The sequence below is a fragment of the Rhodopseudomonas rhenobacensis genome (genome assembly GCF_014203125.1).
Taxonomy (GTDB): Bacteria; Pseudomonadota; Alphaproteobacteria; order Rhizobiales; family Xanthobacteraceae; genus Rhodopseudomonas_A; species Rhodopseudomonas_A rhenobacensis.
Genome location: NZ_JACHIH010000017.1, coordinates 1 through 109,174, shown reverse-complemented (window position 1 = coordinate 109,174; position 109,174 = coordinate 1). Strand labels below are relative to the sequence as shown.

Genomic DNA, 109,174 nt, shown 5'->3' with positions numbered 1-109,174 from the left:
AGCGACATCGCCGCGCCGTTGGATTCCTTCACCGCGGCGAGGTACGCGAAGTAAGTCCACTGGATCGCCTCGCGGGCGGTCAGCGCCGGCTTCGACAGATCAAAGCCGTAGCTCTTCGCCATCGTCACCAGTTCCTTCAGCGCGCGGATCTGTTCGGCGATCTCCTCGCGCAGGCGCAGCACGGCATCGTCGAGCGCGTCGATGTCGAGGCTTGCGGCCTGCTCCTTCTTGTCGGCGATCAGCCGGGCGACGCCATACAGCGCGACGCGACGATAATCGCCGATGATGCGGCCGCGGCCATAGGCGTCGGGCAGCCCGGTGATGATGCCGGATTTGCGGCACTTCACCGCGTCCGGCGAGTAGACGTCGAATACCGCGTCGTTATGGGTCTTGCGGATGCCGGGGAAGATCTTCTCGAAGCTCGCATCGGGCTTCAGGCCGTAGGCCTCGAGGCCGTTCTTGACCATGCGCCAGCCGCCGAACGGCATGATCGCGCGCTTCAACGGCGCATCGGTCTGCAGCCCGACGATCTGTTCGAGCTCGCGGTCGATGTAGCCCGAGCCGTGCGCCACGATCGAGGCGAAGGTCGTGGCGTCGACCTCGAGCACGCCGCCATGGTCACGCTCCTGCTGCAACAGATCCTTCAGCTTGGTCCACAGCGCCTGGGTGCGCGCCGTCGCCGGCACCAGGAACGCCGCATCGCCGATCCACGGCGTCACGTTCTTCTGGATGAAATCACGAACGTCGATCTCGCGGGTCCAGTTGCCGGGCGTGAAGTCCCGCCATGGATCGCTGGGAATCGCGGCGGCCGCATCGATGTCGATGGTGTTCGGCAGTTGAATATTCATGAGGCCACCTCGTGAGCGATAATTTCGGAAGCAATGGTTTGCGGAGCGCCGTGCGATGATGCCCCGCAGTCGTTACACAGCACGCCCGAATCGACGCTAGTCCGACCACATCGCAAAAGCGGAGCCGCCGCCGCATCGCCGATCCCGTCGCGAGCAGCGACCGCCGCTGCAATCGGACGGACGTCGGCGGCCGCCTCGATCGCGGACCGCGCAGGGCAACCAAGACAACGCCGCGCCCAGATTACTAGTAACAGGCCGCGCACAGACCAAGCATTTCGGCCGTCGGAGATCCGTTGTGGCGGAATGCCGCAAGGCCGTGACACCATAACCGCCGTGACACTGTAACCGCGTGACACTGTAACCGATATCGTGGATCGGAAAGATGACCACTCCGCGGGCGACCGCGGCTCGTTTTGATCCCGGATCGCTGCGTATTGGTCAACCCGGTTCCACCGCCTTCGCAGATGCGAGCGTGAGGCACTCGCTCCGGGTTGTCAAGAAACATGCGCGTGCAGCGACGTTTCTACGCGCCACGGGGGCGGACCGAAGCGCAACCGGGAGAAGCCGGCCACGCTTGCGCGCGGTGAGCAAATGGTTAAGCAGCCGTTGCGGGGCAACGATCGGTGGCTCCGCGAAGCGCTCGACGTCGCGGCGAGGCGCGGGCGGTCTAGTCTTTGTCGAGCAGGGGCATGATCGAGCCCGACCCCGGCCGGGCCAGACTGCTATTGGCCCATTTCACCGCGTCGGTCTTCATCGGATCGACGTTGTCGCATTTCAGGCAAGCCAGCGTGATGCGGCCGGTGCGGTCGGTCATCGCCATCAGGCGCTTCTTGCATTTCAGGCAGCGCGAGACGTCCATCGGCAACCTCTGCACTCGCTCGGGCCTGCGTGACGTCCCGGAGCCGACGATCGGCAGCGCAGGTCACTGGGCAGGCGGCGAATTCATGCTAACCTAATCCACCGAATGCGACGGCGACGTATCATTTGATCTGCCAACGGAATTGTTTGGAGGATGATTTGGCGCGAGCCCATCAGGTTCTTATCCGCAAGCTGAGGGAGCATTCCCGCCTCGCCGCCGACGATCTCGCCACACTCAATGCGATCAGTCATTCGGTTCGGCAACTCGACGCCGATGAAGAGCTGATCAGGCAGGGCGACAGGCCGGAGGTCTCCGCCGTCGTCCTTGCCGGGATGGTCGCCCGCTATCATCTGCTGTCGAACGGCCGCAGGCAGTATCTGTCGTTTCACATGGCCGGCGACATGCCGGACTCGCAGGCGCTGTTCGTCGACAAGATGGATCATTCGGTGTGCGCGATCGGGCCGGCGTTGATCGCATCGATCCCGCACAAGGAGCTGCTCGCCGCGTTCCAACACCGGCCGACCATCGGCTTTGCGATCTGGCGGGAAACCCTGATCGACGCCGCGATCTTCCGCGAGGCGATCACCAACAACAGCGCCCGAACCATGCCGGCCCGGATGGCCCACCTGTTCTGCGAGCTGTTCTATCGCGCGCGGGCTTCCGGCTTGAACGTGGAGAGCCGGTTTGCAGCGCCGATCACTCTGGTGCAACTCGGCGAAACGCTGGGGATGTCGATCGCCACCGTCAATCGCACTCTGCAGGAGATTCGCGATTCGAAATCCGCGGACTTCGTTCGTGGCGAACTGCACGTCGAGGATTGGAAGCGGCTCGCTGAGATCGGACAATTCAGCCCGGACTATTTGCACCTGAAGCGGCCGCCGCCTCACTGAAGCGCTGCGGTCGCGTGACAGCGCGCCGTCGGCTGAATTCGTCGACGGCCTGCGACAGACTGCGCGCGCGCCAGATTTTGCGCCCGGCTGGTCTCCGAGCGATATGAGGCCGGACAACATCGGGATGATGCGCTTGTTCCTAATCGCGGCGATCCGCTGGCCCGTCGTCAGGCTCGCGCATCGCGCACCGGACGGAATGCCGCAGGCGCGGATCATCGCGTCCGCAGCCTCCGCGCGGTCGGCGCGCCGAATCGTCCTCGTGGAGGCGTGACGACGCGCCGCGGGAACGACAGGTCCAGCAAGCCTGGCCTGCCGGCGGTGCAAGAAGCGAAATTCTATTCCTCGGATCGCCGCAACAACGCCAATTTCCACCCTGGATAGCAGTTTAGGCTTACGGAAAACGCCATCCGATTGCGCGATGCCGCTGCTACTGTTTCGCCAAGGCAGAAATGTGATGTGGAATGGACAGCACGATGCAGACGATCGGTTTGATTGGCGGAATGAGTTGGGAAAGCACTGCAGTGTATTATCGCCGATTGAACGAGCAGATCCGCACCCGGCTTGGCGGATTGCACTCGGCGGACATTCTGATGCGGTCGATCGATTTCGACGCCATCGTCAGCCTGCAGAAGCAGGGCCATTGGGACGAGGCCTGCCAGATCCTGGCCGACATCGCCCGCGTGCTCGAACAGGGCGGCGCCAGCTGTCTGCTGATCTGCACCAACACCATGCACAAGCTCGCCGACGAGGTGCAGCAGGCGGTCTCGATCCCGCTGTTGCATATCGCCGACGTCACCGCCGAGGCGGTGAAGGCCGAGGGGTTGCGCCGCCCGCTGTTGCTGGCCACCCGCTACACCATGGAACAGGACTTTTACGTGGAGCGACTGCGCGAGCGTTTCGGTCTCGATCCGGTGATTCCGGACGCCGACGGCCGGACGGTGATCCACGACATCATCTTCGACGAATTGTGTCAGGGCATTGTTAGCGACGCGTCGCGGAACCTGTATCTCGGCGTGATCGGGCAGGGTAAAGCCGAGGGCGCCGACTGTGTGATCCTGGGCTGCACCGAAATCGGCCTGCTGATCGGTCCCGAGCACATCGATCTGCCGGTGTTCGATTCGACATTGCTGCATGCCGACGCCGCGATCGAATTCTCGATGGCCAAGCTGGCGCCGCGGCCCCGCGCCGCATGACCCGGCGGCCGTCATCAGCAAGTCGTGAAGCCAATCGTCTTGCCAATCTCCCGTGAACGAAGCTAAGGCAGAAAAAGTATGAGCGATACGGTTGCCGCCCTCGATCAGATCCGACCCGTTCTCGATCACGTCGTCATCAATGTGATGGGGGAACTGGACGCGGCGGCAGCGCAGTACACCAGGCTCGGCTTCCAGCTCACCGAACGCGGCCACCACACGCTGGGCTCCAGCAACAATCTGGCGATCTTCGGCCACGATTATCTGGAACTGCTCGGCTATCTGCCGGGCCGCGAGACCCAGCGCGCCGATCTGTGGGCGCATCCCGCGGGGCTGACCGGGCTGGTGTTCAAATCGGTCGATGCCGATCTCGTCTATTCCACGCTGAAGGCTCGCGACGTGCCGGTGCAGCCGCCGATGAGCTTCGCCCGCCCGGTTGCATTGCCCGACGGCACGCATGACGCGCGATTCAAGGTCATTCGTGTCAGCGGCGAGCAAGTCGAGAACGGACGCACTTTCTTCTGCCATCACGATACGCCCGAACTGGTGTGGCGGCCGGAATGGCAACGCCATCGCAACGGCGTCACCGGGATCGCCGAATTCGTCATCGCTGCGCAAAATCCGGCGCGGACGGCCGCGCTTTACGAGCAGATGTTTGGGCCGGGCCTGTTGGCGCAGATCACGGGCGGGGTGTCGTTTCGCGCCGGCGCGGCTACCGTGCTGGTGTTGCAGCCCGACGCGGTCGCGGCGCGTTATGCGGGGGCGGCGCTGCAAAGCGGCGACGGTTCCGACCGCATGGTCGCGCTGGTGTTCAAGGTGGCCTCGCTGGATGCGCCGCGCGCGGTGTTCGATGCGGCGTCGATCGCATACCAGAGCTATGCCGGTGGCATCATCGTGTCGCACCAAGACGCCGCCAACGTCGCGCTCGGATTCACCGTATGAGCCCGGTCATGACGCCCGATTTCACCCAGAGCTTCGCGCTGGATTACAACGGCGCGCGCCGCAAGTTCGTCGCCGCCGCCGAGGCGCTCGGTTGCGCGCTGTCGCAATATCGGCATCCCAGCAAGACCGGCCCGGACGGCGAAGCGCTCGCGATCGACGTGGCGCGGCTCGGCGACCCGAAGGCGCCGTCGCAGCTCGTGATCATCAGCGGCACCCATGGTCTGGAAGGCCTCAGCGGCTCGGCCGCGCAGATCGGCTGGATGCAGAGCGAGTTTGCCCGGGCGCTGCCGCGCGGCGTGTCCGTGCTGTTCGTGCACGCGCTCAATCCGTATGGGTTCGCCTGGGGAACGCGGACCACCGAGAACAACGTCGATCTGAACCGCAATTTCATCGACCACGACGCGCCGTATCCCGCCAATCCGGGCTATGCCACGCTCTATACGCATCAGGTTCCGAACGAGTGGACCCCGGCCGCGCTCGCGCCTTACACCGAAGCCGTCTCGGCGTTCCAGGCGACCCACGGCGCCGATGCGCTGTTCGATGCGCAGGCGAGGGGCCAATACGAATTTCCGCAGGGCACCAATTATGGCGGCAACCAGCGCGAATGGTCGAACCTCGCGCTGCAGAGCATCGTCGCCGATCATCTCGGCGCGGCTGAGCGCGTCGGCTTCATCGATTGGCACACCGGAATCGGCGACTGGGCGAAATCCTTCTTTCTTTGCTTCAACGACGAGGGCGGCGCGTTGCATGCCGAAGCCGTGCGTTGGTGGGGCAAGGACCGTATCGTCGGGCAGCGGCCGCACAATGTGGCGCGGCCGAACTATCAGGGGCTGGTGTTTCACGGCCTGACCCAATTTCTCGGCGGCCGGCCGATGGTCGGCGCGGTGATCGAATTCGGCACCCGCGGTCCGCACGTCCGCCACGCGCTGCGGCTCGATCAATGGCTGAAATTCAAGGCCGAAGCCGACAGCGAACGGGTTCGCATGCTGCGCGCCGACCTGCACGACTGCTTCGTGCCGGTGTCGTCGCATTGGCGCGGCGAAACCACCCAACAAGCGATCTCGATTACCCAACAGGCCATCGAGGGACTGACGACCTGGTCCCTCGCAGCCACAACAGCAGCCTAAAAGCGGAGAGAAACAGCACATGCGAGCGGTAGTCCTTCACGAACACGGCGACAACGACAAACTGCAATTCGTCGCGGATTATCCGACGCCGAAAGCCGGCGAGGGCGACGTCGTCGTCAAGGTGAAGGCTTCTTCGATCAATTATCACGACGTCTTCACCCGTCGCGGCATGCCGGGCATCAAGGTGCCGCTGCCGGTGATCATCGGGCTCGACGTGGTCGGCGAGATCAGCGAACTCGGCGCCGGCGTCGACGGCTGGAAGATCGGCGACCGGGTGCTGATCGATCCGGTCAACCGCGTCGAGGGCGGCCTGATGGGCGAGACCCAGGACGGCGGGCTCGCGGAATATTGCCGCGCCAAGGCGCATCAATTGGTGAAGATTCCCGACGCGGTGACCTTCGAGCAGGCCGCGGCCTTGCCGGTGGCCTATGGCACCGCGATCCGGATGATGAACACCATCGGCAAAATCAAGGCCGGCGAGAAGGTGCTGATCCTCGGCGCCAGCGGCGGCGTCGGCGTGTGCTGCGTGCAGCTCGCCAAGCTCGCCGGCGCCTATGTCATAGCCTGCGCCGGCAGCGAAGAGAAGGGCCGCCGGCTGACTGAACTCGGTGCCGACGAGATCATCCTGTACACCCAAGCCGATTTCATGAAGACGGTGTTCGAGCGCCACGGCAAGCCGCATCGTCGGCGTTTCGTCGAAAGCGGCGGCGTCGACGTGGTGGTGAATTTCACCGGCGGCGACACCTGGGTGAAGTCGATGCGCGTGCTCAAGGTTGGCGGCCGCCTGCTGACCTGCGGTGCCACCGCAGGCTATTCGCCGCAGGAAGACCTGCGCTTCATCTGGACCTTCGAATTGCAGATTCTCGGCTCCAACGGCTGGGAACGCGACGATCTGCCGAAACTGTTCGATCTGGTCGAGAGCGGCAAGCTCAAGGTGCTGATCGACAAATCCTATCCGCTGGAGGAGGCGAAGGAGGCGGTGCGGGTGATCGAAGACCGCGCGGTGTTCGGCAAAGTCGTGGTGACGCCATGAGCAAGCCCGAGCCGCTGACCGCGGCGCAAATCCAGGCGCTGCTCGATGCCTCGCCGTTCAACACGTTTCTCGGATTGACCGTGGTGTCGGCCGATCCGGAGAAGCAGGAGGTGACGATTCGTTCGCCGATGCGCGCCGAATTCGAGCGCCGTCCGGGCTCCAAGCAATGGCATGGCGGCGTGATCGCGTCGCTGATCGACACCGTCGGCGATTTCGCCGTCGGCATGATGGTCGGCCGCGGCCTGCCGACCGTCAATTTCCGGGTCGATTACCTGAAGCCGGCGGTCGACACCGCGCTGGTGGCGGTGTCGCGGGTGCGCCGCGCCGGCAAGAGCGTCGGCGTCGCCGATGTCGACGTGTTCGACGAAAAGGGCGCGCTGCTGGCGATCGGACGCGGCACCTATTCGACGCTGGAGTCGAAATGACACCGTAAGCCCCGCAACGCAGTACCCGAGCCAGGTTCGACGCACTCGCAACGTAAGGAATACAGATGAGCAGGTTTTCGAGACGTGACTTTCTGCTGACAACTGCGGGTGTGGTGTTGGCGAGCCGGCTCGGCAGTTCCGCCGCGCTGGCCGCGACGCCGAAGCGCGGCGGCACGCTGATCGGCACCTGGGGCGGGTTCGAACCGCAGTCGCTGTTCGTGCCCGCCGGCGGCGGTTCGAGCCCGTATTTCACCTCGACCAAGGTGGTCGAGCGGCTGTTGCGGCTCACCGTCGATCTGAAATTCGAGCCGGTGCTGGCGCTCTCGGTCACGCCGGCGCCCGACTTCCGCAGCTACACCATCAAGCTGCGCGACAAGGTGACCTGGCACGACGGCAAGCCGTTCAGCGCCGACGACGTCGTGTTCAACGCGATGGAATATTGGAAGCCGATCTCGGCGGGCGTGTCGCTGGTGACGCTCGAAGCCGCGGAAGCCGTCGATCCGTTGACCGTGGTGCTGAAGTTCAAGGCGCCGGTGCCGGAGTTCTTCCTCAAATCGGTGCTATCCGGCAAAGCCGGCCTGGTGATCCCCAAGCACATCTACGCCGGCAGCAACATCATCACCAATCCGATCAACAACACGCCGATCGGCACCGGCCCGTTCAAGGTCAAGGAATGGGTGCGCGGCAGCCACGTCGAATACGCCCGCAACGAGAGCTATTGGAACCCGGGGCTGCCCTATCTCGACAAGCTGGTGATCCGCTGGTGGCGCGATCCGGCGTCGCGGTCGGCCGCGTTCGAGGCCGGCCAGCTCGATATCGGCACCTTCAACCCGATTCCCTATCCGGAGATCGCGCGGCTCACCGCCGGCGGCAAGTTCATCGCCGAGACCAAGGGCTATGCGAACTCGGCCTGGATCGCGACCGTGGAATTCAACCAGCGCCGCGAGATCTTCAAGAAGCGCGAAGTCCGCCAGGCGCTGATGATGGCGATCGATCGCGAATTCATCTCCGAGACGATCTTCTTCGGCCGCGCCAAGCCGTCGGTCGGCGTGGTGCACAATTCCAACTCGATCTTCTTCACCAAGGACGTTCAGGCCTATCCGTTCGACGTCAAGAAAGCGGCGTCGATGCTGGATGCCGCGGGCTATCCGGTGAAGGGCGGTTCGCGCTTCAAGCTCAGCCTGGTGTCGGCCGGCTGGTTCGAAGAAAACGTCAAGATGGGACAATACGTCAAACAGGCGTTCGAGGACCTCGATATCACTGTCGACCTCGCGGTGCCGGATCGCGCCACCTCGCTGAAGCGGATCTACACCGATTACGATTACGACGTGGCGATCTCGAACAATACCGGGGGGGTCGAGTTGGTCCCCACCACCACGCAATATTACACCACCGACGGCATCGTGAAGGGCGCGGCGTTCCGCAATGCCACCGGCTATTCCAATCCGGAGCTCGACAAGATCGTCGCCAGCATGACGGTGGAGACCGACGAGCCGAAGCGCATCGCGCTCGCCAAGGAGTTCGATCGCCTGGCCACCAGCGAGGCGCCGATCCTGCCGATGGTCGATCTCGAGCCGGTGACGATCGTGCGCTCCGACGTGCGGGATCATTCGAAGACCGCGGACTTCATGGGTGAGAGCTGGGCTGAACTCTGGCTCGATCGCTGACAAGGGAGGCAACGTGCGTCGCATCATCATTCGCCGCCTTCTTCAGATCATCCCGCTGATCCTCGGGGTGATCGTGCTCAACTTCATGCTGATCCATCTGGCGCCAGGCAGCCTGTTCGACGTCATGACCTCGGAGCAGCAGGTCACCGACCCGGCGATGCTCGATCAGCTGCGCCACACTTACGGCGTCGATCAGCCGACCTCGGTGCAGCTCGCCAAATACATCTGGTCGGTGATGCGGCTCGATCTGGGCTTTTCCTACCGGCAGAACGCGCCGGTGCTCGACGTCATCCTCGAGCAGTTGCCGTCCACGGTGATTTTGATGCTGTCGGCCACCGGGATCGCGCTGCTGGTCGGTATCACCGCAGGCGTGCTGGCATCGGTCAAGGTCAACACCATTTGGGACAACCTGATCTCGCTCGGCGCGGTGTTCTTCTTCGCGGCGCCGAGCTTCTGGCTCGGCATCATGATGACCGTGCTGTTCGCGGTGAAGCTCGGGTGGTTTCCGGTCGGCGGGATGCGTACCATCGGTTCGGACCAGGGCACATTCGGCGATGCGCTCGACGTGATGCACCATCTGGTGCTGCCGGCGACCGCGCTCGGGCTGTTCTACGCCGCGACCTATGCGAGGGTGATGCGGGCCTCGATGCTCGAGGTGTTCCGGCTGGATTTCGTCCGCACCGCGCGCGCCAAGGGGCTGTCCCGCAGCCGCGTGGTGATCTCGCATGTGATGCGCAACGCGCTGTTGCCGATCGTGACGCTGCTCGGCCTGCAGCTCGGCACCATCCTGGGCGGCAGCGTGGTGATCGAGGCGGTGTTCAGCTGGCCCGGCATCGGCAGCCTGTTGTTCGACAGCGTGATGAGCCGGAACTTTCCGATGGTGCTCGGCGTGCTGGTGCTGGGCTCGCTGCTGGTCGCGGTGTCCAACGCCGCGGTCGATCTGATCTATCTGCGGCTCGATCCGCGCATTCGGGCGAGGTAACGCATGCTGAGCTTGACCATCGATTTCGCCCGCCGTTTCGCCCGCAACCGCGCGGCGCTGGTCGGCTTCGCGCTGGTGATCCTGGTGATCGGCGTGGCGCTCGCGGCGCCCTGGCTGTTTCCGCGCAATCCGTTGCGGATCGTCGGCAAGCCGGAGATCTGGCCGTTCGTGTCATCGCGCTATCCGCTCGGCACCGACTCGCTCGGCCGCGACATCGCCGCGATGATCGCCTATGGCGCGCGCACCACCTTGCTGATCGGGGTTTGCGCCAGCCTGACCGCGACCATCATCGGGATCAGCGTCGGCGCCACCGCGGCGTATTTCGGCGGCTGGGTCGACGAGCTGTTGATGCGGTTCACCGAATTATTCCAGACCATCCCCAACCTGATCTTCGTGCTGACCATCGTTGCGATCCTGGGCCAGAAGATCGAATACGTCACCATCGCGGTCGGCATCGTCACTTGGACGCCGATCGCCCGACTGACGCGGGCGGAATTCATGTCGCTGCGCGACCGCGAATTCGTCCAGGCCTGTCGGGCGATGGGGATGGGCAATCTGCGCATCATGTTCGGCGAGATACTGCCGAACGCGCTGCCGCCGGTGATCGTGCTGTCGTCGCTGGTGATCGCCGGCGCGGTGCTGTTCGAATCCGCGGTGTCGTTCCTCGGGCTCGGCGATCCCAACGTCTCGAGCTGGGGCCGGCTGATCGGCGACGGCCGCACCTTGATCCGCAGCTCCTGGTACATCTGCGCGGTGCCGGGCTTGGCGATCATGCTCACCGTGCTGGCGCTCAATCTGGTCGGCGACGGCCTCAACGATGCGCTCAACCCGAAGCTGAGGGACCGCTGATGGCCGCCATTGCGCTCGCACCATCCGCGCCGCTGCTGGAAATCGACAAACTCGAAGTGTCGCTATTCACCCGGCGCGGCGTGCTGCCGGCGATCGACGGGCTGTCGTTGACGGTGTCGGCCGGCGAGACGCTGGCGATCGTCGGTGAATCCGGCTGCGGCAAATCGCTCGCCGCGCTGTCGGTGATGCGGCTGTTGCCGGAGCCGCCCGCCAAGATCGTCGGCGGTGCGATCCGCTTCATGGGCCGCGACCTCGCGGGCCTTTCCGATCGCGAGATGCAGCGGGTCCGCGGCAAGGACATTTCGATGATCTTCCAGGATCCGATGACCTCGCTGAACCCGGTGATCACCATCGGCGATCAGCTGATCGAGGCGATCCGCTGCCACGCCGACGTCTCGCGCAAGGAGGCGTCGAATCGCGCGGTGGAGATGCTGCGGCGGGTGCGGATCCCGGACGCCGAGCGCCGGCTCAACGATTATCCGCATCAGATGTCCGGCGGCATGAGCCAGCGGGTGATGATCGCGATGGCGATCGCCTGCGGCCCGAAGCTGTTGATCGCCGATGAGCCGACCACCGCGCTCGATGTCACCATCCAGGCGCAGATCCTCGATTTGATGAAAGACGTGCAGACCGATACCGGCATGGGGCTGATCATCATCACCCACGATCTCGGCGTGGTCGCGGAAACCGCGGACCGCGTGGTGGTGATGTATGCCGGCCGCAAGGTCGAGGAGGCGCCGGTCGAGGGCCTGTTCGAACGGCCACTGCATCGCTACACCCGCGGCCTGCTCGGCGCCACGCCGTCGGCACAGCGCCAAGGCGACCGACTGGTCGAGATCACCGGCAGCGTGCCGGCACTGGAAAACCTGCCGACCGGCTGCGCATTCCAGAATCGTTGCCCGGACGCCTTCGACCGCTGCCGCGCCGAGCGCCCGGTGCTGAAGCCGCTGCTGCCCCACCGCACCGCCGCCTGTTTCGCGGCCGAAGAGGAGTTGTCGCGCGATGTCGCTGCTATCGGTTCTTAGCCTTTGCGTGCAGTACCAGACCACGCAGGGCACCGTGCGCGCGGTCGACGATGTCAGTTTCGAACTCAACGCCGGCGAGACCGTCGGCCTGGTCGGCGAATCCGGCTGTGGCAAGTCGACGCTCGGCAAGGCGGTGATGCGGCTGGTGCCGACCTGCGACGGCCTGGTGATCCTCGACGGCCAGGACATCAGCCATATGCAGAGCCGCGCGTTGAAGGACGCGCGGAAGACCATGCAGATGATCTTTCAGGATCCCTACGGCTCGCTCAATCCGCGGCACAACGTCGGCACCATCGTCGGCCAGCCGCTCAGCGTCGCCGGCTGGTCGCGCCGTGACATTCGCGATCGGGTTACTGAGCTGTTGGAGAAGGTCGGGCTGCCGAAGGAGGCGGTGAAGCGCTATCCGCACGAGTTTTCCGGCGGGCAGCGGCAGCGGCTCGGCATTGCCCGCGCCTTGGCCTTGAGCCCGAAAGTGATCATCTGCGACGAGCCGGTGTCGGCGCTCGACGTCTCGGTGCGCGCGCAGGTGATCAATCTGTTGGAAGACCTGCAGCAGTCGACCGGCGTGGCCTATCTGTTCATCTCGCACGATCTGTCGGTGGTCGAGCATATCTCCGACCGCTTGATCGTGATGTATCTCGGCCGCGTCGTCGAGAGCGGCCGCAGCGAGGACGTCTGGCGTCAACCGGCGCATCCCTACACCCAGGCCTTATTGGCAGCGGCGCCGGTGGCCGATCCGCGGCTGGCGCGGCGTCGCGTCAAGAGCATCCTGCAGGGCGAATTGCCGAGCCCGCTCAATCCGCCTCCGGGGTGCAGCTTCAATACCCGCTGCCCCTACGCGCAGGAGCGCTGCCGGCAGGAGCGCCCGATGCTGCGCCCGGTGAACGACGGGCGGAAGGTCGCCTGCCATTACGATCTGCTGGAGCACCCGGCGTTGCCGTTGGTGGACGCCGCCCAGTGACACGTCAGAGCTTTTTGGAGAACCCGATGCGTTGGCATAATCTCGGAGACCTGGTCGACCGCGAGCGCGACCTCGATCGCGAGGCGATCATCGATCTGGTCGATCGCGATCATCCGAAGCGCTACAGCCATCGCGAGATCGATCGGCTGGCTAACGGCGTGGCGAACTATCTCACCGAGCAGGGTTATGCCCGCGGCAGCCATATCGCCATCGCGTCGTTCAATCGCGCCGAATACATCGTCTGCTATTTCGGCATCATGCGTGCCGGCTGCATCGCGGTTCCGGTCAACATCAAGCTGCCGCGCGACACCATCGATTACGTGATGGACGACGCCAGGATCGAGCTCGCCTTCGTCGATGCGGCGCATCGGCCGCTGGTGCGCGCCGGCATCCAGGTGATCGATTTTGACGATGTCGATGATGGTGGTTTCGCCGCGCTGATCAAGCCCGGCGAGTTCGAGAGCGTCAAGGCTGCGCCCGACGAAATCGGCCAGATGCTCTACACCTCAGGCTCCACCGGCCGCCCCAAGGGCGTGCCGCTGACGCACTCCGGCCAGCTCTGGGCAATCGCGACGCGCACCGGCGGCGCGCTCAGCGACGACGAACGCTACGTCATCGCCCAACCGCTGTTTCACATGAACGGGCTGTTTGCGATCAAGACGATCTTTGCCAGGAACGCCTCGGTGGTGCTGCTGCCGTCGTTCGAGGTTCGCAGCTACATCGAGGCGATCGCGACCTATCAGGTGAGCGCGGCCAACGCGGTGCCGACGATGTGGGCGCGCGTCGTCAAGGAGCACGAGCTGCTGGCGACCCACGACATCACGTCGATCCGGCGCTTGATGCTGGGATCGGCACCGATGACCATGGCGCTGTGGGACAAGATCCAGCAGGCGCTTCCCAACGTCACCATCACGCTCGGTTACGGCACCACCGAAGCCGGGCCGGCGGTGTTCGGTCCGCACCCGCAGGGCATCCCGACGCCGCCGATGGCGCTCGGCTATCCGATCGATCCGGACAGCGTGCAACTGGTGAACGGCAGCGACAGCGAGGGCGTGTTGCTGATGCGCAATCCGGCGCTGATGCCGCGCTATCATAACCTTCCGGAGCAGACCGCGAAGGCGATCTCCGACGGCTGGTACTACAGCGGCGACGTGATGCGCCGCGACGCCGACGGCTTCTATTACTTCGTCGGCCGCGCCGACGACATGTTCGTGTGCTCCGGCGAAAACATCTACCCGGGCGAGGTCGAGAAGCTGCTGGAGCGGCACCCGCAGGTGCAGCAGGCCGTGGTGGTGCCGCTGCCCGACGAGGAGCGCAGCCAGGTTCCGGTCGCCTTCATCGTCAGCCGTGCCAAGGCGCCGCCGAGCTTCGACGAGATCCGGCAATTCGCCATCGCCAACGGCCCCGCCTATCAGCATCCGCGCCGGATCGAATTCGTCCATGAACTGCCATGGGCCGGCACCAACAAGATCGACCGCAAGAGCCTGATCGATCGCGCCCGCACGCTCGAAGCCAATCGCGGGTGGTCGGCATGACGCGCGCCTTGTCGGGCAAGATCGCGCTGGTGACCGGCGCGAGCCGCGGCATCGGCCGGGCGATTGCAATGCGCTTGGCTGGCGAGGGAGCGACCGTCGCGGTGCACTACCATTCCGCCGAGGATGCAGCGAAGCAGACCGTCGACGACATCGTCTCCGCGGGCGGCGCGGGCTTTGCGCTGCAGGCCGATCTGTCGGCGACGGGCGGCGCGGCGACGCTGGCGGAACGACTGTCGGCCGAGTTAGTCGCGCGGTTTCGTAGTCCGCAATTCGATATTCTGGTCAACAATGCCGGCCTCAGCAAACGCGCCACCATCGAGGACGTCACCGAGGAGGATTTCGATCGGCTGCTGCAGACCAATCTGAAATCGCCGTTCTTTCTCATCAAGGCGCTGCTGCCGCATCTGCGCAACGGCGGCCGCATCGTCAATGTCTCCTCGATGGGAACGCGCTCGGCCTATCCGCTGATGGCGGCCTATGCGCCGGCGAAGGCGGGCCTCGAGGCGTTGAGCCGGCTGCTCGCGCAGCATCTAGGTCCCCGGCAAATCACGGTGAATTCGGTGCTGCCGGGCGCCACCGCGACCGACATGAACGTGACGGCGCGCGATCCGGTGGCGAGCCGCGCGGTCGCCGGGACCATTGCGCTTGGCCGCGTCGGTCAGCCCGACGACATCGCCAAGGTGGTGGCGTTCCTCGCCTCCGACGCCGGCGGCTGGGTCACCGGCCAGCAGATCGACGCCAGCGGCGGCCAGCGCCTGTAACGCGGCCTTTGCCGCCAAAGGAAACTTGATGAGCTTCGTCGACCCTTCAGCCTTCACCACGCGCCCGGAAATCGTCGGCACCTTCGGCGTGGTGACCTCGACGCATTGGATCGCCACCGCGGTCGGCATGTCGATCCTGGAGAAGGGCGGCAACGCGTTCGACGCGGGCTGCGCGGTGGCGTTCGTGTTGCAGGTGGTGGAGCCGCATCTCAACGGCCCCGGTGGCGACGTGCCGGTGATCCTGCACGACGCCAGGCGCGACCGCACCGAGGTGATCTGCGGGCAGGGCACTGCGCCCGCCGGCCTCAGCATCGCGCATTGCCGCGGGCTCGGGCTGGATCTGGTGCCCGGCACTGGATTGCTCGCGGCCTGCATCCCCGGCACATTCGACAGCTGGATGCTGCTGCTGCGCGATTACGGCACCATGGATCTGGTCGAGGTGCTGGCGCCGGCGATTTCCTATGCGCGCAACGGCCATCCGCTGGTCGAGCGCGCCAGCGCCACCATCGCCACCGTCAAGCAGCTGTTTCTCGAGCACTGGCCGACCTCGGCCGCGGTGTTTCTGCCGAACGGCGAGGTGCCGGCGCCGGGCATGCTGTTCAAGAACCCCAAGTTGGCCGACACCTATCAGCGGATCCTGCAGGAGGCGCTCGCCACCGGCGGCAGTCGCGTGGTGCAGATTGAGGCTGCGCGAAAAACCTGGTCGGAGGGGTTTGTCGCCGAGGCGATCGACAAATTCTGCAAGAGCCCGGTGATGGACGTCACCGGCCGCCGCCACGCCGGCGTGCTGACCGGCCAGGACATGGCGAATTGGCAGGCCAGCATCGAACAGCCGATCGGCTATGACTACGGCCGTTACCGCATGCTGAAGGCCGGGCCATGGACGCAAGGGCTGGTCGCGCTGCAGCAACTGGCGATCCTGAAGGGTTTTGATCTCGACAAGCTCAGCCCGGTCGATCCGGAATTCATCCATCTGGTGGTCGAAGCCTCGAAGCTGGCGTTTGCCGATCGCGAGGCGTTCTACGGCGATCCGAAATTCGCCGACGTGCCGGTCGAGATTCTGTTGTCGGATGCCTACAACGCGGTGCGCCGCGCGCAGATCGGTGAGATGGCGTCGATGGAGCTGCGCCCCGGCAGCATCGACGGCTTCTCCGGCAAGGTCGACGCGCGGGTGTCGAGCGGCGCGCGAGTTGCCGTCGGGGCCTCCGGCGCCGGTGAGCCGACGGTTGGTCGGATGGGCAATGTGCGCGGCGACACCGTGCATTTCGACATCGTCGACAAGGACGGCAACATGATTGCCGCGACGCCTTCCGGAGGCTGGCTGCAGAGTTCGCCGATCATTCCCGAACTCGGCTTCGCGCTCGGCACCAGGGCGCAGATGTTTTGGCTCGACGAAAGCCATCCGGCTGCGCTCGCGCCCGGCAAGCGGCCGCGCTCGACGCTGTCGCCGACCATGGCGCTGCGCGACGGCAAGCCGTATCTGGCCTGGGGCTCGCCCGGCGGCGATCAGCAGGACCAGTGGATTCCGCAATTCTTCCTGCGCCACGTCCACGCCGGGATGAATCTGCAGGAGGCGATCGACGCGCCGGCCTGGCACAGCGAGCATTTCCCGGCATCGTTCTGGCCGCGGCAATCGCGACCCGGCGTGCTGGTGGTGGAAAGTCGGCTGTCGCCGGAAACCATCGCGGAGTTGCGCCGGCGCGGCCATGTCGTCGAAGTCGGCGAGGACTGGTCGGAAGGCCGCCTGGTCGCAGCTGCGCTGGATGGCGGCTATCGTCGCGCTGCCGCCAATCCGCGCGGCATGCAGGCCTACGCCGCCGGCCGATAGCGTATTCTTGGTTTGGATCGAACGCCCAACCCAAATGCCGTCGTCATTCCGGATTGCGAGTTCGTCAGAACGAGCAAGTCCGGAATCCATATCCCCTGCGGTGGTTATGGATTCCGGGCTCGCTCGCAGCTGACGCTGCTCGCGCCCCGGAATGACGGTCAGGGAATCTTGAAGCGCGTCTAGGGCGCGCTCAAGCCAAACGTGCCCGCCGTGAGTTCGGCAGGCGATCGCTCGCGTTGCCAGTAGCGCCGCGCTGGCGCCATGGGCGTCATCATGACATCAAATGAAGCGCCGGCTTGCTGTGACATTGCGCAGGCTGGCGAATGTTTATGCTCGCGGATGCGATTGGCTCGCAATATCCTTGCACAGTTGCAGCATTGGGTGACATGATTATGCTCCCGCTGCGCTGAATTGGAGGCCAATATGCTCGACGAGCTTGACCGCAAAATCCTCGCAACCTTGCAGGTGGACAGCAGCCTGTCGATGCAGGAGGTGGCCGAGCGGGTCGGGCTGAGTTCGACGCCCTGCTGGCGGCGGATTCAGAAGCTGGAAAACTCCGGCTACATCAAGCGCCGCGTTGCCTTGCTGGATGCCGAGAAGCTCAACCTCGGCGTCAGCGTGTTCATCGCGGTGCGCACCAACCAGCACAGCGCCGAATGGGTGCAGCGGTTCCGCAAGATCGTCGTCAGCTTTCCCGAGGTGGTCGATTTCTATCGGCTGAGCGGCGACGTCGACTATCTGATCCGCGCGGTGGTCTCGGATATTCGCGCCTATGACGATCTCTACCAGCGGCTGATCGCCAAGATCGATCTGCAGGACGTCTCCTCGATGTTCACCATGGAGCAGATCAAGTCGACCACCGAACTGCCGTTGTTCAATGCGCCGGCCAAGCGCGGCCGCAACGACGCCCCGGCAGAGCGAAGTCTTGCCCTCGCGCCATGACGCGACGCGGGCGCGAAGCCCGCGGTCCCGCTGTGTCTCCTGCTGAATCACGATAGCGATGCGAGCCGCGCTGTGCGCGCGGCCCGCTCGCTCCGCCTTCATCCCAAGTGATGCACTTGTTGCAGCCCATAGACCGGGGTCGGAATGCCTTCCATCCGGGCCTTCAACTGCAGCGACAGGAATTGCGAGTAGTGCCGCGACTGATGCAGGTTGCCGCCGTGAAACCATAGCCCCGGCTGCTGCGTCGGCTTCCACATGTTGCGCTGCTCGCCCTCCCAGGGGCCGGGGTCTTTCCTGGTGTTGGAGCCGAGGCCCCAACACTTGCCGACCTTGTCGGCGACCTCCTTGGAAATCAGCTCCGCCGCCCAGCCGTTCATCGAGCCGTAGCCGGTGGCATAGACCACGAGATCCGCAGGCAACTGGGTGCCGTCGGTCAGGATCACCGCATGTTCGGTGAGCCGCTGCACGTCGACGCCGCTCTTCAACTTGATGCTGCCATTGGCGACCAGTTCGGAGGCGCCGACGTCGATGTAATAGCCGGAGCCGCGGCGCAGATACTTCATGAACAGGCCTGAATCGTCATCGCCGAAGTCGAGCATGAAGCCGGCGGCTTCCAGACGCTTGTAGAAATCCGCGTCGCGTTCGCGGATCGCGTTGTAGATCGGGATCTGAAATTCGTGCAGGATCTTGTAGGGCAATGACGCGAAGATCAGGTCGGCCTTTTCGGTGGTCATGCCGCTCCGCACCGCTTGTTCGGAATATAACGGGCCAAGCCCGATCTCCATCAGCGAATCCGACTTCACGATGTGCGTTGACGAGCGTTGCACCATGGTGACGTCGGCGCCGGCTTCCCACAGCGCCGCGCATATATCGTGGGCGGAATTGTTGGAGCCGATCACCACCGCCTTCTTGCCCTTGTAGGCGTCGGGGCCGGGATGCTGCGAAGAGTGGTGCTGGTCGCCCTTGAACAGCTCCATGCCTTCGAATTTCGGCATGTTGGGTTTGGCCGACATCCCGGTCGCCAGCACCAGTTGCTTCGGCTTCAGCACGATTTCCTGGCCATCGCGCTCGACCACCACGGTCCATTCGCCGGCCGTTTCGTCGTAAGTTGCTTTCTTGCAGGTGGTCTTTCTCCAGTAGTTGAGCTCCATCACCTTGGTGTACATTTCCAGCCAATCACCGATCTTGTCCTTCGGCGAGAAAACCGGCCAGTTCGCCGGGAACGGCAGATAGGGCAGGTGATCGTACCACACCGGATCGTGCAGGCAGAGCGACTTGTAGCGCTTGCGCCAGCTGTCGCCGGGGCGCTCGTTCTTTTCGATGACGATGGTCGGCACGCTGAGCTGGCGCAGCCGCGCCGCCAGTGCAATGCCGCCCTGGCCGCCGCCGATGATCAGGCAATAAGGCTGCTTCGTGATGCCGAGCTCGGCGGCCTCCTGCTCGCGCTCTTCCTTCCAGGTCTTGCGATTGCGGTCGGCGCCGTGCTTGGCGCCCATCGGCCGGTCGAAGCCCTGCGGCTCCTCAAAGCCCTTCAGCTCGACCATGGTGGTGAGCAGCGTCCAGATCCGGCCGTCCTTCAGCCGTAGATGACCGAAGCCGCGGGCGACCGCGGTCTCGAACTGGATCCAGCTCTCGGTGATGCCGTCGGCCTCGGTGGAATCTTCGCCGTCGGCGATCTTCCAGTTGGTGGGCCTGGTCTCGGCGAGCCTCGCCTCGAGCATCGCGCGGACCTGATCCTTGCCCTCCATGGTCTTGATATTCCAGGTGAAGGCGACGAGGTCGCGCCAATAGCAATCGGTCTGAAACAGATCGAGCGCGCGCTCGACGTCGCCGGCGGACAACGCCTGATCCAATGTCGCGAGCAGTTCGGAGACTCTGCCGTTGGGCGCCTTGTCGAGCATGCTGCTGTCCTCCCGTTTGTGGTGATTTTTTCAACGCGACGATGCGTTGTTGGGGAACCATCCTAACATCGTATTTCGTCGTGGCGAGCCTGAAGCGGGACGGTTTTGAAGTTGTGATAACAACTCCGCACTGCACAATTTCCGTCACGCGGATTGTGCGCTGCGAATGGAAGGCCGTGGGCACAGGAAAGTTGCTACACGCGACGCTGCCCGACGCCAGCAAGGCAGTCTGTCGCAGACAGCACGCCGCGGCGGAGTTGTTCGATCCCCGCGGTGTCAATCATGAGCTGTCGTCGTCGCGCATGTTGCTCCGCCACATGACGGTCGTGGCTCCAGGCAATGCGCAACTAACAGAAAGTGAGTCGATGACGCGGCCCAGAGCGGTAATTAGTGCGGAATTAGTTACGCCAATGTCGCCGATCGAACAGAGCCTCGGCGGTATGGTTGTAGGAGTTTTCTGAAACTTGTTAGTTTGTGTTGAAATATTGCGAGGCATTTTGTCGCGGTTTGATTTGAATCAAAGGCGCGAAACCTGTCGCTATGAAACCGTGAGGTACTTAGATGGGTTCTAGTTCTGCGTGTTAGCAATCAAATTGTGCTTGTTAGCAATAAGTGTCCGGCAATGATCAGCCCGGTCGGCTGATCCAAAAATCACGACAATCATAACATTTGTACGCGCCGAGCGCGTATCTGTGGGGGTAACGATGGGGGGCTCTTTGCGAGCTGCGCCACTTTATTGTGGCGCCGCAGCGGTGGATCGTGCGCCGGTGAAACACGCCGGTGGTCCGGCGATCGGTGGACAGGGCGGGGCGTCCCTGGCCGTGTCGATCGTCTCAGCCCGGGACTCAGCGCGGGCTTTCCTATCAGCCATGATGATTGCGGCGCTGGCAACGTGGGGGCTCGCCCCGGCGAGCGCCGATGAGGTTGCCGAAGGGGCGGCGCGGTTCGACCGCGCGTCGACGCTGTCGAGCACGCTCGACCCCGACGTCGCAGCGCTGGCTGACTATGCCGCGCAGAATCTGACCGGCCCGGGCGCCAAGCCGAACTTCTCGCCGGCGCAGCCCGACTATGCGGCGGTCGCGGCGCATGCCGGCCTCGGCCACGGCTCGGGTTTGCCAGCGGCGCATGGCGCGTCGCCGCACGGGCAGGGCGGCCACGGCGGATCACGACGCTTCACCACGCTGCTCGATGCGGACGCCGACCGCGGTCCCCCGGTGCTCGCTTTGCCGGCCGATCCGGCAATCAAGATCATTGCCGAATATGCCCGGCTACAGGCCGCGATGAAACTCGCGAGCGCGGCCGAGCAACGGATCTTGCGCGGCCACGAGCAGCGCCGTCTGCGGGCACAGCGTCCAGCGCGCGAGCCTGACTACGTCGCGCTGATGCCGGCGCGCGAAGAGGTGGTGAAGACCTGGGTGGCGCTGGAAAACTTCGAGGACGCGCTGCTAGAGGACACGCCGAGTGCGACGCCGCAACTCGACTTCGTCCAGATCCTGGCCGGCAAGACCGACAGCTGGAAACCGATCCTGATCGCGGTGCAGAAGCTGACGCCGGCCGCCGCGGGTGCCGGGGCGCGGGCCCCGATGGTGGCGCCGGCGCCGGGCGATCCCGAGGGCCGTTATTTCGTCGGCTCGAAGCCGTGCGAGACCTGCCACGCCGGGCTGTTCGACGAATTCCAGCAGACCGTGATGGGCCGCAACATCAAGTCGGGCAAAGTCACGCCGCAGGGCAAGATGGAATGCGAGACCTGCCACGGCCCGGGCTCCGCCCACGTCAACGGCGGCGGCGGGCGCGAAAAGGGCGGCATCCGCTCGTTCCGGCTCACCGACAGCCGCGGCGTCGACGTCGCCGATTTCAACGGCGTCTGTCTGAGTTGCCACGAGAAGGGCGACCAGACCTATTGGCAGAGTTCGGCGCATGAGAGCCGTGGCCTCGCCTGCGTCAACTGCCACACCGTGATGCGCAAGGTCTCGCCGCGCAATCAGCTGAAGACCGAGCTGGTGATGGACACCTGCTTCCAATGCCACAAGGATCGCAAGGCGCAGGCGCAGCGTACCTCGCATATGCCGGTGCGCGAGAACAAGATCACCTGCGTCAATTGCCACAACCCGCACGGCAGCGCCACCGAGAAGCTCTTACGCGAAGCAACCGTCAACGACACCTGCTTCCAGTGTCATGCCGACAAGCGGGGGCCGTTCCTGTTCGAGCACCCGCCGGTGCGCGAAAACTGCCTGAATTGCCACGAACCGCACGGCTCCAACCACGAGTCCTTGCTGATCGTCGCGCGGCAGCGGTTGTGCCAGCAATGCCACACCAACCCGCACAACCAGCCGGGGCTTCCCGCGGCGGCACGATGGGCGGTCGGCAACGCCTGCCAGAATTGCCACACCAACATTCACGGATCGAACGCGCCATCCGGATCGCGATGGCATCGCTAACAAGGCGGAGAGGGCGCAACCGCGGCCCTCATCACGATACTCGGCAAGTTGAGATCAGAGGGGGGAATGATGATCAAGCACGGATTGCTGCCGATGTCCGCCGCAATGGCGTTAGCGACTGTTGCGCCGTTGAATGCCAACGCCGCGGATCCTCCGGCGGCCGTGTCGGACTTCGAAGCTGCGCATGGGGGCTATGAGTTCTCCGGCGAGTTCGACGTCGGCGGGCGAGTGTTCGTGAAGCGCCCACCGAAATCGTCCGCGCATTACGTGACGCCGTCGAGCCCCAACGCGCCGGCCAATCCTGATCCCAACAATCGCTCAAAATTCGAGGAGTACGGCGCCATCCCGCCGGGGCTGTTTGCCGAGTACCTGCGGATGACGCTGCAGACCAAGGACGGCCTCTACTTCGGCGAACTGCGCGCCGACAACATCGGCAACAACAATCAACGCTACATCGTCGACGCCTCGAAGGCCGGCGAACACTACCTCACCGTGGTCTGGGATGAGATCCCGCATCTCTACAACACCAGCGCGCTGAGCATCTGGAACGGCGTCGGCAGCAACAATCTGACGACGTCGGTTGCGATTCCCGGGACCACAGTCAACGCTGCCACCCCCGCCAGCCGCGCTCTGGTGAGCGCTGCGCTGGCCGGCAAGGTGAACACCATCGACGTCGGCATCAAGCGCGACAAGGCAGCGGTGGCCTATCGCTGGACGCCCGATCAGAACTGGGACGTCAAGGCGAGCTACTCCAACGAAAAGCGCGAAGGAATTCAGACCTCAGGCGTCGCGATCGGTGGCCTCGGCTCACTTCAGCAGTTTCAGGCGCCGCGACCGATCGATGACACCACCCAGATCGGCAAGGTGAGCGGGCAGTATTTTGGCGCGACGCCATGGGGCGGTCATTTCAACGTCCAGGTCGGCGGCGGCCTGTCATTGTTCGAGAACAATTTCAATTCCTTCACCGTGCAGAACCCGTTCTACGACGCGAGCAATCCCCGGGTGTTTTCGCCCGCGGCGCGGATCAGCCTGATGCCCAGCAACCAGGCCTACAACTCCACGGTGACGAGCGGCGTCGACCTGCCGTTCAAGACCCGATGGAACAGCACGATCCAGTACACCACGATGCGGCAGAACGACGAGTTCATGCCGTTCACCGTCAACCCCGCCATCGCGACCTTCGTGCTGCCGGCATCGAGCCTGAACGGTGAGGTCGACACTCTTCTCTACAATACCAATGCGACCACGCAGTGGACGCCGGAATGGCGCACGACGTTCCGCTACAGATACTATGACAACGACAACCAGACGCCCGAACTGTTGATTCCGAACTACGTCGTGGAAGACTCCTCGGCGACGGGCATTGCCGCGGGCGTGCCGCGACGGGCGCTGGCGATGTCCTATACCAAGCAGAACGCCAGCGAGGAATTCCAGTGGCGTCCCGCCAAATGGGTCACGCTCGGCAGCAGCTTCGGCTGGGAACAGTGGGATCGCACCCGCCGCGACGCCAACGTCACCAACGAATTCATCGGCCGCGGCACCGCGGACTTCAAGATCTACGACGTCGCGACGCTGCGGACCAGCGCGCAGTATTCGGAGCGGCGCTACGACAATTACGATGGCCGCGCAATGTCGCTGGAGACTTACTACGCCGCGTCCAATACCGGCACGAACTTCCTGATCCGCAAATTCGACATGGCCAATCGCAATCAGACCAAGGCCAACGTGTTTCTCGACATCTCGGGTCCGAGCGGCAGCATCTTCAGGGACTTCGTGATCTCGCCGACCGCCGGGCTGCGCTTCGAAGACTATCCGGACGATCCGGCGTTCTTCGGGCTGCGCAAGAGCAACAGCTGGAATGGCGGCGTCGATGCCACCTACGTGTTCAAGCCGGGGAACTCGATCCAGGCGTCCTATCTGTACGAAACGTTTGATCGGTTCCAGGTCGGGAGCGGCACGATCACCAATCCGGTGACCAACGCCTCGTTCCCGGCGGTTGCCGACGCCTTCTCGAGCAACACCCACGAAAAGGTCCACACCATCCTGGTCGCGGCCAATGCCGAACTGATTCCCGGGGCTCTCGACTTCAAACTGGGATATTCGCTGTCGCTGGGCAAGGAAGACTGGGATTACGGCACGTTCGCCAATTATCCGCTGCAGGGTAACGGCGTCGGCTACTCGCCATTCCCCACGGTTCGCACCTATGTGCAGCGACTCGATGCGGCGCTGAAGCACACCGTCGATCCGTCGATCGTCACCCAGCTCGGCTGGACCGGCGAGGTCTACCTGAAGGCGCGCTACATCTGGGAACGCAGCAGCGTCGACAACTGGCAGCAGGACCTGATGTCGCCATACCTCTACCTGGTCGACCAGACGCTGGCGCGGCTGATCGACATGGGGGCCACCAATCCGAACTACAACGCGCAGTACTTCCAGTTGTCGCTCAACGCCAAGTGGTGAACTGCGTCAGCCGTGCCGCGCGATCCCCCGCGGCACGGCTACTCGACAAGCCGGCGGGCCGAGGCAATTTCGGCACCGGCGCTTGTTTCGACGGCGGCAACAACAGAAGTGCCGTCGAAGGTCTGCAACCAAGTCAATTGAAGTGGAGGAAGCTCGATGAACGACAAGACAAAGAACAGCGATGCGCTGTCGCGGCGTCGCCTGCTGAGGACCGGGGCCTACGCCGTCGGGGCGGCTGCGATGATCGGCGTTGCGGCGACTGCGGCCGACGCGCAGGTCGCCAAGAAGGCCTCGCACGCCAGTGCGGGTTATCAGGAGACGCCCAATGCCGGCAAGAGCTGCGGCAGCTGCCGCCAGTTCCAGCCGCCGAGTTCGTGCCTCACGGTCGAAAGTCCGATCAGCGGCAACGGCTGGTGTCGGCTCTACGCCAAGAAAGCATGATAAACGTGCGCTGGTGAGCTTTGCCTCACCGGCGCGCTGCCGATTGCATGAGACGTCGAGGCTACCCTGCTGGCCTGCTGGAGTCGAAATCCACGGGTCGGGCCTGTGATTTCGTCCGGCCGGCCGACGCCGAAGCGGCCGGGCGGCTTTTCGGTTGTGAGTGCCGCGGTCGCGGGTTATTCGACGAAGCTCCCTCACGAGCTCCCGGATCCCCGCCCATGACCATCACCCTTTATGGCATCAGGACCTGCGACACCATGAAGAAGGCTCGCGCCTGGCTCGATGGCCACGGCGTGGCGTATCAGTTTCACGACTACAAGACCGCCGGCATCGACGCTGCGACGCTGCGGGCTTGGGCCGAACAGCTCGGCTGGGAGGTGCTGCTCAATCGCGCCGGCACCACCTTTCGCAAGCTGCCGGACGCCGACAAGAGCGACCTCACCGAAACCAAGGCGATCGCCTTGATGCTGGCGCAGCCGTCGATGATCAAGCGGCCGGTGCTGGATCTCGGCGGCAAGCTTCTGGTCGGATTCAAGCCGGAGCTTTATGCGAGCGAGCTAGCTTAGCGCGGTCCCAGCTGCGCAGCGGGCGGAGCTGCGGCGTCTTCTTGTGCTGATGGGCGTCCATCCGCGCCAGCAGGGTGTCGAGTTCGGTGATCGCCTTGAACAGATACGGCCCCTTGTTCAACATCACGCATTCGGCGCGCGCCGCCATTGCGGCGTCGGTCATCTCGCCGCGCGACGGCGTGCCCTTCTTGACCAGATGCTCCAGCACTTGTGTCGCCCAGATCACCGGCACGTGGGCGGCTTCGCCGATCCACAGGATCTCTTCCTGCATTTCGGCGAGCCGGGCGAAGCCGATTTCCACGGCGAGGTCGCCGCGCGCGATCATGATCGCGGTGGGTTGCCGGCCGGCGGCCTGCACCACGATCTCCGGCAGATTGGCCACCGCTTCGGGGGTCTCGATCTTCAAGATCAGCGACAGCTTGCGCCAGTCCTTCGGCCGGCGCTCGGCCAAGGCGGCCTGCAGCGCTTCGACGTCCTTGACCGACTGCACGAAGGAGAACTCGATGCCGTCGGCATGGGTGGCGACGAAGTCGAGGTCGCTGCGGTCCTTGGCGGTCAGTGCGGGGATCGCCAGCGGCGTATCCGGGAAATTCAAGCCTTTCTCCGGCTTCAGCCGCAGGCCGTTGTCGGCGGCGGCGGTGACCCGGCCGAGCAGGCCCCAGGCGGCGACCCGCTCGATGCGGACGCAGAGCTTGCCGTCGTCGACGAACACCCGCGCTCCGACCGGCGTGCGCAGCACCGGCTCGGACAGCGTGCACTCGATGGCGAAATACTCGTCGTCGAGATCGACGCGGTCGAGCCCGCCCTGCGGCACCAGCGCCAGCACGTCGCCGAGCCCGATCCGCTCGCGGCCGATCGGCAGCCGCGCCAAGCCGGTGCGGATCTTCGGCCCGGCGATGTCCATCAGGATCTTGATGCGGTGCCCGGTGGCCTGTTCGGCGGTGTGCACGTGGTTGATCATGCGCTGCCACTGCGCGGCGGAATCGTGCGCGCAGTTGATCCGGATGGCGTCGACGCCGCGCTCGGCAAGCCGCAGCATGAAGGTCGGATCGTCGGCGGCCTCGGTCGGGCAGGTCACCAGCAGCGCGGTGTGCCGCAACGAGGGCGGGCCGAACACCGCTTCGGCGCATTGCGCCAGATGCTGTTCGCCGGCAAAGAACTGCCGCACCGAGGGGCGCTCCGCGGCGGCCTCGCCGCACAGCGCCGCGACGCTGGCGGCCACCGCCTGCAGCGTCGGCAGCACCCGGCTTTCCAGCCGCCCCAGCGACGACATCCCGAGCGCCATCAATGAGCGTTGCAACGGCCGCAGATCGTGGCGGCGCAGCACCAGGTAATGCGCGAGGTTGGCGGCGCTGGCGAGAAAATCCCGGTGCTCGATGCGGTCGCTCCAGCTCGCCATCCGCACCGCGCCTTCGGCGCCGACCTCCGCGATCAGGCTGTCGAGTTTTCGCTTCAGGGACGCAACGTCGTGCATGGCAGGCTCCGGCTCCTTCGGCCGCACCGGCGACCGCAACCAGCCCCCGTAGTCGATTTCCACGAAAGCTTTGTGACGGTTGCAACCGGGCGGCGACCGCACGTCACTAGCCGGCAGAGGATGGCCTGTGGGGTTCTTGCCCTCTGGTGCACGCTGCCCAGCATTGCATCTTGCGCAACCCTGCGGGCGATTGCATATTCCGATCAGACATGACCGAGGCCCGGCCGCCAACGCGGCCGAGGCCCCGGCCATGGAAGACCAAGAAGACGAGGACGAAGAAAACAAAGAAAATGTCGGGCGCGCGCGAGGCTTCGCGTGACGACCGAGGGGGAAACCTGATTGGCCGATGACTTCATTCTTGAGACCCACGGACTGACCAAGGAATTCGCCGGCTTCTTCGCCGTGCGGGACGTCAATCTGCGAGTTCGCCGCGGCTCGATTCACGCGCTGATCGGTCCCAACGGGGCCGGCAAGACCACGTGCTTCAACCTGTTGACCAAGTTCCTGCGGCCCTCGGCCGGACAGATTCTCTACAAAGGGCAGGACATCACCGCGATGCCGCCGGCGGACGTGGCGCGGCTCGGCCTGGTGCGCTCGTTCCAGATCTCGGCGGTGTTTCCGCATCTCACCGCGCTGGAAAACGTCCGCGTCGCGCTGCAGCGCCAGCACGGCCATTCGTTCGACTTCTGGCGCGCCAAATCCGTGCTCGACCGCTACAACGATCGCGCCAACGAACTGCTCGCCGACGTGGGCCTAAGCGAATTTTCCAATACGCCGGCGGTGGAAATGCCATACGGCCGCAAGCGCGCGCTGGAGATCGCCACCACGCTGGCGCTCGATCCGGAAATGATGCTGCTCGACGAGCCGATGGCCGGGATGGGCCACGAGGACATCGACAAGATCGCCGCCCTGATCAAGCGGATCTCCGCCAAATACACCATCCTGATGGTCGAGCATAACCTCAGCGTGGTCGCCAACCTGTCCGACATCATCACCGTGCTGACCCGCGGCCGCGTGCTGGCGGAGGGCAATTACGCCGATCTGACCCAGGACGAGCGGGTCAAGGAAGCCTATCTGGGGGCAGGGCATGGTTGAGACGATGACCACCGCGTCCGACGCCGCCGCCGCCACGCCGAGCGCGCAGCCGGCCGGCGACGTCGTGCTGTCGGTGCAGAACCTGCAAGCCTGGTACGGCGAGTCGCACATCCTGCACGGCATCGACTTCGAGGTCCGCGCCGGCGAGGTGGTGACGCTGCTGGGCCGCAACGGCGCCGGCAAGACCACCACGCTGAAGTCGATCATGGGCATCATCCCCAAGCGCAGCGGCAGTATCCGCTTCGAGGGCAAGGATATCAGCCGCGCGTCGTCGGATAAGATCGCGCGGCAGGGGGTGGCGATCTGCCCCGAGGAACGCGGCATTTTCGCCAGCCTCGACGTGCGCGAAAACCTGATGCTGCCGCCGCAGGTGCGGCCCGGCGGATTGTCGCTGGAGCAGATTTTCGAGCTGTTTCCCAATCTCAAGGAGCGGCTGAAGAGCCAGGGCACCAAATTGTCGGGCGGCGAGCAGCAGATGCTGGCGATCGCCCGCATCCTGCGCACCGGCGCGCGCTTCCTGATGCTCGACGAGCCGACCGAAGGCCTGGCGCCGGTGATCATCCAGCAGATCGGGCACACCATCCAGCGGCTGAAGAACGAGGGCTTCACCATTCTTTTGGTCGAGCAAAACTTCCGCTTCGCCGCCACCATGGCGGATCGCTACTACATCGTCGAGCACGGCAAGATCATCGACGGCTTCGCCAATTCGGAGCTGTCGGCCAACATGGACAAGCTGCACAGCTATCTCGGTGTCTGACGACGCGCCAAAAGAACATCAAAAAGGAGGAGACAATAATGAAGAACAAAATTTCTGCGCTCTTGCTCGGCACCGCCAGCCTGCTGGCGTTCGCAGGCTTCGCCAGCGCCGACGACAAGGTGGTCAAGATCGGCTCGCTCAGCGACCAGTCCGGGCTTTACGCGGATGTCGGCGGTCCAGGTTCGACGCTGGCCGCCCAGATGGCGGTGGAAGACTCCGGTCTGCTCAACAAGGGCTGGAAGATCGAGGTGATCTCCGGCGATCACCAGAACAAGCCCGACATCGGCTCGAACATCACGCGGCAGTGGTTCGACGTCGACAAGGTCGATGTCGTGGTCGATACGCCGAACTCCGGCGTGGCGCTCGCGGTCAGCAACATCATCAAGGAAAAGAACGGCATCTTCCTCAATTCGGGCGCCGGCAGCTCGGACCTGACCAACGCGCAATGCTCGCCCAATACGATCCACTGGACCTACGACACCTACATGCTCGCCCATGGCACCGGGTCCGCCTTGACCAAGGCCGGCGGCGCCACCTGGTTCTTCCTGACCGCGGACTACGCGTTCGGTGCGGCGCTGGAGCGTGACACCACCGCGGCCGTGATCGCCGGCGGCGGCAAGGTGGTGGGCGGCGTGAAGCACCCGCTCAACACCTCCGACTTCTCGTCCTTCCTGCTGCAGGCGCAGGCCTCCAAAGCCAAGGTGATCGGTCTCGCCAATGCCGGCGGCGACACCTCCAACGCCATCAAGCAGGCGGCCGAATTCGGCATCATCAGCGGCGGCCAGAAGCTCGCCGGGCTGTTGATGTTCATCACCGACGTCCATGCCATCGGCTTGCCGGTGGCGCAGGGTCTGAACTTCACCGAGACGTTCTACTGGGACGCCAACGACCAGACCCGCGCGTTCTCCAAGCGGTTCCAGGACCGGATGCGCAACAAGCAGGTGCCGACCATGTCGCAGGCCGGCGTGTATTCGGCGCTGACCCATTACTTCAAGGCGCTGGACGCGATGGGCGGCAACTCGCATGACGGCGCCAAGATCGTCGCCAAGATGAAGGAAATGCCGACCGACGACCCGCTGTTCGGCAAGGGCTCGATCCAGCCCAACGGCCGCAAGATCCATCCGGCCTATTTGTTCGAAGTGAAGAAGCCCTCGGAATCCAAGGGGCCGTGGGACTACTACAAGCTGGTCGCCACCATCCCGGCCGAAGAAGCCTTCACGCCGCTCGACAAGAGCACGTGCCCGCTGTTGAAGAAGTAACCAGCTAAATCCGGGCGGTCCGGCGGCGCTGTCGCCGCCGGATCTGTCGCGTCGCAGCCGCGCACCAGGAATTCCGAATCCATGTCGATCAATCTACAGGCCTTGTTCGCGCAATTGCTGGTCGGGCTGATCAACGGCTCGTTCTACGCGCTGTTGAGCCTCGGCCTCGCCGTGATCTTCGGCATGCTGAACATCATCAATTTCGCCCACGGCGCGTTGTATATGATGGGCGCGTTCGCGGCGTATTTCCTGCTCAACGTGCTCGGCATCGGCTATTGGTGGGCGCTGATCATCGCGCCTCTGGCGGTCGGGCTGTTCGGCATCATCCTCGAGCGCACCATGCTGCAATGGATCGCGCAGCTCGATCATCTCTACGGGTTGCTGCTGACCTTCGGGCTCGGGCTGATCATCCAGGGCGTGTTCCAGAACTACTTCGGCTCCTCCGGGCTGCCCTATGCGATCCCCGACGAACTCAAGGGCGGGGTCAATCTCGGCTTCATGTTCCTGCCGATCTACCGCGGCTGGGTGGTGGTGTTCTCGCTCGTGGTGTGTCTCGCCACCTGGTATCTGATCGAGCGCACAAGGCTCGGCGCTAACTTGCGCGCCGCCACCGAGAATCCGACGCTGGTGCGCGCGTTCGGCATCAACGTGCCGCGGATGATCACGCTGACTTACGGACTCGGCGTTGGGCTTGCGGCGCTCGCCGGCGTGCTGTCGGCGCCGATCAACCAGGTGCGGCCGTTGATGGGCGCCGACCTGATCATCGTGGTGTTCGCCGTGGTGGTGATCGGCGGCATGGGCTCGATCATGGGCTCGATCATCACCGGCTTTGCGCTCGGCATCGTCGAGGGCCTGACCAAATATTTCTATCCCGAAGCCTCCAACACCGTGGTGTTCGTGCTGATGGTGCTGGTGCTGCTCATTAAGCCTTCGGGCCTGACCGGACGGACCGCCTGACATGACCACGATCACCGATAACGCCATCGCCACTCCGCGCCGCGCCGTCCGCGACGAAATGATCGCGCTCGCGGTGATGACCGCGCTGCTCGCGGTGGTGCCGCTCACCGGGGTCTATCCATTCTTCGTGATGCAGGGGCTGTGCTTCGCGCTGCTGGCCTGCGCCTTCAACCTGCTGATCGGCTATGGCGGCTTGTTGTCGTTCGGCCACGCCATGTTCCTCGGCACCGCCGGCTACGTCACCGCGCATGCGCTGAAAGTCTGGGGGCTGCCGCCGGAGCTCGGCATCGTGCTCGGCACACTCGCCGCCGCTTCGCTCGGCGTGCTCACTGGCCTGGTCGCGATCCGCCGCCAGGGCATCTATTTTGCGATGATCACGCTGGCGCTGTCGCAGCTTCTGTACTTCGTCTATCTGCAGACCCCGTTCACCCATGGCGAGGACGGCATCCAGGGCATCCCGCAGGGCCATCTGTTCGGGTTCATCAATCTCGCCAATCCGAATACGCTGTACTACGTGATCCTGGCCGGCTTCCTGCTGGGCTTTCTGGTGATCTACCGCGCGATCAACTCGCCGTTCGGCGAAGTGTTGAAGGCGATCCGCGAGAACGAGCCGCGCGCGGTGTCGCTCGGCTACAAGACCGATCACTACAAGCTGCTCGCCTATATCCTGTCGGCGACGCTGGCGGGCTTCGCCGGCTCGCTGAAAGTGTTCGTGGCGCAGAACGCCTCGCTCACCGACGTGCACTGGACGATGTCCGGCGAGATCGTGCTGATGACGCTGGTCGGCGGGCTCGGCACCATCTACGGCCCGGTGGTCGGCGCCTTCGTGATCATCGCCATGCAGCAATATCTCGCCGGCTTCGGCCAGTGGGTGACGGTGATCCAGGGCGTGATCTTCGTGGTCTGCGTGCTGACCTTCCGCCGCGGCGTGATCGGCGAAATCGCGCATTATTTCAAACGCTCGCTGTAACGAGATACCGCAAGACTCGGCGCTTTTAGGTCATGCCGTCGGGGCGCGCAGCAACACGCGTGCGCGCTGTCGAGGATTCCCCATATCACTTCGTCGGAGCGATGGTGAGTCGATCAAAAAATGGTAATAACGTACTATAAAGTCGGTTAAACCGTTGACAAACGGCGAAACTGCTAGTTCTGAATCGATGTTTTTAATCATGCTGAGACCAAAACCGGCCTATTATTGTGATTCTCAATGCCCGGCGTCTCTCGTAGAGAGAGACACAACCTGAAAAGGCACCCGTAATCGGGTGAAAGGTAATCACATGCAATATTGGATCGCTGCTTTTGCAGCTGCTCTCGTAGTCGTCATCGGCTACGCCGCGGGTCCCGTAGGGGCCATCGTCGCCATCGTCGCGTTCTCGGTCGCGCTGTTCCTGCTCTGGGCCTACAATCTCGGCTTCAACGGCGCATGGACCGGCTTCGGTCTGGACCGCTTCACCGCGCCGTTCTGGAAAGCCGAGAATTGGGATCGTTTCGGCACCATCTTCGCCGATCGCGAAAAGGTGGTGAAGGCCGGCACCGTTGCGGTGGTGCTGATCGCGTTGTCGCTGGTGCTGCCGGCCAACCAGGTGGCTTTGGCCGTCGCGGTGGTTGCGGCCTGGTACGTGTTTCAGGTCTATCGCGCCAACAAGCCGGTCGTTACCAAGTCGACCACGCTGGACCCGCAGGTCTACGGCACGACCTCCGAAGCCCGCAAAGAGATCTCCCGCATCAACTAATCGGCCATCGCTTGGAAAGGGCGGCGCGGAGCAATCCACGCCGCCCTTTTGCGTTTGAGGGACGCAGCGTTTGGGGCGTGGCGTATTGCGGGGTCGTTGCGGTCGCGCCGCGGCTTGCTAGAGCATCTTCGGTTGAGATTGAAGCATCCAACCCAAACGCGGCCGTCATTCCGGATTGCGAGTTCGTCAGAACGAGCAAGTCCGGAATCCATATTCCCTGCAGGGGTTATGGATTCCGGGCTCGCTCGCAGCTAAAGCTGCTCGCGCCCCGGAATGACAGCCGCGGGAATCTTGAAGCGCATCAATCCAACTCGAAAAGTCGCTAAAGGCCAGAGCGACCCGTGTCTCGTTGAGGTGCTCGGTCTCCAGGGGGTGTGAAGCCCATCCTTCGAGGCCCTCGCGTTGCTCGGGCGCCGCAGGATGACGCCCTGCTTGGGTCGTTGCGAGGAGCTCTTGCGACGAAGCAATCCAGGGCAGCGCAAGGTGGCGTTTTGAGTCGAATGCCAGGAGCCGTCGCCACAGGGCGACGGCTCCGTCGAACGATGGAACGCAAACCTTAAGAGCGCTGCTGCAGCTCGTATTGCAGCGAGTATTGCAGCGGCACGTAACCGTTGCGTTGTGCTCCGGCGCCGTCGTGCGAGGAGGGCGGCCGGGCGGTGGCCGGCCGCAGCGCCATGTCCTGCCTGTCGAGGTTGTCGAACAGATCGCCGCTCGGTGCCGCGCTGCGGGGCCTCTCGGTCGGTGGCCACGCGATCCGCGCGCTATCGTTAAGCGAAGCAGCGGCCGGCGATATCCCGGCTTGCGCCGGTGGATGACCGTCATCGCTGCTGAGCACGTCGTCGGCTGCGATCGCGACGGCGGCTGCGTGATGCCGAGTGACGTGATGCCGAGTGACGCGGAGCGGGGGCGCTTCAGGTTGGGCGACCTCGGGTGGCACCGCCTCCTGTTGAGGCGATCCATGCTGAGCTACTTCGAGAGACGCAGCATCGGCGGCGGGCAACGCTTCTGTCACCCGCTTGACGATCGCGGCAGGCAGCTCCTCCATCGCCGGCTCCACGCGGAGCGCGCCGGGCGGCACCTCTGTCAGCTTCTCGATGCGGATCGGGGCTGCGGGTGCGGCCGGCAGGCTGGACAGGGCCGCAGCCGCCGAGGTTCGCGCCGGCCGCTCGCTCGGGCGTGGCGCGGGGTCGAGCGGCACCAGCCGCGGCAGCGGCGAGCGGGCCGCGCGGTCGCGCACCGGAACGTGCGTGACGCGGTCGCGGCGTTGCGGCTTCGGCGCCTCGGCCTTGCCGAAGATCGATTCGAACAGCCGCTTGGCGACGCCGGGTTCGATCCGCGGCGCCAGCTGCGGTTCGGGCTCGGGCAACGGCTCGTCAGCGGCATTCTGGATGCGGCGGCGGGCACGCTCGACCTCGTCCTGGATCTTCGCCGCATAGACGCTCGGCGGCGAGAAGAAGATCTTGGCGACCACCGGGACGATCTCCAGGAAGATGATGAAGAACCGCGTCATCCAGGAAAACAGCGCCATGGTGCCGCCGTCCTTCGGGTCGTTCTTCAATTCCTGATAGGCGGCCATCCGGGTCAGCGGATCGACCTTGTCCTTCTTCTCCTGGAAGTAGGATTCCGCGAGCGCCTTGCGGCGGAATTGCTCGACGTTGGCGACGCGCTCGGCCTCCAATTGCTTCAGCTCGGCGCGGGCGGCGTCGATCTGCGCCTGCAGCGCGGAGCGCTTGCCCTCCAGCGCGGCGCGCTCGACGTTGCGGGCGGCGAGGGAATCGGCCGCCACCGTGATCTGGGCGGCGCGCAGCTCGTCGGTCTTGGCGTGCAGCTGCGCGATCTCGCCATCGCGCGCGGCGATCTGGCCCTGGTACAGCTCCTTCTGGCGCTTGGCGAATTCGTAGCGCGGCCCGGCGCCGGGTCGGCCGCTATTGGTCGGGGTCAGCTTCTGGCCGAGCTCCTCGGCGTTCATGTCGGCGGCGTAGCGCTGCACGGTCTGCTGGATCTCGCGCTGCTCGGCGCGCAGCTCGGACTCGCGGGCCGCGAGCGCCTTGATCTGCTGTTCGATGTCGCTGGAGCGGCCCTGCGCCGCGGCGTCGGCCGCCGGTACTTCGTTCAGGGCGTTGTGCAGCAGCCCTTCCATCGCCACGATGGCGGCCTGCCGGCGATCGATCTCGCCGCCGAGCTGCTGGTTGAATTGTTCGATCTTCTGGTAGATCGGCTGATTGGCGGCGACGCGGTCGCGCTCGATCTTGTCGTCGATGGTGCCGGAAAAGATCGCCAGCTCCAGGAACATCGCGATCACCCAGGCCAGCCCGAACGACATCGCCAGCCGGATCGCGATCCGGCCGAACCGCCAGGTCGACTGCCGGCTCTCGGCCTCGGCGCCGTCGCCCTTGGTCCACAGCGTGCCCTGGTAGAACCAGTCGGACTGGCACAGCGCGCGGTCGAACATCAGCACCGTCAGCGCGATGACCAGCGCGGCCAACAGCCGGGTCCAGACATCGGCGATCATGTAGCCGGTGGCGTGGAACGAGATGCCCAACACCACGACGAAGGACAGGCACAGGGAGAACCCCAGATGCGCGGCCCACATCTTGTCGGTCGCCGGACAGGTTTCCAAGGTCTTGCGATCGACGCCTGCGATGAAGTTGAGTGCTGTACGAATCATGGCTGTCCCACTCTGCGATGCTCGACCGCGGTCTGGTGACGAAATAAGGAAAAGTTGAGTTTGCTGGTTCGGCGACTATCCCAAAGGACGTCGGTTACGCGCACTGATCCACAGGTTAAGGCGTTACCGAATACTCACCTACCGCTAGGCTACTAGCCGGGCAGGTCGCACGGGGTACGTTGCCGGAAATTCGAACACGCCGTTTCGGCTGAGTACGACACCAACAAAACCGCCTGGTACCTCGCAACCATCTTTGATGGTCTCGATCACTCCAAGATCGCGCAACTCTAAGTCGCGCGATCAGCGTGATTCGAACGCTCCTCTATCATTCCTAACAAAGCGTAAATTGACCAGAATAATTTGTCCGCGGTCGCCCGGCTGCCTCCCGAACAGCGGACTTGCTGAAAGCCCGCGGCGGGCCTATGCCGCCCGTCCGAGCCGGCCCGGGCGTACCGGGGCACCATAAAGCGGTGGATGACGTCGCTTTGACCCACCGCAATTGCCTGCTGGGCCCGGAAATGATCTATGACGCTTCCGTGACAGGGGGCAGCCGTCCGGCGCCACGTCACAAACGATGGACTCTTCAATGCTGCGTTGGTTTCGCGCCTTTCTGCCGAAGGAGGAGAGGTTTTTCGACCTGTTCGCCCGACACTCCCAAACCGTCGTGCAGGGCGCCGAGGCGCTGCAGGACATGCTGCGCGGCGGCGACGAGACGCCGGTGCATTGCCAGCGGGTCAGCCAGTTCGAGAACGACGCCGACGCCATCACCCGCGAGGTGCTGACCGCGGTGCGCCGCACCTTCATCACCCCGTTCGACCGCGTCGACATCAAGAACCTGATCACCTCGATGGACGACGCCATCGACCAGATGCAGCAGACCGCCAAGGCGGTGATCCTGTTCGAGGTGCGCTCGTTCGAGCCGCCGATGCGCGAAATCGGCACGCTGCTGGTGGAATGCGCCAATCTGGTCGGCCGGGCGCTGCCGTTGATGAAATCGATCGGTCCCAATGTGGCGATGCTGACCGCGATCACCGAGGAACTCGGCAAGCTGGAAGGCCGCGTCGACGACCTCCACGACATCGGTCTCAAGGAATTGTTTCTCAAGCACCGCAACGCCAGCGCGATGGATTTCATCGTCGGCGCCGAGATCTACGACCACCTCGAGAAAGTTGCCGACCGCTTCGACGACGTCGCGAACGAGATCAACAGCATCGTCATCGAACAGGTATAGGGCAGGGCCGCGCAGTGGACGCCACGCTGGGTCTTCCGATCCTGGTCGGATTAATCGCAATCGCGCTGTTGTTCGATTTTCTGAACGGGCTGCATGACGCGGCGAATTCGATCGCCACGATCGTCTCCACCCGGGTGCTGCGGCCGCAATATGCGGTGCTGTGGGCGGCGTTTTTCAATTTCGTGGCGTTTTCGGTGTTCGGACTGCACGTCGCCACCACCATCGGCACCGGGATCATCGAGCCCAGCGTGATCGACGCCCAGGTGATCTTCGCAGCGCTGATGGGCGCGATCGCCTGGAACATCATCACCTGGGCGCTCGGCATTCCTTCCAGTTCGTCGCATGCGCTGATCGGCGGCCTGCTCGGCGCCGGGCTTGCCAAGGCCGGCTTTGCTGCGGCGGTCTGGGGCGGGCTGACCAAGGCCTTGCTGGCGATCGTGCTGTCGCCGGTGATCGGCTTCCTGCTGGCGTTGGTACTGGTGGCGATCGTGTCCTGGGCCTCGGTGCGCTCCACGCCGTTCGCCGTGGATCGCGCCTTCCGGATCCTGCAATTCGCCTCCGCCTCGCTGTATTCGCTCGGCCACGGCGGCAACGACGCCCAGAAGACCATGGGGATCATCGCGGTGCTGCTGTATTCGCAGGGCCACCTCGGCAGCGAATTCTCGGTGCCGTTCTGGGTGGTGCTGGCCTGCCAATCGGCGATGGCGCTGGGCACGCTGATGGGCGGCTGGCGGATCGTCCGCACCATGGGGCTGCGGATCACCAAATTGACCCCGATGCAGGGCTTCTGCGCCGAAACCGGCGGCGCCGCGACGCTGTTCATGGCGACCTTCCTCGGCGTGCCGGTCTCCACCACTCACACCATCACCGGCGCGATCGTCGGCGTCGGCGCCGCGCGGCGGGTCTCGGCGGTGCGCTGGAACGTGGCGAGCTCGATCGTCTATGCCTGGGTGATCACCATCCCGGCCTCCGCGATGGTCGCGGCCGCGGCATTCTGGATCGCCAGTTTTCTTCGTTGATCAGGACCTTAGCGCAAATTGATAAGGTGAAGCGTCAGGCGACGATGCGCAGGCCGACGATGCCGGCGACGATCAGCCCGATGCACAGCAGCCGCAGCGCGTCGGAGGGCTCGCCGAGCAGCGCGATGCCCAGCACCGCGGTGCCGACCGCGCCGATCCCCGACCACACCGCATAGGCGGTGCCGACCGGCAGCGTCTTCAGCGACAGCCCGTACAGCAGCACCGAGCCGACCATGCAGGACAGCGTCAGCGCCGAGGGCACCAGCCGGGTGAAACCATCGGTATATTTGACCCCGATCGCCCAGCCGATTTCCATACAACCGGCGACCAATAGATAAAGCCAGGCCATGACGACCTCCACGAGAGCGGGGCAGGGTCGTCCCTGCGCAATTTGGGTGATTGGGAGGTCGTCCTCTTAGGGGCTATATGAAGGACGCCGCCGCGCCGCGCAACCGTTTGCCGCGGCTACGACAACGCCCTTGATTGCGCCCGCTTTCCCTGCCACAGGCTCGCTTATGTCCGACATTGCCATACCGGCCGATCCGTCGCCGTTGCATTCCTCGATCGTCACTGAGGTGGCGCGACGCCGCACCTTTGCGATCATCTCGCATCCCGACGCCGGCAAGACCACGCTGACCGAAAAGCTCTTGCTGTTCGGCGGCGCCATCAATCTTGCCGGCCAGGTCAAGGCCAAGGGCGAACGGCGCAACACCCGCTCCGACTGGATGAAGATCGAGCGCGACCGCGGCATCTCGGTGGTCACCTCGGTGATGACCTTCGAGTTCGAGGGCCTGGTGTTCAACCTGCTCGACACCCCGGGCCACGAGGACTTCTCCGAGGACACCTACCGGACGCTGACCGCGGTGGATTCCGCCGTGATGGTGATCGACGCCGCCAAGGGCATCGAGGCGCGGACCCGAAAACTGTTCGAGGTCTGCCGGCTGCGCGACATTCCGATCATCACCTTCATCAACAAGATGGACCGCGAAAGCCGCGACACCTTCGACCTGTTGGACGAGATCGAGAAGACGCTGGCGCTCGACACCACGCCGATGACCTGGCCGGTCGGCCGCGGCCGGGATTTCCTCGGCACCTATGACATCGGCACCGGCGGCATCCGCCTGCTGGAAGGCGGCGGCGCCAAGACCGGCGCCGCGCAACAGATCGACATCGCCGAACTCGCCGGGCGCGGCAATCTCGACGTCGCCGAAGTGAAAGAAGAGCTGGCGCTGGTCTCGGAGGCCTGCAAGCCGTTCGACCTCGAGGCGTTCCGCGAGGGCCATCTGACCCCGGTGTATTTCGGCTCGGCGCTGCGCAATTTCGGCGTCGGCGATCTGTTGGAAGGGCTTGGCAAGTTCGCGCCGCCGCCGCGGGCGCAGGACAGCAATCTGCGCAAGGTCGAGGCGGACGAGAAGGGGATGACCGCCTTCGTCTTCAAGATCCAGGCCAACATGGATCCGAACCATCGGGATCGCATCGCCTTTGCAAGGCTTTGCTCGGGCAAGCTCACCCGCGGCATGAAGGCCAAGCTGGTCCGCACCGGCAAGAATATGAGCCTGTCGAGCCCGCAATTCTTCTTCGCCCAGGACCGCGCGCTGGCCGACGAAGCCTTCGCCGGCGACGTCGTCGGCATTCCCAACCACGGCACCTTGCGGATCGGCGACACGCTCAGCGAAGGCGAGGACATCACCTTCGTCGGGGTGCCGAGCTTCGCGCCGGAAATCGTCCGCCGGGTCCGGCTCAAGGACGCGATGAAGGCCAAGAAGCTGAAGGAGGCCTTGCAGCAGATGTCGGAGGAGGGCGTGGTGCAGGTGTTCCGGCCCCGCGACGGCGCGCCCGCGCTGGTCGGCGTGGTCGGCTCGCTGCAGCTCGACGTCTTGAAGGCGCGGCTGGATGCCGAATACCAGCTGCCGGTGGATTTCGAGGTCTCCGAATTCCAGCTGGCGCGCTGGATCTCCTCGGACGATCCGAAGAAGCTCAACGCCTTCGTCGCCGCCAACGGCTCCGGCGTCGCCGACGATGTCGACGGCGATCCGGTGTACCTCGCCAAGAACGAATTCTATCTTGGCTACACCCGCGAACGCGCCGAAGGCATCGTGTTCTCGGCGATCAAGGACGTGAAGAAGAAGGGGTAAGGCGCTCCACGTGCTGTGTCCGGCTGCGGGCTGCGGCCGGCTCCAGATACGGCGCACCGCGCCCCATCATCAGATGTCATCCCCGCGAAAGCGGGGATCCAGTATTGCAGAGCCATCGCGGCTGAATGCAGCCCCTGATCGATCGCTCTGGAATACTGGGTCGCCCGGTCAAGCCGGGCGATGACGGCTGTGAGCGGAGCGCGGCATTGCGCTTCACGACCTCGGATTCGATTTTCAAACAGCCACGATGAGTTCTGGATAGCCGTCCGCATTCTCGCGACGCGGGGCGCCCGAGCTTTGCGAAGTGCCCCCCTCGACGCAATGAGGGGGGAGGCGCGCCGCATGGCGCGGGGGTAGCGTTGTCGCGGCTCACGGCCACGCCGGCGAGGCGTGACGGCAAACCGCGTCGCCTTGCGGCGCGCCACCTGCGGCGATTATGGGCCCCGGGACCGTGCTTCCGGGGACAGGCGCGATGCACTCCGCACCGCCGATCCGGCGGGCTTTCCCCGCCTTCACCTGTCCCGCGTCCAGCCAACCAGCAAGTGGCAGAGCCTCGTAGTGGGCCCGGACGGTGGCCTGGGGCCTCCCGGGCGGTGCTTGCGAGGCACCAGCGCGGGACGCCGCGTCGACCGAGCTGGAATTGCTTCCACCTCGATAGCGATCGGTGGGTCGCCCCACGTCCCGCTCTGTCCCGCTTCAAAAGCGCCCTCGAGAAGCGCCCCTCACGGACAGGACAAATAGGAATATAATCTGTTTCGTGGAATTGTCAACGGGCTGTAGTCCGAACGAAAGCGCTGTAGCCCGGATGAAGCGAAGCGAAATCCGGGGACACGGCCTCTCCGCCGGAGTTGTATCGGCGGGATATCTTGCCGAGAGGGTAATCGCTATTTGTTCCCGGATTTCGCTTCGCTTCATCCGGGCTACGGACTCCCGGATTTCGCTTCGCTTCATCCGGGCTACGGACTGCCGGCTTTCGCTGCGCTCATCCAAGCTACCGACTATCTCTCGCCGCCTTTCGCCTGCAGCGCTTGCAACGCCGTGGCGATCGGCAGGAACAGCGCCTTGTATTAATAGTCCGAACGAAAGCGCTGTAGCCCGGATGAAGCGAAGCGAAATCCGGGGACAGGGCCTCTCCGCCGGAGTTGTATCGGCGGGATATCTTGCCGAGAGGGTAATCCCTATTTGTTCCCGGATTTCGCTGCGCTTCGTCCGGGCTACGGTCTCCCGGATTTCGCTGCGCTTCATCCGGGCTACGGACTGCCGGCTTTCGCTGCGCTCATCCAAGCCTCCGACTATCTCTCGCCGCCTTTCGCCTGCAGCGCTTGCAACGCCGTGGCGATCGGCAGGAACAGGGATTGCGGCCGGCTGGCGAAGCGGCGGAATTGGTAGTGCTGGTAGAAGGCCACCGCGGCCTCGTCCTTGGCGTCGACGATCAAGGCGTAGATCGCCGGATCGGCGCGCGAGGCCCGCACCGCCGCGTCCATGATCAGCGCGCCGCCGAGGTGCCGGCGCTGACAGCGGCGATCGACCGCGAGCCGACCGATCAGGCCGGCGGGCAGCAGCGCGTAGCGCGGCAGACGTTTGATCTGGTCGGGGGACAATTCCGTCAGCGGCAGGCTGGTGGCCGCGAAGGTGTAGTACCCGGCGATCGCGCCGGCGTCGTCGAGTGCCACGAAGCAATTGCTGACGCGCCGCTTGATGTCCTGGTTCGCCAGTTCGCGCAGGTAGCGGTCGAGCGGTTCGACGCCGCTGGAAAAGGTCGAGCGGTCGTGGGCCGCGGCGAGGGCTTCGATCCGAAACCCCTGGCTCACGGCACAGGCTTGATGAGATCGCGGTAGGCTTCCGCGGCACGCAGCAGATTGTCGGAAGGTTGCGGCGGATCGAGGATCGCGGCGGCGAAGGCGCGCTGATCCTCGACCGCGAGCCGGATGATCTGCGTCGCTTCGATGGTGCGGGCGGCGGCTTCCTGCGCGGCCGCGACGATGAAATCGCTGACACTGCGGCCTTGCAGTTCGGCGGCGCGTTTGACCACCGCCAGCGCGTCCGGGGCGATGCGGGCTTCGATGCGTGCGGTACGGGCGCGGTCTTGGGCCATGATGACCTCGTTCTCGATGCCTGTTTGTACGGGAATTATACGTACAAATCAATGACCGACCGGGCCATCAAATAATCCGCCGCGCCGCCACGCCGCGTTGAAACCATCCCAGCCCGCTGCGGCTTATGGTCCGAGAGGAGGACGGAACGATCAGCTCCCGCAACAATGCATCGCTGCTATCGACTTGCGAGCAATATTACTGCGTTACAATCGACTTTCCTGGTGTTTTATTGCTGTCAGTTGATCGGGATCAACGCACGGGCTGTCGGCGCGGAAGAGATACACGCTCGGCCAACAGCACTTGCCACCAATTTTCACGCGCCGCCGACGAAGGACGATCATGAGGACGCTTGCCACCAAGGACAACGGGATCTTGTCGAAGCTGCTGTGGGCCGCGGTGGTGGCGCTCGGCGTGGTGTCGTTCGGCATCGTCGCGCTGAGCCGCGGCGAGACCATCAACGCCTCCTGGCTGGTGATCGCCGCGGTCTGCGTCTACTTCATCGCCTATCGGTTCTACGGGCTGTTCATCGCCGAGAAGGTGCTGGGCGTCGATCCCAAGCGGAAGACCCCGGCCTACGTCCATAATGACGGCCTCGATTACGTGCCGACCAACCGCTACGTGCTGTTCGGCCACCATTTCGCCGCCATCGCCGGCGCCGGCCCCTTGGTCGGCCCGGTGCTGGCGGCGCAGATGGGCTATCTGCCGGGCACGCTGTGGATCTTGGCCGGCGTGGTGTTCGCCGGCGCGGTGCAGGATTTCACCGTGCTGTTTCTGTCGACGCGGCGCGATGGCCGCTCGCTCGGCGATATCGTGCGCTCCGAAATGGGGCCGGTCGCCGGCGGCATCGCGCTGATCGGCGTGCTGCTGATCATGGTGATCCTGCTCGCGGTGCTGGCGCTGGTGGTGGTCAAGGCGCTGGTCGGCAGTCCGTGGGGCACCTTCACGGTGTTCTCGACCATCCCGATCGCCATGCTGATGGGCGTCTATGCCCGCTTCATCCGGATCGGCCGGATCGCCGAAATGTCGGTGATCGGCGTGCTGCTGCTGCTGGCGTCGCTGATCTACGGCCGCAGCGTCGCCGACAATCCGGCGCTGGCGCCCTGGTTCGATCTCTCAGGCGAAACTTTGGCGCTGGTGATCATCGGCTACGGCTTCGTCGCCTCGGTGCTGCCGGTGTGGCTGCTGCTGGCGCCGCGGGACTATCTGTCGACCTTCCTCAAGGTCGGCACCATGGCGCTGCTCGCGGTCGGCATCATCATCGTGCAGCCGGATCTGAAGATGCCGGCGGTCACCCAGTTCATCGACGGCTCCGGCCCGGTGTGGTCGGGCAGCCTGTTTCCGTTCCTGTTCATCACCATCGCCTGCGGCTCGGTGTCCGGCTTCCACGCGCTGATCGCCTCGGGCACCACGCCGAAAATGGTCGAGAACGAGAACCAGCTGCGCTTCATCGGCTATGGCGGGATGCTGACGGAATCCTTCGTCGCCATCATGGCGATGATCGGCGCCACCGTGCTGGAGCCCGGCGTGTATTTCGCCATCAACAGCCCCGCCGGCGTGATCGGCACCACCGCGGTGCAGGCGGCGCAGGTGGTCTCCGGCTGGGGCTTCGTCGTCACCCCCGATATGCTGAACCAGCTCGCCCAGGACGTCGGCGAAAAGACCCTGTTGTCGCGCACCGGCGGCGCCCCGACGCTGGCGCTCGGCATGGCGCATATCCTGTCCGGGATGTTCGGCGGCCGGATGCTGATGGGGCTGTGGTATCACTTCGCCATCCTGTTCGAGGCGCTGTTCATCCTGACCACGGTCGACGCCGGCACACGGGTCGCGCGCTTCATGATCCAGGATATGATCGGCAGCGTGGTGCCTTCGTTCCGCAAGACCGAGTCCTGGGCCAACAATCTGATCGGCTCGGCGCTGGCGGTCTGCGCCTGGGGTTACTTCCTCTATCAGGGCGTGATCGACCCGATGGGCGGCATCAACACGCTGTGGCCGCTGTTCGGCATCTCCAATCAAATGCTGGCCGGCATGGCGCTGATCCTGTGCACCGTGGTGCTGTTCAAGATGAAGCGGCAGCGCTACGCCTGGGTCACCATCGTGCCGACGCTGTGGCTGCTGATCTGCACGCTGACCGCGGGCTTCCAGAAGCTGTTCAGCGCCGACGTCAAGATCAGCTTCCTCGCCCACGCCTGGAAGTTCAGCGACGCGGCCGCGGCCGGCAAGATTTTGGCGCCGGCCAAGACCATGGAGGAGATGCACCGCGTCATCGTCAACGATTACGTCGACGCGACGCTGACCGCGATGTTCATCGCCGTGGTGCTGTCGATGATCGTCTACGGGGCGATCGCGATCCGCCGGGCGCTCGGCGATCCGAAGATTTCCGCCAACGAGATGAGCCTGCCTGCCAACGTCGAGGGAGCCAAAATTGCGTGACCTGATGGCGATGAAGGAATGGACGGTGCGCGCCGCACGGCTGATGGTCGGGATTCCCGACTATCAGACCTATGTGACGCACCGCCAGGAGACCCATCCGGATCAGCCGGTGATGACCTACGAGGAGTTCTTCGTCGAGCGGCAGAACGCCCGCTACGCCGTCGGCAAGGGCCGCTTCCGCGGCTGCTGCTGACGCCGCTCACCCCGCCGCCTCGAGCCAGTCGCACACCGCCTCGGGCATGGCGCGGACGTGGCCGGGGAAGCGGCCGGCGGGGAAGCCGACATGGCCGCCTTCATCAGGCTGCCACAGCATCACCTGCGGGCCGGCCTGGTTCGGGTTGGGCAGCGACGGCTCCGGCACGAACGGATCGTTGCGGGCGTTGAACACCAGGGTCGGCACCCGGATCGAGGTGAGATGCGGCTTGGCGGAGGCGCGGCGCCAGTAGTCGTCGACGCTGGAAAAGCCGTGCAGCGGCGCGGTGAAGCAGTCGTCGAAGTCGCGTAACGTGCGCGCCGCGATCAGCCGCTCGCGGTCGAACAATTTCGGATGCTGCTGCCACTTGGCTAATGCACGCGGCTTCATGGTGCGCAGGAAGTGCTGCGCATAGGCCAGCCAGTTGAAGCCGCGGTCGATCGCAGCCCCCGCGGCGGCGAGATCGAGCGGCGCCGAGATCGCCGCCAGTGCGCGGACCACCGGCGCGGCGGTGGAGCCGGCTTCCTCCGCCCAGCGCAATAGCGCGTTGCCGCCGAGCGAAACCCCGGCCGCCAGCACCGGCGCGGCGGCGTAGCCGCGGATGCGGTCGAGCATCCAGCCGATCTCCTCGAAATCGCCGGAGTGATAGGAGCGCGGCGCCAGGTTCGGCTCGCCGGAACAGCCGCGGAAATGCGGCACGCTGAAATGCCAGCCGCGCGCCTGCGCGGCTTGCGCAAACGCCACCGCGTAGTGGCTCGACGAACTGCCTTCGAGGCCATGAAACAACACCAGCCACGGCGCGCCGCGGGCGCCTTGCAGGTGGTCGACGTCGATGAAGTCGCCGTCCGGCGCCTGCCAGCGTTCGCGCCGATACGCCGGCGCCGCCGAGCTGCGCGGCCGCGAGATCAGCGCCGGCCAGATGGTCTGCAGGTCGCCGCCCGGCAGCCACCATGGCGCGCGGTAGTCGTGCAGCGCGGTCATCCGCAGGTCGAGAAAGCCGTGGCGTGTCATCCCTGCGCTTCCCGGCGTCGTTTTGTCGTTGAGGTTGCGCCGTCTTACACCGAATGCAGCGCGGCACGCCTGCGCAATTCGGCCGCCGCGGCGGCGCCGGGCGAGCCGGGCCTTCACCCCGCCGCATCGCTCTGCCAGACTTCGAACCGAATCGGCGGGCCTGCTGCCAGCTGCGTACGGCAGACGGGCGGAAACCACGCGGAAGCTCCGGGAGAAGTCTTGATGCACAGCCCCATCATCACGCGGCGAGGCGACCGGCGCCTGATCATTCCACGTCGCGCGGCGCCATTGGCGCTGCTCGCCGCGGCGCTGCTGGCGATGCCGCTTCCCGCCGGCGCTCAGGGCCTGGTGCAGGGCGTGCAGCAGGGCTCGCGCGAAGGCAACAAGGCGGCCGGGCCGGTCGGCGGCGTGCTGGGCGGGGCGATCGGCGGCGTGGTCGGCGTGGTCGGCAGCGTGCTCGGCGTGCCCGGCAACGCGCCGCGGCAGCAGCCGGCGCAGCAGGGCCCCACACCGGCGCCGGACGGCCAGTCGCAGTCCAATGCGCCGGCGAAATCCGCCGCCAAGCCGGCCCGAGGCACGAAGGCCGCCAAGGAGGCGGCCAAGAAGCCGCGCGCGCCGACCGTCGCAGCACCAGTGCCGGTCGAACTCACCGCCGAGCAGATCGTCGCCAATTCGGATGCCAACATCGCCCGGATCAAGGCCGAGCTGAACCTGACGCCGGAGCAGGAGAAACATTGGACCGCGTTCAACGCCGCGATGCATTCGCTCGGCAACAACGGCGCCGACCGGCTGCGGCTGCGCGCCGAGCGCGCCAAGCGCGATCCGCCCGACGACATCGTCGAACAGATGCGCAACGAGGCGCAGTTTCTCTATGACCGCGCGCAGGATCAGCGCAACGTCGCCGACGCCGCCGACCCGTTGTTCATGAGCCTCGACGCCAAGCAGAAGCCGGTTTTCATCGAGGAGATGGTGCGGCTCTCGCGCGAGCGCGGACTGGATTAGCAACGTCGCAGATTGCATTGGTGCGCTTGAATAGTCCTCGGTCGTCATTCCGGGGCGCGAGCAGCGACAGCTGCGAGCGAGCCCGGAATACATAACCCCTGCAGGGCATATGGATTCCGGACTTGCTCGTTCTTCGAACTCGCAATCCGGAATGACGGTTGATTTTGGATCGATGCTGCGATCCACACGAGCAGCCACATAGCTCGCTGCTCGCTGCAACGCGGCGGCGGGGTCGTGAAGTGGCACCATGCCGCCGTGGCAGAAAAGTCACGACTGCGGCCCGATGACCGGCCGGGGCGCAAAAACGAATACCATTTTACGCCGGTTGCCCCCTAGATTGACGGATTGAAACGGCAAGGCGGGCTAACTGCCGCCGAAAAATCATTTGATCCGGGGCGTTGACGTGAAGTTTCTTTTCAACACCAAGGCATTACTCTATTTGGCGGCCGGCTGCGTGGCGCTCAGCGCGCCCGCCCGCGCGGAGCCCACCGCGGCGCCGACGCCGGCCTCGGTGGTGCAGGGCGATTACGACGCGCTGTTTCAGCAGATGTATCAGAGCCCGTCCAACCTGGACGTCAGTTTCAGGTTCGCCCACGAGGCGGTGGCGCGCGGCGACTACGAAGCCGCGATCGGCGCGCTGGAGCGCATGTTGTTCTTCAATCCGGATCTGCCGCGGGTCAAGCTCGAGCTCGGCGTGCTGTATTTCAAGCTCGGCTCGTTCGAAATCGCTCGCGGCTATCTGCAGGACGCCGTGAAGGGCGCCAACGTGCCGGCCGAGGTGCGCTCCCAGGTGATGGCTTATCTCGCGGAAATCGACCGCCGGCTGTCGCGCCATGACTACAGCGTGTTCCTCAACGCCGGCATTCGCTATCAGAGCAACGCCAATGTCGGGCCGAACGGGCTGTTGGTCCGCGCGCTGGGCAACGACGCCACGCTCGACGGCAAATACGGCAAGCAGCCGGACTGGAGCACGTTCCAGACCGTCGCCGCCAACTACGCCTACAAGCTGAACACCCGCGGCGACGCCTTCGAGCTGACCTTCCTCGGCATCAATGCGCGGCAGAACAAGCTCAGCCAATACAATCTCGGCCTGGTCGAAGTGCTGGCCGGCCAGCGCGTGGCGATCGGCCAGAACGCCTCGTTGAAATATTACGGCATCGGCGATCAGGTCTGGCTCGGCGACGCCAGCTACTTCAACGCGGTCGGCGGCGGCCTGTCGGCGCGCACCGCGATCGGCGACATCGGGCTCGCCGAGGCGCTGGTGGAAACCCGGCACCGCCGCTTTTCCGACTCGGTGAACTATCCGACCGCCAGCGAGCAGTCCGGCGAGCTGCTCACCGCCGCGGTGCTCACCGATCTGCGCTTCGGTCCGCTGCACTGGACTACGCGGCTCGGCTACGACTGCAACAACGCCATCACCGATTACAACAGCTACAAGCGCTACTCGATCGACCTCGCGTTCCCGTATGAATTCTCCACCGCGCTGTTCGGCGCGCCGCGGCAATTCGTCATCGCGCCGACCGTGGGCTACAGCTTCGCGCGCTACGACGCGCCGTATTTCATCGTCGATCCCGACGTGGCGCGGCGCGATCGCGAATGGCGCTACGGCGGCATCATCGACGCGCAGCTGGTCGACAACATCGGGCTGCGCACCCAGCTGCAGTATTTCAAGATCAATTCCACACTGCCGAACTACACCACGGACAATCTGTCGGTCTCGGTCGGACCGACGGTGCGGTTTTGAGGGGCGGGCGATGATGATGAGCACAACGGGTCGGATCGCGGGTGCCGCCGCACTGCTGGCGCTGATCGGCGGCGCCGCCACCGCGCAGGAGGTCGGCAAGGCCTCGGCGGTCAATCCCGCCGCCACCGCCAATTTGCGCACCATCACCATCGGCGCGTCGATCTCGCACAAGGAGCGCATCAAGACCGCGGCGGAAGGCTCGGTGCAGCTGTTGTTCATCGACAAGACCTCGATGACCATCGGGCCGAACAGCGATCTCACCATCGACGAATACGTCTACAATCCGAACGCCGGCACCGGCAAACTCGCCGCCACGCTCGGCAAGGGCGCGCTGCGCTTCGTCGGCGGCCAGATCAGCCATTCCGGCGACGCCGAGATCAAGACCGCCGACGCGGTGATCGGCATCCGCGGCGGCGTGGCGCTGATCTCGACCGCCAACGTCTATGCCGGCTACGGCTCCTCGACGGTGACGTCGCGCGGCGGCAGCGTCACGCTCGGCGCCGGCGAGTTCACCGCCTTGTCGGGCGGCGGCGCGCCGCCGAGCCCGCCCGGGCCGCCGCCGGAGGGCTTCGTCGCGCGGATGATCCAGAGCTTCCAGAGCGCCGGCGGCCAATCCGGCGGCGCACCGAAGGGCACCGCGTCGCCGGCCAATGTGGCGCGCGCGGAAAGCCGCGCCACCGGCCGCAATGGCGGCGCGGTCGCCGGATCGCTGACGCCGACGCCGGTGGTGACCCATGTCGCGCCGCTGCTCGCCGGATCGACTACCACCACCAGCCTGGCGCAGACCATCCAGACCTCGACGCAGAGCGGGGTGGTGCAAAACGTGGCGAAGGACATGCGGCCAAGCATTACGCTGACCGGATGGATCGGCGGTATCGATCGGGTCGAGTTCGACTACGGGACCATGCCGTTTGTTGGCAATGGGATTGCGACTGTTAAGCTCGATGGAACCGCTGGGCGGATGCAAGCCGACTTTCTGTTCTTTGAGGAAGGTCATCTTCAGTTCGGCTCAATCGATCCTGCGATGCCGGCCGATAGCGTCTATCAAGACTATAACAATTTCACAGCCACGTCGCCGCGGGGGAAGACCTCCAATGGGGTACCTTACGTTGGCACCGTAACGACGGTGAGCACCAGCCAAGCACGCGCGTTTGCGACCAGTGTCGGCACTCCGAATCTTACGATCTGCGAATGCGAGTATACGAAGTGGGGGATCTGGGAGGTGCATACGCCGGATAACTACGTCGGGAGTCCGGAACGGTTGACCGGATCCTGGGTGGCCGGTCGCTCGCCGGGCATTAACGACGTGCCGACCACCGGTCGGGCAACCTATACCGGTCACGTCATCGCCAATGTTCAGGACGTGACGTTGTTCCGCCAAGTAGTCGGAGATCAGCGTCTGGTCGCCGGCAATTTCTCCAACACCGTCGACTTCGGCAACCGCACCGGCAGCGTCAGCGTCAGCAATCTCGACCGCACCAACTACACCGGGGTGATCGCGCTGCAGAGCGATCCGCGCAACTTCGTCGGCGCGCTGCGCGGCGACGTCGGCGACCGCAGCATGGGCCTGCTCGGGAGTTTCTTCCGTGGCCCGAAAAACCCGGTGGGCGAGATGGGCGGCACCGTGGTGATCGGCGGCACCAACTATCTCGGCAGCGGGGTGTTCGCGGCACGCACCCGCTAGCGCTACAGGCCGCGCGGCGAGGCCGCGGCGGCCGGCAACCCGGCGGCCTGCTGCGCGCTGCGGCCCTGGCTCGGCGCCACATAGCGCGCGGTGGCTTTGACTTCGCTGCGCTTGCCCGGATCGATCAGCACCACCGACATCGTGAGCTGTTCGGCCGAAGCGGCGACGCGGTGCAGCGTCGCCGGTTGGTCGGCGAGCGAGGTCTTGGCGGCCGCGACCGAGGCCGCGATGCGCTGCTCGCCGGGCTTGCCGATGCTGTCGGCCAAGGCGGTAACGCCGGCGAGCGCGGCGTTATTGGCCAATTCCTGCAGCCGGGCTTGCGGCGCGCCGGCGCCGCGGCTGGCGATCGCGACGCCGACCCCGGCGAGCAGCACGCCTGCGGCGGCGAGGCCGGCCAGCGCCTTGGCGCTCTTCCGCGAGCTGGGTCTCGTCGAAGCCATCCTGCGCGTCCTTTGCGTCGTTGCCGTCTTCGGCGCTGTCAAAACCATGGCGGGACGCCGTTCAGTTTCCTAACATGACGCTCCGCGCGGCTCGGGCCGCCGCATATCGGATTGTCGCCTTGCTCACGTCGACCACGCGTCCGCTGATTTGCTCCGCTGTGCTAACGGCGAGCCTGGCGCGTCGGTTCCGTCGGCGGAGCGCCTGTCGGATGGCGGTCGCGTGATGCGCGCGCAGCCGATGCGACTGCGGCGGCTGGCGCTGGTAGGAGCGCGGCTGCGCCGCTTCGCCCGCAGCCGCAACGGCCGCGCCACCGCGGCGGCGCTATTGACGCTCGTCGCGCTGACGCTGCTGCGCGCTTACGACCCGCGGCTGGTCAGCGAGTTGAAGGAGCGCACCTTCGACACCTATCAGCGGCTGCAGCCGCGGGCTTACGCGGAATTGCCGGTGCGCATCGTCGACATCGACGAGGCCTCGATCGCGGCGTTCGGGCAATGGCCGTGGCCGCGCAGCCGGCTCGCCGCGCTGACCCGCAGGCTCGGCGAGCTCGGCGCCGGCGTGGTCGCCTTCGACGTGATCTTCGCCGAGCCCGACCGCACCACGCCGGCGCGGCTCGCCGCCGACCTGATCGCGCAGGACGCGCCGGATCGCGAGCAGGCGGTGGCGTTGTTGAAGAGCCTGCCGGATCACGACCAGATGTTCGCCGAGGCGATCGGCAAGACGCCGAGCGTGCTCGGCTTTGCCGCGACGCGCCAGGCCAATGACAACCGGCCTTCGGTCAAGGCGGGGCTGGCGTTCGTCGGCGTCACGCCGACGCGGGTGCTGCCGGCGTTTCGCGGCACGGTGCCGAACCTGCCGGCGCTCGACGCCGCAGCGGCGGGCTCGGGCGCGATCAATCTCAGCGCGCGCGACCGCTCCGGGGTGATCCGCCGGGTGCCGATGCTGTTGTCCGACGGCAGCCGGATCTATCCGACGCTGGCGGTCGAGGCGCTGCGGGTGGCGCAGGGCCAGAAGGGGCTGGTGGTGCGCGGCACCGGCGCCAGCGGCGACGCCGACACCGGGGAGGCGGCGCTGCTCGACATGCGGGTCGGCGCGTTCAAGATCCCGCTGACCTATGACGGCGAGGCCTGGATCTATTTCGACCACGATCGCGCCGCGCGCTACCTTTCGGTCAAGGACGTGCTCGATCCCGCGAAGGAAGCCGAGGTTCGCGGACGGCTCGACGGCGCCATCGTGCTGGTCGGCACCTCGGCGTCGGGTCTGGTCGACGCCCGCACCACGCCGCTCGGCGAAACCGTGCCGGGCGTGGCGATCCACGCGCAGCTGATCGAGCAGATCATCGCGCAGGATTTTCTGGCGCGGCCGGACTGGGCCGACGGCTTCGAAATATTGCTGACGCTGCTGCTCGGGCTGTTGGTCACCGCGCTGGTGCTGGCGTTCGGCGCGCGGTTCTCGCTGATCGCCGGCGGCATCGTGCTGGGCAGCGCGGTGGCAGCCTCATGGCTGGCGTTTTCGCATCTCCGACTGCTGATCGACCCGGTGTATCCGTCGCTGGCGGCACTCGCCACCTACATTGCGGTGGAGCGCGTGCTGCACGTCACCGCCGACCGCGAGAAGACCTTCGTGCGGCAGGCGTTCGGGCAATATCTCGCGCCTGAGCTTTTGGCGCGGCTGGAGCAGGCGCCGGACGCCATGAAGCTCGGCGGCGAACAGCGCGAACTCACCGTGATGTTCATGGACGTGCGCGGCTTCACGCCGATCTCCGAGGAATTGACGGCGACCGAGCTCGTCGACTTCATCAACACGCTGCTGGCGCCGCTGTCGGATGCGATCCAGGACGAGCTCGGCACCATCGACAAATACATCGGCGATTCCATCATGGCGTTCTGGAACGCGCCGGTCGATCTGCCGGATCACGCCGCGCGGGCCTGCCGCGCCGCGCTGAAGATGCGTTCGGCGCTCGACAATCTGAACGACGTCGACGCGTTCGGATTTGCCGCGCGGGGCTTTGCCGACCCAAAGGTCAGGATCGGCGTCGGGCTCAATACCGGGCTGGCCTGCGTCGGCAATATGGGCTCGCAGAAGCGCTTCAACTATTCGGCGATGGGCGACGTCGTCAACGTCGCGGCACGGATCGAATCCGCCACCAAGAGTTTCGGCACCGATCTCTTGGTGTCCGAGGAACTGGCCCGCGCGGCGCCCGGCATTGCGCTGCTGGAGGCCGGCGAGATTCGGCTGAAGGGCAAGTCGCGCTCGACCAAATTGTTTGCGATCGCCGGCGACGAGACGATGGCGCAAAGCGCCGAGTTCCAGCAATTGGCGCGCGCGCATCGCGCGCTATTGGAAGCGATCGACCGCGGCGACGGCGACGGCGCCATCAATGCGCTGGCAGAATGCCGCGCGCGATGCGGCCCGGCGTTGCAGGGGCTGTATGATCATCTGGCGACGCGGCTGGCGTCGCGGGATTTGAACGCCAGCGACGCTGTGCGTTGAGGGCCACTTCGTCACGTGGCGATTGTTTTCAGCGAGCGCCGCGCGTTTGGCGTGAGACCGTTCGGAAAACTGTTGCAACCAAGCGGCCTCGGCTCCACTATTTCCCGTCTGCACCACCGAATTGAAACTGCCGGAACCTGCAATGACCGCATTCGCCGCCGAAGACGTCCGCAAGATCGCTCTCGCTCTCAGCAAGACGGCGATCGAAACCGTGTCGGAGGAGGACGGCGGCGCCCGCAATCAATGCAAGCTGTGCCACGCCTCGGTGTCGTGGGAACACAAGGGCGAGGACATCGTGCATCAGCCGGACTGCGCGGTCGCGCTCGGCCAGCGGCTGTTGGCCAAGCTGCAGCCCTACGGCGTCTAGCGCCGCGTCCCATCCATCGCCCTAACGGCGCTGGCACAGCGGCGTGCAGCTGTAGAACTCGCGCTCCTGGCCCTTGTAGACGGTGATCTGGGTCTCGTCGCCGGCTTGCGCCACCAGATTGACGTCGACCAGGCTGCGCAGCGCCAGCGACAGCGTTCCGGCCTGTCGCGCCCGCGCCAACGCCTCGGCCTGCTCCGGCTTCAACTCCAGCGTCGCGGTCTTGCCGATCACCGCGTTCTGGCCGTCGCGCTCCTTCGGCGCCTGGTCGATCGCCAGCACCCTGACGTTGCTGAGGATGATTTCCGAACTCACGATGTCTTTCTCCTGATCGCGATGGCGCTTGGAGAGGATGACGTCGACGCGGTCGTTGGGCAGGATGAAGCCGCCGGCGCCGGTCTCCGGCGAGATTTCGGTGGAGATCGCCCGCATCCCGGCCGGCAGCACCGCCGCCATGAAGCCGGAGCCGTTCGGGCGCACCAGCTTGGCTTCGCGGATCGGTTCGCCGGCGACGAAGGGCGAGCGCGCAATCGCGCCGACCACCCGGTCGACCGCATCCGGCTGCTGATCGCGCCGGATCAAATTGCCGCTCGCGGCGTCGGCCGGCCAGCTCTGCCATTGCGCGTCGGTGGTGGCGACGATCCTGCCGAGCGCGATGTCGGACTTCGCCACCAGCACGTCGACGGTCTTGAGCTGAGCGACCGCCGGCACGGTCACTTGCGGTTGCGGTCGATCGGTGCCGGCGGCGAGAAAGGCCGCGGCGGCGCCGGCGCTCAGCGCGACCAATATGACGATGACCCGCGCGTTCTGCATAGGCTCAACTCCTCGGCGATTGCAGGCTTCACTGCCGCCGCAAGTTGAGCAGAGCTTGGTCAAAACAAGATTAATTTCCCCGGAGAATAACTGGTAGTTGTATATCCGGCCATCGGGCGAAGGTAATTTGTTACTGATCAGCAGGGTGCCGGCGACTATCAGTCGTTACCTGCGTTGTGGTGGAGTGTGAGGCGACGCGTCCGACCAGGATCAGTTGCCGCTCAGCGGCAGCTCGATTTCGAACACCGCGCCGCCGCGCGAAGACCGACGGTACGCGGCGCGGCCGCCGTGTGCTTCGGCGATGGCGCGTACCACGGACAGGCCGAGCCCCGATCCGCCGAGCCGCCGCGAGCGCGACGCTTCGCTGCGCGCGAACGGCTCGAACGCGCGGCGGGCGAATGTCGGTGACAGGCCGGGGCCGTCGTCCTCGACCCGGATGACCGCGAAGTCGCCGGATTTCAGCGTCGAGAGTTCGATGCTGCCGGGCCGCGCATGACGCTGCGCATTGTCGAGCAGCGCGAGCAGCGCCTGACGGATGCGAACCGCGTCGCCGCGAACCGCCACATCGACCAGGGTGACGTCGAGCGCAAAGCCGGCCTTCACCAGCGAAGGCTCCAAGAGCTCGGCGACGCTGCGAACCTCGGCGGCGAGGGCGACCTGTTCGATCCGCAGATCGAGATGCCCGCCATCCGCCAGGGTGACCGTGCGCAGGTCTTCGACCAGCCGCGACAGCCCGTCGACCTGCAGCAGCAGATTGCAGATCAGCGCCGCATCGGCGGTGAAGACGCCGTCGGCGATGCCTTGCAGGCGGCCCTTCAGGATGGTGAGCGGCGTTCGCAGCTCGTGGGCGATCGTCGCGTTCCAGGCCGTCATGTCTTCCGCGATATCCTGCAGCCGCTGCGCCATCGCGTTGAAATCGTCGACCAGCTGCGCGGTTTCGCCGAGCGAGCGGTCGCCGGGCGAGGCGCGGGCCGAGAGGTCTCCCGCCGCGATCTTGCGCGCGCTTTCCGCCAGCGAATTCAGCGGAGCCAGGATTCGTTTCGCCAGCCGAAGCGCGACCACGATGGCCAGCGCCAATCCGATCAGCAGGAACACCGCGATCATCACCAGATCCGACGCTTCCGGAAGCAGCGGGATCGGCCCGGGCGGCGGCGGAAAATAGCTGAGATAGATGCCGTAGAAGATGAACGAACCGACGAACACGATCAGCATCGCGATCGTCGCCACCACGCTCATCGACAGGATGATCTGCCCGCTCAGCCGATAGCGCTTCATAGCGCGGCCAAACGATAGCCGATGCCGCGAACTCCGGACAGCATGCCGGGCGCGCCGGCCTCCTCGAGTTTCTTGCGAAGATTGCTGATGTGGCTGTCCACCGTGCGTTCGAGCGCGTCGCTGCCGGGCAGGCAGGCATCGACCAGTTCGCTGCGGGTGAACGCCTTGGTCGGGGTTCGCGCCATGTGAGCGAGCAGGCGGAATTCGGTGAGGGTGAGCGGCAGCGGCCGCGCGGCGTCGTTGCCCTCGATCCTTACCACGTGGCTGTCGAGATCGATGGCGACGCGATCGACCCGCAGCATGCGGCCGGCGCCCGACTGGCCGACCCGGCGCAACACCGCCTTGCTGCGCGCCACCACTTCGACCGGATTGAACGGCTTGACGACGTAGTCGTCGGCGCCGATGCGCAGTCCCTGCAGGCGGTCGATGTCCTGGTCGAGCGCGGTGATCATGATCACCGCGGTATCGCCGCGACGGCGAACCTCGGCCAGCACCTCCCAACCATCGAGCCGCGGCATGGTGACGTCGAGCAGAATGAGGTCCGGCTTCAGCGCCAGGTGCAGGTCGAGCGCGGTCCGACCGTCGCCGGCGCGCACCGTGCGGAAGCCCTCCCGCACCAGATAGGCGTCGAGAATTTCGCAGATCTGCGGTTCGTCTTCGGCAATCAGAATGAGGGCGTTCATCGCAACCCACGGCCAAGCGTCATGGAGTCTCATGGCACGGCGCCAAGCGCGCCGTCGACCCAGTATGGGCCCGCTCCACCAAATCTCCATGCATTCTCCATCGGCGATCGATCCGCCTCGGCGACGAGGAGATGACCGGCGCCGCCCGGCAAGCCGGCGGACCTGACGCCGCCCCTGATGGCCGCGCCCTTTTAAGGAGCTTCTCGCATGCGTATCGACCCCGTTCGGACCGCCATTTACGCGCTGCCGCTGGTATTGGCGGTGACGCTGGTGTTCGCACGCGACGTCACTTCGGAGCGCGGCAGGCCGCAGACCGATCCGTTCGGCACATGGTTGACCCAGGCCGGCGACGCCAAGGTGCTGGTGAAGCGGTGCGGCGCGGCGATCTGCGGCAAGGTGGTGTGGCTGAAGCAGCCGCTCGACGGCGCAACCGGCAAGCCGCAGACCGACGACAAGAACCCGGATCCGTCGCTCAGAACGCGGCGCATCGTGGGGCTGCAGCTGTTCCTCGACATGCTGCCTGCGACGCCCAGCTCGTGGTCGGGCCGGGTCTACAACGCCGACGACGGCAAGAGCTACGACAGCACGGTGGCGCTGCTCGATGCCGGACGTCTCGAAGTGCGGGGCTGCGTCGGCGCGCTGTGCGGGAGCGAAATATGGACCAGGAGCGCGCGATAGGGCGCCTCATCGGGTCCCCAGCACGACCTCGCGGGATAGCGCGCGCAGCGACGACCCGAAAACGTCTTTCCTCCAAAGTGACAAGAGAGCTAACTACATGAGTGACCTCCTCGTCCGTCTCTATGATCTTCCCGACATTCGCACGGCGGAGAAGATCGCTGCCCACGGCATCAGGGTTCGTCGCGCGATGGCGGCCGAGGCCCATGTCGTGCTGCCCTGGATCGAACAGCATTTCGACCGCCCCTGGGTCAGCGAAGCGACGCGCGCCTTCACGCGTTCGCCGGCGATGGTCTGGATCGCCGTGCAGAACAACGAGCTGCTGGGCTTTGCCTGCGCCGACTGCTCGATGCGCGGCTTCTTCGGCCCGACCGGCGTGGCGAAGGCCGCGCGCGGGCAGGGCGTCGGCGAGGCGCTGTTGTTCGCCACGCTGCGCGGCATGCGAGAGGCCGAATACGCCTATGCGATCATCGGCGGCGTCGGGCCGGTCGCCTTCTATCGCAAGCATCTCGATGCGATCGATATCCCTGGCTCGGAAGACAGCATCTATGCCGCGATGCTGCACGATGAGGAAGCGTCCGGTTTCGACCATGAGTAACGCGAAACCGATGCTGGTGCGCACCAGCTCAGATCATGCGCGGCGGCACGTCGGTGCGCCGGTCCTTGTCGAAGAGACGATGCGGTGATCCATCAATTGCGTGCCGCCAACATCCTGCTCGCGGTCCTCGCAGCGCTCGGTCTGGCGGGCTGCGGCCAGCGGTCCTCCGACGACGGCAGCGCGACGGCGGTTGCGCCGCCGGCGCTCGTCACGGTGATGTCGGTCAAGCCCGAAACGGTGACGCTCATCGACGACCTGCCGGGGCGGGTGGCGGCGTTCCGGACCGCGGAGATCCGGCCGCAGGTCGGCGGGATCCTCGAGAAGCGGCTGTTCGATCAAGGCTCCGAAGTCGAAGCCGGCCAGCCGCTGTTTCAGATCAACGCCGATGTGTTCACCGCGGAGGTCGGCAGCGCGGCCGCAGTGCTTCAGCGGGTCGAAGCCGGTCTTGTGCGCGCCCAAGGCAAGCTCGACCGCGCCAAACAATTGTTGCCGAGCAGCGCGATCAGCCGCGAGGCCTATGACGACGCGGTCGCCGGCGTCGCCGAGGCCAAGGCCAATGTGGCGGAGGCCGCCGCCACGCTCAAGCGCAAGCAGCTCGATCTGGCGTTCAGCACGGTGCGGGCGCCGATCTCGGGGCGAACCGGGCAGGCGCTCGCCAGCGAAGGCGCGCTCGCCGCGGTGGCGTCGACCGCGCCGCTGGCGATCATCCAGCAGATCGACCGGGTCTATGTCGACGTGCGGCAGCCCGCGTCGCAGCTCGACGCGATCCGCGAGGCCGCCCGATCCGGGCCGCTTGACGACGCCTCGACGCTGCCGGTGACGATCGTCGCCGCCGGCGGCAAGGCGGTCGAAGGTCACGCGCTGTTCTCCGATATCAGCGTCGATCCGGGGACCGGCAACGTCACCGTGCGGATCGAAGTCGCCAATCCGGATCGGCTGCTGCTTCCCGGCATGTACGTCCGCGCCCGGCTGCCGCGCGGCGTCAGGCGCGATGCGTTGCTGGTGCCGCAGGAGGCCGTGGTGCGCGACCCGGCCGGAACGCCGCAACTGCTGATCGTCGACGATCGCAAGCGGGCGGCGCGGCGCACGGTCGGTCTCGGCGAGATCGTCGGCCGCCGCTACATCGTGAACTCCGGGCTGCAAGCCGGCGAGACCGTGGTGGTGCAGGGTCAGGACCGCGCGAAAGACGACGCGGTGGTCGAGACCGCGCCGTTCGCCGCGACCGCCGCGCCGGCGGCCAACTAACCGGGCGGCGACGGCATGTCTCAGTTCTTCATCGACCGGCCGGTGTTCGCCTGGGTGATCGCGATCTTCATCGCGCTGCTGGGCGCGATCGCGATGGCGCAGCTTCCGGTGTCGCGGTTTCCGACCATTGCGCCGCCCAGCGTGAGCATCTACGCGACCTATACCGGGGCGACGCCGCAGACCATCAACGACAGCGTCGTCACGCTGATCGAAAGGGAGCTGTCGAGCGTCAAGAACCTCCTGTATTTCGAGTCGACCGTCGACAGCTCCGGAACGGCCAGCATCACCGCGACGTTCAAGCCCGGCACCGATTCCGACCTCGCCCAGGTCGACGTGCAGAACCGTCTGAAGGCGATCGAACCGCGGCTGCCCGAGGCGGTCCGGCGCGTCGGCGTCACCGTGGAATCGGCGGCCTCCGATTTCCTGATGATCGTGACGCTGAACGCGCGCAACGGCGCCTACGACGAACTCGCACTCGGCGACTACATGATGCGAAACATCGTGCAGGAGCTGAAGCGGGTCGAGGGCGTCGGCCGCGTGCAGAGCTTCGGCACTGAAACGGCGATGCGGATCTGGGTCGATCCGGCGAAATTGCTGTCCTACTCGCTGTCGCTGGCGCAGATCACCGCCGCGATCCAGACGCAAAATGCCCAGATCGCACCGGGCCGGGTGGGCGCCGAGCCGACGGTGCCCGGCCAGAAGGTCGGCATCCCGCTCACCGTGCAGGGGCAGTTGCAGACGCCGGAGGAGTTTCGGGCGATCGTGCTGCGCGCCGGAACCGACGGCTCCAGGCTGGTTTTGGGCGACGTCGCCCGCGTCGAGTTGGGCGCGCAGAGCCTCGGCTTTGCGACGCTCGAAGACGGCAAGCCGGCCACCGCCGCCAGCATCCAGTTGGCGCCGGGCGCCAATGCGGTGCGCACCGCCGCCGCGGTTCACGCGCGGCTTGCCGAACTCGCCGCCGCGATGCCGCAGGGCATCGGCTATGCCGTCGGTTTCGATACGGCGCCGTTCGTGAAGATCTCGATCGAGAAGGTCGCGCATACTCTGCTCGAGGCGATGGCACTGGTGTTTCTGGTGATGCTGCTGTTCCTGCAGAACATCCGCTACACGCTGATCCCGGCCATCGTTGCGCCGATCGCGCTGCTCGGCACCTTCGCGGTGATGTGGATCGCCGGATATTCGATCAACGTGCTGACGATGTTCGGCATGGTGCTGGCGATCGGCATCATCGTCGACGACGCCATCGTGGTGGTCGAGAACGTCGAACGGATCATGGCGGCCGAAGGCCTGCCGCCCAAGCAAGCCACCCAGAAGGCGATGAAGGAGATCACCGGCGCGATCATCGGCATCACCCTGGTGCTGTCGGCGGTGTTCATTCCGATGGGACTGGCGAGCGGCTCGGTCGGCGCGATCTATCGGCAGTTCACGCTGTCGATGGCGGTGTCGATCCTGTTTTCGGCGTTCCTGGCGCTGACGCTGACGCCTGCGCTCTGCGCCACGCTGCTCAGACCGATCGGCGCCGGACATCACGACAAGAAGGGCGTGTTCGGCTGGTTCAACCGGAGTTTCAACCGGATGACCGCGGGCTACGCCGGCTGGATCGCGGCGTTGCTGCGCAGGTCGGGGCGGATGATGGCGCTGTATGCGGTGATCGTTGCGGCGCTCGGCTATTGCTACATGCGGCTGCCGTCGTCGTTCGTGCCGGCGGAGGATCAGGGCAACTTCATGACCAGCTTCACGCTGCCGGCCGATGCCACGGCCGAGCGAACCCTGGCGATCGTCAAGCAATACGATGCCTATGTGGCCGCGCGGCCGGCCGTCGCGGGCAACATATCGATCATCGGCTTTGGTCTCGCCGGCTCCGGGCCGAACGCCGCGATGGCGTTCACCAGCCTGAAGGATTGGAGCGAACGCAATAGCTCCGTCGGCGACGAGGTCGGCGCCGCCACCGCGGCGATGGCCAAAGTCCCGGAGGGCACGGTGATGAGCATGAAGCCGCCGGCGATCGAGGCGCTGGGCACCAGCAGCGGGTTCGCGCTGCGCCTCGAAGACCGCGGCAAGCGCGGCCACGCCGCGTTGATGGCCGCACAGGCCAGACTGCTCGAGCTTGCCGCGCAAAGCCGGCTGGTCAGCGGCGTCTATCCCGAGGGTCTTCCGAACGGGCCGAGCGTCAAGCTGAAGATCGACCGTCCGAAGGCCGAGGCGCTCGGCGTGCCGTTCTCCATGATCGGCGATACGCTGACGGCGGCGATGGGATCGAGCTATGTCAACGACTTTCCGAACGCCGGGCGCCTGCAACAGGTGATCGTGCAGGCGGACGCGCCGAACCGCATGCAGATCGCCGACGTTCTGAAGCTCTCGCTGCGCAACGAAGCCGGCGGCATGGTGTCGTTGTCGGAGGTGGTGGTGCCGCAATGGGGCGAGGAGCCGCTGCAACTCGTGCGTTACAACGGCTATCCCACGGCGCGGATCGCCGGCAACGCCGCGGCGGGCGTCTCCAGCGGCGACGCCATGGCGGAGATGCAACGGCTCGCCGCGAAGCTGCCGGCCGGCTTCATGGTGGAATGGACCGGGCAGTCGCTGCAGGAAAAAGATGTTCGTGCCGGTGTTCTACGTCGTGGTGATGCAGGCCTCGGCTCTGCGGCGGCGGCGCGATCGGGGCGGTTGATGTCCGGTGACCGTCGCGCCTTCGGCCGTTGAGTTAGCTGCGCGCCTGTTGGATGCCGCCTGCCATTCTGACACCTGCGCATTGCAAGCGGGCTTCGTCTCAGAATGCAGAGCGGGGACCAAAACCCCTGTCCCTTCAATACCGGGCGACGCGCCCGACGGTAATTTATTGCCGTTTGGCCTTGGCGCGTAGTTCCGCCACCAGGTCCTCGCCGGGGCCATGGCCATGAACCGCGATCCGCGGATCCTTCTCATAGGGGATCACCACGTCACGGACGAACGCCTCGACGCGTTCCGCGATCGCCTCGGCCCGCTGGCTCATCTTGGTTTCTCCACTCACAAACCGGGCGACGTGCCGCGATCAGGATCTCGGCCCCCGCATTCGCGAAGGTGAGGGCAAAGTGCCGGCCCAAGCCGCTCGATGCGCCGGTCACGAGTGCGCGCTTGCCGGTGAGGTCAAATAAGGAGGTCATAGTTGTTCAGCCCGTCGTCATGTGCCGGTCGAGGTCGGGAGCAGGTTGCGCTGCTAATTACGCCTTCAACGGCGCGCCCAATTCGCCCGCTGCGTCGGCGATCGATCCGACAGGGCCGCGAAAATCAGCGTGCCTGCCAGCGAGGGGGGCGCTTTTGCGCGAACGCGCTGCGCCCCTCGGCGGCGTCCGCCGATGCGAGCAGGCCGGCAATCTCCGGACGATCCCAGATAGTTGCAACCGTCTCCGACAGCGGCCGCGCCGCAGCGTCGCGCGCGACGCGCTTGGTCGCGCGGACGGACAGCGGCGCGCAGCTGATGATCTCCGCCGCCCATCGCTTGGCGCAGTCCAGCACGTTCGCCTCGACGACCTCGGCGACCAGTCCAAGTTCAGCCGCCTGGTGCGCGCTCAGGCGACGGCCGGTCAGCAATATGCTCATCGCGCGCTTCATGCCGATCTCTTGGCACAGCCGCTGGATGCCGCCGGCAAGCGCAGCCAGACCGACCCGCGGCTCGGGCAGCGCGAACGAGGCTTGCGACGAGGCGACGATCAGATCGCAGGCGAGGGCGAGCTCGAAGCCGCCGCCCAACGCGATGCCGTTGACCGCGGCGATCACCGGCTTGTCCAGATCAAAACGAGAGGTCATGCCGCCGCAACCGCTCGGCGGCAGACTTGCCGCACTGGTCGGCAGTTCGGACTTGAGATCCTGGCCGGCGCAGAACGCCTTGTCGCCGTCGCCCGTCACGATCGCCACCCATTGATTGTCGTCGGCGGCGAATGCGTCGAGCGCGGCGGCCATTTCGTCATGCGCCGCGCGGTGCAGGGCATTGCGCGCCTCGGGGCGCCGAATGGTGATGATCGTCAGCGGACCCTCGCGGTCGATCGAGATGAATTGAGGGGCAGTGGGCATTGTTCGGTTCTCGCGAGGAATGTGAGGATGCGATGGTTCGGCGCGGCGCTAAGAGGCGCGCTTGGGCCTGCGGCCTGCCGCTTCGCGGCCGAAACGATCGCGGCTCGGCGGGCGCAAGCGACCTTCGCGGGATCTGGACGGCAAGGCGGCTCGTTCTGTCTGAAGGTGCATGAACAGGCTGGCGTCGGAAGCTAAATTGGATTGACTTGGAAGGCAATTATTTTGATGCTTAGTATATTTTGTGGATGTCGCCGCTGCAGCAAATGTGTCGGCCGGACGACCTATAGTCAGGTCAGCTCGACCATCGCCCATGCCGACCCGGCTCAACTCCCTGAGAACTGCAACGAGCGGCCGGCAATTCGATTGACCGCGGAGTGCTCTGGATTTATCCACAAGACAAATCATCATACGGCACAATCGGTAGGTCACTCATGCCCCGCTGGGAGAACGGCTTTCAGACCATCGAGGAGATTCAGCGGTACAAGCGCTACGCCGTTATTCGCGAAGCGGCGCGGATCATGTCGCGCCGGGGATTTCACCACACCTCGCTGGACGAGGTGGCCAAGGTGCTCGGGATCTCGAAAGGGACGCTGTACAATTACGTCGAGGACAAGCAGGAAATTCTGTTCGAGTGCCATAACATCGCGCTCGACCTCGGAGAGTACGCAGCGCAGGTCGCCAGCGAAGCGGGTGGGCGGGGGATCGACAAGCTGCGGCTCCTGCTGCGGTGCTACATCATCTGGATGTATGGACAGGCCGGTATCGGCGGTATCACCTTCGATGTGAATGCGCTGCGCCCCGATGATCGATCAGCCGTGATCAAACGGCGGGATGCGATGGATGCGAACCTCGTGGCGCTGCTGGAAGAAAGCGCGGCTGACGGAAGCATCCGGAGTTGCGACACGAAGATCGCCGTGTTCGGCATCATGAGCGCGGTCAACGGCATATCGACATGGTTTTCTCCCGACGGGCGGCTGACCATCGACCAGGTCGCCGACCAGCTGCTCGATCTGTTGACCCTCTCGCTGGCGACACGGCCGGAGAAGCTGGCGCCCTATCCGCCGATCCCGGCCTATCCGGCGCCGGAGGCGCCGCTGGGATTTCTCAATCGAAGCTCGCCCGCCGTCGCCCGTCCGGTCAAATCGGTCGAGAAGAGAGCGAAGACGCCCGCACCCCGGAAGAAAGCGGCAGCGTCGCCAAAGCGCAAACTGCGGAGCACTCGGGCAGGGGGGTAGCGGCTCGCGCGTCGCGCCGCGGCGATCAGCGAAACCGCGGCGCGCGCTTCTCGAAGAAAGCTCGTGTTCCCTCGGTGAATTCCTCACTGCCGAGGCATTCGGCAGCCGCCGTCATCTCGGCGTCGAGAAAGTGCGTGAGGCTGCCTTCGGCGTGGCGCATCAGCCATTTGGTCTGGCGGACGGCGCGGGGCGGCAGCGCGGCGAGTTGCTGCGCGAGGAGCAGCGTTTCGCCGTCGAGCGCCTCGTCCGCGTGCAGCGCGTCGCACAAGCCGAGCGCCGCAGCCTGCTCGGCCTTGACCACGCGGTTGTCGAGCAGCAGCTTGCGCGCCTGATGGGCGCCCAGGCGATGGGTGAGAAAATAGCCGATGCCCATGTCGGGGACGAGGCCGATGCGCAGGAACTGGGCGCTGAACGCGGCCGTCCGCGACGCCACCAGATAATCGCAGCACAGCGCAAAGCCGAACCCGCCGCCCGCGCAGGCGCCGCGGACCGAGGCGATCGTCGGCTTGGGACAGAGCGCGAGGACCCGCACCAGCCCGAGCGCCGCGCGATGATATTCGTGAAGCTGCGCCGTGCTCATGCCCTGCAGGAAAGCGATATCGCCGCCCGCCGAGAAATGCGCGCCATCGCCGGTGATGATGATCGCACGCACTTCGGGATCGGCCGTGGCATCAGCCACCGCCGCCTCGAACTCGCGGCGCATCACCCCATCCATCGCATTCATGAGCTGCGGCCTGGCCATGGCGATGCGTTGCACGCCGTCGACGACCCGGTCGGATTTCAATGCGTCCATCAGCCTCTTCCCCGACAGGGCGTTCACACGCCGACTCTTGCCTTGTCACGCCGCCAGGATCGTCACGCAGGCCGCGGCTTCCTCGACGCCGTGGAAGCCGCCGCCATTCTCGGCGATGCCGAACCGCGCTCCCTCGACCTGCCGAAGCCCGGCGGTGCCACGCAGCTGCTGGGTCAGCTCGTAAATCTGTGCGAGGCCGGTCGCCGCGATCGGATGGCCCTTCGATTCCAGCCCGCCCGACGGATTGACCGGGATCCGTCCGCCCAGACTGGTCTCGCCGCGTTCGGCGATCCAGCCGCCCTGGCCAAGCTCGCAGAAGCCGAGATTTTCCGTCTGGATGATCTCGGCGAAGGCCGAGGCGTCGTGGACTTCGGCCACCGACATGTCGTTCGGCCCGACGCCGGCCTGCTGATAGGCCTGGTTCGCCGCGATCCGGCACATGTGACGCTCGAAGTTAGTCCAGTCGCGGTCGCTGCCGCTTGTCAGCACGCAGGATAGCAGACGGATCGGTCTGGCATCCGGGAAGCGGGAAAGCGCTTCCTTGCGGCAGAGGATCACCGCCGACGCGCCGTCACTGATCGGCGCGCACATCGGCAGCGTCAACGGCCACTGAATGCCGCGGGCCTGCAGCACCTCGTCGACGGTGATGTCGTTCTGATATTGCGAGAGCGGGTTCATCGTCGAGTGATGATGGTTCTTCGCCGAGACGGTGGCGATCTGGCGCTGTGTGGTTCCGAACGCCTTCATGTGGCCTCTGGTCAGCGATGCATATAGCTCCATGAAGGGGCTCGGCACCGCGGCGGCGTCCGCGGGGACCTGCACCCCGTCGCCGATGCCCATCAGGCGGGCCATCAGATCGTCGACCTCGGCCACATCCCAGCCGCCTTCGAAGACCTTGTTCGATTTGACCTTGTCGGCGTCGTACATCTTCTCGACGCCGACCGCGATGGCGACATCGCTCATGCCGGCCTTGAGGGCGAACATCGCCTGCTGCAGCGCCGTGGTTCCGCTCGCACACGCATTCTCGACATTGACGATCGGGATGGTTGCAAAGCCGAGCGGACGCAGCGCCACCTGACCGCGAACCAGCAGTTGGCCGTCGATGATGCCCTGGGTCGTGTTGGCATAATAGGCCGCGCCAATATCCGTGAGTGCGGCTCCGGCATCGGCGAGCGCGCCGGTCACGGCTTCGGCGACCAGACTCTTCACCGACCGATCGAGGAATTTGCCGAAGCGCGTCATGCTGACGCCGATTACGTAGATGTCATCTGACATTTTAGCTCTCCCTGCACCGGTCATTGGATGTCGCCCGTCCGAGCGCTCCTGTCGGGATCGCGGACGGGCGCTCGGCTTGATTGACGACGTTTTCAAACATCAGTACTTTAAAGTCAATACAGCGATGACGAAACGCATCGCGAAGCGTTCCGGCCGGCGCGGGAGAGTGGTGAGCACGTCACCGCCTGCGCGCAAAAATCCCCGGCGGCCGGGGCGGATTGTTCCGGGGATGCAGCAGCGGAGACGAAACGCAATATGACGGACATTCTCGATCTCAAGGGGCGGATCGCGCTCATCACAGGCGGCGGTCAGGGCGTCGGGCGACAGACCTGCCTGCATTTTGCGGCCGCCAACGCTGGTGGCGTCGTGGTCAATGATTTCCATCTCGATCGCGCCGAAGCGGTGGCCGAGGAGATTCGGGCGATGGGCGGAAAAGCGCTCGCTGTCCAAGCCGACATCACCGATCTCGCAGCCGTGACCGACATGGTCGCTCGCGCCACCGCGGAATTCGGTCGCATCGACATCCTCGTCAACAACGCCGGCAATGCCGGGCCTGTCGCGGATCCGGCGGATACCAAGCCGTTTTGGGAGACCGGCCCCGAGGACTGGCAGAAGTGGGTCGGCACCAATTTCTTCGGCGTGCTCAATGCCTGCAAGGCGGTGGTCCCGGGAATGATGGAGCGCAAATACGGCCGCATCGTCACCGTGATTTCGGACGCGGGCCGCGTCGGCGAACCGCATCTGGCGGTCTATTCCGGCGCCAAGGCCGCCGCCGCCGGCTTCATGCGTGCGCTCGCCAAGGCGGTCGGTCGCGGCGGGGTCACGGCGAATTGCGTGGCGCTGTCCAGCATCCGCACGCCGGGAATCGCAGGCTATCTGACAAGCGAGGAGGCGGTCACGAAGATGCTGAAGTCCTATGTGATCCGCAGGCTCGGTGAACCCGACGACGCGGCCAACATGATCCTTTTCCTGGGCTCGGACGCGGCAAGCTGGATCACCGGCCAGGTCTACCCAGTCAACGGCGGCTACGCGATCACGCCTTGATCCGGCGGCGATCATCGACGCGACCATTTACTGACGAAATAGCCGGTCGGCCGACCGCGCGCCTCGCGTCCTGTGTTTGGCTGGCGTTTGTGTCGATCAGCTTGGGGGAGCGCACCGCCGCTCCCCCGTGATGGTACTCTCATGGAAGCGGTCGGACGCGGCGTGCTTGGAACGTCCGCGCTCGTTTGACGAGATGACCTTTGAGCTCTCCTTTAAGGATACCAAGGCCGCACCCTTGCAAGACCAGCGGCGTGCGCACGGCTAGAACTTGCAAGGTTGATTTTAAGTGCCAGGCGGTCTTACGGGCCTAGATGCCGTCAAACGATGGACCGCTCTCGCCCCTTCCAAAACTGCTCGCGGACAACACGTCTGAGGACTTTTCCAACCGCGCTTCTCGGGAGTTCGGCCCAAAACTCGACGCTCTTCGGCGCCATGACGCTCCCAGCTCGCTCTTTGCAAAATGCGATAATTTCGGCGCTGTCGGCCTGCGTCCCCGGCTTAAGCTGGACCACGGCCTTGACAGCTTCACCCCATTTTTCATCGGGCACACCAATCACCGCACAGTCCTGAACAGCCTTATGCGCGGAAATGACCTGCTCGACTTCCCCGGGGTAAACGTTGAAGCCGCCGGTAATGATCATCTCCCTCTTGCGATCGACGATATAGAGGAAACCATCTTCGTCGATCTGGCCGATATCGCCCGTATAGACCCAGCCATCGCGCACCGTCTCCCTGGTGGCGGCCTCATTGTTGTAATATTCGCGCATTCGAAAATCACCGCCGATGACGATCTCGCCTCTTTCGCCGCTTGGCACCGGCTGGCCCGACTCGTCCACAATCCGCAGCTTGGTAAGGATGTTCGGACGCCCGCAACTGGCAAGCCTTTGAGGGTTGTGATGGAGTGCATCCCAGTGCTCTGAGGCGGAGAAGAAAGCCCCAATAAGCGGCCCGGCTTCCATCTGTCCGTAACCCTGAACCATTACCGGCCCGAACACACTCAGCGCGTCGCGCACCTTATCGACCGACATGGGCGCAGCCGCATAGAAGAAATACTCCAACGAAGAATAATCGTGCTGCCTGACAGCTGTATCGGACAGCAGCCCATAGATTGCAGTCGGAGGCAGAAACAGATGGGTCACCTTGTAGGTTTCAATCGCCGCCAAGACGTCGGCAGCACGGAATCCCTTCATGAAAATTTGTGTCGCCCCAACCGCAAGCAGGGCCATCCCCAGACCACCAGCGGCGTGTGTCATCGGCGAAATGACAAGATGAACGGGATGATCGCTCTTCGGAGGCATCGCCACGTTCACGCTGATCGTCATGCATTCCCACGTCCGGTTCGAGAACACGACGCCCTTCGGTCGGCCGGTCGTCCCGCCCGAGCCAAAAATCACCACGGCCGCATTGGCATCCTCACGAATTTCAGGCGCGGCTTGAAAGGCTGCCGACGTCCAGGCATCGACCGAAACAGCGTCGGTACTGCCAACGTCGATCCGCACACATAGACGCAGCTTGGGGCAACCGCTCGTCAGCGTCTCCAATTGAGCTGCAAGATCGCCGTGATAGAGCAGGATCTCAACGTCGGTGTTATCAAGATGATGCGCGATATCCTGGATGGAATTTCGTGCGTTGACGGCGACCCAGATTGCACCGGCCCGCGCCACGCCGAGCACGGCTTCGAGCGCTCGTCCGCAATTGGGACTCCAGACAGCGACTTTCGTTTTATCCGGTATCACGCCGGCGGCCAGCAGACCGTTTGCGATTTGGTGCGAGGCCTGCTGGACCTCGGCAAAGGTGCGAGAGCGGCCTGTCTCGTGGTCCAGGGTGCAGATGCGCGCCTTGTCTATCGAAACACCACGATCGAAAAAATCCACCAGTCGCATAGCCCAGATCCTCCCTGTCATTCGCATGGATTACGCTTCGCCCGCCGTTTTGGCTTGACCAAGCGCGTCTTCGCAATTCTGGTCGACCCCATGCTCCCGGAGGGAAGCACGCAGGCCAATCAATCGCCGATTTTCTTGCCGTCGTGGAATCTCGGATAGTGAAACTCGTGGTGTCGTTTGCGCACCGGCTCCTCGACCTCGTCGGCGGGCAGATGCCAGAACATCTCGCGCGCCGTCGCGGTGTCGTACAACGGGTGTCGTGAATGGCGGGTGCTGATCAGATTGATGACGGCGGTCTTGCCGGAGGCGAATGCCCGCTCCAACGCCGCGGCGATATCGGCTGGATCTTCCACATGCTCGACGTAGCATCCCAACGGCGCGTACATCAGGTCATATCGGACATCCTGAGTCAGCCTGAAGCCCTTGTAGGCCTCCGGCCCGAGCACCCGAAAATTCTCGCCGTAGCAATACTGTTCCAGCCCGGCCGCGAGCGCGCTGTCGTTGTAGATCAAATAGACAACGGGAATGTCGTATCGGACGGCGGTTTCGATATCACCGCCGCCGAGGCCGACGCCGGCGTCGCCCATCATCACCAGGACGCGATCGTCCGGTCGCGCCAGCTTGGCGCCGATTGCCATGCCGATGCCGTGTCCGAACGCCGCGGACAGCCCGGCGTCGAGCACCTGCGCGGCTTGCTTGGCGAGGAGGTGCTCGCCGAGGAAGGTCGACGCCGTGAACGAATCGAACACCAGGGTGGTGTTGGCCGTGGTGACATCCGACACCACTTTGGACAGCCACCGCGGATGGATCGGCGCGTCCTGCGATACTTTCAATGCCTCCTCCGCCATCCGCCGGACGAACTCATCCTGCAACGCCTTGGTTCGCGCGGTCCAGGGGTCGCGGTCCGCGTCGACGGCTCCCTGGGTCTCGCTGGCAGCGAGCATCTGCTCCAGTACCATGCCCGGATCGGCGACGATTTCGAGCTTGGTCGGCACCGTCGTCAGCACGTCTTCGGCGCAGCTTTGCAACTGAATGAAATGGGCGTTGGTCTTCCATTCGCCGAAGCTCTCGAGATATCCGACATTGAGGCCCAGCAGCAACACAATATCGGCTTCGCCGACGACCTGCTTTCGCGCGCCGCCGCTGATCGACAACGGGTGATCCTCGGGAATGGCGCCGCGCCCGAGACGGCGAATATTGAACGGGATCTGCAGCCGCTCGACCAAAACTTTGAGCTGCGGCGCCGCGCTCGCCCAATGCACACCCTCGCCAGCCATGATGAGCGGGCGCTTCGCCGTGCGAAGTAACTCAACGGCGCGTTGCGCGTATATCGGATCCGTCGCCGCCCTGGCAGCCGGGCTTTGGAGCCATTGGCCCGGCAGATAGGCGACCTGGCTGGAGGCCTCGACCTGTTCAAAATTGAAGGTGTCAACCGGAAATTCGATGCCGACCGGCCCGTAAGGCGGCGTCATAGCATCCTTGAACGCCTTGCGAATGAAGTGCGAGGCCATCGCCGGGTCGGTCACCCGCACGGTCCACTTGGTAATGCTCCGACAGACCTCCGCGGCGTAAGCCTCTTGAACCGCGCCGCGATGGCTTTCCCGTTCCTTATGCCCGCCGAACAGAAACACCATCGGCGTCCGTGAAACATAAGCCATATGAATGCCGGTGATCATGTTGAGCATGCCGGGACCGCCGGTGGCGAAGCACACGCCGGGCTTCTTCATCAGTCTGGCGTAGCCGTCGGCCGCGTGCACGGCGGCCTGCTCGTGACGGGTCATGATGATCTTGATGCCCGCGCGATAGGAATAGTCGATGATCGATTGGATGTGTCCGCCCAGGATGCCAAACATGACATCAACGCCCTCTTGTTGGAGGGCCTTGACGGCCAATTCTGCGGGCCAGCGTTTGGTCATTGTGATCTCCAGGATGTAAGTGCCGACGACGCAGCGGCATTGGTCAACAAGCTTCAGATCGTGGCCGGCGCTGCGCAATGGCTAGCCGGGGGGAGCGTGCTCCTGCGTGTGCGGGTGGGCATTCGGGTCGGCAATGACGCCAACTGTTAGTGACTAGTGGGCTCTTCCAGCGACGGCGCAAATAGTCTCTGGCATTCGGTATATAACCTTTGATATACTTAGACACCGAGGTATATATCTCAACCAAATCGCCGTTCTGTCAATAGCGGCCAAGCGAGGAGCTTTCGTATGCCCCCCAAGCCCACCAAATCGTCGGCCAAGACCAGGCGCAAACCGGCTGATCGCGGCCCGGCGCGACGAAACAACCAAGAGTCGGGATCGAGCGCGGATAAGATCCTGCCCGCCGCCCTGCGGGCGTTTTTCGACGAGATCGGTTCCAGCCGTCCCATTCACGTGATCCAGCGCGTGCGCTATCCCGACGGCAGGCTGCGCTACACTTATGCCTCGGAAAGCTGGGCCAAGTTATTGGGCGCCGGCGTCGTCGAGCGAATTCTTGCGCAAGCGACCGCCGACCATAGCTTTGTTCATCAGGATGACCGCGGCCGGTTGGTCGCGGCGATTCATTCGTCCGCAGCTCAGCTCACCGTGCTTGATACGCACGTTCGCCTGCTCAATCGGGATGGAGGCATCACCTGGGTGCGGTCATTCGCGCGGCCTCGGAAGCTGGCCGATGGAACCGTGGTCTGGGACGGCATCGCGATAGATATTACCGAGCACTATCTTGCCATGGAGGCGATCGACAGGGCGGTCGACCAAACCCGAAGCAGAGATGACGGCTACGTGCAGGAGTTGCTGGTCACGGCCGAGGGATTGCTGACCAAGCTCGGCGATGTCTATGCGCTTGTCGGCAATACAAAGGCGGCGTCCAACAAGGCGCCGCCGCGATCATTACGGGCGGCTGATGCGCTGAGGGATCTGCAGGCGTTGGAGAGGTCGCTACGCAGGCTGGTCGAGGAAGGACGCGGAGGCGCCAAGGGCGGCGCGGTCCATCCGGTTCACGCCCTCACTGCGCGCCAACGCGAGATCCTGCAGCTCGTGAGTCAGGGTCATGACAACAGGGCGATCGCCGCGCAGCTCGGCATTTCGGAAGGCACGGTCAAACTTCACCTCTCCGCCCTGTTCAAGCGGCTCGGCGTCCGCAACCGCATTCAGGCCGCGCGTTTGATGGGGGCCAGCATATGACGTTTTGCATAGCCGTTGACACGGCGGATCTCCCCATGCTGGTATTTAGCTCAAGGAATATATAAAAAGATATATGGGGGGAGGCCATGGGAATTCCCAGGCGCGTTGTGTTGTCGTCCGCCGCCGTCGCCGCCGGGCATGACGTGCCGTCTTTCGGGCCAGAGGCCTGCACCGGCCGTCGATCGCAACCCGCGCATCAAATACCCAGACGTAGAGGCGGACAATCAGTCGGGCGCCGAGCGGCGCTGCGAAACCGCAGCATGCAGGCTGCATCCACGAGGTCCAGGGCCAGTGGTCTCGCTCGGGCCGTCGGCATAGGTCATCCGGCGCCCCTGTCGGTCGATTGAAACGGCGACGCGGCCGGTGCGACCAAAAGCCAAACCGATCCACGGAGGCCCTCCGCCAGCCGCCGCTACGAACCGCCGATCAATCGGCGCAAGCAGCCGAATCCTTCGAGCCAATGCAACATTCTGGGAGCACGACAATGGGCAAACTGATCAGCCGCCGCGTCTTCAACCGCTCAATCCTGGCCGCAACCGGCGGCGCCATCAGCGCTCCGGCGATATTTACGAGCCCGGCTCGGGCCGCGGAATTCACCATCCGGTTCGCGCACAACGCTCCGGTAGGCTTTCCAACACATATTCGGGCGCAGCAGGCGGCCGAACGGATCAAGCAAGCGACTGGCGGCCGCGTCAACCTGCTGATCTTTCCCAACAACCAGTTGGGCAGCGATCCGGAAATGCTCTCGCAGGTGCGCAGCGGTGCCATTCAGATGTACGCGCTGCCGGGACTGTTAGCGCAGAGCATCGTCCCGGATGCGGGAATCCACTGCCTGGCCTTCTCCTTCAAGAGTTACGACGATCTCTGGCCGGCGATCGACGGGCCCCTCGGGGCCTTCATCCGCGCATCGATGGACAAGATCGGGATCAAGACCTTCGCAACTCCGCTCGACAACGGATTTCGTCAGATCACCTCGCGCGACAAACCGATTTTTACGCCGGCCGACCTCGCCGGCTTCAAGATCCGGACGGCTCCGTCTCCGATTATCATCTCGATCTTCGAACATCTCGGCGCGGCGACAACGACGGTCAGCATCAAGGAGACTTATGCTGCGTTGCAGACCAAGCTGGTGGACGGCGAGGAAAACCCGCTCCCCACCATCGACGCCTTCAAGTTCTATGAAGTGCAGAAAAATTGCGCACTCACCAATCACGTCTGGGACGGATTCTGGTTCTGCGTCAACCCAGCTTATTGGGAGAAGCTGCCGCCGGATCTCCAGCACGTCGTCGAATCCAACATGAATGAAGCGGCCAAGCAACAACGCCAGGACCTTGCCCTGTTCAACGAGAGCGTTGCGAAAAAGCTCGCAGCGGCGGGCCTTAAAATGAACCAGCCCGATATCGGCGCGTTTCGCCAGAAGCTGCGCGAGTCCGGTTTCTACGACAAGTGGAGAAAGTCGTTCAGCGAGCAAGGCTGGACCGCGCTGGAGCAGGCCGTGGGCAAGCTCGGATGAATACCTCGCCGGTCATCACCACTGCGCCATCGCAGGTCGGGACCGCCGTGAGCTATAGCGGTCTGATCGCCAAATTTGATGCAATGCTCGGTCGCTCCGTCGAGGCGATCGCGGCCGTTCTTCTTGTCAGCGAAATCATCTTGCTGTTCAGCGGCGTCGTCGCGCGGTATGTGTTGGTGCGCCCGTTGCTGTGGTCGGATGAACTTGCGGTGATCCTGTTTTTGTGGATCGGCATGCTCGGAGCAGTGATCGCAGCGCGCGACGGTCAGCACATGCGCTTCACGCTTTTGGTCAATTCCGTCGGATTGCGCGCGCGATCGCGTCTGAACGCGTTTAGCGAGTTGCTTTCGATCGGCCTCCTGGTTGGCCTGTTCTTGCCGTCAATAGCGCATGTACGCGAGCACTGGGATATTCTTACGCCGACATTGCGCATCAGCGAGGGTGTACGGTTGACCGCATTGCCGGTAGGTCTCGCGCTCATCGCCATAACATTGACGATGCGTTTCGTGAAGAACGTGCGTCCGCCGGACTTTTTGTTTGCCGTTGTTACAGTGGCGGCGATCGCCGCGTTGATATGGCTAACGGGGCCTGCAATGGCTCAGATCGGAAATTGGGATCTTGCCGTGTTCTTCGGCGTCGGGGTCGCCGCTCTGATCGTCATCGGCGCGCCGATCGCGTTTGCGTTCGGAGCAGCGACATTTGCCTACCTTGCGGCAACCGGCGTCGTTCCGCTGAGCATCGAAGTTGCGCGCATCGACGGCGGCATCTCCGATCTGCTTCTGCTCGCCATCCCTCTGTTCATCGTGCTGGGCCTCCTGATCGAACTGACCGGGATGGCCCGGGCCCTGGTGGAACTCCTCGCGAGTTTGTTCGGGCATTTGCGCGGCGGCATGTCGTTCAGTCTGTTCGGAGCGATGTTCCTGGTCTCGGGCATATCCGGCTCGAAGGCCGCCGACATCGCCGCGATCGCGCCGGTGATGGTGCCGGAGATGCAAAAACGTGGATACAAATCCGGGGAGCTCGTCGCTCTTCTGAGTTCGTCCGCCGCCGCGTCCGAAACGATACCCCCGAGCCTCGTCCTGATTGCACTGGGATCGGTCGCCGGAATCTCGATCGCGAAACTGTTTGCCGCCGGCCTCGTACCGGCAGTGATAGCCGGAGTCTTCCTGGTGCTGCTCGCGTACCTGCGCGCGCGGCGAGGCGATACGCAGCTGCCGCCGCGCGTATCTTGGCGCTCGATGAGGAAAGCGTTCGTGAAGGCTCTTCCGGCACTCGTTCTTCCGTTCATGATCCGCGCCACGGTCGTCGGCGGCGTGGCGACGGCGACTGAGGTTGCTACGCTGGGCATCGCCTACGCCATTGTGGCCGGACTGATCTTCTACAGGGACGCCGAATGGCGCCGAATCTTCCGCCTGCTGGTCAGAAGCGCCAGCCTGAGCGGATCGATATTGCTCATTCTCGGCATGGCCACCGCGATGGCTTGGGCGTTGACGCAGTCCGGGTTCTCGCAGGACCTGATTGACGCGGTTTCCGCCATCCCAGGGGGGAAAGTCGGCTTCATTCTCGTCACCATCTTGATCTTTCTGATCCTTGGGAGCGTGATGGAAGGCATGCCCGCACTGGTGTTGCTCGCACCATTGATGATCCCCGCAGCCCAGACCATGGGAATCGACGAGATCCATTACTCCATGGTCATTATCCTCTCGATGGGGGTGGGGCTCTTTGCGCCACCATTTGGCGTCGGCTACTATATGACCTGTGCCATTAGCGGCCTTTCCGTCGACGACGGGATAAGTGCGATCTGGCCTTATCTGGCAGCCCTGCTGGTCGCAATCGTCGTGGTCGGTTTGCTGCCGGGTCTCCCAATGTGAACCGAGGCCATCCGGGCAAGCATCGTGATCAGCGGCTGACCGGCGGTGACTTCATCATTGTCTTGCACATAGTTGTCGGTGACGTAGCCGGAGACCCGGGGGGCCATCGAAACCTGATCGGCCCGCAGATAGGCGTTATCGACGGCGCTGCTCAAATTGCACAGGCCCGAACGCGGTTGAGCGGCGATAGTCGGCGGTCGGCCATAAAAATAGCGAGCCGCTGATCCTCGTATTCAACTACGCCGCTTTGGGAGCTGAATTCCTGTGCGCGATGGTCGTATCCGCGAAAACTAATCGTAAAGGAATCCGACCACCCGCGCGGGCGCAGCCGACGCGCCTTTCAGCCGCAATGGAAAGATCCCGACATCGAAGCCTTGGGCGGGCAGGGCGTCGAGACCTCGAAGCTGTTCGATGTGCCAATAGGGCTTGCGTCGGCCAACGAGGTGACCGGCCCAGAACAGATCGTTGCGACCCTCGCTCTTGCTGCGGCGGATCTGATGGTGGAACGGCAGGTCCCAGCCCCACTGATCGATGCCCATGACGCGGACGCCGTGGTCGATCAGCCATTCGGTCGCGGCGGCGCTGACGCCGGTGCCGAGCTTCCAGTAATCCGGCTGGCCCTGAAATCGATCGCGTCCGGTCCGGATCATGGCGATGGTGCCTGGCGAAAGCTGCACGCCAATCTTGCTGAGAGCATTGGTCAGATCAGCGACCCCGATCTCTTCTCCGTCCTGCTTGTGCGTCATATCGAAAACAATGCCGGGACCGAACATTAGATCGAGCGGCATCTACTCGATTGTCGGCAACGGACGACCCTCGCTGTCGGTCGGGCCATAGTGCCAGGGCGCATCAATATGTGTTGTCGCATGAACGCCGAGGCGGGTGATCGTATCATCGGCCCAACCGTCGAAGTCTCGAGGGAAAAGTCGGAAGGGCAGGCCCAACAGGCGGACCAGCCAGCGCGCCCGCCGATGTCGGTGATGCGTCACCTTCACGCGCATGAAGAACGGGTCGGCGGGGTTTTCGACGATCTCCTTGGAGAGATCGACGATCCGCGAGGGTTGGGTGCGATTCAAAGAAGCCTCGTGATGGTGAAGGTTGCGGACTGCCTGTTGTGATCGGCTGCTAATCGTGCCTCGCTCAACACTCGGGGCACGAAATCGCGTCGAAAATGCAGCGTCATCGGCTGCACTCATCTGCGAGAATGCATTCAGCCCTGCAACTGTTTCTGTCCGATGTCATGCCGGCGTCACTTCGATTGCAATCGTAACGCCCATTTCCGTTTCAGACGTCAAGCTGCAATCTCGCTCCGCAATTTCTTCATCATGGCAAGATGGAGGATGACGTTGATGAATCACTGCGAAAATCCAAAGCGCGAACGCGATCCCAGCTACCAACCTCGATCCGAGCGACGTCGCCGAGGCGACACGGCGAGCACGCAGCGATGCCGTCCCGCAGGCGAGAGCAATGTCGCAAACGCTGTGGCCGCGCTGTCTCGGCTTGATGAAGCAACACTGCTTGCCCTCGGCATTCCCAGCCGCTCTGATATCGAGTGGGCGGTGCGCTACTGCATCGATTGCTGACGTCGTCGGTTCAGTCGATCGGAATTGACTTGCGGGCCGCACGAGTCCGGCCGCGTCGCGGGCGGTCAGGCGTCGCTTTGCCGCCCCAAGCGCGGGCCAAGCCGATGAAGGCCTTCATCGCGGCCGAGGGATTGCGACGCCCCGGGTAGTAGAGACACAAGCCGGCGAAGCGCGGCGTCCAATCCTCGAGCACCCGAACGAGACGTCCGGTCTCGATGTCGGCGACGACGTCCTGTTCCATGAAGAAGCCGATCCCGATCCCCTCCAGCAAAGATCGCCTCGCTGGAGATCGTGCCATGAGCGTCGACCTCGAGCTGCGCGGGCGTCGAGCGCTGGTCGCGGACCACATGATGGTTTTCGTATCGGCTCGCGCCAGCGCCGGCGTTAACAGCGCCCCGTCGCAGGTTCTGCGCGTATTGCAAAATGTAGCACGATCGGCGAGCCGCGACATCGAACCGCAAGATCCAGATCCGAAAACCGCGCGTCGCCTGGAAGCTGGATTGCCCCATATGCCTCGTATCGCCAAGACCTTGTTGACTTTCGCTGCTGCGGCCAGCGGCTCGTGCGCTGCACGATCCGGTGCTGATGGATCTGTGCAGCCGGTGCGCTTTCGACGCGGTACCACCGGCCTTCAGTGTCCTGCGCTCGCAATGATTGCGGGGTCCGGCGGCCCGGCAAGCGGTGTTCCACGTGGCGTCGCGCCTCTCATCGGAGCCTTCAGGGAAGCTTGGTTACGCGCCCGCGCCTACGGCCCCGTCACGGCATTGCGGTTGCCCGCGGGTTACCCGGTCGGCGGCATCGCCGGCGATCAGTTGCGTGTCACCGCACTCAATATTGCCACCGACCACGCCGCGATGGTTGCCGTGCTGATCGTCGCAGGGGTGCTGGCCTGGTCACGCGCCCGGCACGGAAGATTTCATGCCTAGCATCGATCGCTACGACCGACTCCTGCAGCTGGTTTCATCTCTGCTGGCGGAGCTGCTGCGCTCGACCGCGCTCGCGCTGTCGGGCGTTCGGTCAGAATGGCAGGCGCGCGTTCTCCTTGACCGTCTTCATCACGAAAAAGGTTCGAGCCTGCCGGACGCCGGGCAGGGCGATCAGTTTCTGGCCGTGCAGCTTGTTGAAGTCCTCCATGTCCCGGACCCGGATTTTCAGCAGATAGTCGAAATCGCCGGCGACCAGATTGCAGTCGAGCACCTCCTTCATCCGCAGCACCGCCGCTTCGAACGCTGCGAAGCTCTCCGGGGTGGAGCGATCGAGCACCACGCCGACCATGACCAGGGTTCTCAGGCCGACCTTGCCGGGCGCCAGGTCCGCCCGAACGCCAGCGATGTAGCCCTGCTCGAACAGCCGTTGGGTGCGCCGGTGGCAGGTCGCCGGGCTGACGTTGACGCGCACGGCGAGTTCGGCGTTGGTGAGCCGACCGTCGCCTTGCAGCGCGCGCAGAATTTTCGTGTCGATCCGATCGAGCTGGGAGGTGGAAGCTTCTTCCATGATATCGCCCTCAAACGAATGGGAGTGCCCATCAGACGGCATAGAAAGCATGACGAATATCATATCAACCGGCAAAGTCGAGAGCACATTCCGGCTGAAATCAGCTATCCTGCGCAGCCATTGCAGCCGAACAACCGCAGTCGGATCGTTCCGATTTCCATGAGGCCGATTGCGCCGCCGTCTTGGAGCATGACATGAAGCATATTCTTGTTGTGGACGACGACAGCAGGCTCAGGAGCATGTTGGTGGACTATCTGACGCAGCACGCCTTTCGGGCAACGGCGGCGAAGGACAGTCATCAGCTCGGTCAGATTCTGGCCAATGACCCTGCAGATCTCATCATTGTCGACCTGAACCTCGGCCGGGAGGATGGTCTTGAGATCGTCCGGTCCCATTCCACCAAATCCGATGCGCCGATCATCATCATCAGCGGCGATCGGCTGGATGAAGCCGACAAGGTCGTCGGGCTCGAGCTTGGTGCGTCGGACTACATCACCAAGCCGTTCGGGCTGCGCGAATTCGTCGCACGGATCCGCGCGGCGCTTCGCGTCAAGTCGGCAGCCGACGTCAAGTCCGATCGCGGCCTCTATCGCTTCAACGACTGGACGCTGAATACCAAGCGGCGACAACTGATGTCGAGCGCGGCCGGCGAGGTCAAGCTGACCGCCGCCGAGTTCAACCTGCTGGTGGCCTTCCTCACGGCGCCGAAGCAGGTGATGTCGCGCGAGAAATTGCTGGCGGCGAGCCGGGTGCACAACGAAGAGGTGTTCGACCGAAGCATCGATGTTCTCATTCTGCGTCTGCGCCGCAAGCTGGAGCCCGACCCGTCGAACCCGAAGCTGATCGTGACCGAGCGCGGGGCCGGATACATCTTCGATGCCGAGGTTGCGGTCGAGCATCGGCCGCGCGCGAACAGCGGCTGAACGACGATGCCGGCCAAGACTCGATCGGTCGGTTTCCGATGCGCGCTGGCCGGCGCCATGGCGCTTTGCTGGATCCCGATCGACGGATCGGCGACCGAGTTGCGGGAAAGCCGGACGTTCGCACCGCTCGAAGCGGCGCCCGCACTCGACCCCGACAAGGTCGCCTTGGGCAGGACGCTGTTTGCGGATCCGATCCTGTCGAGGTCGCAGACGATTTCGTGCTCATCCTGCCACGATCTTGCGCGTGGCGGAACGGTCGGTCTGTCCAGGGCGATCGCCGACGACGGCAAGGAGCACGGCTTCAATGCCCCCACGGTGTTCAACGTCGCCGCGAACTACCTGCTCGGCTGGCGAGGCAAGCACAAATCGCTCGAGGTGCTGAACGAGAAGGTGCTGCTCGACCCTCGCCTGATGGCTGCCGACTGGAGCTTGCTGGCGGATCGCCTCGAACAAAGCCCGCCCTATGCGGCGTGGTTCCGGCGTGTTTTTGGACGTCCCCCCGACCGCGCCAGTGTGCTTGACGCGCTGGTGGCCTTCCAGCGCTCCCTGGTGACGGCGAACTCGCGCTTCGACCGGCACCTGCGCGGCGATGCGTCGGCGCTGACGCCGGATGAACTCAAAGGGCTGAAGCTGTTCATGAGCTATGGCTGCGCCTCCTGCCACCAGGGCGTCAACCTCGGCGGCAATATGCGGCAGCGGTTCGGGATCTTTGCCGATCCAAGCAGCTCATCGGCGGTGAACGAGGCGGCGTCGAGCACCGCGGGCGCGCAAGCCTCCGACGACGATCTGTTTCGCGTGCCGAGTCTGCGGAATGTCGCGGTCACCGGGCCGTATTTCCACGATGGCCGCGTCGACAGTCTTTCCGAAGCCGTGTCGATCATGGCGCGGCGTCAGCTTGGTCAGACGCTGTCTGGGTCCGACATCGAAGCGATCGTTGCCTTCTTGAACACGCTGACCGGGGAGTACGATGGTCGCAAGCTCGAAAGCCCGGCCGCATCGATCGATCCTTGAGCGGTGGCGGATTGGCCTGCTGGCGCTGGTCGCCCTGGCGCTCGGCGGCGTCGCCCTCGCATATGTCCCGTCGCGGGATGTGCATGACGGAATACTCACGACACTGCGGATGATCGATCTGCGCCATGCCTCGCTGCAACGCGACGTGCTGCAGGCGCGCGCCGGCCTGCTGAGAAATTACGATCCGCTGGTCAGCTCGATCGCCGGCCTCAACGCGTCGGCGGACAGCCTTCGAATGCTGCTCAGCGCCGGCCGTCGGGATGGCCTGTCAGGCTTTGACGACGAGCTCCTTGCGATCACCCGTTCGATCGCGTCCGACGAGCGTCTCGTCGATCAGTTCAAGACCAGCAATTCGCTGCTTCAGAATTCGCTGGAGATCTTCAATCAGCTTCTCAGCCAGCGCTATCAGGATCCGTATTTCGAGGGGCCGCCCCCGAACCAGCGGTCGGGCCATCTCGGCAATCTCATGATGCGGTTCGCAGCCAATCCCTCGGTCGATCTCGAGCTGCAGATCACAGCGGAGCTGGACCGCCTGAGGATCCAGGCGGGAACCGATCAGGATCATGTTCGCGGGCTCGCCGCGCACGCGATGATGATCCTCAAGACGCTGCCGCTGGTGGACCAGTCGACGCTGGCGATCCAGGGCTCCGGAACGCTGAACACCGCCGACCATCTCCGCAAGCGCTACCTCGATGCGTATGAGGGGATGACGGTGCAATCGACGCGACATCGCGTGGTGCTCGGCGCGGTCTCGCTCGCCATGTTCGGCTTCGTCGCGGCGCTTGTTCATCGCCGCCGGGAAGACGATCGGAAACTGGCTCTGAAGCTGCAGTTTGATCGCACGCTCGACGACATCAGACGACGTTTCGCCGACGAGTCCACGACGATCGACGCCGCTGTCGACGATGCGTTGAAGCGACTTGCGGGCTTCTTCGAAGGTCCGAAAGGGAGATTCACGATCTTCAACGCGGAGAATGGCAATATCGAACACGATTTCGGAGCGACACACGACGGGACGTCGGATGGCGCCGTTGCCGACGCCCGGGACAGGATACGCGTGGATGGCCTGACCGCGGTCGCCGCGCAGTCGTCGAAGAGCAGTGATGTTGTGATCGCCCAACGCGGAGACGCTGTCGCCGCAGCCGTGACCGTCCGCCTTGAGGTCCAGAGCGCAGCATTGCTGCAGCTAATTGTTAGCCGGCGCTTCGCTGATCGCGGCGCTGAAATGTCCAGCCTGCTGGAACAGTCCGCGGAGTGTCTCGTCGGCTGCGTCAGATTGGTTCAGGACCGCGAGGAGAAAGCTGCGCTGCACGCCAGGCTGGAGCACTCACAGCGGCTGGAGGCCGTCGGCACGCTGGCCGGGGGCATCGCCCACGAGTTCAATAATATTCTGCTCGCGATGATGGGGTACAGCGAGATGGCGCTCGACGCGAGCCCCGGTAAATCCAACGCGGCGCGATACATCCAGGAGACCATTCACAGCGGCCAGCGGGCCAAGCTGGTGATCGATCAGATTCTGGCGTTCAGCCGGAAAGGCGAGCGGAGCAGCAAGCCGTTCGACATCCGTGAAGCGGTGCGCGACGTGCTTCCGCTGTTGACCGTTTCGCTGCCCGACCACGTCGCCCTTGAGGTCGACCTGCCGCGGCGGCACCTGACGGTGACCGGCAATCCGATCGAAGTTCAGCAGATCATCATGAACATCTGCAGGAATGCGGCCCAAGCCTGTCGCGATGCGGGGTGGATCACAATCACCCTGTCAGCAGTCGAATTGGCAGCCGCAACGCGTCTTTCGCACGGCAGCGCTCCGCCTGGCAGCTATGCTGTCCTTCAGGTCTCCGATACCGGCGACGGCATCGATCCAAGCGCATTGCCGCATATTTTCGAGCCGTTCTTCACCACGCGATCCGAGGGAGGAGGCACCGGGCTGGGGTTGGCCGCGGTGCATGGCGCGATCGTTGGAATGGCAGGTCATGTCAATGTTCAGAGTTGCGTCGGCGCCGGAACGCGCTTCGACCTCTACTTTCCCATCACCCATAGCCCCTCGGTGTCGATCCGCGACTTCACGGCCGACCAGTCCGTCGCGAAGGGAGCCGGGCAGACGGTCGTGATAGCGGAGCCGGATGACGCGGCGCGGATGATGTATGAAGAGAAAACGGCGGCGCTGGGTTATGAGCCGATCGGCTTTTCGACACTGAACGATGTCGATGGCTGGATCGCAAAACGCGGTCACGCCGCTGATCTGGTGATTCTCGACATAGGGTTGTGGCCTGATCAGCCTAATCCAGCGAACATCAAGCGGCATTTCGGCCCGATCCCGGTCCTGCTGATCGGAGCCTCTCCGCCATCGACGCTCGTGGAGAATGGATCGGTCAAGCAGGTGCAATTCCTTCGCGAGCCGGTGACCACGACCCGCCTGGCGTGGGCGATTTCCACGGCGTTGGCCGGAGCAGAAACGATCGGTCCGGCGCGCCCGCTGTCGCTAGGCCTGGATTAGCCGAAGAGTATCGCTCCGCGCACAGCCGTGAGCCGAAGGCGACTGACCCGATAGCTGTAGCGAAAATCGCCAGGGATGAAATGCCGTCGTATGTCGGGCACGCGCCGTTCTGGCATCTCGCGGCCGAGTACAATCACTACCTCGCGCGCTTCATCGACGACGTCGAACGGATGCGGGTCTGACCTGCGTCGCATGCGCCGTCCCACGTTTCCGGCGGCGATGATGGGTCGCGCGCCAGTTCCAAGACCGATGCGTTGCGCTCCATCTTTCATTTGTAACGCTTGGCGCCGCCGCTGCAACACCCCCGACATCCGCATTCGAGATGGTCTGTCTTGCGGATGGCCCGAAAACGATGCCGGCGATCCGATCGCATCGGACCGTCAGACGCTGCCAATTCACTCAATCGAAGCCGCCAGACCGGCGTCAATCAAGGATAAAGAGATGACACAGGATACGCAGGACAGGGATCACGCCCGGGCTGTGGCGGAAAACCAGAGCCGGCTCGGTCGGCGGTTGGCGGACGGCTTCGATTTCATCGTGTGCGGCGCCGGCTCGGCGGGCTGCGTGGTCGCGGCGCGGCTGGCCGAGAAGCCCGAGGCGAGAGTGCTGCTGTTGGAAGCGGGCGGCGGCGAGATGTCGCCGCGGCTCGTCGAGCCTGCGATGTGGCCGCTAAATCTCGGCACCGAGCGCGACTGGGCGTTCGAGAGCCAGCCCAGTCCGACCCTGAATGGGCGTCGTCTTCCGCTCAACATGGGGAAGGGGCTCGGCGGCGGATCGAGTATCAACGTCATGGTCTGGGCGCGCGGTCATCGCTCGGACTGGGACTATTTCGCCGCGGAGGCGGGCGATGCGTGCTGGGGCTACGAGGCCGTGCTCGACACCTATCGCCGTATCGAGAACTGGCAAGGCCATCCCGATCCGCGCCGGCGCGGGTCGGGCGGTCCGGTGCATGTCGAACAGCCGGCGCAACCGAGGCCGGTCGCCAGCGCGATGGTCGAGGCCGCGAACATGATCGGCCTTCCGCGTTTCGACAGTCCGAACGGCGAGATGATGGAAGCCGCCGGCGGCGTGGCGATCGCGGACCTGCGGATCAAGAACGGCAAGCGGCAGTCCGTCCATCAGTCCTACACCTATCCGCGGATGCACCAGCCGAACCTGACGGTGCTGACCGACGCGACCGTCTGCCGCCTCGTCCTGGACGGCAACAAGGCGGTCGGGGTGCAAGCCTTGGTCGGCGATCGGTTGATGACGTTCGATGCGCGCTGCGAGGTGGTGCTGTCGCTGGGCGCCGTCAACACGCCGAAAGTGCTGATGCAATCCGGCATCGGCCCTGAGGATGAGCTACGCGCTCATGGCATCGACGTGGTGCAGCATCTGCCGGGCGTCGGCCAAAACCACCAGGACCACGTCGCGTTCGGCTGCACCTGGGAGTATCTGCGGCCGCAGGAGGTCGGCAGCGGTGGGTGCGAGGCGAAATTGTACTGGAAGAGCGATGCCCGGCTGGACGCGCCCGACATCCTGCAGTGCCAGCTCGGCTTCGCCGTTCCGTCGCCGGCCGAGGTGGGGATCGCGCCACCCGAGCATGGCTGGACGATGTTTGCCGGGCTGGCTCAACCGAAAAGCCGCGGGCGGCTTCGGCTCTCCGGTCCCGATGTCGGCGACGCCATGCTGATCGAGCCCAACGCGCTCAGCGCGCCCGAGGACATGGCGGCCGCGCGCGCGACCATCGCGCTCTGTCGCGAGATCGGCAATCATCCGGCGTTCGGCCGGCTGGTGCAGCGCGAGGTCGTGCCGCAGCAGGGCGACCGCGGAGCATTGGACCAGTTCATCAGGAACTCGGCGGTGACTTACTGGCATCAATGCGGCACGGCCAAGATGGGCCGCGACGCGATGGCTGTGGTCGACCGCAGGCTCCGGGTCTACGGAATTGAGAATCTCAGGATCGCGGATTCGTCCATCATGCCGCGGATCACTTCGGGCAACACGATGGCTCCCTGCGTCGTCATCGGCGAACGCGCCGCCGACATGATCTGCGCCGCGCATGACAACTCATTCGATGCCGTCGAGCCAATCAGCGTTTAGTGGCGGACGTCCAACAATTTGTTGCGGACGGCATTCGGGATTGCCGTCCGCTGGTTGCGTACGAAGCCGATCAGCCGACCCGCCGCCGGCGTCAAACAATCACTGCCCCGGGATGCCGGGGGCAGCTGCTCAATCCGCGGCTGCCTTGGAGGCTTTCTCGATCAGATCCGCGACGGCCTGCGGCTGCGACATGAAGACCGCATGGCTGCTCTTGACCTCGACCGTCGTGCTGGCGGCGCGCTTGGCCATGGTGCGCATCAAGTCCGGGTTGATCGCGCGATCGGCGGTCGCGATGAGCGCCCAGCTTTTCTTGGTCTTCCACGCCGGTTGCTTGATCCTGGTCTCGAAAGCCACCTTGGACGGCAGGACCTGGGAGTTCGCCATGAACCGGGCGTCCGCCGCGGGGAGGTCGGCGGCAAAGTCCGCGGCATAGACCTTCGGATCGAGGTAGAGGAACTCGTCGGACGTCGGCTTGATGCCCGTCGTCGCGGCAGGCGTCCGGCCGGCGAGCTCGAGCAGGTTCTCGCCGGCGTCCGGCTGGAAGGCGGCGACATAGACCAGGCTGGCGACGTTGTCGGCATTACCGGCCTCGGTGATGATCATCCCGCCATAGCTGTGGCCGACGAGCACCGACGGGCCATCCTGCAGATCGAGCATTCGCTTCGCGGCGCTCACGTCGGCTTCGAGCGTGGTCATCGGAGGCTGCACGATGGAGACGTTGAGGCCCTTGGCAATGAGCAAGTCGTGCACCTTGCGCCAACCCGACCCGTCGGCGAGCGCGCCATGAACGATGACGACGTTTTTGACCGGCTCGGCGGCGCGGGCTGGCACGGCGGCCGCAAGGGCGAACAGCATGGTGCTGGCGAGGGCCAGCGAGCGACGTGTGAGTCCCATGATACGTTTCCTTCTGTTTGCGTTGGGTCGAACTCGGGTTAGGTCGATGTGGCGGCGTCTGTCCGCAAGGGAGTGACGCTTCTCGTTGTTGCGATGCCGCGCCGACATGGCGCGGCATTCGAGCCAAAGCCATCCCCTGACCGGGCTGTCGCCAGACCGGCGGCAGCGTGTTGGGAAGGTGGATGGGAGGCGGTGGTCGGCTCAGCCGTCCTTGTAATAGTAGCTGTAGCCGTTGATCGCCGGGGCACCGCCGAGGTGCGCGTAGAGAACCCGGGAGCCCTCCGGAAAGAAGCCCTCGCGCGTCAGTGCTATCAAGCCCTGCATCGATTTTCCCTCGTAGACCGGATCGGTGATCATCGCTTCGGTCCGGGCGGCGAGCCGGATCGCCTCGTTGGTCGCGTCGGACGGAACGCCATAGGCGGGATAAGCGTAGTCCGGATTGATGACAATCTCGTCGTCGCGCACGGCGCGGCGCAATCCGACCAGGGCGGCGGTGTGGTCGACGATGCCGCGCACCTGCGCCCTGGTCCGCTCGATGGTGCCGGAGGCGTCGATGCCGATGACCCGATCTGCCCGGCCCTGGTCGGCAAAGCCGACGATCATGCCGGCCTGGGTCGAGCCGGTGACGACACAGCTGACGATGTAGTCGAAACTGAAGCCGAGCGCGTGTTCCTGTCCGGCGACTTCTTCCGCGAAGCCGACATATCCAAGGCCGCCATATTTGTGCATCGAGGCGCCAGCCGGGATCGGGTAGGGCTTTCCGCCGGCATTGGTGACCGACATGATCGCTTCTTCCCAGCTGCTGCGGATGCCAATGTCGAAGCCGGCGTCGACCAGCCGGCTATCCGCACCCATCAGACGGGTCATCAGGATGTTGCCGACGCGATCATAGACGGCGTCATGGTGCGGCACCCAATTCTCCTGGATCACCACGCATTTCATGCCGATCTTCGCCGCGGTCGCCGCGACCATGCGGGTATGGTTCGATTGGACGCCGCCGATCGAGACGAGTGTGTCGGCGCCCGAGGCGATCGCGTCCGGCACAATGTATTCAAGCTTCCTGAGCTTGTTGCCGCCCATGGCGAGACCCGAATTGCAGTCGTCGCGCTTGGCGTAGATCTCGACCTTTCCGCCGAGGGCCGCCGACAGCCGCGGCAGACGCTCGATCGGCGTCGGGCCGAAAGTCAGGGAGTAGCGTTCGAACTTCTGCAACAGCGACAACGGCCTTCCTCCGGCATCGTTCGATGGGCGGAGGATAGGATATTAGCTCCGAAATGTGCTCTCTAATGCGTGCTATTTGATATCGAAGCGTCTCGTCTGCGGGCGATCGCTTCGTCGCCGCATCCCAGCGTCTCGTCGAAATTGGAAGAATCTTTCACGGGTTTACTGGACAGGCCCTACGGCGGCATCGTAGCGGGCGCTACAACATACCGGAACAATGGCGAACCCGCGGGAGGAGGCCAGTCTGCAAATGGCAACGGTAGTTACCAGGGCAAAGTTTTGGAGCGCGGCGGTCTACGCCGCCGGTTTGCTCGAAGCTGGCGGTTCCTGCTCTCAGATCTCGATGGCTTGCCCGCGACGGATTCGTGCGGCTTCGTCGCCGTCTTCATCGAGGATAAGGGGATCATTTGTCGACGCCCAAACGTCGTTGATTGTCAAACGTTGTCCCGATTCCTCAACGAATTCGAGCCAAGCGTAACGATAGCCAGCAGGCAGCATTTGGTGTTGGCCATAAGAGGCGATATGGCCCCTGATCTGTACGAGTTTCATGATTCTGCCGCACGTATGTTCCTGGATGGGAACCAGATTGCTATACGGATGAAGTTCAGCGGAACAGAATAGTTAAACTGGTTGCTATCTCCTAGCTATGCCGATCCCGTGCCCGTAGCCGCCGCCCCGCCGCTTTTCATTTGCTGGGTCCCGAATTTTCCGGGGCTGTAGAGGACGCGCCCAAGGCCGCATTTGCGCATAACCGGGCCGCGGCCCTCGACCACTATCAGAACTGACTTTGCCGTGTTCACATCGGCGTCGCGGTGCCGCGCTTTCGGCAGCCCATAGATGCCGGCAGCCCGTAGATGCCGGCGGGCCATAGATGCCGGCGGGCGTCGTCGAGCGTCACCAGATTGCGGCCGTCCGGCAGGACGATAGGGACATGGGAACTCTTACAACCAACGCCACGCAACTCCGCGACAGAACGCGACTCAAGCGGCGCGGCGTCAATTCCTTCGGAGAACGAACGGCCGGGGCCGGCCGACCTTTCCCGGCATTCATTCCTAGGGGCCGTGTTCGCTCTGAGAAATTGGCGTGCCTCCGCCGAGGAGGGGTAAACGGCGCTAGGGCAATGCTGGGTCAAAGCACGCCGATCAGCTATTTGCCACCAATTTCAATACCTTAGTATATGGATCTGGCGGAAGGGGTGGGATTCGAACCCACGGTACCCTTGCGGGCACGCCGGTTTTCAAGACCGGTGTTTAACATTGATTAAATTGAAGTTTTTCGCGTTACTTCATGCTTGTTGCAGCATTGTTGCAGATTGGAACGGAAAACGCCATGTCGAGCTTGATTAGGCGCGGAGCAAAGTGGACCGCGACGGCGCGTCTGGCGGACACTTTTCAGGGGCCACTGCCTCAAAATCCATCAGCAAAACGTTCGCAAAGAAGGATGCCGGGAAGCTCTGCTGAGTGCGACAGAGAGGGCCATGAAGCCGGGCAGATGGCGTTATCCTCGGCTCGAGCCCAAATCCTCTCGGTCGTTTGGTTGGCTCCAGGAGCGCTGCGGAGGCACTGGATGCGTATCGGATCAGGGTCCGAGAATGGCGTCGCAGGAGGCTGCAATGCTCCAGATGTTAGGCCGGGAGGACTTCCCCCAAAAACGCATCCGGGACCTGATCGTTTCCGATTTCGCCGACTTCCGCGATGCGCGCGACGGGGATGGCATCTCGGCGGTCTACGAGTGGATGATCCACCAAAGAGAACGTTTATATAGCTATTCCGACAACTTCGCTTTGGAAGCGCCAACAAGGCGTGCCGCAGCCCACGGGGAACGTGAACGGCGGCTCTTCGAGGGCGAGGAAGATGCCATTACGCGGGCAATTGAAAAGCCTTCTGTCTATCCGATCCATCGGCAATGGCGCGCTGCAAGGTCTCGGTGGTCACCCCGGTCATCGCACCGACGAGCGGCCAGATAGTGCTGGACGCCAAGGCGCTGCACGGCAACCCGTTTGATGGCCACACGCTCGGTCCGATAATTGCCGATCTGCAGGACCTGACTGGCGTAGAGATCCAGCGCATCCATGTCGACAAGGGCTATCGCGGCCACGATCATCCCAACCGCTTCAAGGTCTGGCCGCAACATCAACGAAAACGGTGATACCTTCCTCCGGGTCTGTTACACCGAATTCGTCTGCTCAATTGCAGAGAGATCGCCAGCGGAAATTCGCCTTCCCACTCAAGAATCCGATGTTTGAAACAGAACCGCTCAAGAGTTTCGGAAGCCATCCGACCTGAATCAGGTTGATGTATCTCACCTGGCAGCACCAAAAGTCCTCTGTGCCGAATTCAGGCTGCAACCAAAATGGTTTCAAAACCACTTGGATGCGCTCTGTGGAAGTGCATAAAGCAATCCCTTGCTTTCTCCGAAGTACAACTTCCACATGGCGCCGCTTTCGAAGTCCGCACGACACCAATAGTTCAACTTGGTAAGTCGTCTTAGTTGGAAGAACGCGTGCTCCGTTCGCTCCATTGCCGAGTAGCGTGAGTCAGTTGGGGCGCGCCGGTCGGGACGGCAACCGCTCCCTCGAAGGGATCTAAAAATTGGTTGACCGAAATGAGATAGAGGCTGCTTGTCCCTTTGAAAACAATCCAGCGTGCAGCACCTTTCCTGGCGGATGTGAACGATGAAATGCAGATCTATGCATTCGGACGTACGGCATATGCGGCACTGGTTCGCATCGTCTCAGCTCCTGCACCTGCAAGAATGCAACTATTTGGGGTTTCAATCCAATGCCGCCGTGCCGTCGCAGTTAGCATGAGCAGCGGTACGGATTTGTGGCAGTTGAGCCCTAGGCGCTTGGCAACTCAACAGTTGTTCGAGATCAAACAGCACGGCATCGGCAACGCCTTGGTAGTATAGATGACAGTGCAAAGTCCCTGCCGCCGCGAAACTGCCGTGTTCCGCTAGCTTGTTGGCCGGCGCACCGCCCAAACATAGGTCAAAGTATTCGCATGTATTTCGGCACGTGTGGATCCCGACTTCGATGTCGGTCCACATTTTGCGGAGGGCCTCGCCAGCCAAGAGCGAGTTCAAGTCATCCTCGGGCAATCGACCAATCGACATGTCGCCGTATGTCTCGTTGTGCAAACCTGCGAGTTCGGGTGAGAAGGTGAAGACAGCGCCGCGCGACGATACCGAAAGAAATCCGAATGCTTCATTTTGGGGATTGTGCGAGAGGAGACCAAAAGCGGGGTGGCGAAGCGCACCGAGCAGCTCTTCACGCTCTCGGATGACGAGTGGAGGGTTCGCTGCTTGGGCAAGCCCAAAGAACCGTGCAAAAAATTTGTCAAGTCGGTTGCGTGTCCCGCTCGCTTGCAGGGACGAGGTCTTGTTGGCTCCTTCGATTTCCTCGATATTGAATCCCACATCTCGAATTCCATGGCTCACAAAAAAATCCGCCAACTCATCGGCGGCGTCCAGTGTCTGCTGGCCAATGACGCAGATGACATGGAACGGCACATTCTTCCGCTGCAGCAATTGGATGCCTTCGACCACGCGTGCGTGCGTCGCTTTTCCTGATCGTGTCCGCCGCCTGGCGTCATGGAGACGCGCCGGGCCGTCGATGCTCACCCCGACCCGGATCGAGTTCTCGAGGAAAAAGTCGCACCATTCATCGTTGATCAACGTCGCATTTGTTTGCATGGCATGCGCCAGCACCGTTCCTTGTGGGGCGCCGCGGGATGCCGCTGCGAAAGCGTGCCGATACCATGACACCGGCAGAACGAGCGGTTCTGCACCATGCCAGACGACGGTAAAGTCTTGTGCAGCAAGTTCGTGCTGAAACACCAGTCGGACTGCGGCCTCGACAATATCAAAGGACATGCGATGCCGATCGTTGCGATCGGGGAGATAGCAATAGCCGCAATCGATGTTACAAAACGGCGTCGGCTGAAGAATGAGAAGACGGGTTCGCCCTCGATAATCCGCGGCCGTCACCTGTTCCTCCAGTTTCCGAAATTTGGAAAATTGGGAAACTGAGCGATGCGCTGTTCTGTCATGTCTGGACCGTTGGTTGTCTGCCGGTCCGCGAGATCAGAAAGATAGGCGTCGCGGATCGAGAAAAGCCGGTGGATCGGCTTCGTCGGTTCGCCTGACCGGGAGCCGGAGGCAATCGGAAGCGCCAGCATTCCGGCTATCGCGACAGTGGAAGCCGTCGACATCAGATATCGTCGCCGCGTATCGCTCATGGACCAAGACCTCATGGGGATGGCCAACCTGGAACCTTGTAGTCGTCGCATCTTTTGTCGTTCAGCGTCATGACTTGGCAGGCGTTCGAATAGGGAATCTTCTCGAAGATAGCCTGATCAACATCGCGCCAGCGATGTTCGAATAGAGGCATGATCGAACTCGACCCGACAGAATAGCGCCAGGACTGGCCATTGGCATCTCGCACCCAAAGATAGCCGCCAGCGATGGTGGCCCCGATCACGCGAGATGACCTGTGGGAAATCGTCGTCCGCAAAGGGGTGCCGGTGCTATCGGGCGGGTCGAACACGATCTGCAGTTCCGTAACGCATTGTGCGCTCCCTTTGCATCCGGGCGAATCTGTTCTTTCATCGAATTCAGCTTGCAAACGGTGATTGCGACCCTCGATCGTGAAAGAGCCCATATTGCAGTTCATGCGCGTCTGAGGTCTTCCGATCTGGTCAGGTCGCTCAACCAGAACGAACGCACAACTCGATGGTTCAGCCGGCCATTTGTCGTCCACAGAATCTGGATTTAGTGTGCCTCCCGCCGTCCAAACGATGGCGGTCTGCTGCGATTTCAGCGGAAGCAGGAAGCCGACCCTGTCACCGGCATGAAACGACTTTATTGGTTGCGTGTTGTTATGAACGCTTGATATCAGGTCGGCGTAACCTGGGTTCGCCGATGCTTGCAAAGCTTCATAGCTCTGCCATGTCGTGGGACGACGATGAGGATTGGTTTCGGCATGCCATTTTTGATCCTGCGCCGCCATGCGCGGTGCCGTTCTAATCCACATGATCCGTTGAATCAGCGGCGGGGAGCGATTTTGCTCCTCGGGCAATGGCGGCCACATTAGTAGCCAGTTCGCGTCGTGCGATAGACACAAAAGTGATCCCGCGGGCAATGGCTGGCCCGTGAAATTCGACGACTCGATTGGGAAGATGTCTCCTCCAGACGTGCGCCACACCGGGAATGTCTGAATGGTCGGAACACCATTCGCCAGTTCGACACGTTTCAACTGGATCCCGAGATCGCGCTGGGTGAAAAGGTCGCGCGGGTGCTCAGGGTCGACGATTGCGCATTCACTGGGCGAAGGAGCGAGCGCAGCGAGTTCCGCGTTGATTGGGGAAGCGGCTGTTCCGTTCGGAACAACGCGGACGGAGACGTCCGACAAGACCGCTCTCGCTCCTTGCTCGAGCGAACGCATTGAATTGTGCAGCACGATCGTCGCCTCGTCGGAGAGCGCTTTGTTGCCAAGGGCCGGCTCCATCGCCAATGCAACGTAGGTTTCCCGATCCTTTCCGGGATAGCGCGGGCTGCTAGCGTCCGGTGGGGATGTCGCCTCGTTCTGCAGGCGAAAGAAACGGAACTGACCGGCGAGTTGTTCCTGCTCGGTCGTCTTCATATGTTGCAAGTACATCCAGCCAACGAGTACTGCTGCAGCAGCGAGCAATGCGGCGAGGATATTCCTCGGACGATAACGTGCTCCGTCACGAAATCGGATTGCATTGTTGATGGTCGTGCGGATCGCCGTGAGACGATTCGTCAGGCTCGATTGTCGCTGCTGCGATTCAGGAGAATTGCTTTGCTTTTCGAGGATCGTTGTCGCCCATTGATCGCTAAAGGTCCGATTGTTGCCAACAACGTCCATCAGGTCCTTGCTGGTTTCGTCACCGACGATTTGATCTGCCTTTGAGAGGTTCTGGACGAGGATCCAGTCTGTGACGCTGTCGATCCAGCCGGCGAACGCTCCTTTGTCGCCGACAGTCGCCTTGCGTTGAAGCTGCTGGTCGACGCCGATGAGCCTGGCAGCGCGGCGCTGGGCATCGAGCAGCCAGCCCGTGTATCGTTTCCAGCCACGAATGAGGGCTTCATGGTTGACGTCGTAAGCCCGCGAGACATTGACCAAGGTCGCGCGTCGAAACACGTCGATGGCAGCTTGCAGAGCTCTCCCGCACTCGATCTGCTTTGCCTGTGTTTCCCGCTCGTAAACGCCTGATGCTGCCAGCATTTGGTCGAGCGTCGCGAAGTCGCGCACGACGTTGCCGCGGTCGTCAAGTTGCGCAAGGCAGGAGAAGGCGACGCGCAGAAGTCGCTCGATCGTATCCGATGTCAATTTGGATTGGTTGGTGCCGACCTTGATGGCCTCCTGCAGCACCCAATCGGCCCGGGCATTGAGTGTGCCGATCAATGCCCCTTCTGCGTCATCCCATCCCGCCAAAGAATCGAGATCGCGCAAGTCGATCTCGAGCGGCCCGTTTCCCGTGGTAGCGCGCCAGCGCGTGACGGCATTGTCCCAGACCAGCGGAAGCATATGTTGCATCAGCGGCAATTGATCCGCAGGATGGCTCAACCGGTCCCGCGCTTCGTCGAAGATGCGATGGAGCTTGCTCAACGCCCGGCGGGTGTACGGGCCGGTCTCGGGGGCGCCGGCGTCGAGTTCCCAGGATTTCATCAACCGTCGTGCCGGTCCCACGATCGCATGTTCGACGTCTTTGCCGCCGATCAGGTCGACAAGGTACAATGATCTGTTGACCACATCGGCTAACCCGGGCACCTCAGCACAGCGGTGCAATTCCTCGCTGCGCATCGTGACGACAATGAACAGGTGGAACGGTTTGTAGGTGTGGGCGCTGTTGATCAGCGACATCAGCGTGTCGTGACCCGCTGAGGCGACTTTGGGCTTGAAGACTTCCTCGAACTGGTCGATCAGGATCAGCAGGTTCGGGGCGGCAGATACCATGCCCCCGGACAAGGCACGGTCGAACTCCTGAAGCGTCTCGTCGACGAAGTCGAACAGCGCGCCGACATCGATGACATCGCCTTCGAATAGTTTTTCGCGAAGCCGCTTCCGATAGCCGTCAGTAATCACCTCGGGACTGGCGTCTGGATCGCATTGAAGTCCGAACGCCGAATTGAGGGCGGCAATGCGCTGCACCCACGCGGCGCGGGGCGATTCGATCTCGTTGGATTGTTCGATGACAGTCGGCCGAGGGGTCAAAACCGGTGCGACGATCTGATTGAACAGCGCCTCGAACAATTCGGTGACCGGATCGGTCTTCGGACGAAATTCAACGACATACCATGCGCCTGCACGCCCGGCGATCGGGGCCGTGCTGTTGAGTTGCGGGATCAGTCCGGCGCGAACCAGGGAAGACTTGCCTGAACCCGATCCACCGAGAACGACGATGACATTGTGGTCAGTCAGCCGGTCTCTCAACTCCTTGATCTGGGTGCCGCGTCCATAAAATAGATCTGCTTCGTCGGGCTGGAAGCTGCGGAGGCCAGGGTAGGGCGATACACCGCGGTAGCTGGACGAGGATCCGTGGATGGTGTGATCGTTCGGCGATGCCGATTTGGCGCGAGCCGCGTCCCATTCAGCGAAGAATGCAGCTCGCGTATCGACGTGAAACTGTTCGTTCATCTTGCGAACTCACATCCGAAGTTTTGTGGCATAGTCTCGCAGCCGTTCGAGATTTGCCGCGTCCGGAACGAGGCTGCCATCGTCGGCCTTCTTGATGCGCAGCAACTGCCATTTGTTGACTCGGGAGTTGCTGCTGAATTCGAGCGTTGGGAAGAGCCGCCAATTCCGGAACAGCACAGCGACGCGCATCAGCGGCGCGTTGCCGGCGTGGTTCCGCGAGAGGCTGTCTTCGATCTGGCTATCGATGACGCGAAAATGCCCCAGCGTGTCGTCTTGATCGTCGACCTTCGTTCGCATGTCGTGCACCGCAATCACCGTTAGCTTGTTCGGCTCCTTCCCGATAGAATTGATCACCTCCTGCATCTGCTCATAACCGAACGGCGCGGAGTCCGGCATGATTGGGGGCTCACCGGCGCCGATCGCCGCGCGCAGACTCTCTTCGACAGCGAGGCGCCGGCACGAATTCTCCGTGTCGCCCTTGTTGGCGGGATCTTCGTACAGCACGATGGCCTTGCTGGTGGGTACGTCGATGCCGAGTTGCTGGGCGAGCCATTGGGCGAATTCGGCTGGCCGATCGGTGTTCGAGAACAGCAGCGGGCCGTCAAGAGCGGGTGTCCAATCGGGACCACTCGGCCGCCAAAGCACCTTGGGCCGATCGGTCACAGCGCGGACCTTGTCGCCCTCGTCGTCGAACTGGAAACCAAATGAGACATTCAGTTCGCTGGACAGTCGGCCGAGCAGGTTGCTGGCACTTGCGGCCTTCGTATCGACGATGGTGCGGACGAACAGCGGTTGGCTCTTGAGAAGATCCAGCGGCTTAATGCCCTTGCGCCAACCGTCTTTCCAGTGATCGTAAGGTAACTTGAGCGCCGATAACTCCTTGATCAACTCGGCGGTCGCAGCCACGGCGTCGTCGGCGGACGGATTCCTCGGCTCGCCCAGGACGATGATCGAGTTCGCCGCTCGTGGCGGATTCCGGTCAACTTTGATCCCTGGTGGGTCTTGCACTTTCTCTCCCAAATCCGGCGACGGCAGTTTGCCGACCGGTTCGGGCTTCCATGGATCGTCAAAGTAGCCTCGCAGCTTCTCGCCCAGGTTGACGATTTCCGGTGCGATATAGTCCGAGAGGTCTGTTCCGCTGGCGATCGGTTTGCGTCCTGTGTCGTCGAAAAAGCCCGATACGATCACGCGTTCGGTATCAAGCGTCCTGATTTCCGCCATTTTACGGTGAAGCCAATCCCGACCGTCCCTATCGAGCGCGACCGCCAGCATCGTCCGACGAGGTTCCACCTCCACTGCGCTGCCCCGTAAGGATTTTAACCCGCGGAGAAGTTCCGCAACGGTTTGCGGGTTGTCGGTGTATCGCCTCGAAATGAATGCGACGAAGATGTTCGCATCCTCAATATCTCTGAAAATGCTCGGAGCGTTGTCCTTGGATTGGGTAATACGAGCGAGGGTGCTGATGCTATCGCAAGGTTGAAGCGCCCCGACCAAATGTCTTTGAAAATGCTGTACCCACGCGTTGTCTGTTCCCAAGCAACTGAACACGACGGTCAGCGAGCGAGGGTCTCGTTCCAGCCAGTGTTGTACCGAAAGGATGTCATCGCGGACGTCGTTTCTGACGTCTGGCTCGGCGGCGACAGCTTCGCACAGCTTGATCAGCCACCCTTCCTCGGTGGCGACGTCGATCAGGCTGGAGACTCGCGCCTCGAAATCGGCTCCAGTGGCAATGCGCGTCGTGGGTAGATTATTGTATTTCAACAATTGGATCAGTGTGAAGTCGGAAAACCCTGTGACAAGAGCTGTCTGAAGAAGTCTCCGGCGCTTTCCGTCCAGCTTGAACTGAGGCATTCCGGCTCCTCCGTCGTCAAAATGCTTTCATCGCAATCAAACTACGTATCGAACGATCTCTTTGATCGGCCGATGCCACGACACAAATTAGCGAGTGCGCCAGAAATGCTGCCATCAAAATGGTGGCGGCGCAGAAATTATCTCGGCAAAATATCTTGCCAACCTACGAATATAGCGCAATCATTGATGGTAGCTAGCATTTTTTTTAACCTTGCGTTGCGGCACAAGAAGTTTTGATTTCCGCAGTCAGCATCCAATTGCAGGCAGCCCCATGCCTTTGACCGGAACACAGTCGAAATTGTTGACCGGGTCGCAATTCAAGTCCTTACACCAAGCTCTGGTCGATGCCTTCGATCGCGTGACATTGGCCATGATGTTGAAGTTCGAGTTGGACAAGCAGCTTTCGCGCATTGCCGGGCCCGATGATATCGACGCTGTCGTCTTTAAACTGATTGAGAAATCCGAGATGCAAGGCTGGACCCTCGATCTGGTTCGTGCGGCGCGGACGACGAATCCTGGCAATCCCAAACTATTCGAGGTGGCTCAGTCGCTGTCAGTGACCAGCGCGCGCGATTTGCCGGTAGCGGTAGCTGCAATGGAGCTCGAAAAAATCGTGCGCCCAGGAGTTCCCTTTCAGGATCCTGCCGCATTGCGGTCCCGGCTCGGACGGATCGAACTTCAGGTGTGCTCGATTGAAATCGACGGCATCGGATTTGGGTCCGGCGTGCTGGTTGGGCCGGACTACATCCTGACCAACCAACACGTCATCGCAAATGCGTCTGCGACGAGCACACTGGCGTGCCGGTTTGACTTTGCCGCCTCGGCAGACGGAAAGGTCATAAGCCAAGGCGTGGCGGTTCCGGCTCGGCTTGAGCCGGTCGATTCGAGCCCGCCAAGTCCGAATGACCCGAATCTTGCCATTGGCGATCCGACCGACGACGAGTGCGACTACGCGCTCTTGAAGTTGGGTGCTGACATTGGAAATGCCCCGGCCGGATCGGGAGCCAATCCGTCCGCCGAGCCACGCGGTTGGGTCAAACTGGCGGCCGGACTGATCGAACCTGGAGATCCGATGTTCGTTCTGCAGCATCCGCAAAGTCCATTGGATTGGAAATTGCAGCCGCTCAAATTGACCATGGGAGCGATGCTGGAATTGGTGGGAGGCGGCCGCCGGCTTCGGCACAGCGCAAACACGCTCCCCGGCTCATCCGGTTCTCCCTGCTTTTCGGCAGCAATGTCTCTCGTTGCGTTGCACCACGCGGGCGGTGACGATCGCTATGTCAGAGCGGACTTCAATCAAGCAATCCCGATCGGAAAGATTATCGACCGACTTACGCGACAGGGAGTGACGCCATTCTGGGAAGCCTCGCCTCCCGAGGGGCTGACGAAAGGCCTATCATCGTAGTGTGAGCAGTCCATTGGGCGGCAATCAAGCGTGTCGTTAGGATTTGGCTCGCTCGGCGTAAATTGGTTCGTAGGACTGTTGGGGCGGCCGTATCGCCGATGTTCCTGCAGGACAGGCTCGCCAAGATGGGTGCCGGGATCATGATGAGCCTCCTTCTTAAGTTGATGTATAGCGTCCTGTTATTGGGCATTGCGGGAATGGCGGCGCGCGAATTGTGGACGGTGTGGTTGGACACGCGGGTTTATATCGGCGCATTCGACGTCGTCACCGATACCGGCAGGGACGACCCGGCGAGCGAGGCATTTCCGAAACGTATCGTTGCGGCGCAGGCGATACTGGCCCAGCAGATGAACGGCTATCTGGCGCGCCGCTCCGTCCAGGCGCCGACCGATGTCACTTACGCGATCGCGGGTCTGGCGCCGCTGCAATTGCCGCCGGAGGCCTTGGCGGGCGTCGATATTACCGTGCAGAGCATCAATCTGAAGCAGGTGCTGACGGCCGTCCGTCGCGGATTCCTGGCGCCAAACGAGGTGCAGGGTCATGTCACGGAGCGCGACGGGGCGGTGCTCGCCGCGGTCGATTGGCCGCGCGCGCCTGCGCCGGCCGATGGCAATCCTGCCCAGACCCAATTCCTGGTACCTGGTCGCAGCAGTGTGCAGGAGTCCGCCGCCTATATCGCATGTGCGATCGCTTGGGCGCGCGCAGCGAGCACCGACAGGACCCTCGCGGCGGTCCCCCGGACCCAGCTCTGCGATTTTGCCGCGGCGCTCGCCGATCTTTATGCGCTCGAAGACAAGGCGAAGAGCGACACCGGGCTCGAAGCCGCGCAGATCGCGGTGGTACGCCGCCGCGCCGCGTCGCTGCATGCGCATTTCGGCGATCGCTCCGTGCTTCCGGACCTCTATCGTCTGCGCGCCGACTTGCTCGAACTGCTTCCAGAGACCGGGCGGACGCCGAACGAATTGATCGACGTGCAGGAAGACCGGCTGCGCTACGCGATGCAAAGCGCGCAATTGCGCGACTTGCCCGAAGAGACCAAGCGGCTGGCCGCGCAGGCCCTGGCTCGTCCCGCGATCATTCTCGACAACGGCGTGCCGAAGGATGCGCCGGAAAACTGGGCCGGGCTGCTGAACCGCCATACCGGCGAGATCGTCGTCGCGGCGGCGGCGACTGGGATTGTGGTCGGTGCCGATGGTCAGCCGATCGGCACGGCTTCCATCGTCGCGCCCGGCATGATCATGACGGCCAGCCACGTCATGAACGCGGCGCGAAGGGAGCCCAACGCGGAGTCGCCGCCTGGCGCAGCGCGGCCGCGCCTGTGCCTCGGACCTAGCAGGGCGGATTGCGGCAGCAGCTTCGCGATCGGCGAAATGATCTATGACGGCGCCAAGGACGGCTTCAAGATCGTGCTGATGCAGATCGACGCACACGATCCCGTGCTGGATCCACCTTTGGCGGTGACCGATCCGTCGCCGGAATCGAACGCCATCGTCGGTAAATACGCCTACGTGATCGGTTATCCTTTCAATGACGCCCGCCTGCCGACTGAATTCGTCGATAGGCTGTTGCAAGACCTGTCAGGGCGGCAACGTATGATGCCCGGCCGCATCCTTGCGCTCAGCAAGGCCGGCGTTGCCGGCGTGCCGAGCGCACACGCGCTCTACACGACCGACATCAGCACAACGGGGGGCGTCGGCGGTGGTCCGCTGCTCGATCTGGCGACCGGCAAGGTGATCGGTGTCAGCTATAGCGGCATCTGGCAGGGCGCGCGGGGCAAGTTCGCCTATGCGGAAACGATTCCGCCGGCCGCGCTCGCATTGATCGGCCGCCGCAATCGGGGCGAGCCGGATGAAGCGCCGACCGCCCCCGCTACGGGCACGCCGCCAACCGCGCCTGCTGCTACGGACCCGCCGCCGACGGCGCCCGCGACTCCGGACGCCACGCCCGCCGACCCGTCAGCTCCGGCCGCGCCGGCGTCGCGATAGCGCGACGCGAGCCACGGCCGGCGCCACGTTTCACAGATGCACGTCGCCCGCGGTCTGCAGCGCCTTCAGCATCACGGCGGCGCCGCATTGCGCAGATACCGCATTTCCATCGTAGACGCCGTCGCGCACGAATTTGCCTTTGGTGTACTGGTTGGAGAAGCTCCACAGATAGGGTGAATTGATCCCCTTGGTGTGATAGCTGAACCCGTTATAGCCTTCGAAGCGATACAGCGCCCGCGCCAGGCTCCAGTCGGTCTATCCCGCGAAACCCTCTCCGGTGATGGCGTCGATAGCGCTGGACGCCCAGTCGTTAGGCGGATTCCACTGTCGCGGCCGGTTGGCGGGGACGTTGACTGTCCGCACGCTGAGTGGGTCGCCGTTGTGCAAGTGCCCCTGGAAATTGAAGCTTGCTTCCAGCGCGTGGACGATGCCGATGAACCACCACGGCGCTCTGGTCGCCGCGCCGACTTGCTCATAGCGCGGCTTGTACTGCAACAGCTTGTTGCGATGCCAGGCGACTTCGCCGGCGCGTTCGTGACGGACAACGCAACCTGCCCAAAGTGCTTCGTATTCCGGCCTGAGTTGCTCGAAGGTCGGACGCGGCGCCTCTTCAGTGTCCTCTGCTCGGGCCTGGCGGGTCTTCGCCGCATGGGTGGCAAGCAGCGAACCGATCTCGTCCTGCGCATCGACCAGGCGTTCGAGCAGCGGACGGTCGTCGTTGCCGGGCAGCGCGGCCAGATCGGCGGCGATCAGCGTCCGCTCGGCGTCTTCGGCATTCTCCGCCAGCGCTTCCTCGGGCAATTGCTGGCCCTGGAAGGTCCAGTCTTGCGCATCGTGGAAAGCGGCCTTCTCCGGGCGCACCGAGATATGGCAATGGTGGTTGTGCGGGTTCGTTCCGGTATAGGTGCGCCAGGTCCAGGCCGGTGATGCGCCGACCGCCGAGGCGTTGGCAATCCGGCGATTCCAGATGATGTATTTCAGCCGCGAATCCTTGCTCGCGCGCAGCGCCGCCGCGATCTTGCCGGCGTCGCAACCATTGGCCGGATCATGCGTGACGTCGAACGCCGTCACCACGCCGATAGCACCATCGACAACCCAGGGATTGTGGTCCGACGATCGGCTCTGATGCGCTGGATCGCCGATCGTTCCATCGCTCGCCTTGCTGCGGTGAGGGAACGCGGCGTTGATCTGGGCGCGCAGGCGCTCTAGCGATTTGGCGACGCGCCACTGTCGTATCACCGCTTCCAGCCCAGCCTCCGGTGGCGCCAGCGGATCGACGTGCATATCGCTGCCGTCGACCTCCTGCGCCAGTTCCTCGGCGGGTGCGCTCGACAGGTCGAAACGCGGATCGTTGTCGGCGCCGTCATTCGCTGTATCGCTCATTACTTCCTGCTCGTTGTTGATGCGATGGCCGCGTCCGTTTGACTTGCCGCGGAGCGCGCAGGCGCAGCCGCGACGGTTCTCGGGCGGTCATTGCCCGAAAGCGAGGTGGCGTCACAGAACGATGTCGCCGACGGTCTCGATCGGCACGAACACCGGCACCTTGGCGGCGACGGCTTCGTTGGCTCCCGGCGCTTGCGCCAGCGGGTCAGCGTCCTTCAACGCGCCGAAGTCGTATTTGGTCGCGGCTTCGAGATCGGCGAGCGAGATCTGGAAGGTCCGATAGGCACCGAGCGTGAAGCCTTCGACTGCTTCGGAGCGATCGCGATCTTCCAATAACTGGCGGATCATCTGGCCTTGGCTCAGCAGGTAAGCGGTGGCGTGCAGCTTCTCCTGCTCGCTGTCGACCATGACTACGACTTTCCAGAATTCGAGCGGCACCCGGACCTGCTCCTCCTCGAGCACCGGATCGTCGTCGGAAAACACCGGCGCGGTGAAGATGCAGGCCTTGAAACCGTGGGTACGCGCGCTGTCCAGAACGTAGTTCTCCAGCCCCTGCCAGAGCTGCTTGCCCTGGTTGAGCCGCGAGTGCTGCGGGGCCGAATTGGTGTAGTGGAAGGTGTCGCCGTTGGCAGTTTCCGCCTCGTCGCCCCAGTTCGGATCCTCGCGGCGCACCATGTGGCCGCGGTCGATTTCGGCGTCCTTGTAGGCTTTCTGGCCGTGCTGGAGTTTCTTGTCGATGCGCGCGTCGAAGAACCACTTGTCGGCGCTGCGCTTGATTTGCACCGAGTTCTCCCCGTCGATGTTCACGGCGGTGATGACCGGCAGCTTGAAGGCGGCGGAGAATTTCACGCCGAAATGGGTGTAGCGGAGCTCGTGCGGCCGGTCGGCGGTGGCGTCTGATGGTTTGGCGAGATCCTGCTCGATGGTGGCCGGTAGCTTCGGCCACGGCACTGTGAGTCCGGCGCCGAGGAAATCCTGATCGAAGCCGCCCCGGTCGGCGAGGTCCTGCGGATTGTGCACGCCGTCGGCGGCCGCCTCGACGCCTTCGCCACCCGCAATCTGGCCGACCGTCACCAGATTGCCGGCCAGCAACTGCTTGATCGTCGTCACGCCGACCGCGCTGTTCTCGACGCCGTAGACGCCGGCGAAGTGCAGACCGACGGCCGCCTTCTGCTCGAGGCTGATCAGGTTCGAGCCCGAATTTCCGCCCAGCGACGTGCAGTCGTGGCTGAGCACCGCGCCTGCCGTCACCTTGATGATTTTTCCGGGAGAGCACCGCTTGACGTCGTACAGATCCGCGAAATAGCGGTGCATCGCGTCGGCGTCGTTGCGCGAATCGTAGGCGGGATAGCCGACCAGCGCGACCAGCTCGCCATGGGCTGCTTCACGGTCGGCGAGCGGAATCGGATCGGGCATCCTCCAGGCGGCGCCGGCGACCTGCTTGACCTTTAGCAGCGCCATATCGGCGGCAAGGTCGTCGGCGAGATAGACGATCTCGATCGCAGTGGCGACTAGGGCATCCTCCGGCTGGGCGCCGACTTCCTCGTTGAAATCCACCTGCGCGCGGTATTTCACGCCGGTGGCCGGCGAGCGCATGAATACCGGCCTTCCGTCGCTGCCGCGCTTGGCGACGAGTTTCGCGACGTGGCGATTGGTGAGAATCAGGTGGCCGTCCGGCTTCTTGTCCACCACCCATCCGGTGCCGCCCCACGCCTTGCTGTGATTGATGAATTCGATGCGCCCGACGGACGGGATGAACGGCTCGACCGCCTTGATCTTCGCGTCGGTGCCGACCGCAAAATCGTCGAGCGGTTGCAATTCGACTGCGTTGTTGCGGATCAGCAAAGGCGGTCGACCGATGAGTTTGACGATCGCTTCCAGGCCGACCAGTCGTTCCCTAGGGATGCCAACCGATTCCAGCCCGCGCGGACGCGCCTGGGCGGCGTCCTCGATCTGTTTCTTGGTCAGACCGAATCGTTCCGGATCGATCCGCCCGTTTGCCACGGCCTTGATTGCGGCCTCGAACATTCCCGGACGCGATGCGCGGATGGTTTCGAGTCGATTCAGCGTCTCTTCACCCATGATGTGTCCTTTCAAAGTTTCTGATTAGTTGCGACGAGCGTCGACAAAGCGGGAATGAAGGCTGCGGGTACGCCGGCCTTCATCAGCGTACGGGCGGCCTCGAGCGCGCGCGTCTCGCCCTTGCGACGCGCCGTCGCGCTGCGGGCGCGCGCTGCAAGCGCAGCAAGGCGTGCTCGCAATTTTTGCGGCAGCGCGTCCTCGGCGCTCGACCATGCCAGCAGCAGCGACCGGCTCGCCGAGCCCGGATCGCCGGCACCGAGCAATTCCTGCACCCGCGCCGTCGTGAGACTATCGAGCTCGAATTTCGATTCCGCGTCGTGCCAGCCCTCGGGCGCGCGTCCGTACGACCAATGTCCGCACATCGTCCGTCGCCAGGTCTCGGCGCTCTTGGCGATCGATGCGCAGTCCCTGCCGCCGAGCACGAAAGATGCGGCCCCGGCCCACTCGTTGACGAGCCCGACATCGCTGAGGATCTCGATCGGCTCTTGCGCGGGCCCGTTCGGGTTGACGGCGATGCCGGCGAGGCCGCTGTTGAGCGGAAGATCGCATTTGGCGAGGGCGATGAGCGCCGCACGGGCGTGCGTCGTCAGCCGCCGGCTGACCTCGAGTTGCGCCAGCAGACAGAGCGAAGCCGCGTAGGGCGAATGCACCATCAGTCGTCGCACGGTTGCTTGATCAGGCCCCGTCGGCGAACCGACGGCGGTGGCAGTTTGCGGATTCGAGGCAAGCCCTTGCGGCAGGCGTCGGGCGAGGCGAGCCGCGGCCGCCGCCAAGGCGTTTGCAGTCGCGGTCCCCGACGAATTATCCGCCCATTGCTCGAAGGCAGCGGCGACCGGATCGATATGCCGCCACGATGCCGATACAGGTACGCCGGCGGCGCGGAGCGCAAAACCCAGCGCCCCTTCGGTCATCTCGGTCTTGGCGCCGCGGCCGACGATAACCTGCACCCACTCGCGCCATGCGCCGTCGATGACGAGCCGCCTGGTCGCGGCCTTGAAGCTGAGTTCGGCGCGCATCTCAATCCGGGCCAGCGCGTCGTCGGGCCGCAGCGCCCGGATGTCACTGTCGTCGTGCTGCTTCGCGTCCAACTGCCGCAACATCGCGCGCGCCTGCTGCCAGCGCCCGGTCCGCCACAGCAGCGTGCGGACCGCGTCGCCCGCCTCTGAGGCTGGATCGATCGTCGCCTTCTCGAACTCTCGCGCGTAGAGATCGGCCGCCTCGATCCAGTCACCGCGTTCGATGGTGAGTTGCAGATCCTTCACCGAACGTGGATCGGGCTTCGCCGATTTCGTGCGCCTCGCCGCGGAGCTGCCGCGCGCGGCCGTCGAACGCTGGCCGCGCGCATGCAGCACGGCGTCGCGTGCCGCATCCGGCAATTCGGCCAGCGTTGCGTCGTCGACCCGGAGCGCGGTGTCGCGATCGATCTTCGGCGCCGCTTCGCCGCGCCGCAGCAGTTGCAGACGGTGATAGGTGGCTTCAACCAGACGCCACGGCTGCGGCGGCTCGGTCGCGCGCGCAAACCACTCGGCCGCAGCTCGATCGAGCTTCGCGCATAGCGCCGGCTTCGACGCATAGAGCAGCGGCACGAGTTCGGCGCGCGGCGCCGCGCGTTGCCGCAGCCAGCCGTCCGCGCCGCGCTCGATCAGCCAGTTCTGCGACTCGAGCTGATCGGCGAGATTCTTGGCGCGGGCATCCCCGATTCGCTTCAGGCCGAGCGTGGGCGCCAGGACGTCGCGGATCACCTCGAAATTGATCCGGCGGATCAGCAATCCCGGATCGACGATCCGGCGCAGGGCGGGACCCGAAATGCGTGACAGCAGGAAACGATAGAGATGCGCGGCGACGAGGTCTTTCGATTGTGGTTTCCGGCTTCGTTTGCTCGGGACCTCGGCTTTCGGCGCCGCGCCGAGCGCTATGCCACCCAGCCGCCGGAATTGCCGCCGACCTCCGATCATCGGCACCGCCGTGGCTTCGGGCGCCGCGATCAGCGCGGCGCTTCCCAGCCGCAGCAACAATGGATTGCCTTTGGCGAAGGCGCGGAGCTGGAATCGTGCCGCGCTGGGCACGTCTGCTTGATCCAGCATCAGCTCGGTCGTCTCGGGCGCGAGTGGTTCCAGGGCGAGCCGGCGGCCGATCCGTTCCGGCGCGGAGTCGAAGGCGTCGCCGCGTCCGGCGGCGATTACGGCCATCGGCGCCAGCCCAAGCGAGACCAGCACGTCGAGCCATATGAACAGCCGCCGCGGATGGGTTTCGCCGCGCCCGCGCAGTACCTCGCAGGTGTCGAGCACGACCACGACGCTCCGCCCCGAATTCGATACCGCGCCGCCGAGCATCGCGACGAGTTCGCTCGGGACCGAGTCACGGCCGCGACCCTTCAGCGCCTCGTTGTCGCTACCCGAGCCGGCGCTCGCCGCTCTGAGACGAAGCTCCCGCAGCGCGCCGGCCTGGTCCGGAAGTTGGGCCGCGATCTGACGCGCGGCCTCGAGCGTCAGGCCGACCTGATCCAGCACGTCGAGCGTCGGCCGATCGAAATCGAGCCGCACGATGATCGGTTGTTGGGTGGCGCGCTGTTCGCGGATCGCCGATTCCAGCAAGGCCGATTTGCCGATGCCGGGCAGCCCAGTCACGAACAGGGCTAGCACCGGCGGCGCGCGAAGCGGCGCGGCCAGCCAATCCTGCAGCAACTGGCGTTGCTGGTCGCGGCCATGGAAGCCGTGCGCGAGTAGCGTGTCCCCGCGGCGGCGGTCGTCGGCGCGGTTGATCACGGCGCGCAGCTTCTCCAGCATGCCGTAAGCCGGAGCGTCCGGTCCGGCCCATTCGAGCGCGCGGACGTACCGCTCGAATTCGTTGCGGTCGTCGGGCCGATCGTCGACCGCGGCCAGCCTGGCCTCGAGCGCCGCGACGGACAATTCGCCGGTGCCGCGAAGCGCCGCGATCACGTCTTGTGCCGGCGCGTCGAACGGCTGTTGCGCATTGCGCCAGGCGATCGCCTCTTCGAGCCGATTCTCCTTGCGCAGATCGGCGATCACCCAGCGCCGGTCGGCGCCGCGCATCAACCAGTGGGAATCGCTTTCCGCCAGGGCGGTGTCGCAATTCTGCGACAGCTGCGAGGCGACATTGATCGCGGCCGCCTCGTTGGTCGCGCCAACGTCGGATTGGACGCTTACCGTCAACGCATCCTTCGGATCGAACGGCCCCGACAGCGCCGCAAACCAGCGCGCATGCTCGACGGCGGAGGCAAACGGGTCAGTGTCGCTCACGCGTTCCCTCCCGCCAGGGATTTCAGATAGTCTAGATGCGGCGCTGCGCGGTCGCTGACGGCCTTCAGATCGGCGGTGGAGTACTGTCCGTTGATCGAATTCAGTCCCTGAAGGATCTGATTGGTGCGGTCGGCGATCACCGCCGGATCGGAGGCCACGCCGAAGTCGCGACAAGCACGTGTCAGCAGCTGATCGACATCGCCGCGATTGAACACCCCGAAATATTCGACCACGAGGCCGGGCGCCCCCTCGATTTCGGCGAGCCCGGCATTGGCGAATTCCTCGCCGGGCGTGGTGATGGTTTCGAAGCCGGTCAGCACCAGCCGCAACCGGGGGTGTTGCAGTGCGGCCGCGATGAAGGCCTCGAAGGCAAAGCGGTCCGAGTCGTTGAGACCGGCGGTCGGATTGTCGAACAGGAACCAGATCAGTTGCCGGTCCCGCTCGCCGATCGCGTTGAGCTTTGCGGCGAGGTCGCGGGCGCGGTCGTTGATCGAGGCTTCGAGCGTGGTGTCACCGGCGCGGGCGCCGGCGCCGGCTTCCACCGGTGCGACGTCGATCCCGACCAGGATCGCCCGGCGGCGGATGTCGTCGAGCAGGTCGGCGAACTGCGTATCGAAATTGATGCGCACCGTGCGGTGGGTGCCTGGATTGCGCGCCAGCGTCAGTGTCAGCATTTCGAACGAGAAGGCGAGGCCGCTGGTGCCCTGCGCGACGTCGCGCCGCTTGACGCGAATGCCGCGGATCCGACTGTCCGGCCGGCTCGCAGCAGCGATCGCTTCGAAGAACAGGTCGCGTCCGAAAACCAGCTGGCCCTGCGCGGAGCCATCGAGCGACCACAACGCCGGAGGCGCGATGTCGTGCTCGATCAATTCGCGCAGCTTGTCGTCGATGAAGATATTGGCTGGCACCAGTCGCCGGTCCGGTAGCCATTTGCCCTGATGCAGCCCGGCCAGCGAGAAATGCGCGTTGAAACATGGTCCGCCAGACGAGCCCTGATCCGCCCCTACGTCATGCTTCCAGCGGTAAGGGTTGCCGCGGACCCTGTTGACATGCCCCCAGCCGAACCCAAGATCGCCACCGTTCGGAAAATGCAGTAGCAGGATCGAGGACCGCGACAGCGGAGGGGGGCATTCCTTTGGAAGTCCGGCGAAGCCGAGTCGCATCCCATCGGGCCGTTCCAGCTTCAGCAGCACAACGTCGTTGTGGTCCTTAAACGCGCTGCCGTCGGATGGCAGTGTTCCGTCGTATTCGGCCTCGGTGCAGGGCGACTGATAGACCGGCTTCGGCAGCACGCGGCGCTTGGTCCCATCGGACAGCAAGACCTCGGTCGCCTTGTATTGCGGGTCCGGGGCAGTCGGTCGCCAGTCGCTGATGACATGCCAGGCTGTCAGCACCAGACTGGGGCTCACCAGACAGCCGGACCCGCTGAAGCCGTGATCGACCAGCACGCGGCAGCGGAAGGCGCTGCCTCGCGGAACGAACTTCTTCAGTTCGTCGACCGGGACGTTCATATCGGCGAGGCCGGTATCCTCGGCCTGAACATCGACGCCGCGCGCCCTCAGCGCTTGCGCGAATGCATCCAACAGGCCGAGCCGCTCGATTTCGTCGGCAGCGAGATCCGAGACATCGCGATTGAGGTAGCGTGCTGCGCCTGCGAACGCTGCCATGGTCAGGGGCGGGAAATCTCCACACTGCAAGGCGAACAGCGCTTCGTCGGCCGCCTGGGGGGCGGCCTTGATCGCATCCGCAACGGTCGCCTTATCGATCATTCAAGGCTTGCTCCCGAACGCAGTGTGTCCACAGCATTCTATCGTCCAGGCCGTCGTCAGCTTCCGAGCAAACTAGAACGCTAGCGATCCACTAGCCCCAGACACGTTCCTAGCGTCTTCAAACGGCGCTGGTATTCGCTTAAGACGATCGGTTACGTTGATCAGAATCTGAGGTCAAATGTTCGGTCTACGAAATGTCATTTCTCAAAGTGCGCGAGTATTGACATAAACTGCAAGTATGCACACCAATGGATGGTATGCCAAGTGCGAAATTTTAATCGCGAAATCGCAGCTAGTATCAAGAATGGCACTTAAGCGTTTGGAACTAACGCATTGACGATACGCGGGGTTTTCGGGAGTGTTTGAGTGATCTGACAGTAGCCTTTGCTAGATTGTCATCCGTGAAGAACACATAAGTCGCTGAGCGAGAATCGGTTTTGTGCGGCTGCAAGTATAGATTTTTGCCGGTTTGGGCGGGTCTGACGCCGGTTTTCTGGCAAATTGATTTGGCGTTCT

At 64.0% G+C, this 109,174-nt stretch carries 88 protein-coding genes and 1 pseudogene; 53 read left to right on the top strand and 36 right to left on the bottom strand.

The annotated features are described in order from the left end of the window. Window positions 1–848: pyruvate formate lyase family protein (locus HNR60_RS14310; RefSeq protein WP_283810647.1), on the bottom strand; the 848-nt coding region annotated here is incomplete at its 3' end. Window positions 849–1,515: 667 nt separating this feature from the next. Beyond that, window positions 1,516–1,707 carry a hypothetical protein gene (locus tag HNR60_RS14305; RefSeq protein ID WP_184258563.1) on the bottom strand — a complete coding sequence of 64 codons (192 nt, stop codon included), beginning with the start codon at window positions 1,705–1,707 and terminating at the stop codon, window positions 1,516–1,518. A gap of 158 nt (window positions 1,708–1,865) precedes the next feature. Between HNR60_RS14305 and HNR60_RS14300 the strand changes: the two genes are divergently transcribed. From HNR60_RS14300 to HNR60_RS14230, 15 genes are all read left to right on the top strand, one after another. Continuing rightward, complete coding sequence (locus HNR60_RS14300; protein ID WP_184258561.1) at window positions 1,866–2,597, top strand: Crp/Fnr family transcriptional regulator; 732 nt, start codon at window positions 1,866–1,868, stop codon at window positions 2,595–2,597. Between the two features lie 473 nt (window positions 2,598–3,070). Beyond that, a complete protein-coding gene (locus HNR60_RS14295; RefSeq protein ID WP_184258559.1) occupies window positions 3,071–3,790 on the top strand; it encodes an aspartate/glutamate racemase family protein in 720 nt (239 codons plus the stop codon). A 78-nt stretch (window positions 3,791–3,868) separates the two neighbouring features. Next, on the top strand, window positions 3,869–4,729 hold the full coding sequence (locus HNR60_RS14290; RefSeq protein ID WP_184258557.1) for a VOC family protein: 861 nt from the start codon (window positions 3,869–3,871) through the stop codon (window positions 4,727–4,729). A gap of 8 nt (window positions 4,730–4,737) precedes the next feature. Further along, window positions 4,738–5,856, top strand: a complete 1,119-nt coding sequence (locus HNR60_RS14285) for a M14 family metallopeptidase (protein ID WP_246432948.1) — start codon at window positions 4,738–4,740, stop codon at window positions 5,854–5,856. Window positions 5,857–5,875: 19 nt separating this feature from the next. Then, the gene (locus tag HNR60_RS14280) at window positions 5,876–6,889 is read left to right on the top strand and encodes a quinone oxidoreductase family protein (RefSeq protein WP_184258553.1); all 1,014 of its coding nucleotides are present in this window, start codon (window positions 5,876–5,878) and stop codon (window positions 6,887–6,889) included. After that, entirely contained in the window at window positions 6,886–7,314 is a 429-nt protein-coding gene (locus HNR60_RS14275) for a PaaI family thioesterase (protein WP_184258551.1), read from the top strand. Before HNR60_RS14280 ends, HNR60_RS14275 begins: the two co-directional genes overlap by 4 nt. A 65-nt stretch (window positions 7,315–7,379) precedes the next feature. Next, window positions 7,380–8,981 carry an ABC transporter substrate-binding protein gene (locus tag HNR60_RS14270; protein WP_184258549.1) on the top strand — a complete coding sequence of 534 codons (1,602 nt, stop codon included), beginning with the start codon at window positions 7,380–7,382 and terminating at the stop codon, window positions 8,979–8,981. Window positions 8,982–8,994: 13 nt separating this feature from the next. Then, window positions 8,995–9,963, top strand: coding sequence for an ABC transporter permease subunit (locus HNR60_RS14265; protein ID WP_184258547.1), 969 nt, complete (start codon window positions 8,995–8,997; stop codon window positions 9,961–9,963). Window positions 9,964–9,966: 3 nt separating this feature from the next. Continuing rightward, complete coding sequence (locus tag HNR60_RS14260; protein ID WP_184258545.1) at window positions 9,967–10,812, top strand: ABC transporter permease; 846 nt, start codon at window positions 9,967–9,969, stop codon at window positions 10,810–10,812. Next, window positions 10,812–11,837 carry an ABC transporter ATP-binding protein gene (locus HNR60_RS14255; protein WP_184258543.1) on the top strand — a complete coding sequence of 342 codons (1,026 nt, stop codon included), beginning with the start codon at window positions 10,812–10,814 and terminating at the stop codon, window positions 11,835–11,837. Before HNR60_RS14260 ends, HNR60_RS14255 begins: the two co-directional genes overlap by 1 nt. Further along, window positions 11,815–12,798 carry an ABC transporter ATP-binding protein gene (locus HNR60_RS14250; RefSeq protein ID WP_184258541.1) on the top strand — a complete coding sequence of 328 codons (984 nt, stop codon included), beginning with the start codon at window positions 11,815–11,817 and terminating at the stop codon, window positions 12,796–12,798. Before HNR60_RS14255 ends, HNR60_RS14250 begins: the two co-directional genes overlap by 23 nt. A gap of 26 nt (window positions 12,799–12,824) precedes the next feature. Then, a complete protein-coding gene (locus HNR60_RS14245; RefSeq protein WP_184258539.1) occupies window positions 12,825–14,333 on the top strand; it encodes a class I adenylate-forming enzyme family protein in 1,509 nt (502 codons plus the stop codon). After that, complete coding sequence (locus HNR60_RS14240; RefSeq protein ID WP_184258537.1) at window positions 14,330–15,094, top strand: SDR family oxidoreductase; 765 nt, start codon at window positions 14,330–14,332, stop codon at window positions 15,092–15,094. The genes HNR60_RS14245 and HNR60_RS14240 overlap by 4 nt, the downstream gene beginning before the upstream one ends. Window positions 15,095–15,122: 28 nt before the next feature. Continuing rightward, entirely contained in the window at window positions 15,123–16,922 is a 1,800-nt protein-coding gene (locus HNR60_RS14235) for a gamma-glutamyltransferase family protein (protein ID WP_184258535.1), read from the top strand. Between the two features lie 423 nt (window positions 16,923–17,345). Continuing rightward, the gene (locus HNR60_RS14230; RefSeq protein WP_184258533.1) at window positions 17,346–17,864 is read left to right on the top strand and encodes an Lrp/AsnC family transcriptional regulator; all 519 of its coding nucleotides are present in this window, start codon (window positions 17,346–17,348) and stop codon (window positions 17,862–17,864) included. A 98-nt stretch (window positions 17,865–17,962) separates the two neighbouring features. Here the strand turns inward: HNR60_RS14230 and HNR60_RS14225 are convergent, their stop codons facing one another. Next, entirely contained in the window at window positions 17,963–19,765 is a 1,803-nt protein-coding gene (locus HNR60_RS14225; protein WP_184258531.1) for an NAD(P)/FAD-dependent oxidoreductase, read from the bottom strand. An 869-nt stretch (window positions 19,766–20,634) separates the two neighbouring features. On the opposite strand from HNR60_RS14225, the gene HNR60_RS14220 reads away from it, so the two are divergent. From HNR60_RS14220 to HNR60_RS14205, 4 genes are all read left to right on the top strand, one after another. After that, complete coding sequence (locus HNR60_RS14220) at window positions 20,635–22,203, top strand: DmsE family decaheme c-type cytochrome (protein ID WP_246432947.1); 1,569 nt, start codon at window positions 20,635–20,637, stop codon at window positions 22,201–22,203. Between the two features lie 66 nt (window positions 22,204–22,269). Then, on the top strand, window positions 22,270–24,663 hold the full coding sequence (locus tag HNR60_RS14215) for an MtrB/PioB family decaheme-associated outer membrane protein (RefSeq protein ID WP_184258527.1): 2,394 nt from the start codon (window positions 22,270–22,272) through the stop codon (window positions 24,661–24,663). Between the two features lie 156 nt (window positions 24,664–24,819). Then, window positions 24,820–25,104, top strand: coding sequence for a high potential iron sulfur protein (locus HNR60_RS14210; RefSeq protein ID WP_184258525.1), 285 nt, complete (start codon window positions 24,820–24,822; stop codon window positions 25,102–25,104). 218 nt (window positions 25,105–25,322) lie between these two features. Beyond that, window positions 25,323–25,670 carry an ArsC family reductase gene (locus HNR60_RS14205; protein WP_184258523.1) on the top strand — a complete coding sequence of 116 codons (348 nt, stop codon included), beginning with the start codon at window positions 25,323–25,325 and terminating at the stop codon, window positions 25,668–25,670. Here the strand turns inward: HNR60_RS14205 and HNR60_RS14200 are convergent. Further along, the gene (locus HNR60_RS14200; protein WP_184258521.1) at window positions 25,636–27,144 is read right to left on the bottom strand and encodes a pyruvate kinase; all 1,509 of its coding nucleotides are present in this window, start codon (window positions 27,142–27,144) and stop codon (window positions 25,636–25,638) included. The genes HNR60_RS14205 and HNR60_RS14200 overlap by 35 nt on opposite strands. Before the next feature lie 339 nt (window positions 27,145–27,483). Here HNR60_RS14200 and HNR60_RS14195 point away from each other — a divergent pair, with 339 nt between their 5' ends. From HNR60_RS14195 to HNR60_RS14170, 6 genes are all read left to right on the top strand, one after another. Further along, window positions 27,484–28,239, top strand: a complete 756-nt coding sequence (locus tag HNR60_RS14195; RefSeq protein WP_184258519.1) for an ABC transporter ATP-binding protein — start codon at window positions 27,484–27,486, stop codon at window positions 28,237–28,239. After that, a complete protein-coding gene (locus HNR60_RS14190) occupies window positions 28,232–28,996 on the top strand; it encodes an ABC transporter ATP-binding protein (protein ID WP_430694939.1) in 765 nt (254 codons plus the stop codon). Before HNR60_RS14195 ends, HNR60_RS14190 begins: the two co-directional genes overlap by 8 nt. Window positions 28,997–29,034: 38 nt before the next feature. Then, entirely contained in the window at window positions 29,035–30,255 is a 1,221-nt protein-coding gene (locus tag HNR60_RS14185) for an ABC transporter substrate-binding protein (RefSeq protein WP_184258517.1), read from the top strand. Window positions 30,256–30,336: 81 nt separating this feature from the next. Next, complete coding sequence (locus tag HNR60_RS14180) at window positions 30,337–31,212, top strand: branched-chain amino acid ABC transporter permease (protein ID WP_184258515.1); 876 nt, start codon at window positions 30,337–30,339, stop codon at window positions 31,210–31,212. A 1-nt stretch (window position 31,213) separates the two neighbouring features. After that, window positions 31,214–32,182: a branched-chain amino acid ABC transporter permease gene (locus HNR60_RS14175; RefSeq protein WP_184258513.1), complete on the top strand. Its 969-nt coding sequence runs from the start codon at window positions 31,214–31,216 to the stop codon at window positions 32,180–32,182. A 307-nt stretch (window positions 32,183–32,489) separates the two neighbouring features. Continuing rightward, the gene (locus tag HNR60_RS14170; RefSeq protein WP_184258510.1) at window positions 32,490–32,945 is read left to right on the top strand and encodes a hypothetical protein; all 456 of its coding nucleotides are present in this window, start codon (window positions 32,490–32,492) and stop codon (window positions 32,943–32,945) included. 556 nt (window positions 32,946–33,501) lie between these two features. Here the strand turns inward: HNR60_RS14170 and HNR60_RS14165 are convergent. Beyond that, entirely contained in the window at window positions 33,502–35,613 is a 2,112-nt protein-coding gene (locus tag HNR60_RS14165; RefSeq protein ID WP_246432946.1) for a DUF4407 domain-containing protein, read from the bottom strand. Window positions 35,614–36,199: 586 nt separating this feature from the next. On the opposite strand from HNR60_RS14165, the gene HNR60_RS14160 reads away from it, so the two are divergent. Both HNR60_RS14160 and HNR60_RS14155 read left to right on the top strand, forming a co-directional pair. Beyond that, window positions 36,200–36,844 carry a DUF47 domain-containing protein gene (locus HNR60_RS14160; protein ID WP_011473387.1) on the top strand — a complete coding sequence of 215 codons (645 nt, stop codon included), beginning with the start codon at window positions 36,200–36,202 and terminating at the stop codon, window positions 36,842–36,844. 14 nt (window positions 36,845–36,858) lie between these two features. Next, the gene (locus HNR60_RS14155) at window positions 36,859–37,863 is read left to right on the top strand and encodes an inorganic phosphate transporter (protein WP_184258508.1); all 1,005 of its coding nucleotides are present in this window, start codon (window positions 36,859–36,861) and stop codon (window positions 37,861–37,863) included. A 34-nt stretch (window positions 37,864–37,897) separates the two neighbouring features. Here the strand turns inward: HNR60_RS14155 and sugE are convergent, their stop codons facing one another. After that, window positions 37,898–38,212, bottom strand: a complete 315-nt coding sequence (sugE, locus tag HNR60_RS14150; RefSeq protein WP_184258506.1) for a quaternary ammonium compound efflux SMR transporter SugE — start codon at window positions 38,210–38,212, stop codon at window positions 37,898–37,900. Between the two features lie 166 nt (window positions 38,213–38,378). On the opposite strand from sugE, the gene HNR60_RS14145 reads away from it, so the two are divergent. Beyond that, entirely contained in the window at window positions 38,379–39,998 is a 1,620-nt protein-coding gene (locus tag HNR60_RS14145) for a peptide chain release factor 3 (protein WP_184258504.1), read from the top strand. Window positions 39,999–41,290: 1,292 nt separating this feature from the next. Here the strand turns inward: HNR60_RS14145 and HNR60_RS14140 are convergent. Further along, on the bottom strand, window positions 41,291–41,809 hold the full coding sequence (locus tag HNR60_RS14140) for a GNAT family N-acetyltransferase (RefSeq protein WP_184258502.1): 519 nt from the start codon (window positions 41,807–41,809) through the stop codon (window positions 41,291–41,293). After that, window positions 41,806–42,093: a type II toxin-antitoxin system TacA family antitoxin gene (locus tag HNR60_RS14135; protein WP_184258500.1), complete on the bottom strand. Its 288-nt coding sequence runs from the start codon at window positions 42,091–42,093 to the stop codon at window positions 41,806–41,808. The genes HNR60_RS14140 and HNR60_RS14135 overlap by 4 nt, the downstream gene beginning before the upstream one ends. A gap of 340 nt (window positions 42,094–42,433) precedes the next feature. On the opposite strand from HNR60_RS14135, the gene HNR60_RS14130 reads away from it, so the two are divergent. Next, window positions 42,434–44,524: a carbon starvation CstA family protein gene (locus tag HNR60_RS14130; RefSeq protein ID WP_184258498.1), complete on the top strand. Its 2,091-nt coding sequence runs from the start codon at window positions 42,434–42,436 to the stop codon at window positions 44,522–44,524. Continuing rightward, window positions 44,517–44,717: a YbdD/YjiX family protein gene (locus HNR60_RS14125; protein ID WP_430694938.1), complete on the top strand. Its 201-nt coding sequence runs from the start codon at window positions 44,517–44,519 to the stop codon at window positions 44,715–44,717. Before HNR60_RS14130 ends, HNR60_RS14125 begins: the two co-directional genes overlap by 8 nt. Before the next feature lie 6 nt (window positions 44,718–44,723). Here the strand turns inward: HNR60_RS14125 and HNR60_RS14120 are convergent, their stop codons facing one another. After that, window positions 44,724–45,728: a YheT family hydrolase gene (locus HNR60_RS14120; RefSeq protein WP_246432945.1), complete on the bottom strand. Its 1,005-nt coding sequence runs from the start codon at window positions 45,726–45,728 to the stop codon at window positions 44,724–44,726. Window positions 45,729–45,950: 222 nt separating this feature from the next. Between HNR60_RS14120 and HNR60_RS14115 the strand changes: the two genes are divergently transcribed. The 3 genes from HNR60_RS14115 (at window position 45,951) to HNR60_RS14105 (ending at window position 50,158) form a co-directional block, all read left to right on the top strand. After that, window positions 45,951–46,730, top strand: a complete 780-nt coding sequence (locus HNR60_RS14115; RefSeq protein ID WP_184258496.1) for a Spy/CpxP family protein refolding chaperone — start codon at window positions 45,951–45,953, stop codon at window positions 46,728–46,730. A 439-nt stretch (window positions 46,731–47,169) separates the two neighbouring features. Continuing rightward, on the top strand, window positions 47,170–48,474 hold the full coding sequence (locus HNR60_RS14110; RefSeq protein WP_246432952.1) for a tetratricopeptide repeat protein: 1,305 nt from the start codon (window positions 47,170–47,172) through the stop codon (window positions 48,472–48,474). A gap of 10 nt (window positions 48,475–48,484) precedes the next feature. Then, window positions 48,485–50,158 carry a FecR family protein gene (locus HNR60_RS14105; protein WP_347339344.1) on the top strand — a complete coding sequence of 558 codons (1,674 nt, stop codon included), beginning with the start codon at window positions 48,485–48,487 and terminating at the stop codon, window positions 50,156–50,158. 2 nt (window positions 50,159–50,160) lie between these two features. Here the strand turns inward: HNR60_RS14105 and HNR60_RS14100 are convergent, their stop codons facing one another. Further along, window positions 50,161–50,598 (bottom strand): hypothetical protein, encoded by a 438-nt coding sequence (locus tag HNR60_RS14100; RefSeq protein ID WP_184258494.1) that lies wholly within the window; start codon window positions 50,596–50,598, stop codon window positions 50,161–50,163. Between the two features lie 223 nt (window positions 50,599–50,821). Between HNR60_RS14100 and HNR60_RS14095 the strand changes: the two genes are divergently transcribed. Next, window positions 50,822–53,089 (top strand): CHASE2 domain-containing protein, encoded by a 2,268-nt coding sequence (locus HNR60_RS14095; protein ID WP_184258577.1) that lies wholly within the window; start codon window positions 50,822–50,824, stop codon window positions 53,087–53,089. Between the two features lie 142 nt (window positions 53,090–53,231). Continuing rightward, on the top strand, window positions 53,232–53,456 hold the full coding sequence (locus HNR60_RS14090; protein ID WP_184258492.1) for a DUF3222 family protein: 225 nt from the start codon (window positions 53,232–53,234) through the stop codon (window positions 53,454–53,456). A 21-nt stretch (window positions 53,457–53,477) separates the two neighbouring features. On the opposite strand, the gene cpaB is transcribed toward HNR60_RS14090, so the two are convergent. From cpaB to HNR60_RS14075, 3 genes are all read right to left on the bottom strand, one after another. Further along, window positions 53,478–54,266, bottom strand: coding sequence for a Flp pilus assembly protein CpaB (cpaB, locus tag HNR60_RS14085; protein WP_184258490.1), 789 nt, complete (start codon window positions 54,264–54,266; stop codon window positions 53,478–53,480). A 210-nt stretch (window positions 54,267–54,476) separates the two neighbouring features. After that, entirely contained in the window at window positions 54,477–55,541 is a 1,065-nt protein-coding gene (locus tag HNR60_RS14080; RefSeq protein WP_184258488.1) for an ATP-binding protein, read from the bottom strand. Continuing rightward, window positions 55,538–56,224 (bottom strand): response regulator, encoded by a 687-nt coding sequence (locus HNR60_RS14075; protein ID WP_184258486.1) that lies wholly within the window; start codon window positions 56,222–56,224, stop codon window positions 55,538–55,540. The genes HNR60_RS14080 and HNR60_RS14075 overlap by 4 nt, the downstream gene beginning before the upstream one ends. A 207-nt stretch (window positions 56,225–56,431) precedes the next feature. Between HNR60_RS14075 and HNR60_RS14070 the strand changes: the two genes are divergently transcribed. From HNR60_RS14070 to HNR60_RS14055, 4 genes are all read left to right on the top strand, one after another. After that, window positions 56,432–56,902, top strand: coding sequence for a DUF2147 domain-containing protein (locus tag HNR60_RS14070; RefSeq protein ID WP_184258484.1), 471 nt, complete (start codon window positions 56,432–56,434; stop codon window positions 56,900–56,902). Between the two features lie 97 nt (window positions 56,903–56,999). Next, window positions 57,000–57,497, top strand: coding sequence for a GNAT family N-acetyltransferase (locus HNR60_RS14065; protein ID WP_184258482.1), 498 nt, complete (start codon window positions 57,000–57,002; stop codon window positions 57,495–57,497). 84 nt (window positions 57,498–57,581) lie between these two features. Beyond that, window positions 57,582–58,742 carry an efflux RND transporter periplasmic adaptor subunit gene (locus tag HNR60_RS14060; protein WP_184258480.1) on the top strand — a complete coding sequence of 387 codons (1,161 nt, stop codon included), beginning with the start codon at window positions 57,582–57,584 and terminating at the stop codon, window positions 58,740–58,742. 15 nt (window positions 58,743–58,757) lie between these two features. After that, window positions 58,758–61,442 carry an efflux RND transporter permease subunit gene (locus tag HNR60_RS14055; protein WP_283810646.1) on the top strand — a complete coding sequence of 895 codons (2,685 nt, stop codon included), beginning with the start codon at window positions 58,758–58,760 and terminating at the stop codon, window positions 61,440–61,442. Between the two features lie 133 nt (window positions 61,443–61,575). Here HNR60_RS14055 and HNR60_RS14050 read toward each other — a convergent pair whose 3' ends face one another. From HNR60_RS14050 to HNR60_RS14040, 3 genes are all read right to left on the bottom strand, one after another. Further along, a complete protein-coding gene (locus HNR60_RS14050) occupies window positions 61,576–61,731 on the bottom strand; it encodes a hypothetical protein (protein WP_184258478.1) in 156 nt (51 codons plus the stop codon). Further along, complete coding sequence (locus tag HNR60_RS24480; protein WP_184258476.1) at window positions 61,679–61,882, bottom strand: SDR family NAD(P)-dependent oxidoreductase; 204 nt, start codon at window positions 61,880–61,882, stop codon at window positions 61,679–61,681. The genes HNR60_RS14050 and HNR60_RS24480 overlap by 53 nt, the downstream gene beginning before the upstream one ends. 124 nt (window positions 61,883–62,006) lie before the next feature. Then, window positions 62,007–62,789 carry an enoyl-CoA hydratase-related protein gene (locus HNR60_RS14040; protein WP_184258474.1) on the bottom strand — a complete coding sequence of 261 codons (783 nt, stop codon included), beginning with the start codon at window positions 62,787–62,789 and terminating at the stop codon, window positions 62,007–62,009. 431 nt (window positions 62,790–63,220) lie between these two features. Between HNR60_RS14040 and HNR60_RS14035 the strand changes: the two genes are divergently transcribed. Further along, window positions 63,221–64,024 carry a TetR/AcrR family transcriptional regulator gene (locus HNR60_RS14035; RefSeq protein WP_184258472.1) on the top strand — a complete coding sequence of 268 codons (804 nt, stop codon included), beginning with the start codon at window positions 63,221–63,223 and terminating at the stop codon, window positions 64,022–64,024. 25 nt (window positions 64,025–64,049) lie between these two features. Here the strand turns inward: HNR60_RS14035 and HNR60_RS14030 are convergent, their stop codons facing one another. The 3 genes from HNR60_RS14030 to HNR60_RS24165 all read right to left on the bottom strand — a co-directional run bounded on the left by HNR60_RS14030 (window position 64,050) and on the right by HNR60_RS24165 (window position 66,542). Then, the gene (locus HNR60_RS14030) at window positions 64,050–64,817 is read right to left on the bottom strand and encodes an enoyl-CoA hydratase/isomerase family protein (protein WP_184258470.1); all 768 of its coding nucleotides are present in this window, start codon (window positions 64,815–64,817) and stop codon (window positions 64,050–64,052) included. A 45-nt stretch (window positions 64,818–64,862) separates the two neighbouring features. Next, entirely contained in the window at window positions 64,863–66,092 is a 1,230-nt protein-coding gene (locus tag HNR60_RS14025; protein ID WP_184258468.1) for a thiolase family protein, read from the bottom strand. Between the two features lie 99 nt (window positions 66,093–66,191). Beyond that, a complete protein-coding gene (locus tag HNR60_RS24165; protein WP_246432955.1) occupies window positions 66,192–66,542 on the bottom strand; it encodes a hypothetical protein in 351 nt (116 codons plus the stop codon). Here HNR60_RS24165 and HNR60_RS14020 point away from each other — a divergent pair. Further along, window positions 66,426–67,136, top strand: a complete 711-nt coding sequence (locus tag HNR60_RS14020; protein WP_246432951.1) for an SDR family NAD(P)-dependent oxidoreductase — start codon at window positions 66,426–66,428, stop codon at window positions 67,134–67,136. The two genes, HNR60_RS24165 and HNR60_RS14020, sit on opposite strands and share 117 nt — an antisense overlap. 317 nt (window positions 67,137–67,453) lie before the next feature. On the opposite strand, the gene HNR60_RS14015 is transcribed toward HNR60_RS14020, so the two are convergent. Further along, window positions 67,454–69,019: a class I adenylate-forming enzyme family protein gene (locus tag HNR60_RS14015; protein WP_184258464.1), complete on the bottom strand. Its 1,566-nt coding sequence runs from the start codon at window positions 69,017–69,019 to the stop codon at window positions 67,454–67,456. Between the two features lie 119 nt (window positions 69,020–69,138). Next, window positions 69,139–70,935 carry a thiamine pyrophosphate-binding protein gene (locus tag HNR60_RS14010; protein WP_184258462.1) on the bottom strand — a complete coding sequence of 599 codons (1,797 nt, stop codon included), beginning with the start codon at window positions 70,933–70,935 and terminating at the stop codon, window positions 69,139–69,141. A 288-nt stretch (window positions 70,936–71,223) separates the two neighbouring features. Between HNR60_RS14010 and HNR60_RS14005 the strand changes: the two genes are divergently transcribed. The 3 genes from HNR60_RS14005 to HNR60_RS13995 all read left to right on the top strand — a co-directional run bounded on the left by HNR60_RS14005 (window position 71,224) and on the right by HNR60_RS13995 (window position 75,561). After that, window positions 71,224–72,177, top strand: a complete 954-nt coding sequence (locus HNR60_RS14005; RefSeq protein ID WP_184258460.1) for a LuxR C-terminal-related transcriptional regulator — start codon at window positions 71,224–71,226, stop codon at window positions 72,175–72,177. Window positions 72,178–72,661: 484 nt separating this feature from the next. After that, window positions 72,662–73,690, top strand: a complete 1,029-nt coding sequence (locus HNR60_RS14000; RefSeq protein ID WP_184258458.1) for a TRAP transporter substrate-binding protein — start codon at window positions 72,662–72,664, stop codon at window positions 73,688–73,690. Beyond that, window positions 73,687–75,561 (top strand): TRAP transporter large permease, encoded by a 1,875-nt coding sequence (locus HNR60_RS13995; RefSeq protein ID WP_184258457.1) that lies wholly within the window; start codon window positions 73,687–73,689, stop codon window positions 75,559–75,561. Before HNR60_RS14000 ends, HNR60_RS13995 begins: the two co-directional genes overlap by 4 nt. Window positions 75,562–75,851: 290 nt before the next feature. Here HNR60_RS13995 and HNR60_RS13985 read toward each other — a convergent pair whose 3' ends face one another. From HNR60_RS13985 to HNR60_RS13980, 3 genes are all read right to left on the bottom strand, one after another. Then, window positions 75,852–76,349, bottom strand: a complete 498-nt coding sequence (locus HNR60_RS13985; protein WP_283810645.1) for a cyclase family protein — start codon at window positions 76,347–76,349, stop codon at window positions 75,852–75,854. Beyond that, window positions 76,350–76,637 carry a cyclase family protein gene (locus HNR60_RS24160; protein WP_246432943.1) on the bottom strand — a complete coding sequence of 96 codons (288 nt, stop codon included), beginning with the start codon at window positions 76,635–76,637 and terminating at the stop codon, window positions 76,350–76,352. Between the two features lie 517 nt (window positions 76,638–77,154). After that, the gene (locus HNR60_RS13980) at window positions 77,155–77,415 is read right to left on the bottom strand and encodes a LysR substrate-binding domain-containing protein (protein ID WP_430694934.1); all 261 of its coding nucleotides are present in this window, start codon (window positions 77,413–77,415) and stop codon (window positions 77,155–77,157) included. 25 nt (window positions 77,416–77,440) lie between these two features. Here HNR60_RS13980 and HNR60_RS13975 point away from each other — a divergent pair, with 25 nt between their 5' ends. Beyond that, window positions 77,441–78,070: a hypothetical protein gene (locus tag HNR60_RS13975; RefSeq protein ID WP_184258455.1), complete on the top strand. Its 630-nt coding sequence runs from the start codon at window positions 77,441–77,443 to the stop codon at window positions 78,068–78,070. 91 nt (window positions 78,071–78,161) lie between these two features. Here HNR60_RS13975 and HNR60_RS13970 read toward each other — a convergent pair whose 3' ends face one another. Continuing rightward, the gene (locus HNR60_RS13970; protein ID WP_184258573.1) at window positions 78,162–78,638 is read right to left on the bottom strand and encodes an Lrp/AsnC family transcriptional regulator; all 477 of its coding nucleotides are present in this window, start codon (window positions 78,636–78,638) and stop codon (window positions 78,162–78,164) included. Window positions 78,639–78,832: 194 nt separating this feature from the next. Here HNR60_RS13970 and HNR60_RS13965 point away from each other — a divergent pair, with 194 nt between their 5' ends. The 4 genes from HNR60_RS13965 to HNR60_RS13950 all read left to right on the top strand — a co-directional run bounded on the left by HNR60_RS13965 (window position 78,833) and on the right by HNR60_RS13950 (window position 85,148). Then, window positions 78,833–79,561, top strand: coding sequence for a winged helix-turn-helix domain-containing protein (locus HNR60_RS13965; RefSeq protein ID WP_184258571.1), 729 nt, complete (start codon window positions 78,833–78,835; stop codon window positions 79,559–79,561). Window positions 79,562–79,567: 6 nt separating this feature from the next. After that, entirely contained in the window at window positions 79,568–80,572 is a 1,005-nt protein-coding gene (locus HNR60_RS13960) for a cytochrome-c peroxidase (protein WP_184258453.1), read from the top strand. Then, window positions 80,529–83,066 carry a two-component system VirA-like sensor kinase gene (locus HNR60_RS13955; RefSeq protein WP_184258451.1) on the top strand — a complete coding sequence of 846 codons (2,538 nt, stop codon included), beginning with the start codon at window positions 80,529–80,531 and terminating at the stop codon, window positions 83,064–83,066. The genes HNR60_RS13960 and HNR60_RS13955 overlap by 44 nt, the downstream gene beginning before the upstream one ends. Before the next feature lie 441 nt (window positions 83,067–83,507). Then, window positions 83,508–85,148 (top strand): GMC family oxidoreductase, encoded by a 1,641-nt coding sequence (locus tag HNR60_RS13950; protein ID WP_246432950.1) that lies wholly within the window; start codon window positions 83,508–83,510, stop codon window positions 85,146–85,148. 129 nt (window positions 85,149–85,277) lie between these two features. Here HNR60_RS13950 and HNR60_RS13945 read toward each other — a convergent pair whose 3' ends face one another. The 3 genes from HNR60_RS13945 to HNR60_RS13935 form a co-directional block, all read right to left on the bottom strand. Continuing rightward, window positions 85,278–86,042 (bottom strand): alpha/beta fold hydrolase, encoded by a 765-nt coding sequence (locus HNR60_RS13945; protein ID WP_430694933.1) that lies wholly within the window; start codon window positions 86,040–86,042, stop codon window positions 85,278–85,280. 201 nt (window positions 86,043–86,243) lie between these two features. Next, window positions 86,244–87,263, bottom strand: a complete 1,020-nt coding sequence (locus HNR60_RS13940) for a 1-aminocyclopropane-1-carboxylate deaminase (RefSeq protein WP_184258449.1) — start codon at window positions 87,261–87,263, stop codon at window positions 86,244–86,246. A gap of 333 nt (window positions 87,264–87,596) precedes the next feature. Beyond that, window positions 87,597–87,812, bottom strand: a complete 216-nt coding sequence (locus HNR60_RS13935; RefSeq protein ID WP_184258447.1) for a hypothetical protein — start codon at window positions 87,810–87,812, stop codon at window positions 87,597–87,599. Between the two features lie 1,063 nt (window positions 87,813–88,875). Here HNR60_RS13935 and HNR60_RS13930 point away from each other — a divergent pair. Continuing rightward, the gene (locus tag HNR60_RS13930) at window positions 88,876–89,229 is read left to right on the top strand and encodes a hypothetical protein (RefSeq protein ID WP_184258589.1); all 354 of its coding nucleotides are present in this window, start codon (window positions 88,876–88,878) and stop codon (window positions 89,227–89,229) included. Continuing rightward, a pseudogene (locus HNR60_RS13925) lies at window positions 89,178–89,408 on the top strand (IS5/IS1182 family transposase); the annotation flags it as partial. The gene HNR60_RS13930 and the pseudogene HNR60_RS13925, both read left to right, overlap by 52 nt. 627 nt (window positions 89,409–90,035) lie before the next feature. Here HNR60_RS13925 and grrM read toward each other — a convergent pair. The 4 genes from grrM to HNR60_RS13905 are packed head-to-tail and all read right to left on the bottom strand — an operon-like array spanning window position 90,036 to window position 96,774. Further along, window positions 90,036–91,250 (bottom strand): cyclophane-forming radical SAM/SPASM peptide maturase GrrM/OscB, encoded by a 1,215-nt coding sequence (grrM, locus tag HNR60_RS13920; protein WP_347339343.1) that lies wholly within the window; start codon window positions 91,248–91,250, stop codon window positions 90,036–90,038. Next, window positions 91,247–91,474 (bottom strand): hypothetical protein, encoded by a 228-nt coding sequence (locus HNR60_RS13915; RefSeq protein WP_184258445.1) that lies wholly within the window; start codon window positions 91,472–91,474, stop codon window positions 91,247–91,249. Before HNR60_RS13915 ends, grrM begins: the two co-directional genes overlap by 4 nt. 38 nt (window positions 91,475–91,512) lie before the next feature. Beyond that, window positions 91,513–94,923 (bottom strand): nSTAND1 domain-containing NTPase, encoded by a 3,411-nt coding sequence (locus tag HNR60_RS13910; RefSeq protein WP_184258443.1) that lies wholly within the window; start codon window positions 94,921–94,923, stop codon window positions 91,513–91,515. 9 nt (window positions 94,924–94,932) lie between these two features. Beyond that, window positions 94,933–96,774 (bottom strand): effector-associated domain EAD1-containing protein, encoded by a 1,842-nt coding sequence (locus HNR60_RS13905; protein WP_184258441.1) that lies wholly within the window; start codon window positions 96,772–96,774, stop codon window positions 94,933–94,935. Window positions 96,775–97,045: 271 nt separating this feature from the next. Between HNR60_RS13905 and HNR60_RS13900 the strand changes: the two genes are divergently transcribed. Continuing rightward, a complete protein-coding gene (locus HNR60_RS13900; RefSeq protein ID WP_184258439.1) occupies window positions 97,046–98,179 on the top strand; it encodes an effector-associated domain EAD1-containing protein in 1,134 nt (377 codons plus the stop codon). Between the two features lie 98 nt (window positions 98,180–98,277). Continuing rightward, the gene (locus tag HNR60_RS13895) at window positions 98,278–100,164 is read left to right on the top strand and encodes a S1 family peptidase (protein WP_184258437.1); all 1,887 of its coding nucleotides are present in this window, start codon (window positions 98,278–98,280) and stop codon (window positions 100,162–100,164) included. Window positions 100,165–100,419: 255 nt separating this feature from the next. On the opposite strand, the gene HNR60_RS13890 is transcribed toward HNR60_RS13895, so the two are convergent. The 4 genes from HNR60_RS13890 to HNR60_RS13875 form a co-directional block, all read right to left on the bottom strand. Next, entirely contained in the window at window positions 100,420–101,448 is a 1,029-nt protein-coding gene (locus tag HNR60_RS13890; protein WP_246432942.1) for a hypothetical protein, read from the bottom strand. 210 nt (window positions 101,449–101,658) lie between these two features. Next, window positions 101,659–103,575: a DNA/RNA non-specific endonuclease gene (locus HNR60_RS13885; RefSeq protein ID WP_246432941.1), complete on the bottom strand. Its 1,917-nt coding sequence runs from the start codon at window positions 103,573–103,575 to the stop codon at window positions 101,659–101,661. Between the two features lie 65 nt (window positions 103,576–103,640). Beyond that, window positions 103,641–106,889: an AAA family ATPase gene (locus HNR60_RS13880; RefSeq protein WP_184258433.1), complete on the bottom strand. Its 3,249-nt coding sequence runs from the start codon at window positions 106,887–106,889 to the stop codon at window positions 103,641–103,643. Continuing rightward, window positions 106,886–108,658 (bottom strand): trypsin-like serine peptidase, encoded by a 1,773-nt coding sequence (locus HNR60_RS13875; RefSeq protein WP_184258431.1) that lies wholly within the window; start codon window positions 108,656–108,658, stop codon window positions 106,886–106,888. The genes HNR60_RS13880 and HNR60_RS13875 overlap by 4 nt, the downstream gene beginning before the upstream one ends. Between the last annotated feature and the right edge of the window lie 516 nt (window positions 108,659–109,174).

Coding starts and splice junctions, on each gene's coding strand:
- HNR60_RS14305 (WP_184258563.1), bottom strand. CDS start 1,707: ATGGACGTCTCGCGCTGCCTGAAATGCAAGAAGCGCCTGATGGCGATG.
- HNR60_RS14295 (WP_184258559.1), top strand. CDS start 3,071: ATGCAGACGATCGGTTTGATTGGCGGAATGAGTTGGGAAAGCACTGCA.
- HNR60_RS14290 (WP_184258557.1), top strand. CDS start 3,869: ATGAGCGATACGGTTGCCGCCCTCGATCAGATCCGACCCGTTCTCGAT.
- HNR60_RS14285 (WP_246432948.1), top strand. CDS start 4,738: ATGACGCCCGATTTCACCCAGAGCTTCGCGCTGGATTACAACGGCGCG.
- HNR60_RS14280 (WP_184258553.1), top strand. CDS start 5,876: ATGCGAGCGGTAGTCCTTCACGAACACGGCGACAACGACAAACTGCAA.
- HNR60_RS14275 (WP_184258551.1), top strand. CDS start 6,886: ATGAGCAAGCCCGAGCCGCTGACCGCGGCGCAAATCCAGGCGCTGCTC.
- HNR60_RS14270 (WP_184258549.1), top strand. CDS start 7,380: ATGAGCAGGTTTTCGAGACGTGACTTTCTGCTGACAACTGCGGGTGTG.
- HNR60_RS14260 (WP_184258545.1), top strand. CDS start 9,967: ATGCTGAGCTTGACCATCGATTTCGCCCGCCGTTTCGCCCGCAACCGC.
- HNR60_RS14255 (WP_184258543.1), top strand. CDS start 10,812: ATGGCCGCCATTGCGCTCGCACCATCCGCGCCGCTGCTGGAAATCGAC.
- HNR60_RS14250 (WP_184258541.1), top strand. CDS start 11,815: ATGTCGCTGCTATCGGTTCTTAGCCTTTGCGTGCAGTACCAGACCACG.
- HNR60_RS14245 (WP_184258539.1), top strand. CDS start 12,825: ATGCGTTGGCATAATCTCGGAGACCTGGTCGACCGCGAGCGCGACCTC.
- HNR60_RS14240 (WP_184258537.1), top strand. CDS start 14,330: ATGACGCGCGCCTTGTCGGGCAAGATCGCGCTGGTGACCGGCGCGAGC.
- HNR60_RS14235 (WP_184258535.1), top strand. CDS start 15,123: ATGAGCTTCGTCGACCCTTCAGCCTTCACCACGCGCCCGGAAATCGTC.
- HNR60_RS14230 (WP_184258533.1), top strand. CDS start 17,346: ATGCTCGACGAGCTTGACCGCAAAATCCTCGCAACCTTGCAGGTGGAC.
- HNR60_RS14225 (WP_184258531.1), bottom strand. CDS start 19,765: ATGCTCGACAAGGCGCCCAACGGCAGAGTCTCCGAACTGCTCGCGACA.
- HNR60_RS14220 (WP_246432947.1), top strand. CDS start 20,635: ATGATGATTGCGGCGCTGGCAACGTGGGGGCTCGCCCCGGCGAGCGCC.
- HNR60_RS14215 (WP_184258527.1), top strand. CDS start 22,270: ATGATGATCAAGCACGGATTGCTGCCGATGTCCGCCGCAATGGCGTTA.
- HNR60_RS14210 (WP_184258525.1), top strand. CDS start 24,820: ATGAACGACAAGACAAAGAACAGCGATGCGCTGTCGCGGCGTCGCCTG.
- HNR60_RS14205 (WP_184258523.1), top strand. CDS start 25,323: ATGACCATCACCCTTTATGGCATCAGGACCTGCGACACCATGAAGAAG.
- HNR60_RS14200 (WP_184258521.1), bottom strand. CDS start 27,144: ATGCACGACGTTGCGTCCCTGAAGCGAAAACTCGACAGCCTGATCGCG.
- HNR60_RS14190 (WP_430694939.1), top strand. CDS start 28,232: ATGGTTGAGACGATGACCACCGCGTCCGACGCCGCCGCCGCCACGCCG.
- HNR60_RS14185 (WP_184258517.1), top strand. CDS start 29,035: ATGAAGAACAAAATTTCTGCGCTCTTGCTCGGCACCGCCAGCCTGCTG.
- HNR60_RS14180 (WP_184258515.1), top strand. CDS start 30,337: ATGTCGATCAATCTACAGGCCTTGTTCGCGCAATTGCTGGTCGGGCTG.
- HNR60_RS14175 (WP_184258513.1), top strand. CDS start 31,214: ATGACCACGATCACCGATAACGCCATCGCCACTCCGCGCCGCGCCGTC.
- HNR60_RS14170 (WP_184258510.1), top strand. CDS start 32,490: ATGCAATATTGGATCGCTGCTTTTGCAGCTGCTCTCGTAGTCGTCATC.
- HNR60_RS14165 (WP_246432946.1), bottom strand. CDS start 35,613: ATGATTCGTACAGCACTCAACTTCATCGCAGGCGTCGATCGCAAGACC.
- HNR60_RS14160 (WP_011473387.1), top strand. CDS start 36,200: ATGCTGCGTTGGTTTCGCGCCTTTCTGCCGAAGGAGGAGAGGTTTTTC.
- sugE (WP_184258506.1), bottom strand. CDS start 38,212: ATGGCCTGGCTTTATCTATTGGTCGCCGGTTGTATGGAAATCGGCTGG.
- HNR60_RS14145 (WP_184258504.1), top strand. CDS start 38,379: ATGTCCGACATTGCCATACCGGCCGATCCGTCGCCGTTGCATTCCTCG.
- HNR60_RS14135 (WP_184258500.1), bottom strand. CDS start 42,093: ATGGCCCAAGACCGCGCCCGTACCGCACGCATCGAAGCCCGCATCGCC.
- HNR60_RS14130 (WP_184258498.1), top strand. CDS start 42,434: ATGAGGACGCTTGCCACCAAGGACAACGGGATCTTGTCGAAGCTGCTG.
- HNR60_RS14120 (WP_246432945.1), bottom strand. CDS start 45,728: ATGACACGCCACGGCTTTCTCGACCTGCGGATGACCGCGCTGCACGAC.
- HNR60_RS14115 (WP_184258496.1), top strand. CDS start 45,951: ATGCACAGCCCCATCATCACGCGGCGAGGCGACCGGCGCCTGATCATT.
- HNR60_RS14105 (WP_347339344.1), top strand. CDS start 48,485: ATGATGATGAGCACAACGGGTCGGATCGCGGGTGCCGCCGCACTGCTG.
- HNR60_RS14100 (WP_184258494.1), bottom strand. CDS start 50,598: ATGGCTTCGACGAGACCCAGCTCGCGGAAGAGCGCCAAGGCGCTGGCC.
- HNR60_RS14095 (WP_184258577.1), top strand. CDS start 50,822: ATGCGCGCGCAGCCGATGCGACTGCGGCGGCTGGCGCTGGTAGGAGCG.
- HNR60_RS14090 (WP_184258492.1), top strand. CDS start 53,232: ATGACCGCATTCGCCGCCGAAGACGTCCGCAAGATCGCTCTCGCTCTC.
- cpaB (WP_184258490.1), bottom strand. CDS start 54,266: ATGCAGAACGCGCGGGTCATCGTCATATTGGTCGCGCTGAGCGCCGGC.
- HNR60_RS14080 (WP_184258488.1), bottom strand. CDS start 55,541: ATGAAGCGCTATCGGCTGAGCGGGCAGATCATCCTGTCGATGAGCGTG.
- HNR60_RS14075 (WP_184258486.1), bottom strand. CDS start 56,224: ATGAACGCCCTCATTCTGATTGCCGAAGACGAACCGCAGATCTGCGAA.
- HNR60_RS14070 (WP_184258484.1), top strand. CDS start 56,432: ATGCGTATCGACCCCGTTCGGACCGCCATTTACGCGCTGCCGCTGGTA.
- HNR60_RS14065 (WP_184258482.1), top strand. CDS start 57,000: ATGAGTGACCTCCTCGTCCGTCTCTATGATCTTCCCGACATTCGCACG.
- HNR60_RS14055 (WP_283810646.1), top strand. CDS start 58,758: ATGTCTCAGTTCTTCATCGACCGGCCGGTGTTCGCCTGGGTGATCGCG.
- HNR60_RS14050 (WP_184258478.1), bottom strand. CDS start 61,731: ATGAGCCAGCGGGCCGAGGCGATCGCGGAACGCGTCGAGGCGTTCGTC.
- HNR60_RS24480 (WP_184258476.1), bottom strand. CDS start 61,882: ATGACCTCCTTATTTGACCTCACCGGCAAGCGCGCACTCGTGACCGGC.
- HNR60_RS14040 (WP_184258474.1), bottom strand. CDS start 62,789: ATGCCCACTGCCCCTCAATTCATCTCGATCGACCGCGAGGGTCCGCTG.
- HNR60_RS14035 (WP_184258472.1), top strand. CDS start 63,221: ATGCCCCGCTGGGAGAACGGCTTTCAGACCATCGAGGAGATTCAGCGG.
- HNR60_RS14030 (WP_184258470.1), bottom strand. CDS start 64,817: ATGGACGCATTGAAATCCGACCGGGTCGTCGACGGCGTGCAACGCATC.
- HNR60_RS14025 (WP_184258468.1), bottom strand. CDS start 66,092: ATGTCAGATGACATCTACGTAATCGGCGTCAGCATGACGCGCTTCGGC.
- HNR60_RS14015 (WP_184258464.1), bottom strand. CDS start 69,019: ATGCGACTGGTGGATTTTTTCGATCGTGGTGTTTCGATAGACAAGGCG.
- HNR60_RS14010 (WP_184258462.1), bottom strand. CDS start 70,935: ATGACCAAACGCTGGCCCGCAGAATTGGCCGTCAAGGCCCTCCAACAA.
- HNR60_RS14005 (WP_184258460.1), top strand. CDS start 71,224: ATGCCCCCCAAGCCCACCAAATCGTCGGCCAAGACCAGGCGCAAACCG.
- HNR60_RS14000 (WP_184258458.1), top strand. CDS start 72,662: ATGGGCAAACTGATCAGCCGCCGCGTCTTCAACCGCTCAATCCTGGCC.
- HNR60_RS13995 (WP_184258457.1), top strand. CDS start 73,687: ATGAATACCTCGCCGGTCATCACCACTGCGCCATCGCAGGTCGGGACC.
- HNR60_RS13985 (WP_283810645.1), bottom strand. CDS start 76,349: ATGCCGCTCGATCTAATGTTCGGTCCCGGCATTGTTTTCGATATGACG.
- HNR60_RS13975 (WP_184258455.1), top strand. CDS start 77,441: ATGAGCGTCGACCTCGAGCTGCGCGGGCGTCGAGCGCTGGTCGCGGAC.
- HNR60_RS13970 (WP_184258573.1), bottom strand. CDS start 78,638: ATGGAAGAAGCTTCCACCTCCCAGCTCGATCGGATCGACACGAAAATT.
- HNR60_RS13965 (WP_184258571.1), top strand. CDS start 78,833: ATGAAGCATATTCTTGTTGTGGACGACGACAGCAGGCTCAGGAGCATG.
- HNR60_RS13960 (WP_184258453.1), top strand. CDS start 79,568: ATGCCGGCCAAGACTCGATCGGTCGGTTTCCGATGCGCGCTGGCCGGC.
- HNR60_RS13955 (WP_184258451.1), top strand. CDS start 80,529: ATGGTCGCAAGCTCGAAAGCCCGGCCGCATCGATCGATCCTTGAGCGG.
- HNR60_RS13950 (WP_246432950.1), top strand. CDS start 83,508: ATGACACAGGATACGCAGGACAGGGATCACGCCCGGGCTGTGGCGGAA.
- HNR60_RS13945 (WP_430694933.1), bottom strand. CDS start 86,042: ATGGGACTCACACGTCGCTCGCTGGCCCTCGCCAGCACCATGCTGTTC.
- HNR60_RS13935 (WP_184258447.1), bottom strand. CDS start 87,812: ATGAAACTCGTACAGATCAGGGGCCATATCGCCTCTTATGGCCAACAC.
- HNR60_RS13930 (WP_184258589.1), top strand. CDS start 88,876: ATGCTCCAGATGTTAGGCCGGGAGGACTTCCCCCAAAAACGCATCCGG.
- HNR60_RS13915 (WP_184258445.1), bottom strand. CDS start 91,474: ATGTCGACGGCTTCCACTGTCGCGATAGCCGGAATGCTGGCGCTTCCG.
- HNR60_RS13910 (WP_184258443.1), bottom strand. CDS start 94,923: ATGAACGAACAGTTTCACGTCGATACGCGAGCTGCATTCTTCGCTGAA.
- HNR60_RS13905 (WP_184258441.1), bottom strand. CDS start 96,774: ATGCCTCAGTTCAAGCTGGACGGAAAGCGCCGGAGACTTCTTCAGACA.
- HNR60_RS13900 (WP_184258439.1), top strand. CDS start 97,046: ATGCCTTTGACCGGAACACAGTCGAAATTGTTGACCGGGTCGCAATTC.
- HNR60_RS13895 (WP_184258437.1), top strand. CDS start 98,278: ATGTTCCTGCAGGACAGGCTCGCCAAGATGGGTGCCGGGATCATGATG.
- HNR60_RS13890 (WP_246432942.1), bottom strand. CDS start 101,448: ATGCACGTCGATCCGCTGGCGCCACCGGAGGCTGGGCTGGAAGCGGTG.
- HNR60_RS13885 (WP_246432941.1), bottom strand. CDS start 103,575: ATGTTCGAGGCCGCAATCAAGGCCGTGGCAAACGGGCGGATCGATCCG.
- HNR60_RS13875 (WP_184258431.1), bottom strand. CDS start 108,658: ATGATCGATAAGGCGACCGTTGCGGATGCGATCAAGGCCGCCCCCCAG.